Consider the following 110941-nt stretch of genomic DNA (forward strand, 5'->3'; position numbering starts at 1 on the left):
TGTCGGCGAATCACCTTCAGTCATGAGTCCTTCATCAGCGAGGAGTGCGTCGGACGAGGCGATCGCAACCTCGCTGGTGGCTATCTTGCAGACAGCGAGGTTGCGACCAAATCGTACTGAGAACGAATGACCACGTCTCTGGTATTGATCAAACTGTTAGTTGTCACCCGTTAGGAGCACTGCGTGACATGGTTTGTCCGTCATGCGGCAGCCACCAGGTCGTATCCGTCGGTGGCCGGCCGGGAGTCCTCGACTGCCCGCCGCAGGGCCCGGGTCACCTGGTTGAAGACCCGCGGGTCGGAGGTCGCGTAGAGAGTCACGTCGCTGCCGCGGTAGTTGGCCAGTAGTTCCCAACGCTGCGGCCGCAGCCGCCAGTACGCCGCTGTGCACAGGCCGGCGATGGCGGCGCAGAGCGGGGCCGACACGTAGACCGCCGGGGTGCCGAGCGTGGTCCATCCGGCTGCCGTCACGATCAGCGCGCCGAAGGCCACCTGCAACGCCCGGGGGTTGGCCCGTCGTGCGTCGGTGTGGGCCCGGCGGACGTTGTGCAGGTCCCGGATCAGCACCATTCTCACGGGGTCGCCGAGCCAGGCGAAATGTCCGTCGGTCACCACTGCGTCGGGTCCACGGTAGTAGATGCGCATGGCGAACTCCTCTCCTCGACTCCTTGCGAGGAGGGGAAGTGCGGGGCCACCATTGGCGTAGAGAGTCATCCCCGCCTCGCGCGTCGCATTGATCGACGCCCTGGAGGCGACAACGGCACCCGGTTGCCGCCGGGTGCCGTTTCTTGTTCTCCTCCGGATCCGCCCTGTCAATGCCTGCCCTCAGTACAGCATGGCTATAGCGCTGACCGCTACCACTCAATCTGCCATGTTGCAGATTGCGTACAAGCCGACCAGGATCTCAGCCGGCCAGCAGGACCGCCGGCAGGGCCGCCGCAGCCGGGATGACCTGCACGAACAGGATCCGGCTGGTGACCGTGAGGGCGCCGTAAATCCCCGCGACGATCACGCAGAACAGGAGAAATACCTGGAACGTCAGGTCGTCGGAGATGAGACCATAGACCAGGCCGGTCGCCAGGAAGCCGTTGTAGAGGCCCTGGTTCGCCGCCATGGTCGCCGTCTGTTCGGCGAACTCTTCCGAGGTACCGAACGTGGCACGCACCCGATCTGTCCGCCACAGGAACATCTCCAGGACGAGGATGGAGAAGTGGATCGCGGCCACCAGGCCGACCAGAATTCCTGCGGCCCATGCATGGCTACCCCTTCCGCCGCCGGCGAGCGGGGCGCGGGCGGATCCGGCAAACGGTAGGACATGGCCGTTCATCGATGGATGTAACCATCGGCACGGTGCGTTTCGCCGCCGCGGCCGCCGGGTAGCCGAACTGTCGACGTTGGCGAACGAGCAGGTAGGGGAGGGTACAGCCCGCATGGACAGCAGACTCCGGATCGCCAATCAGGCCGTCCAGCCGGTCCTGGTGATGTTCCCGCTCGGCCTGTTCGCGATGGCCGTGCTGTTCGACCTCGGCAACGTCTTCGGCGGGCCCGACATCCTCGGCGCGCTCGCGTACTGGAACCTCGTCGCCGGGATGATCGGCGGCGTGCTGGCCGCGGCCGCCTCCGCCATCGACCTGATGTTCGTCCGCGACACCTCAGCGAAGCGGCGCGGCGTGCTGCAGGGCCTGGTCAACATGGGTGTTCTGCTGGTCTTCGCGGTCATCCTCATGGTGCGGATGCGCACTCCCGACCGGGTCGCCGGCGGCGGGCTGGTCGCGATCGAGCTGCTCGCCCTGGCCGGTGCCGTCTTCGGCGCCTGGTACGGCGGCGAGCTGGTCAACCGCCGGCGCACTCCCGCGTTTGCCCGTGCGGAGGCCGGGAACCGCTTGTTCTGACAGAGCGGAGACGCAGAGAGGCACGAACGATGGCGACATCGATCAGCGGCAAGCGCGTCGCGTTCCTCGCGACCGACGGCGTGGAGGAAGTCGAGTACACGCAACCCCGCCAGGCGGTCGAGGAGGCCGGCGGGACGGCGGAGCTCGTCTCGATCAAGGACGGCGAGATCCAGGCCGTCAACCACATGGACAAGGCCGGCACGTACCCGGTGGACAAGCAGGTCAGGGACGCGGCGGCGACGGACTACGACGCGTTGGTGCTGCCCGGCGGCGTGGCCAACCCCGATTTCCTGCGGACCGACCCGGACGCGGTGCGCTTCGTGCGGGACTTCTTCAGCGCGGGCAAGCCGGTGGCGGCGATCTGCCACGGCCCGTGGACCCTCATCGAGGCCGGCGTCGTGGACGGCCGCACCCTCACCAGCTGGCCGAGCCTGCGCACGGACCTGGCCAACGCCGGCGCGACCTGGGTCGACGAGCCGGTCTTCGTCGACGACGGCCTGGTCACGAGCCGCAAACCCGACGACATCCCGGCCTTCTGCGACAAGATCCTGGAAGAGATCGCCCACGCCAGATAACCCAGCGGTACGGGCCCGGAAAGCACTCGTGGCGCACAGACGGAGGTCTGTGCGCCACAGCCTTGCCGGGCGGCCGCCGGGCTGACCCGTCGGGGTCCGCCTACTTCAGGACAATCCGGCCGGTGGCCTCGAAGGACGCCAGGTCGGCCAGCACCTCGTCGATGATCGGCGACGGCGCGCCGGGCAGGGCGTCCAGCGGGAAGAAACCGGCGTCCACCGACTCCTCCGTGACCTTCTGCAGCTCGCCCTCCCAGGTGTGGATCCGGAACGACATCAGGATCTGCTGGTAGGTGTGGCCCCACTCGTTGGTGTACGTGTACGACGTGTGGAAGGCGAACGGTGTCAGCGAGGTCGCGCGCAGCCCGGTCTCCTCCCACACCTCGCGGATCGCGCACTGCTCCATGCTCTCGCCCAGCTCCATCGCTCCCGCCGGGATCGCCCAGCGGAGGTTGTCGGAACGCTGGATCAGCAGGAGCCGGTTCTGCTCGTCGAAGATCACGCCGCGCGCGCCCACGAACAGGATCGTGTCGGTGTCGCCGACCCTGGTGCGGACCCGGCCCAGATACGACTCATCCCACGTCAATGCCACGGGACCAGCGTAGGGCGTGGTCAGGCGGACTTCTTCGCCGCCTTGGTGGCCGTGGTCTTCTTCGCGGGAGCCTTCTTCGCGGCTGTGGTCTTGGACGGCGCGGCAGTCGCCTTCGCGGCTGGAGTTTTCTTGGCCGCTGCCGACTTCTTCGCCGGGGCGGCCTTCTTTGCGGTTGCCGACTTGGTAGCCGTACCGGATGAGGTTTTCTTGGCGGCCGACTTGGCCGCGCCGATCGGGGTGGCCCCGATCTCCCGGGCCCGTTCCTCCGGGGCCTCGCCGCGGGCCTTCTTGGCGCGTTCGACGCTGGCCTTGAGCGCGGCCATCAGGTCGACGGCGGCCGCGGGAGCCTCCTCGGTCTCCTCCGGCGCGACGATCTCGCGGCCCTCGACCTTGGCGTCGATGACCTCCTGGAGCGCGGCCCGGTAGTTGTCGGTGAACTCGTCGGCCTTGAAGCTGCCGGCCATCGAGTCGATCAGCGAGCTGGCCATGGCCAGCTCGGCCGGGCGGGTCTCGATGTCCTCGTCGAGGAAGCCGAAGTCGGGCGTGCGGACCTCGTCGGGCCAGAGCATGGTGTTGAGCACCAGGACGTCGTCGTGCACCCGCAGGGTGGCCAGCTGCTCGCGCTGGCGCAGCGCGACCTTGACGATCGCGACCCGGTCGGACTCGGTCAGCGCGTCCCTGAGCAGCACGTACGGCTTCGCCGCCTGGCCCTCGGGCTCGAGGTAGTAGGCCTTGGCGAACAGCAGCGGATCGATCTGCTCAGCCGGCACGAACTGCAGCACGTCGATCGCCCGCGACGTGGTCAGCGGGAGGTCGGCGAAGTCCTCGTCGGTCAGGATGACCATCTCGCCGCCGCCGAGGTCGTAACCCTTGGCGATGTCGTCGTAGGTCACCTCCTCGCCGTCGATCGAGCAGGTGCGCTTGTACTTGATCCGGCCGCCGTCGGTGCGGTGCACCTGGTGGAACCGGATGTCCTTCTCCTCCGTCGCGGAGAAGAGCTTCACGGCGATCGACACCAGGCCGAACGAGACCGCGCCCTTCCAGATCGCTCGCATCTTCTTCTCCTACCCACCCGTGAGCAGTCCCCGGATCAAGAATGGCATTAGTGAGACGCCTGCGTAAGGTGTTCGCTGGTGCCTATGGTGATCAGGTGCCGGCTGCGCCGCTCTCGCCGATGCTCGCGACCGCGGGCACGATGCCGCACGGGCCGGGCTGGAGCTACGAGTTCAAGTGGGACGGCGTGCGCGTCCTGTCGTCGTTCACCGGCGGTCCGCCGCAGCTGTGGGCGCGCTCCGGTGCCGCGGTGACGCCGGCCTATCCCGAGGTCGCCGGGCTGTCGCTGCCGCCGGGTTCGCTGCTGGACGGCGAGATGGTCGTGCTGGACGCGGCCGGTCGGCCGTCGTTCACCGCGCTGGCCGAGCGGATGCACGTCCGTGACCCCGGCCGGGCGGCCCGGCTGGCGGTGACCCTGCCGGTCACCTACATGATCTTCGACCTGCTCCGGTACGGCGACCAGTCCCTGCTCGACGTCCCGTACGTGCAGCGGCGCGCCCACCTGGAGAGCCTGGACCTGGGCAACGGCTGCTGGATGGTGCCACCGGCGTTCACCGACGGGCCCGCCACCGAGGCCGCGGCCCGGGAGAACCATCTCGAGGGCGTCGTGGCCAAGCGGCTGGACACGGCGTACCTGCCGGGAGCCCGGTCACCGGACTGGATAAAGATCAAGTTCGACCGGACCGGGGACTACGTGATCGGTGGCTGGCGGGCCGGGGCGCGCAAACTCGGTGGCCTGCTCGTGGGCGTGCCCGGTCCGGACGGGCGGCTGCGGTTCCGTGGCCGGGTCGGTGGCGGCATCGGCGCCGCAGCCGAGCAGGAGTTGTTGTCGGTCCTGGCGCCGCTGGAGACCCGCGACTCGCCGTTCCTGCCCGGCGCGGTGCCCCGGGAGGACTCCCGCGGTGCGCACTGGGTGCGCCCGGAACTGGTCACCGAGGTGCGGTACGGCAACCGGACCCCGGACGGCCGGCTGCGCTTCCCGCGTTTCCTGCGGCTGCGCCCGGATAAGTCTCCGGACGAATGCGCCGAGGAGGACGACGATGGCTGAGCCGGCCCGCAGCGGAGAACCCATGAGAAAACCCCGAGAGCGATATGCGGTGCAGATCGAGGGCCGCGACCTCGAGGTGTCCAACCTCGACAAGGTGATGTATCCGGCGGTCGGTTTCACCAAGGGCGAGGTCATCGACTACTACACCCGGATCGCGCCGGTGCTGCTGCCGCATCTGAAGGACCGCGCGTTGACCCGGATCCGCTTTCCGAACGGCGTCGACGGCATGCACTTCTTCGAGAAGAACGCCCCCGGCGGGACCCCGTCGTGGGTGCGGCTGGAGACCCTGCCGGTGCCCGGCTCGACCAAGGCCCGCGAGACCATCGACTTCGTGGTCGTCGACGAGCTGGCCACCCTGGTCTGGGTCGCCAATCTCGCCTCGCTGGAGCTGCACACCCCGCAGTGGCGGATCGGCCGGGATCCCGACCTGATGGTGGTGGACCTCGACCCGGGCGCGCCGGCCGCTCTCAAGGAGTGCTGCGCCGTCGCGATGCTGATGCGCGACCGGCTCGCCGACGACGGCCTCACCGCCTACCCCAAGACCTCGGGCAAGAAGGGCATGCAGCTCTGCGTACCGATCTCCGGAACGCAGGACGCCGAGACGGTCTCGGGTTATGCCAAGCAGGTGGCCGAGGAGCTGTCCGCGCAGGTGCCGGGGTCGATCACGGCCAAGATGGCCAAGGCGGTCCGGCCGGGCAAGGTGTTCATCGACTGGAGCCAGAACAACGCGGCCAAGACGACGGTGGCGCCGTACTCGTTGCGGGCCCAGGACAGCCCGACCGCCTCGACGCCGCTGACCTGGGACGAGGTCGCGGAGATGGCCCTGGGTGCGGAGGCGGCCCGGCAGTTCGGCGCCGCGGAGGTGCTCGAGCGCGTGGACGCCCACGGCGATCTGCTGGCTGACCTGCTGGAACCCGGGCCGGCCGTACCGGCTCGTTGAGGTACCTTGCGTGGCAAGGTACCGTGTGGCGCATGGCCGACGTCGCGCAACTCTCCACCAGCCTCCGGCGCGGGACGCTCGAGTTCTGTGTGCTCGCCATGGTCGAGCACGAGGACCGCTACGGCACGGAGATCGTCCGGCGCTTCGGTGAGGAGCGGAACCTCGCCGCCTCCGAGGGCACGATCTACCCGCTGCTGTCCCGCTTGCGCCGGGTGGGTTGGCTGGACAGCAAGTGGAGCGAGTCGCCGTCCGGGCCGCCGCGGCGCTACTACGCGCTCACCGACAGCGGGCGGTCGGCACTCGAGCACTTCCGCTCGGAGTGGGTTTCCTTTCGACAGACCGTCGACCGTCTCGTAGGGACCGGTGGGGCATGAGCGACAAGACCAACGACGCCGTGGCGGAGTATCTGCACGAGCTGGAGCTGCGGCTCACCGGCCTGCCGGTGCTCCAGCGCCGCGAGCTGCTCGCGGAGATCGCGGCGCACATCAGCAACGAGCGCGTGGAACGGAGCGTGACCTCGGAGGGCGAGCTGCTGGAGCTGCTCGAACGGCTGGGCAGCCCGGAGGTCGTCGCGGCAGCGGCGTACGAGGAGGCCGGCATGGCCGAGCCGGTGCTCTCGTACGCCGGAGCGACCAGCGCAGCGCGACGGCCGCTGCCGGCCGTCCCGCCGCCGCCGGACTCGCCGCCGCCCGCCTACTCCGGCCCGTTCCCGCCCTCGTTCGGGCACCGCCCTTACTCCGGCCCGCCGGTCGCCGGGCCGCCCCTCGCGCCCCCGCCGCCCGTGCGCGAGCCGGAGAGCAACACGGGACTCCGGGTGGTGATCGGGGTCGCGATCGCGACGGTGGTCGTCGTGCTGCTCGGTTGCCTGGCCGGGAGCTTCCTGATCACTCAGAGCTCGGTGAGCGAGGCCCCGGCCGCGACGGTGGAGCGCGCCGTGCCGGAGCCGCCCGCCGAGCCGGAGCGACCCGTCGAGCCGGAGCGACCGGCCATCGTGCGACCGGCCGACTGACCCGGCCGGTCAGTCGACCTGCGGCAGCGGCGGGCCGAGCACGTCGTCGGCGTCCACGATCGTGTAGGCGTAGCCCTGCTCGGCCAGGAAGCGCTGGCGGTGCGCGGCGTACTCCGTGTCGATCGTGTCGCGGGACACCACCGTGTAGAAGTGCGCCTGGCGGCCGTCGGCCTTCGGGCGCAGCACCCGGCCGAGGCGCTGGGCCTCCTCCTGCCGCGAGCCGAACGTGCCCGAGACCTGGATCGCCACGGCCGCCTCGGGCAGGTCGATGCTGAAGTTGCCGACCTTGGAGATCACCAGCGTCTTCAGCGAACCCGACCGGAACTCGTCGAACAGCCGCTCGCGCTCCTTGTTGGTCGTCGAGCCCTGCACGATCGGGGCGTCGAGGTATTCGCCGAGCTGGTGCAGCTGGTCGATGTAGCCGCCGATCACCAGCACCTGCTCGGTGGGATGCTTCTCGACCAGCGCGCGGACCACCGGGAGCTTGGTGCGGGCGGTCGCCGCCACCCGGTAGCGCTCCTCGGCCTCGGTCACCGCGTACGTCATGCGCTCGGCATCGGTCAGCGTGACCCGGACCTCGGTGCACTGGGCCGGGGCGATCCAGCCCTGCGCCTCGATGTCCTTCCACGGGGCGTCGTAGCGCTTCGGGCCGATCAACGAGAACACGTCGCCCTCGCGGCCGTCCTCGCGTACCAGCGTCGCGGTCAGCCCCAGCCGGCGGCGGGCCTGCAGGTCGGCGGTGAAGCGGAAGATCGGTGCCGGCAGCAGGTGCACCTCGTCGTAGATGACCAGGCCCCAGTCGCGAGCGCCGAACAGGTCGAGGTGGGTGAACGCACCGCCGCGCCGCGAGGTGAGCACCTGGTACGTCGCGATGGTGACCGGGCGGATCTCCTTGCGCTCGCCGCTGTACTCGCCGATCTCGTCCTCGGTCAGCGACGTACGGGCGACCAGCTCACGCTTCCACTGCCGGCCGGCCACCGTGTTGGTCACCAGGATCAGCGTGGTCGCCTTGGCGGTGGCCATCGCCGCCGCACCGACCAGCGTCTTGCCGGCGCCGCAGGGCAGCACGACCACGCCGGAGCCACCGGCCCAGAAGCCGTCCACCGCCTCCTGCTGGTACGACCGCAGCGTCCAGCCGTCCTGCGCCAGGTCGATCTCGTGCGCCTCGCCGTCCACGTAGCCGGCCAGGTCCTCGGCCGGCCAGCCCAGCTTGAGCAGCGCCTGCTTGAGCCGGCCCCGCTCCGAGGCGTGCACCGCGATGGTCTCGTCGTCGAGCCGCGCGCCGAGCATGCCGGCCAGCTTCTTGCTCTTGGCCACCTCCACCAGCACGATCCTGTCGAGCCCGCGCAGGACCAGCCCGTGCGACGGGTCGTTGATCAGCTGCAACCGGCCGTAGCGGTCCATGGTCTCGGCCACGTCGACCAGCAGCGCGTGCGGCACCGGGTAGCGGGAGAACTTGATCAGGGAGTCGACCACGCTCTCCGCGTCGTGCCCGGCGGCACGCGCGTTCCACAGGCCCAGCGGCGTCAGCCGGTAGGTGTGCACGTGCTCGGGGGAGCGCTCCAGCTCCGCGAACGGGGCGATCGCCATCCGGCACGCCTGCGCGTCCGGGTGGTCGACTTCCAGCAGCAGAGTCTTGTCGGACTGGACGATCAGTGGTCCGCCGGTCACCAGGTGCCCTTCGACGAGCGAGAGAAGACCCTCCAGTGTGACACGCGGTTCCACCCAGCGAAGAAGGTTGATCCCGTGTGCAACGCTTCCCTCGAGCCGGGCGTTTAAGCAAGCAGCACCATCGGACGGCGGGCGGGTCGCGCGCGAGCAGGGCAACGGGGGCGCGCGGTCCCGGCCGTCAGTCCTCGACGACCGCGGCCGTGATCCGGTGCAGGGCGAAGGTGTGCAACGTCTCCGTCCGTTCGTCCTCGGCGCGCAGGTAGCCGGCGCTCAGGGACACCGGGCGCACCAGCCGGGACAGCGTCGCGCCGTGCGAGTCCACGTAACCGACCCAGACGCGGGCTTTGTCGCGTACCGCCTGCTGTAGCACGGCCATCGCCTGCGTGTGCGCCTGCACCGAGGTCAGCCCGGGCACCTGCTGGCCGTTCGCGGCCCGCACGGTGACCGGCGCGCGGCGGGCCGCGCGGGTCGCGACGTCCCCGCGCCGGATCTGCTCGACCACCCCGGCCAGGCGCGGACCGGCCAGGATCGGCGGCCCGGGCTGCTCACCGAGCCGGGACGAGACCGGGGTACGGGTCACCGCGCGGCGTACCTTCGGCCGGGCCAGCACGGCCGACCCGCCGGCGTCCTCGGCGACCGGGGCGAACCCGGCGTCCCGCAGCGCTCCCAGCAGCCGGGCGATCTGCACCGGGCTGCACAGCACCGTGGGAGCCAGCCGGCGCAGCGCCAGCGTGCCCAGCCGCTTGTCCGCCAGCACCTCGGCGATCAGGGCCTCGTCGTCGCTGCGCAGATAGGAACCGGCCGAGCCGGCCCGCAGGCCACCGTGCTTGCGGGCGGAGTCGTCGATCAGATAGGTCAGCGCCTGCGGCACCGGGGTCCGCGACCGGCGCTGGAAGAGCGCGTGCAGGTCAGCGGCGCTGTAGCCGACGTCCAGGGCGCGGCGCACGCTCCCGGAGGTGACCCGGTACACGCTCGCGCCGCCGGCGGACTCGGGTTCGGCCACGACGTCGAGCTCCGCGGCCAGCTCCGGCTCGGGCGGCCCGGGCACGACCACCGACAGGTCGGCCTGGACCAGCACATGATCGACGGGCGCGGGCAGCAGAGCGTCGAGCGTACGGACGGTGTCGGAGGCGCCCGGCACTCGTCCACCGCCCGGTCCGGCACCCAGCGGATCAGCATCGGCACCCGGCACGTCCTCGTTCCGCAGCAGCCGCCCGTACGACGTGAGCGCGCCCAGCCCGGTCACGCCCAGGGCCGCGGCCCCGGCCAGGGCGTCGCGGTGGGCCGCCTCCCGGCCCCGGGCCCGCCGCGGGGCCTGCCAGGCCAGCAGCTCGAGCACCTCGTCGGCCCTCGGCGCGGTGCCCGGCCCGAGCGCGGCCAGGGCGGCCAGCGCCTCCTTGCGGGCCTGCGGGGCGCCCGCCCGCTCGGCGTCCGGAGCCAGCGGGTTGATCGGCCGGTCCCGGTCGTCGCGCTGCCCGATCAGGCCGGGCTGGCGGGTCATCGCCAGCCACGAGTTGGCCAGCGCCTCCCAGCGCTGCGCGATGCTCAGCGCCCGCCACAGGTCGTAACCGCCGGTGGGCAGGAAGATCTCGTCCACCAGCCCGGACGCCCGGCTGGCGGTGACGCCCCGGCCGGTGCCGGCCGCGTCGGCCTCGCCGAGCAGGCCCGCCGCGTACGCCACCTCGATCAGCAACGCGGCCGAGGGCTCGTCCAGATTCGCGGAGCGGGCCAGCCGCTTGAGGTCGCGGACGCCCAGCCCGCCGGTCTTGAGCACGGCGGCCGGCTCGGCCGACAGCGCCTCCAGCAGGGTCTCGACGTGCCGGACAGCCTCCATGGCCTGCCCGGCGCCGGCGGAATCCACCGACTTCGATTCCCGGACCGGGCCCTCGGGGGTCGGCGGCAGCGGTCGCAGCGGGCCCAGCGGCCCCGAGTCGCGGCGCAGCAGCAGCCCCACCTCCCGCGGCAGCTCGACCAGCTCACCGTCGGCGCGGGGTGCCCGGCCGGCCTCCGAGACCGGCACGAGGATGTGCTGGTCGATCAGCCACTGCACCGGCTCGGCGACCGTGCCGCCGGAGCTCAGCGCGCCGACCGGCGGCCCGGCCGCGAGCCGGTCGAGCACGGCCCGTGCGCCCGGCGGCGCCGCGAGCACGGCCCGGCGCAGCTTTGCGCGGTCCGCGCACAGGGCCGCGGCCTGCGGATCCAGATAATCGGCGGGACGGCCCAGACCGGCCGGGTACGGCGAAGTGACCTCATCGACCGCACCGACGATCTGCAGCGCGTCCTCGGGGCCGTGCAACAGGAACCGGGCGCGGAGCCGGTCGATCGCCACCCGTACGTCCTGGGGGGCGACCGTGGCCGCGGCCAGCTCGACGACGGCGGCAACCGAGGTCAGGGCGGTCTCCTCGGCCCGGCTGAGCCGCGCGGCGTCGAGCACGGCGAGGGTGAACTCGTCCAGCGCGTCGAGGCAGCGGGCCACCGAACCCCGGGACTGGGCGCGGACGGCCAGCGCGGAGACGTCGGACGGCACGGGCACGACGAGATCCGGGCGCAGCTGGAGCAGCGCGCCCAGGGCGTCATCGGTGAGCGACCGGAGCTGGTCGGCGAATGCGGTGGCCATCGTTCTCAACGCTAGCCGCCGTGGGAGCATGGTGAAGGGTCCGGGGCTTGGCCGGACCCCGGCGAGATACCAAGGGGAGTAACTGTGGGGGCAGACAACAAGATGCCGGGCACGTCGGTCGCGGAGGGCCACGCCACCCAGAAGCCGGGCCGGGAGTCCTCCATCAAGGAGGGGCACCTGCCCGTCTCCGAGCTGATCGCCGACCGGCCGGCCGCGCCGTCGCCCTTCGGTGACGACCAGGAGTTCCCGCTGCCGGTGGACCAGCTGACGTACACCCCCACCACCACGCCGTGATCCCCGCGGTCGGGTTCGACCTGGACATGACCCTGATCGACTCCCGGCCGGGGATCCGTGAGGCCTACCGGGCGCTGACGGCGCAGACCGGCGTGTGGGTCGACGCCGACCTGGCCGTCAGCCGGCTGGGCCCGCCGCTGCGTACGGAGCTGAGCGAGTGGTTCCCGCCCGCGGAGGTCGAGCAGGCGGTCACCACGTACCGGGCCCTGTATCCGGACTATGCGATCACGCCGACGGTCCCGACCCCGGGAGCCGTCGGGGCGCTGGCCGCCGTACGCGATCAGGGTTTTCGTGTGGTGGTTGTCACGTCCAAGCTGGGCCGGCTCGCGGCCCTGCACCTGGAGCACCTGGGCCTGAAGGCCGACGAGCTGGCCGGCGACCTGTTCGCCGAGGGCAAGGCGGCGGCGCTGACGGCCCACGGCGTCCAGTGGTACGTGGGTGACCACGTCGGGGACATGGTGGCGGCCCGGACGGCCGGAGTTCCGGGCATCGGGGTGGCGACGGGACCATGCAGCGCGGAGCAGCTCAGGGAGGCCGGCGCGGCGTACGTGCTGTCCGACTTGACCGCCTTTCCGGCGCTGCTGCGAAAGATAACGGTTGGGCCCGGCTCAGGGGCTGGATAACCTTGCCGTGAGCAATCGAGTCCAATGAGTGAAGTTGAGGTCAGCGGTGCCCACGGGTCGAGTGAAGTGGTACGACGCGGCGAAGGGTTTCGGGTTCGTCACCAGTGACGAGGGCGGGGACGTGTTCCTGCCCAAGGGCGCTCTGCCCACCGGGACCGCGGACCTGAAGGCGGGTCAGCGACTGGAATTCGGTGTGGTGGACAGCCGCAAGGGCGCGCAGGCGATGGGCGTCAAGGTGCTGGACGCGCCACCGTCGATGGCCCAGCTGCGCCGGCGGCCCGCCGACGAGCTGCACGGCATGGTCGAAGACATGATCAAGGTGATCGAGGCGAAGATCCAGCCTGACCTGCGGCGGGGTAAGTACCCGGACAAGCGGACGGCTGAAAAGATCGCGCAGCTGGTGCATGCGGTGGCTCGCGAGCTGGAGATCTAAGGGTTTCGCGGGGCGGTGAGATCTTTGCCGGGCCCGGGGCTTCCGCTCGACGGCGCGAGGATTGCGTTGGTGGGGCGGGGGTGCCGGGCCCGGTTTTTTGCTTCCTGTTGGCATGGAAGCCCTTGGCCCGGAAAGGCCCCGGGCCCGTCGGTCAGCCGGCCAGCGGCTTGACCGCCGGAGTGATGCCGGCCGCTGCCCCGCGCCCCAGTAGGGCGTCGGCCGCCGCGAAGCCTTCCTCACCGAGATCGAGCGTGAATTCGTTGACGTAGAGGCCGATGTGCTGCCGTACCACGTCCGGCTCCATCTCCTGCGCGTTGCTCAGCACGAAGTCGCGGCTCGCGTCGGGGTTGGCCCAGGCCATGCTGACCGACTTGCGGATCCATTCCGCGGCCTCGGCCGGGTCGACGGCGCCCTTGCGGGCCAGGATCGCGCCCAGCGGGATCGGCAGGCCGGTGTCACCCTCCCACCACTCACCCAGGTCGACCAGCGCGGTCAGCCCGTGCCGCGGGTAGGTGAAGCGGGCCTCGTGGATGACCAGGCCGGCGTCGAACCGGCCCTCGGCGACCCCGGGCATGATCTGGTGGAACGGGACGACCTCGATGCGGGCGGGCGGGTGCTCCTTCGACCAGAGGCGGAACAACAGGTACGCCGTGGTGCGGTCGCCGGGCACGGCCACCGTCGCGCCGGACAGGTCACCGTCCGCGAACCGACCGGCGTCGCGGGTCAGCACCAGCGGGCCACAACCCCGGCCCAGCGCACCGCCGCAGGGCAGCAGATCGTAGTCGTCGAGCAGCCACGGCAGCGCCGCGAAACTGACCTTGACCAGGTCGTACGCGCCGCGCTCGGCCGCGGTGTTCGTGACGTCCACGTCGGCGAAGGTCAACTCCACCGGCTCGGCACCGGGGATTAGACCGTGCACGAGGGCGTGAAAGACGAACGTGTCGTTGGGACAGGGTGAAACCGCCAGGGAAAGCGCCACGCCCCTCACGGTAACGACGCGAACCCGCCGACACCCGCAACGAACGGTGTCTGCATTGCCACACGTAGTTTCGCCCACACCGCCGTGCCCGGGACGTTTTCCACAGAGTTATCCACAGGCTGCGGCGACGGCCTCGGTGAGGGCGGAGAATGCTTCGGGAAGGCGCCAGGCAGCCCGATCCCGCGGGCCGATCGGATTGGAGATGGTGCGTATCTCGGCGAACGGGACACCGGCGAGCTGCGCGGCACAGGCGACGCCGTAGCCCTCCATGGCCTCGGCCACAGCGCGGGGGTGGCGGGTCTGCAGGATGTCGGCGGTCTGGGCGGTGCCGGTCACGGTGGCGAGCGTGAGGATGTCGCCGACGATGGCGGCCGGCAGGGCGGCGGTCAGGGTTTTGCGGAGTGCCGGGTCGGCTTCGAGGAGGTTGCTGCCGAAGCCGAGCTGATCGACCGGGAGGAAACCGTCGGGCGCTTCCGCGCCCAGATCGGCGGCGATCGTCCGGGCACCGAGGACGGTCGCTCCGACCACGGCCCGGCCCGGGAAACCCCCGGCGATGCCGGCGCTGAGGACGGCACGGTACGGGGTGCCGGCGGCTTCAGCCAGGGTGAGCAGGCGTGCTGTGCCGGCGGCTGCGGCAGCGGGGCCGACGCCTACGGGGGCGACTACGACTGTGTCGGGGTGGACTCCGGAGGCTTGGACACCGGCCCGGACTGCTGCGGCCTCAGCTTCCACCGCGGTGACGATGAGCAGCCGCTCCGGCTGCACGGCTCGGCCTGGTCGCGCGGCCTGGCCCGGCTGCGCGGTCTGGCCGGGTTGCACGACCGGCCGCACGGGGTGGTCTTGGCTCACGGGTTGGGCTCGTCGCGGGAGCCGTTGCCGTTCGTGGCGGATGACGGGCGGTAGATGTGGAATCCGGGTGGGGCCGAGTCGTCCTTGGGCTCGTCCGGGCCGCGACCTCCGCCGACCCTGCCAGCCCTGCCAGCCCTGTCGGCCCTGCCAGCCCTGTCGGCCTTGTCGGCCTTGTCGGCCCTACCGGGTGAATCCAATCGGCTCGACGGCGAGGGCATCGACCCGGTCCCCGCGTTCGTGGCCGGATCCGCCGCGGCCGCCGGCTGCGCTCCCGATCCCTTCCGCGAACCGGACCGTGAGAAGAGGCGGCGCTTACGCGGACCGGCCTCAGCCGCCTGCTCGTCGTCCGCCTGGCTGCCCGACGTCACGTCATCCGCCGCCCGCCGCCGAGACGCGGTATGGCCTGGCGATTGCCCCGGTGCGGCCGAGGAAGGTGCCACCGGCGCGGCGGACCCCGGGCCGGAAGCCGGTCGGCCACCCGCAGCCGGCCCACCAGACTTCGGCGCTGTCGAGGCCCCAGCCGGAGCCGGCGACGTCGGGATCACCTCGGTAGGCGTCCCGTCCCCGCCCCCCGGCTCCTCCATCGCGACGTCCGGCCGACCATGCAGGCGTTCCTTGTGCAGGCGCCCCGCCACGATCGTTCCGCGTACCGCTGCCGCCACCGCGAACGCCGCCATGATCGATACGCCCAGCCTGCCGTTCAGCGGGATGATGCCGACCGCACCGCCCACCACCCAGGCGATCATCAGCACCGTTTCGGAGTGGGCGAATGCGCTGGCCCGGAGTCTTTCCGGCACCCTTTCCTGAATGCTGGCGTCGACCGTCAACTTCGAGATGCCGCTGAAGATCGAGGCCACCAGGGACAGCAGAGCCACCATCGGCAGTGTGAAGAAGATCGCTGTGAGCACCGCCACGCCGGCCGTGATGGTCAGGCCGCTTGATTGGAGGGCTGTCGGGCGGCGGATGCGCAGGCGGGTTCCTACCGCTGTCGCCAGGAAGGTGCCGACCGCCAGTGCGCCGCCGACCACGGCCACCGCGCCCTGGCTGCCGATGTCGCGGCCGAAGAATGTCGTGCCCAGTGAGCCGGCCTTCACCGCGAAGGCGAAGTAGAGCAGCAGGAAGCCGTACAGGCAGCGGAAGCTTGCGCTGCCGATCAGGGTGGCGACCACCAGCTTGCCCGACAGCGGCCGGTCCTCGCCCCGGCGCAGCCGCAGCATCGTGCGGAACGGCCTGGGCACCGCCTCCGGTGGGTCGGAGTCGGCGCGTGGGGGCAGGCGGAGAGAGATCACCACGCCCACCAGGAAGATCAGGAACGCCACCCGGAGCGGCCACTGCGGACCGAACCAGAACGCGGCCAGGCCGATCGGGGCGACCACCGCGCCCGCGAAGGTGCCGTACACGCTGGCCCGGGCACCTGCCTGGGACAGACCGATGTCCTTGGGCAGCAGCCGGGGCACGGCGGCCGAGCGGGCCACCCCGTACGCCCGGGACAGCGCCAGCACCCCGAACGCCGCCGGATACAGGCCCCAGCCCAGCAGGTTGTCCGAGATCACGTAGGCCAGGAACGCCCGGCCCAGCATCGTCACCGCCAGGGCGTACCGGCGGCCGTGCCGGAAGTGGTCCAGCAGCGGGCCCACCACCGGGGCCAGCAGGGCGAACGGGACCATCGTGATCAGCAGGTAGAGCGCCACCTTGCTGCGGGCCTCGCCCAGCGGCACGTTGAAGAAGATCGTGCCGGCCAGGCCGATCGCGATCAGGGTGTCGCCCGCGCAGGACACGGCGTGCAGGTCGAAGAGCCGGACCATGCCGACCTCGTTGGCCGCGCCGCGGGCCCGGGCGTCACCGACCCGGCGGGTGGCCCAGACGCTGCCGCGCAGCGATCCGCGCACCAGCATCCGCAGGGCCCTGACGCCGGTGCCGACGGTGCGTCCGATGGTGGGAAGCAGCGGCATCGCCCCATCCTGTCGCATCGAGGCGACTTCCGTCCCCTTCCGGACGCGGAGATCTGGGGGAGTCGCTGCGTGGGCCGTCCACGAGTAGGGGACAATGGAGACGTGACGACCAGGACCTCAGTGCGTGCTGCCCGACTCGACCAGGTCTGTGCCGATGCTGTCGGGGTTGCGCGGGGTGCCATCACCGAAGTGGAGCCGAGTGACATCGGTGACCATCTCGAGGCGGTGGCCGAGGGCGACCGGGTCGTGACCCACTTCTTCGAGAGCCACCTGGCCGGTTACCAGGGCTGGCGCTGGGCCGTCACCGTGACCCGCGTGCCGCGCTCGCGGCACGTCACCGTCTGCGAGACCGTGCTGCTGCCCGGTCCCGAGGCCATGCTCGCCCCGGCCTGGGTGCCCTGGAACGAGCGGGTGCAGGCCGGTGACCTGGGCGTCGGCGACCTCATGCCGACCGCGCCGGACGACGAGCGGCTCGCGCCGGGCTACGTGCTCAGCGACGACGCGGCCGTCGAGGAGGTCTCCTGGGAGCTCGGCCTGGGCCGCTCCCGCGTGATGTCCCGCGAGGGCCGGATCGAGACCGCGCAGCGCTGGTACGACGGCGAGGCCGGCCCCGAGGCACCCATCTCCACCGCCGCCCCGCGGAACGCCCGCTGCGGCACCTGCGGCTTCTACCTGCCCTTGGCAGGTTCCCTGCGCAGCATGTTCGGCGTCTGCGGCAACCTGTACGCCCCCGACGACGCCAAGGCCGTCAGCGCGGACCACGGCTGCGGCGCCCACTCCGAGGCACTGCTGGGCGCGACGGAGCAGCCGGTCGAAGAGCTGCCCACGGTCTACGACGACAGTGAGGTCGAGGCGGTGGCGGTCAGCCGCGCGCCCGGCTCGGTCGAGGCCGGCGAGCCCGCGGAGCCGTACGGCCACAGCTGAGGCTGTGCCGCCGGCTCCGCTGCGGAGGAGCGGTCAGGACCGGCCTTCCGGCGCCCGCCGACGGCGTCCGGCGTACGCGAGGACCACGCCGAACGCCACGAGGGCAGCGCCCAGTCCGACCACCGTGGACGCCGCCGGTCCGGTGATGGGCAGGCCCGGATCGTCGGAGCCGCCGCCCGTACCGCTGTCGTCTCCCGACCCGCTGCCATTGCCGGACCCGCCGCCGGCCGGTCAGGTCGGGCTCCGCGGCAGCGAGGGCGGCGACCGTCCATGCGCCGCCGGTCAGATCGGCCGGACCCTTCGCGTCCTCGTCCACCACGATCGGCATCCGCACCGCGTAGGACGATGCGAACTTCTCGAGCTCCGGGTCGAAGATCCACGGGCTCAGGCCGGCCTCCTGCGCGTCCAGACGCACGTGGCGGTGCGCTTGTCGGCCGAGAAGTCGCAGTTGTCGAGGCCGTCGGTGAGGAAGCGGACGCCGGCGGGCAGTTTGCCGACGGTGCGGAGGCCGGCCGCGGTCACGGCGCCGTAGTTGGAGATCTCCGCGAGCGTGGTGCCCTTGCCGCCGGGCGGGATGGGCTTGCCGTTGTACACCTCGGCGCGGTCCAGGGCCTCGACCGGGTTCTTGCCGGTGGCGGCGGAGCTGAAGCCGTCCACCCGGGTGATGGTTTCCTGGCTCACCTGCAGGACAGGGCTGCGCACCGGAGATGTCACCACCGGGATGCTCTTGCTGTTGTTCGCGGCCTCGGCGTCCGCGTCGACGGTCACCGTGGCGGTCAGCTCACCCACGTTGCCGGGCGCCGCGTCGGCCGGACGCCAGAACAAGGCGGGCGGCCCCGTGCCCGTACGGCGCTACGCCGTCTCGGTCACCTTGAACTCGGGGTGCGACAGGGCCCGGCGGCGGCGCCGGTTGGCGTCGTGGCGCAGCATCGTCAGCAGACCCGGGATGCCGCACAGTGCGCCGGCCAGGCACGTCCACAGCCAGCTCTCCGGCGCGCCCGTCAGCAGCAGGACCACGCCGGCCACGGTGAACGCGGCGATGCCGGTCAGCGCGAACGGGACCATCGGCGGGTCCAGCGGCTCCGGGCGCGGCTTGGTGCCCGTCACCGCGTCGAGGCCGTGCGGGTGTTCGTGCGGGGCGGGGGACAGGTCGGCCACGACCATCAGACTACGGCGGCGATGATCCGCTGTGTGCCCTCGTGACGGTTGTAACAATTCCTGACTTTTGCCGAGGTCAGGCTTCTGATTTGATGCGCCCATCGACCCCTGTCGGTCCTGTGGAGAGGCGCGAATGTCCACTGCTGCTGCCGAGACGGACGCCGGCGCGTCCGGGCGTACCCCGAAGAACGGTTTTGATCGATTTTTTGAGATCTCGGCCCGCGGCTCGACCGTCGGCCGGGAGGTCCGCGGTGGTTTCGCCACCTTCTTCACGATGGCCTACATCGTGGTGCTCAACCCGCTGATCCTGGCCGCGGGCGTGGACGCGGCCGGCGGCAAGCTGCCCGTCGCGGCCCTGGCGGCCGGTACGGCGCTGGTGGCCGGCGTGATGACCATCCTGATGGGTGTCGTGGCGCGCTTCCCGCTGGCGCTGGCGGCCGGCCTCGGCGTGAACGCCCTGGTGGCCTACGAGATCGCGCCCGAGATGACCTGGGCCGACGCGATGGGCCTGGTCTTCATCGAGGGTGTGATCATCGCCGTCCTGGTGCTGACCGGTCTGCGTACCGCGGTCTTCCGGGCCGTGCCCACCCAGCTGAAGACGGCGATCGGCGTCGGTATCGGCCTGTTCCTGATGATCATCGGTCTGGTCGACGCCGGCTTCGTGCGGCGCATCCCGGACGCGGCCGGCACCACCGTCCCGGTCGAGCTGGGTCTCGGCGGGAAGCTCGCGACCTGGCCGCTGTTCGTCTTCTGCATCGGCCTGCTGATCACGCTGGTGCTCTTCGTCCGCAAGGTCAAGGGCGCGATCCTGATCGGCATCCTGGTCACCACGGTGCTGGCGATCATCGTGGAGGCGATCGCCAAGGTGGGCCCGTCCTTCGTCGACGGCAAGCCGAACCCGAGCGGCTGGTCGCTGAACGTGCCCGCGCTGCCGGACAAGGTGGTGGACACTCCCGACCTGTCGCTGCTGGGCAACTTCAACGTCTTCGACTCGTGGGGCCGGGCCGGCTGGCTGGTCGTGCTGATGTTCATCTTCACCCTGCTGATCACCGACTTCTTCGACACGATGGGCACGATGGTCGCGGTCGGCCAGGAGGGTGGCCTGCTGGACGAGGAGGGCATGCCGCCGCGTACGCGGGAGATCCTGCTCGTCGACTCGGTCGCCGCGGCGGCCGGTGGCGCGGCCAGCGTCTCGAGCAACACCTCGTTCATCGAGAGCGCCTCCGGTGTCGCCGAGGGCGCCCGCACGGGCGTGGCCAACCTGGTCACCGGCGTGCTGTTCCTGCTGGCCATGTTCCTGGCCCCGCTGGTCACGGTGGTGCCGTTCGAGGCGGCGTCGACGGCGCTGGTGGTGGTCGGATTCCTGATGATGATGGCGGTCCGGCAGATCGACTGGACCGACTACGAGATCGCCATCCCGGCGTTCCTGGCGATCACGCTGATGCCGTTCACCTACTCGATCTCCAACGGCATCGGCGCCGGCATCGTCTCCTACGTCGTGATCAAGGTGGCGGTCGGCAAGGCCCGGGAGATCCACCCCTTGCTGTACGGCGTCGCGGTGCTCTTCGTCCTGTACTTCCTGCGTGGTCCGCTCGAGTCGGTGCTGCTCTGAGATCGTGGTCACCGGGTGCGCTAGCGTGCCCGGTGACCACGGTCATAGCCGTTGGCATGTCGTTAGCCAAGCTCATTAGCTAGGCTAAGAAACGTGATGGAGCGGTCGGTGGCGGAGCGGGTTACAGCCGAGCAACTGGCCATTTCGCTGCGCGAAGCGATCATGCGGCTCAACCGGCGGTTGCGGCAGGCCCGCGCGGTCGGCGACCTGACGTTCAGCCAGCTCTCGGCGCTGACCAGCCTGCAACTGGCCGGTGTGCTGACCCCACGGGAGCTGGCCGACGTCGAGCGGGTGCAGCCACCGACGATGACCAAGATCGTCGGCAAGCTGGAGGAGCGCGGGCTGGTCGCCCGGACGCCGCATCCGACCGACCGCCGCCAGGTGATCCTGGCGGCGACCGAGGAGGGCCGGGCGGTCTACGCCCAGTTCGAGAAGGCGCGCAACGAGTGGCTGGCGCTGCAGCTGGCCGAGCTCACCGAGGACGAACGCGACACGCTCGAGCGGGCCGCGCAGATCCTGCGGCAGGTCGCCCGCAACTGAGCGAGCGCACCCGCCAGCCTCCGTCACACCGCGATGACGCGTACGGCTGATGAGGAGGCGCAACCCGAGTGCGGGCAGTGCTGAGCACGACATTCCGGTCCCTGCAGGTCCGCAACTACCGGCTGTTCTCGATCGGGCAGCTGGTCAAGCTCGTCGGCGTGTGGATGATGTTCACCGCGCAGGACTGGCTGGTGCTCAATCTGTCCAACAACTCGCCCGGCGCGCTCGGCATAGTGACCGCCCTGCAGTTCCTGCCGGTCCTGCTGCTGACCCTGTGGGCCGGCAAGCTCGCCGACCGCTTCGACAAGCGCAAGCTCCTGATCAGCGCGAACGCGGCGTTCGCGGTCACCGCCATCGTCTTCGCGATCCTGGTGGCCAGCGGCGTCGTGGTGCTCTGGCACGTGTTCCTCTTCGCCACCCTGCTCGGCGTGGCGAACGCCATCGAGACCCCGGTGCGCCAGTCCTTCGTCTCCGAGCTGGTCGAGCTGCCGTTGCTGCCGAATGCCCTCGCCCTGTCGGCGGCGACGTTCAACACCGCCCGCATCGGCGGCCCGGCCCTGGCCGGCGTGGCCCTGGCCCTGCTGGACACCGGCCCGGTCTTCCTGATCGCCACCGCCCTGGCCGTCGCGCCGATCTTCAGCTACCTGGCCATGCGGGTCCAGGAACTGCACCGGTCCATGGCGCGCCCGTCGGCGGACGACACCCGCATCGCCGACGGCCTGCGCTACGTGTGGAAGCGCCACGACCTGCTGCTCCCGATCGCCCTGATGGCCGCCGTCGGCATGATCGGCTTCAACTTCCCCGTCACCCTGGCCGCGCTGGCCAAAATCAACTTCAACGCCGGCCCGTCGACCTTCGGCCTGCTGACCACGGCCCTGGCGGTGGGCGCGCTCGGCGGCGCGCTGGCGGGCAGCGGCCGCCGCAGTCGGCCCGGGGTGTACGTCGTCCTGGGCGCGGCACTGGCGTTCGCGGTCTTCGAGGTGGCGGTCGGCTTCGCCCCCAACTTCATCGTCGCGATGATCCTGCTGGTGCCGACCGGGTTCTTCTCGATCTACCTGGCCCAAGCGGCGAACCACCGGGTCCAGATGGGCGTGCACTCGGCCTACCGCGGCCGGGTGATGGCCCTGTACGTGCTGGTCTTCCTGGGCACGACCCCGATCGGGGCGTCGCTGGCCGGCTGGTGGGGCGAGCACTTCGGCGTCCCGTCGAGCATCTGGGCCGCCGGGATCATCTGCCTGATCGCCGCGGTCGCGGCGCTCGTCTGGCAGCTGCGCACGAGTGGCGACCGGCTTTCGTTGCACGGGGGCTCGCGGCCGGGGCTGACGCTGGTCCGCACGACGCCGGACGAGAACGAGGAGATCGACGAAGAGCCGGTGCAGCAGCCGGCGCCGGCTGAGCCGGCCCGCACGGTCGCCGCCTGAGGTCTTCGAGCGGCTTTGCGGTCGGGGCGGCTTCGCCGTCGGGGGTGGGTCGAGCGGGCTGCACGGTTGCCGCCCGCGGGCTCCGAGCGGCTTTGCCGTCGGCGGACGTCGAGCCTGCCGCGCGGCTGCCGGGTGGGATCAGCGGACGGCTTCGCAGCTTGCGGTGTGGGCGGCCGCCTCGGCGGTGGCCTGCGCGGGATCCTCGGCGCGGATCGCGGCCAGCAGGCGGGTGTGGTCCATGTACTCCTCCGGGCTCAGCCGGGCGCCGAAGTGGTCCCGGAGGGAGTCGCGGATGACCTGGCCCAGGTCGGCGTACAGCTCCATCAGCACCTCGTTGTGCGAGGCCGCGACCACCGCCTGGTGGAAGGCCGTGTCGGCGTCGACGAAGGCGTCGCGGTCACCGGACGCCCAGGCCCGCTCGCGCTGGGCCAGCAGGTCGTCGAGCCGGCGCAGGTCCTCGGCGGTGCGGCGCCGGGCCGCGAAGCCGGCCGCCGCGGCCTCCAGCGTGCCGCGCAGCTCGGTCACGTGCGCCGGGTCCGCGCCCGCGAAGCGGCGTTGCATGACGCCGGCCAGCTCACTGGTGGCGATCACCCAGGTGCCCGAGCCCTGCCGGATGTCGAGCAGGCCGTTGTGGGCCAGCGCCCGGACCGCCTCGCGGACGGTGTTGCGGGCGACCCCGAGCTGGGCGACCAGCTCCGGTTCGGTCGGGATGCGCGAGCCGACCGGCCAGGCGCCGGAGGTGATCTGCATCCGGAGCCGGGCGATCACCTGGTCGGAGAGAGATGTGCCCCGCGACACTGGATCCAGATTCATCCCATGATTCTATGATAGGGCCATGACGACCACCAGCGCCGAGCCGCGTACCGCGGTGAAGATCCGTCCGCTCGCGGTGGTCGGGCTGGTGCTGGTCGCCATCAACTTGCGGCCGGCCGTCACCAGCCTGGGGCCGGTGCTGGCAGAGGTGCGGGCGAGTCTCGGCATGAGCGCTGCCGTTGCCGGCCTGCTCACGTCGGTGCCGGCGGTCTGTTTCGCCGTGGTCGGGTCGACCGCGCCGTTGCTGGCCCGGCGGTGGGGGACCGGCGGGGTGATCGCCCTCGGCACCACCGCGCTCGCGCTCGGCCTCGCGGTGCGACCGTTCGCCGGGGGCACCGGCTCGTTCCTCGCGCTGACCGCGTTGGCGCTGGCCGGCATCGCCCTGGCCAACGTCCTGCTCCCGGTGGTGGTCAAGCAGCGGTTCCCGGACCGGGTGGGCGCGATGACCGGGCTGTACTCGGTCGCCCTGAACCTGGGCGCATCCACCGCGGCGGCGGTCACTGTGCCGCTGACCGCCGGGGTCTTCGGCGGGGACTGGCGGCTCGGGCTGGGCGTGTGGGCCGTGATCGCGGCTGCGGCCCTGCCGGCCTGGATCCTGCTCGCCCGTGACCGCACACCGTCCCGGACCGCGCCGAGCCGGATCGCACCGGTTGCAGAGGGCGGGGCGGTGCTGCAGTTGCGGCGGGAGCCGATCGCCTGGGCGCTGGCCGTCTACTTCGGGCTGCAGTCGACCGCCGCGTACGTGATCATGGGCTGGTTGCCGCAGATCTTCCGGGACGCCGGGCTCTCCGCGCGTACCGCTGGTCTGCTCTTCGCCGTCACCGCCCTGCTCGGCGTACCGCTGTCTTTTGCTCTTTCCGCCCTCGCCGGCCGGCTGCCCCGGCAGAGTGGTGTCGCGGTCCTGATCGGGCTCTTCGGCGTCGCCGGTTACGTCGGCCTGTGGGCGGATCCGGCTGCCGCCCCCTGGCTGTGGGTCGTGCTGCTGGGCGTGGCCAACTGCTCGTTCCCTCTGGTCCTGACCATGATCGCGCTGCGTGGCCGGGATGCCGCCACGGTTTCCCGGCTGTCCGCGTTCGCGCAGAGCACCGGTTATCTGCTGTCGGTTCCCGGGCCCATCGTGGTCGGTGTGCTCTACGACCACACCGGAAGCTGGCGGATTCCGCTGGCGCTGCTGGCGTTGCTGATGGTGCCGCAGATGGTCGCCGGGGTGCTGGCCGGCCGGGACCGGCAGATCGGCTGAGGACAAACCTGTGGATATGTATGGCAGACCGGGTCATCCGAACGGCCCTAACTGTTTGCTCAGGACAGGCCTTAGCGTCAGACGGTGGCAATCACGCACATGGCTGTGCTCGCGACGGCGCTGCTCGCGCTGCTGTGTCTGCCATGCGCCGTCGCGGTCGTCGTCTGCGCCGACGAGCTGGTCGCCCGCCGCCTCTTCAGCCGGGGAGGGCGGCAGGAAACTCATGCTCTGCGGTGCCTGGAGCGGGAGTTTTCCGCCGGAAACCTGGAGCTGCGGCCGCCCGACCACGAGCCGAGCCTCGAGGAACTGGTGGCCGAGCTGCGCCGGCTCGACCGGCAGCGGCGCAGCTCGCCGACCATCGACTCGGCCGCCTGGCTCACCGCCGTGCTGCGGGCCTACGACCATCGGCTCGCCATGGCCAGCCGGTCCCTCGGCCTGACCGAGCACCTCGCCCAGCTCGACGGGATGGATCGCGAGATCGAACGGGTCCGGGTGGAGGGTCTGCTGCACGCCGCGGGTCTGCGGCTGCGCGCCGCCTGACCGCTACAGTCGCTGCGTGCGGCTCTTCGTGGCGATCTATCCACCCGGGAACGTGTGCCGGGACCTGCGTCACCGCCTGACCGACGGCGGCAACCGCACCGTGCGCCTCACGCCGATCGACCGCTGGCACATCACTCTGGCGTTCCTCGGTGAGGTCGCGGCGGAACGGCTGCCCGAGATCGAGCGGGCGCTCGACGAGGTCACCGTGCCGCGGGGCGCCGAGTTGCGGCTGCGCGGCGGAGGACGCTTCGGCAAGGGCAGGTCCACCGTGCTGTGGGCCGGCGTCGAGGGGGACCTGGCGCCGCTGCACCGGGACGTCTCGGAACGGCTGGGGCTGGTGGAGCGGGAGTTCACGCCGCATCTCACGGTGGCGTACAGGGACGATCCAGTGGTCAGGCTGGCCCTCGACGGTTATGCCGGGCCGTCGTGGCCGCTGGGTGAGATCGCCCTCGTCCACAGCGTTCCGGGCGAGGGCTACACCACGCTGAAGAGCTGGTGATCAGGAGCTTTCGCGCGCCGCCGGGCCGCCGCCGAACAGGACGTCGTCCCAGCTCGGCAGGCGCTTGCGGGGCTTGGCGGTCTCCTCGGTATCGGTCGAGTCGCCGCCCTGGGACTGGCCCACCGTACGGCGGGGACGCAGGACCGCGAGGCTCGGCACCGCCGGGACCTCCTTGGGCAGGTCGGCGTCGTCGTCGAACGCGGAACCGGCGCCACCGCCCAGCAGCGCCGCCGCACCACCGGCGACCGGCCGGCGCGACTCCTGCGCGGCCGGCTCCAGGCCGCGGCCCGAGCCCTGACCACTGAGGGGACGGTCCAGCGAGGCCAGCAGGGCGTCACGACCGGCCCGGATCGGGTCACGGGTCGGCCGGGGCGCGTCAGCCGCGGGCAGGCCGCGGCCGCCGCGGGCGGGCTCGTTGATGCGCGACGGGCCCGGCAGGCCGTGGCCGCCACGCTCGTGCGGGGTGCGCTCCGGCACCGGCTCCTGGCCCAGGATCTGGGTCGGACGCTCGGCACACAGATATTGCGCCATGTCGTCGTGCGGAGCCACCACCTGGCGGCCCTTGTCGAGATCCCACATCGCCTGGGCGGTCGCCTTGCCCGACGGCCACGTGGCGACGATGCGCCAGGTGCCGTCCTCGCGGCGGAACGCGTCCCAGGAGATCTTCTCCGTGTCGATGCCGTGCTGGGCGAGCCGGCTGTCCACGACCTCGGCCAGCGGGGCACCGGAGTCGGAGGTCTTGAGGCGGGTGCGGCGCGCGTGCTGGGCCAGCATGGCCCGCTCCTGCAGCACCGGGCCCGCGTAACGCAGGACGCGGTCGACCGGGACACCGGCCACCCGGGCGACGTCCTCGGCGGACTCGCCGGAGCGGATCCGGGCCTGGATGTCACGGGGGGACAGGGACGCCATCACCTCGGCGTTCGCCACCGCCACGGCCGTGCCGACCGGGTGCGGCGTGCCGTCGGACTGCAGGGCACCGCTGATCCGGTCGTCGATCGGGAGAGCCAGGAGCCTGCCGACCTCGTCGGCGAGCACCAGGGCCTGACCATCTTCGGAGAGGGCTACGAAGCGTACCGGCCGCATGCGTTGCCTCCGTCCCGTGCTCGCCGCTGTCTGGCCTGTGCTCCCGAGAGTCAGCCACCCGGGCGCGTTTCGGAACACGGTACGCGCCCCGGTCACTCGATGGGGGTATGCCACGCCGTCAAAGTCATTGACCTGCAGAGATGATCTTCAACGATCTCCGGCGCTGATAAGGCGTTGCGGCCGGTGCGGGGCAGGCCTAAAAAGACGGCATGACCGTCGAGCTGCGCCCGATCACCGCGGAGAACTTCCAGGACGTCATCAAGCTGGAGGTACGCCCGGAGCAGTCGGCGTTCGTCGCGCCCAACGTCCGGGGTATCGCCGAGACCGGCGAAGTCGACGACGGCGAGCTCGTCATGGTCCGCTCCGTCTAGCCGTTCGCCGCGCGGCGTCCGGCGTACTCGGTGGTGCGGTGGGCCGGGTACTGGATCAGGTTGTCCGGCTCGTCCTCCACGGTGCTGGCCCAGCGGCGGGCGGGCTCCAGCGGATCCTCCTCGTACAGCGGCCGGGTGCGGAACTGCCGGCCGTAGTCGAGCATGCCGTCGATGAGCCGGTCCACGTCGCGGGTCGGGCGCACCACCAGGCGCATGAACTGGCTGGTCATGCCCAGCTTGTTGCCGCACTCGCGGGTGTAGACGCCGTGGTTGGCGACCAGATAGTCGCGCAGCGCCACGCCGGACCACTCGGTCGGGAGCTTGACCAGGATGAAGTTGCCCTGTGACGGGAAGACGGTCAGGCCCGGGATGCGGGCCAGCTCGCCACCCATCGTGCGGCGGTCGCGGCTGAGCAGGCGCAGGCTGTCCTCGTACTCGTCCTGGTGGTCCTCGATCATGTAGACGACCTTTTCGGCCAGCGAGTTCAGGTTCCACTTGGGCAGCACCTTGGCGATCTTGCCGGCGATCGCCGGGTTGGCCATCAGGTAGCCGAAGCGGATGCCGTGCAGGCCGAAGTTCTTGCCGAGGCTCTTGAGCACGACGGTGTTCGGCCGGATCACCGCGTCCGGGCCGACCGAGGGGTACTGCTCGGCGTCGGAGAAGTCGATGAACGACTCGTCGATGACCACCAGGTCGAGGTCGCCGAGCGCGTCCATGAAGCGGATGACGTCACGGCGGGCCAGGTAGCAGCCGTCCGGGTTGTTGACGTTGCAGACGACCGCGACCCGGGAACCGCGGTCGCGGATGAACCGTACGTAGTCCTCCAGGTTGAGCCGGAAGCCGTCGCGTTCCTGCAGCGGGAACATGTCGACCCTCTTGCCGGTCTCCAGGGGCTGGTCGGTCCACCGGCCGAACGTCGGGATCGGGATCGCGACGCTCTCCTTGATCAGGAGGTGGTCGATCCAGGTGATCAGCTCGGTGGACCCGTTCGCCATGGCCACGGTCTGCGGGTGCAGACCCAGCACGCTGGCCAGCTTGTTGGTGATGCTGGCCGCGTCGCTGGGGTAGTACTTCAGGATGTTCTTCAGGTCGCGGGACAGCTCGTCGAACATCTCCGGGGTGGGGAAGTACGGGTTGCACGGGATGCAGAAGTCCACGATCTCGGCGCCGTCGTTCATGCTGCGAGAGAGATCGAAATAAGAGGCGCTGTGTGCACCCTTGTGCAGGATCGAGGTATCGATACCCGTCCGTGCCATCGTGCCCTCCCGAGTCCGGCGACATTGCCGCCCGTCAGTACGGGGGATGCCGCGGGATCGTTCAGGACTTATGGATGACGTAATCGATGCAGCGGGTCAGCGCCTCGACGTCCGCCGGGTCCACCGTCGGGTACAGCGCGATGCGCAGCTGGTTGCGGCCCAGCTTGCGGTACGGCTCGGTGTCCACGATGCCGTTGGCCCGGAGCACCTTGGCGAGCTGCGCCGCGTCCACACTGTCGGCGAAGTCGATCGTGGCGACCGCGTGGGACCGCAGCGCCGGGTCGGTGACGAACGGGCTCGCCACCTCCGAGCGGTCCGCCCAGCCGTAGATCGCCGCCGCGCTCTCGGCGCTGCGCTTGGCCGCCCAGCCGAGGCCACCCTGCGCGTTCATCCAGTCGACCTGCTCGGCCGCCAGGAAGACCGTGGCCAGGGCCGGGGTGTTGTAGGTCTGCTCCAGCCGGGACTGCTCGACGGCCGTGACCAGATCCAGGAACTGCGGGATGTAGCGGCCCGACTCCTTGATCTCGTGGGCCCGGGCGATCGCCGCCGGTGACATCAGGGCGATCCACAGGCCGCCGTCCGAACCGAACGCCTTCTGCGGGGCCAGGTAATACACGTCCGTCTGGGTCAGATCGACGTCGATGCTGCCGCCGCCCGAGGTGGCGTCGGTCAGGACCAGCGCACCGGGGTCGGCGCCGGCCACCCGCTGCACCGGCACGGCGACACCGGTGGAGGTCTCGTTCTGCACGCTGGCGTAGGTGTCCACCCCGGCCTCGGCGGTCAGGTAGGCCGCGCTGCCGGCGGGTGCCTTGTGCACGGTCGGCTCGGCCAGGAACGGCGCGTCACGGACCGCCTTGGCGAACTTGGCACCGAACTCACCGAACTCGGCGAACTGCGCCTTGTCGCGGATCAGTCCGAACGCCGCCGTCTCCCAGAACGCGCTGGTGCCACCGTTGGAGATGATCACCTCGTAGCCGTCCGGGGCGGAGAAGAACTGGGCGATGCCGGCCCGCAGCCGGGCCACCTGGTCCTTGACCGTGCGCTGCCGGTGCGACGTGCCCATGAAGGTCGTGGCCACCCGGGACAGCGCAGCGACGCCCTCCGGACGGACCTTGCTCGGCCCGGAGCCGAACCGCCCGTCGACGGGCTTGAGGTCGTCGGGAATCCGGATCGGGTCAGCCACGGGGGGTCCTTCCAGAGGGTCAGTCAGCCGTTACAGATTATGCGGCACCGCGTCCCAGCCCTCGACGTCCTGGGGCTTGCGCGGCTCCGGTCCCACGTAGAGGGCGCTCGGGCGTACGATGCGGCCCAGCCTCTTCTGCTCGAGGATGTGGGCACTCCAGCCCGCCACCCGGGCGCAGGTGAACATCGAGGTGAACATGTGCGAGGGCACCTCGGCGAAGTCGAGCACGACCGCCGACCAGAACTCGACGTTGGTGGCCAGCACCCGGTCGGGCTTGCGGGCGTGCAGCTCGGCCAGGGCCGCCTTCTCCAGCGCCTCGGCGACCTCGAAGCGGGGGGCGCCCAGCTCCTTGGCCGTGCGCCGCAGCACGCGGGCCCGCGGATCCTCGGCGCGGTAGACGCGGTGACCGAAGCCCATCAGCCGCTCGCCGCGGTCGAGCACGCCCTTGACGTAACCCTCCGCGTCGCCGCTGCGCTCGACGGCCTCGATCATGTGCAGCACCCGCGACGGGGCGCCGCCGTGCAGCGGGCCGGAGAGCGCGCCGATGCCGGAGGAGATGCAGGCCGCGGCGTCCGCGCCGGTGGAGGCGACGATCCGGGCGGTGAAGGTCGAGGCGTTCAGGCCGTGCTCGGCCGCCGAGATGAAATACGCGTCGACCGCCTTGACGTGCCGGGGGTCGGGCTCGCCGCGCCAGCGCTTCATGAACCGCTCGACGATGGTCTGCGCCTTGTCGATGTCCTTCTGCGGCACGGCCGGCAGGCCCAGCCCACGGGCGGCCTGCGCGACGAACGACAGCGCGGTCACCGAGACCCGGGCCAGGTCGGTGCGGACCTGCTCGTCGTCGATGTCCAGCAGCTGGCCGAGCCCCCAGTACGGCGCGAGCATGGCCACGGCGGACTGCACGTCGACGCGGATGTCGCCGGAGTGCACCGGGACCGGGAACGGCTCGGCCGGCGGCAGCCCGGGACCGAAGCGCCCGTCGACCAGCAGGGCCCAGACGTTGCCGAACGAGACGTGACCGATGAGATCCTCGATGTCGACGCCCCGGTAACGCAGCGCGCCGCCCGCCTTGTCCGGCTCGGCGATCTCCGTCTCGAAGGCGACCACGCCTTCCAGGCCTGGCTTGAAATCGGACACGATGCGCCTCCTGGGGTCCCGGCCGGACAAAGCCGTGGGTGCTTCATCTTGCCCGCTGGCCGACCGGTGGTCGACCCGCGGAAATGTGCTGTCGGCGACACCTATCCTCGCCGAGGGGACGGTCCCCCGTCCGGGACTTAGGTTCGATTGGTCGATCTCGGATAAGGAGAGCGTGTGACCCCGGAATCCTTGTCGCCCGCCGGCATGCGGCGCGACTACGCCGAGCGGGGCGCGCTGCTCGAATCCGACCTGGCCGCGGACTGGACCAGCCAGTTCGCCCGCTGGTTCGCCGAGGCGGGCGCGGCCGGCCTGCCCGAGCCCAACGCCATGATCGTGGCCACGGCCGACCCGGCGGCCCGGCCCAGCGCCCGGACGGTCCTGCTCAAGGGCTTCGACGAGCGCGGTTTCGTCTTCTTCACCAACTACACCTCGCGCAAGGGCACGGAGGCGCTGGCCAACCCGGCGGCGAGCCTGGTCTTCCCGTGGTTCGCGATGCACCGGCAGGTGCTGGTGGCCGGGGCGGTCGAGCAGGTGGACCGGGCCGAGACCGAGGAGTACTTCGCGACCCGTCCCCGCGGCTCGCAGCTCGGCGCGTGGGCCAGCCCGCAGAGTCAGGTGCTGCCCGACCGGGCCGCGGTGGAGGCCGGGCTGGCCGCCGCCGCCGAGCGCTTCGGCACCGAGGGCCCGGTGCCGCCGCCACCGCACTGGGGCGGGCTACGGGTGATCCCCGAGACCGTCGAGTTCTGGCAGGGCCGCAGCAACCGGCTGCATGACAGGCTGCGCTTCCGCCGTACGGCGGCGGGGTGGGTCGTCGAGCGGCTGGCTCCGTGAGCCAGGATCCGGTCGAGGCGGCGGGCCAGGTCACCGGGGAAGCGGTCCAGGAGCACCGCAGGAGCTGGGTCATCGACGTCCGGCCGCTGCGCGGGACCGCGTACCGGCGGATGTGGGTCGGCAACGGCGTCGCTTACTTCGGCTTCCAGTTCACCGCGGTGGCCGTACCGGTGGAGATGTTCTCGATCACCCGCTCGTCGGCCTGGGTGGGCCTGCTGGGGATCGCCGCGCTGGTCCCGCTGCTGGTCTTCGGGCTGTGGGGTGGCGCCGCGGCCGACGTGGTGGACCGGCGCAAGCTGCTGCTGGCCAGTTCCACGCTGGCCTGGGTGGCCACGGCCGGCCTGCTGGCCCAGGCGCTGCTCGCCCTGCACAACCCCTGGGTGCTGCTCGCGCTGACGGCCGTGCAGTCGGCCGGCTTCGCGGTGAGCTCGCCGGCCCGGCAGGCGATCATCCCGCGGATCGTGCCGGCCGGCCTGGTGCCGGCCGCGAACACCCTGGCCTACACGACCACGACCGCCGGCGGCGTGCTCGGCCCGCTGGCCGCGGGCCTGATCTTCGGCGTCTGGTCCACCGACGCCGGCGTGACCATCGCGTACGCGGTCGACGCGCTGCTGTTCACCATCTCGTTCTGGGCCACCTACCGGCTGCCGCCCATCCCGCCGGTGCACGACGACGGCGTCACCGCCAAACCAACCGCCGGTCTGCGCGGCATCGCCGACGGCCTGCGCTTCCTGGTGTCCCAGCCGGTCCTGCTGCTCTCCTTCGCCGTGGACATCGTCGCGATGGTGCTGGCCATGCCGCGGGCGCTGTTCCCGGAGATCGCCGAGGACCGCTTCGGCGGTGGCTCGGCCGTGGGCTGGCTCTTCGCCGCCATCGCCATCGGCTCGGTGCTCGGCGGCCTGACCTCGGGCTGGATCGGGCGGATCAAGCGGCAGGGCGTCGCCCTGGTCCTCGCCGTCGTGGGCTGGGGGATCGCGGTCGGGCTGGCCGGCCTGGCGCACTCGCTCTGGCTCATGGTGCTGCTGCTGGCCGTCGGGGGCGCGGCCGACCTGGTCAGTGCGGTCTACCGGCAGTCGATCCTGCAGACGTTCGCCCCTGACCGGCTGCGGGGCCGGCTGCAGGGCGTCTTCACCGTGGTGGTGGCCGGTGGTCCCCGGCTGGGCGATCTGCGGGCCGGCGCCACCGCCGACGTGGCCGGGCCGACCGCGTCCTGGGCGGGTGGCGGATTCGCCGCCGCGGGGCTGGCCGTCGTGCTGGCGCTGTCGTTCCCCGCCCTGCTTCGCTACCGTCCCCCCGCCCCCGCCGAGGACAACCGATAATGTCAGCGGCATGACTGACGTCGTGGCGGCGAAATCTGGATTGCAGTGGGCCATCGAGGCCGATGGCCACCGAGCCGTGATCGTGGAGGTCGGTGGCGTGCTGCGCCATTACTCCGCGGGCGGGCGGGAGGTCCTGGACGGCTTCGGCCCGGACGAGATCTCACCGGCATCGGCCGGGCAGATCCTGGCCCCCTGGCCCAACCGGATCCGCGACGGGCACTACACCTTCGAGGACACCGCCTACCAGCTGTCGCTGACCGAGCCGGATCGGCACAACGCCATCCACGGGCTGACCAACTGGTCCCGGTGGAAGCTCGCCGATCAGACGGGTGACTCGGTGACGGTGGAGTTCGACCTGCCGCCGCAGATCGGCTACCCGTGGGCGCTGACCCTGCGTACCCGGTGGAGCGTCTCGGCCGACGGGCTGCGCTCGGAGCAGGAGGTCGTCAACACCAGCGACCAGAACGCGCCCTGGGGCTTCTCCGTGCACCCGTACCTGCAGCTGCCCGGCGTCGCGGTCGACGACATCCTGCTGCACGTGCCCGGCCGCAGCCGGGTCCTGGCCGACGCCCGGCTGCTGCCGATCGGCGCGGTCAAGGTGGCCGGCACCGAGTACGACTACACCGAGCCCCGCCGGGTGGGGGCGGCCGTGCTGGACACCACCTGGGGCGATCTGGACCGGCGGCCGGACGGTGGTTCCGCGGTGACCATCGCCGCGCCCGACGGCTCGCAGTCCGTCACGGTCTGGGGCGACGAGAACTTCCACTGGTGGCAGGTCTTCACCGGGGACACGCTGACCGGTGAGCGGTTCCGCCGGTCGCTGGCGATCGAGCCGATGACCTGCCCGCCGGACGCGTTCCGCTCCGGCCGCGACCTGATCGTGCTGGCCCCGGAGCAGACCTGGCGGGCCAGCTGGGGTGTGCGGCCCTCGGCGGCCTGAGCATGGAGTTCGACGAGGTCCTGCGCCGGCGCCGGATGGTCCGCACGTACGACAAGGACCGCCCGGTGCCGCCGGAGATCGTCGACAAGCTGATCCGGCACGCGCTGCGGGCGCCGTCGGCCGGTTTCTCCCAGGGCTGGGGCTTCCTGGTGCTGAGCGAGCCGGCGGACCGTGAGCTCTACTGGTCGGTGACCGCGCCGCGCGGCGACACCCCGGCGGAGCAGGCCGCGGCCGGCTCCTGGCTCGACCGGATGCGCTCGGCGCCGCTGATCATTGTGGCGCTCTCCAACAAGTCGGTCTACCTGGAGCGTTACGCGCAGCCCGACAAGGGCTGGACCGATCGGGACGAGAACCGCTGGCCGGTGCCGTACTGGGACATCGACACCGGCTTCGCCGCCCTGCTCATCCACCTGACCGCGGTGAACGAGGAGCTGGGCTCGCTGTTCTTCGGGGTACCGGCCGACCGGGTCGGGGCATTCCGGGACGCATTCGGCGTTCCGGACGAGTTCGTGCCGGTGGGTGCGCTGACGATCGGCTATCCGGCACCCGACAAGAGGTCACCGTCACTACGCCGCGGGCACCGCCCGGTGGACGAGGTGGTGCATCATGGCCGATGGACCGCGATCGGTGGGCCGTCCGCGAGCGGAACCTGACAACCGGTGACGACGCCGGGACGCGGACCGGCCGCTAGGCTGGCGGCTCGCTAGGCTGGCAGGCGAAGCTGCCCACCGGGGCGGGCCGGACGTGCGCGAGGGACCGGAGGGGAGCGTGCCGTCGTGATCTTCAAAGCGGTACGGGACGGAGCGCCGTACCCCGACCATCACACGACACTCAAGAGATGGGCCGAGATCCCGCCCCGCCCGATCAGGCTGGCCGATCTCATCACCACCAAGCGTGAGCTGGCCCTGGACAAGCTGCTCGCCGAGGACTCGACGTTCTACGGCGACCTGTTCCCGCACGTGGTCGAGTGGCACGGCGGCCTCTATCTGGAGGACGGCCTGCACCGCGCGCTGCGAGCGGCGCTGCAGCAGCGCAACCAGATCCACGCGAGAGTGCTCGTCATCGACAACTAACACCGCTAGTTTATGGGGTATGGCCGTCGTCTCCCCGCTCGATCTGCTCGACCTGGACGCTCTGCTGACCGACGAGGAGCGCGACGTCCGCGCGCTCGCCCGCCGGGTCGTCGACGACCGGGTCCGTCCCTACGTCGCCGACTGGTACGAGCGCGGCGAGGTCCCCGTCCGCGATCTGTCCCTCGAATTCGGCAAGCTGGGCCTGCTCGGCATGCACCTGACCGGCTACGGCTGCGCCGGCGCGTCCGCCGTGGCGTACGGGCTGGCCTGCATGGAGCTGGAGGCCGCCGACTCGGGCGTGCGCTCGCTCGTCTCCGTGCAGGGCTCGCTGGCGATGTACGCCATCTGGAAGTACGGCAGCGAGGAGCAGAAACAGCGCTGGCTGCCGGGCATGGCCGCGGGTGAGCTGATCGGCTGCTTCGGGCTCACCGAGCCGGACCACGGCTCCGACCCGGCGAACATGGCGACCCGGGCCCGGCGCGACGGCGACGACTGGGTGCTGACCGGCGGCAAGATGTGGATCACGAACGCCCCGGTCGCCGACGTGGCCGTGATCTGGGCCCGCACCGACGAGGGAGTGGCCGGGTTCGCCGTGCCCACCTCGACCGCCGGCTTCACGGCCCGCGAGGTCAAGCTCAAGCTGTCGCTGCGCGCCTCGGCCACCGGCGAGATCACCCTCGACGACGTGCGGGTGCCCGAGTCGGCCCGGCTGCCCACCGCGCGTGGCCTCAAAGCCCCGCTGTCCTGCCTCACCGAGGCCCGGTTCGGCATCGTCTGGGGCGCGCTGGGTGCGGCCCGCGACTGCCTGGAGACCGCCATCGCGTACGCCGGCAGCCGCGAGCAGTTCGGCCGCCCGATCGCGGGTTTCCAGCTCACCCAGGCGAAGCTGGCCGACATGACCCTCGAGCTGCAGAAGGGCTATCTGCTGGCGCTGCACCTGGGCCGCCGGCACGACACGGTCGGGCTGCGTCCGGAGCAGGTCAGCGTGGGCAAGCTGAACAACGTCCGGGAAGCCATCAAGATCGCCCGGCAGTGCCGCACGATCCTCGGCGCCAACGGCATCAGCGGCGAGTATCCGGTGCTCCGGCACGCCAACAACCTCGAGAGTGTGCTCACGTACGAGGGAACCTCGGAGATCCACCAGCTGGTCATCGGGCAGAAATTGACGGGGCTGAGCGCGTTCGGCGGCTGACCGGGTGCGAGTGTCGTACCCGGTCCGTACCGTGGGTGGCAGAAGGAGGGGGTGAGCACCGATGGCCAGTTCGCGTGACGTCGACGATCCGACCCGGGAGTATCCCGAGGTCGACGACCAGGTAGCGACCCGCCCCGCACCATCCGAGCCGCAGGACCCGGTGGCGGCTCCGGCCGGGGATGCCCGGCCGGGTCTCGGCGGGTTCGCCCGCGTCGTCATCTTCACCGGCGTGGTCTTCGCGCTGATCGTGGCCATGTGCCTCGGCCTGCGCGCGATCAACGTCCTGCCCAGCTTCGACAACCCGTTCTCCGACAAGACCACCGACCGCAGCCAGCCGGTGCTGCTGCAGTCGATGCGTGACCTGAGCCGCTACGTCGCGGCCGACGGCACCTTCCAGGTCATCGTCGACCTGCAGGAGAACAAGGAGAACATCCCCGAGTTCCTGCTCAACAAGCGCACGCTCTTCGTGGGCTCGGGCACGGTCGAGGAGTACGTCGACTTCAGCACGCTCTCCGAGGGCGCGTTGAAGGTCAACAACGCCGACAAGTCGGTCCAGATCGAGCTGCCCGCCCCGCAGCAGGGTCAGGCCGCCCTCGACATGGAGCGCAGTTACGTCGTCGCGGAGGAGCGCGGGCTGCTCAACCGCATCGGCGGCGCGTTCAGCAACGACCCCAATCAGCAGCAGCGCGTCTATCAGCTCGCCCAGCAGCGGATCACCGAGGCGGCCCGGAGCAGCGGGCTGGATCAGCGGGCCCGGGACAACACCGAGAAGATGCTCTCCGGTCTGCTCACCAGCCTGGGCTACACCACGGTGACCGTCACCTTCGCGGCTCCCTGACCCAAAGAGGCGGCGCCCCTTCCCGGCTGAGGGAGGGGCGCCGCGTTTCGTCCGGGGTCACTCGTTCGGCAGCAGAACCCAGAGGATCAGATAGATCAGGAACTGCGGGCCGGGTAGCAGGCAGGACACGACGAAGATCAGCCGCATCACTGAAGAGGAGATGCCGAACCGACGGGCCAGCGCGGAACACACGCCGGCGATCCTTCGGTCGTCGCGGGGCCGGGCAAGTCGGCGGGTCACGTCACTCACTCCTCATCGGTGCTGGTCGCGGCCGGGCGCCGCAACCACGTTCAACGGTATGGACCAGCCGCCCCTCCGCCCTCGGTCCCGAGGTGGAGAAGGGCGCTCACATTCCCGTAAGGGCTACCCGTACCCAGTGCGGAGCCGCTGTTAACATCTGGGCAATCTCGCCCCCACACACACTCGTGCACGGGCGTCCGATGGTGGGAGGGATGTCTCGGTGACGCTCGCCGTGCTGTGCGGGAGCACCGGCAACGACCTCGGCCCGGGCGCGGCCCGCCGGCTCGCCGACGAGCTGACCGCGGCGCTGGCCGCGGCCGGGTCCACCACGGTTGTCCCGGTCGACGGTCTCGACGTCGCGGGCCAGCTGCGGGAGATCGCCCGGGTCGCCGCCGGGGCCGACGAGCCGCTGCTGCTCTGCGCCGACAACCTGGTCGCGCATCCGAGCCTGCTGCGCACCCTGGCGACCGAACCGGCCGGCCGCAGTACCGCGCTGGTGGTCGCTGAGGACGGCGGCGACCTGCGCGAGGAACGCGGTCGCCTGGTTTTCGCCGCCGACGGGACGACCCGCTTCCTGGGCGCGATCAGCATCGCCGCCGCCGACCTGCCCACCCTCGCGGCAGCGGCCGCGCAGGCGGCCGACCAGGCGGTTCATTCGTCGCCCACCGCCACCTCGGCCGAGGGCCCGGCCACCGCGACCGCGCAGCGCGACGCCATCGACGTGTTGCTGCGCGCGCTGCTGGAGGCCGGGCTGGTGCCCATCGCCACCCGGGTACGGCTGCTGCACGCCGAACGGGTGCACACCGAGGCTGAGCTCGTCACCGCCCGGGCCGCCGTCGCCGCCGTGGACGAGGACTCCGCGTTGCTGCGGCTGGCCGTCAAGGAGAAGGACGACTTCTTCACCACGTACGCGGTGAGCACCTGGTCCCCGATCGTCACCAAGCTGTGCGCCCGGCTCGGCCTGAACCCCAGCGGCGTCACCGCGGTGTCCGTCGCCTTCGCCGTGGCCGCCGCCCTCGCCTTCTGGGAGGGCTCGCGGCCCGCGCTGATCGCCGGGGCCGTCCTGCTCTACCTCGGCTTCGTGCTGGACTGTGTGGACGGCCAGCTGGCCCGCTACACCCGCACGTTCGGCGCGTTCGGCGGCTGGCTCGACACGATGGCCGACCGGGCGAAGGAGTATGCGGTCTACGCCGGTCTCGCCGCCGGTGCGGAGCGGGCCGGCCTGCCGTACGCGTGGCCGCTCGCGATCACCGCCATCGTGCTGCAGACGGTCCGCCACATGACCGACACCTGGTACGGCGCCCTGCACGACGAGGCCGCCGCCCGGCAGTCCGTCGGCACCGCGGGCAACAGTGACGCCGGCGGTGGGGTGGGAGCGCGGCTGAGCCGGGCCTCGAACCGGGTCCAGGCGGACACCGGGTCGGCGGCGTACTGGCTGAAGCGGATCGTGGTCTTCCCGATCGGGGAACGCTGGGCACTGATCGCTGTGCTGGCCGCTGTGAGCAACGGGCGGGTGGCGCTGGCCGCCGTGGTGGGCTGGGGACTGCTCGCCGCGGCGTACACCTTGGGTCTGCGATCGTTGCGTTCGCTCTCGATGCGCGTCGGTGTGCTGGACACGGTCGACACCTCGCGGCACCGCGACGACGGCCTGCTCGTCCGTACGGTCCTGAGCGCGGTGAAGGCCGGCGCCCCGCTGATCACCGCCGTGATCGCGGCGCTGGCCGCGCTGGGTCTGGTGATCGGGTCGCTGACCGGCGCGGTGCCGGACGGCAGCGACGTTGGCATGTGGGTCTCCGGTGACCTCCGGGTGCAGCAGATCCGGGCGGGAGACGCCTCGATCTGGCTGATCGTGGCCGCCCTGCTGGTGCTCGGCGCCGGGCTGGCGGCCCGCGCCCGGCACGGCGGCCCGCTGGACTGGCTGGTCCCGGCGGGGCTGCGCGCCGCCGAGTACCTCATGATCGTCGCGGTCGCGCTGACCTGTGCCGTCCCACCACCCGTTGTTTACCTGCTGTTGTTCGTGGTGGCACTGGATCACTACGACCTGACCGCCCGGATGGAGAAGGGTGCGCCCGACGCTGCCGCGGCGAGGGCGCGGCTCGGCTGGGACGGCCGGGTCGTGGTGCTGGTGCTGAGTGCACTGGGCGGGGTCGCCACGGTCGCGGAGCTGCTGCTCGCCGTCGTCGTGGGCGGCTCGTTCCTCGCCGGCGCGGTTCGTGACTGGCGCTCCGGAGGTAAGCGATGACCCTGCTCAGCGTGGTCCTGCCCGTGTACAAGGTGCAGGGTTATCTGCGCCAGTGCCTGGACTCCCTGCTCGAGCAGCCGTTCACCGATTTCGAGATCGTGGCCGTCGACGACTGCTCGCCGGACTACAGCGGCGAGATCCTGGCCGAGTACGCCGCTCGTGACGCCCGGGTCAAGGTCGTCACCGCGCCGGAGAACCTCGGCCTGGGCCGGGCCCGCAACCTCGGCCTCGATCATGCGACCGGCGAGTACGTCTGGTTCGTCGACAGCGACGACTGGCTGGCCCAGGGCGCGCTCACCGCGATCGCCGACCGGCTCGCCGACACCGATCCCGACGTGCTGATCTTCGGTTTCGACCGGGTGCACTGGGACGGCCGAGTGGTGGTCGCCGGCGCCGCGAAGGTGCTGGCCGACGCGCCGGACACCTTCACCGTGGCGCAGTGGCCACGGATCGTCAACGTGCTGCACGTCGCGTGGAACAAGGTCGTCCGCCGGGACCTGCTGGTCAAGCTCGACTTCCGTTTCGAGCAGGGCTGGTACGAGGACGTCTCGTTCACGTACCCGGTGCTGGCCGCGGCCGAGCGGATCAGCGGTCTGCCCCGCACCTGCGTGCACTACCGGCAGCGGCGGACCGGAGCGATCACCCGGACCCTGGACGACCGGCACTTCGAGATCTTCGACCACTGGGAGCACGCGTTCGCTCTGGTGGACACCGGCGCGAAGCACGCCGAGGTGCTGCGGCCGGCGCTCTACAAGCGGATGCTCTGGCACTACCTGAGCGTGCTGCGCAACGCCGAGCGGGTGCCGCGGGGCTCCCGCCGGCGCTTCTTCGAGCGGATCGTCGAGCACGCCCGCCGGTACCGGCCCGCCGCGGGTTACGAAGCGCCGGACGGCCTGGAGGGACTGCCGTACCGGTTCGTGGAGAAGGACGCCTTCCTGCCGTTCCGGGCCGCGGAGGCCGCCGCCCGCAAGCTCAAGAAGGCGAAGCGGTCCAAGCGGGTCTGGACCCGCCGGGCCCGCAAGCTCGTCCGCAAGGCCCGGGAGGGCGTATACCGCGGCTACTACCAGCTGCAGCTGCGGCGGCCGGTGGACGACAAGCTCGCGCTGTACGCGGCGTACTGGTATCGCGGCGTGAGCTGCAACCCCGCGGCGATCGCGGCCAAGTCCGCCGAACTGGTCCCGGACGTGCGCAACGTCTGGGTGGTCGGCGCGTCCCGGGCCGGGTCCGTGCCGCCGGGCACCGACTACGTGGTCGCCGGCTCCCGGGAGTACTACCGCCTGCTGGCCCGGGCCCGCTGGCTGGTCAACAACGTCAACTGGCCGAACTGGGTGGTCAAGCGAGCGGGCACCACCCACGTGATGACCCATCACGGCACCCCGCTGAAGATGATGGGCATGGACCAGGCCGACCATCCGGCCGCCGCCAAGGACCAGGACTTCCGGGCCCAGATGCGCCGGGCGGACCGCTGGGACTTCAGCATCACGGCGAACGCGCACACCACGGTCGCCTGGGAGCGGGCGTACCCCTGCCGGTACGAGACGCTCGAGGTCGGCTACCCGCGCAACGACCGGCTGGCGGTGGCGACGCCGGCGGACTCGGCCGCGGTGCGCGAGCAGCTCGGCATCGCCCCCGGCGAGCGGGTCGTGCTCTACACGCCGACGCACCGCGAGTGGTTGCCACCCGGTCAGCAGGTGCTCGACATCGACGCGTTCGCCGACCGGCTGGGGCCGGACACCGTCCTGCTCGTGCGCGCCCACTACTTCCACGTGACCGCGGCTCAGCGGACCGGGGCGCGCCGGGGGCGGATCCTCGACGTGTCCGCGTACCCGGTGGTCGAGGATCTCTATCTGGCCGCCGACGTGATGATCACCGACTACTCGTCGGCGATGTTCGACTTCGCCGTGCTGGACCGGCCGCTGGTGATCTTCGCGCCCGACTGGCCGGCCTACCGCGAGTTGCGCGGGACCTATTTCGACCTGATGGAGCTGCCGCCGGGTGCGGTCGCGACCACCTTCGCGGAACTGGTCGACATCTTCCGCAGCGGCACCTACGCGGACGCCGCGGCGGCCGGGCAGCGGGCCCGTTTCCGGGAGCGGTTCTGCTCGCTCGACGACGGCGGAGCGGCCGAACGGGTCGTGCGCCGGGTGTTACTGGCCGGTACCGGAAAGTAAATCTTCCGGTCCGGTACGGCCCGGATCTCCGGCCGCGACGGCCTCCTGAACGCTGCGACCTGCACAGACGAGGTCATCGGCGGAGCCTTGCCAAGTCCCCGAATGGGTGACGATGTGGTGACTGTCGGCAAATGGCACGTTCACCCGATGGCAGGCATTGATGGGTGTAGTCACGCTAAGCCATCGTCGCAGCTCAAACGCAGGAGGTTGACGGTGTCCACCGTCGCGCTCAAGGACGTCACCAAGGTCTGGCCGGACGGTACGGTCGCGGTCGACCGCGTCAGCCTCGACGTCGAGGACGGTGAGTTCATGGTCCTGCTGGGGCCGTCCGGGTGCGGTAAGTCGACGGTCCTGCGCATGATCGCCGGCCTGGAGGATCCCTCCGCCGGCGCCATCCTGCTCAACGGCGAACCGGTCATGGACCTGGCCCCGCGCGACCGGCGGATCGCCATGGTCTTCCAGGACTTCGCGCTCTATCCGCACATGACCGTCGGGGACAACATCGGGTTCCCGCTCAAGCTCTCCGGCATCGAGCCCGGGCCGCGCGGCGAGCGGATCGGCGACGTGGCCAGCGCGCTGGGCATCGGCGACGTGCTTGCCCGCAAGCCCGGCCAACTCTCCGGCGGCCAGCGCCAGCGGGTCGCGATGGGCCGGGCCATCGTGCGCCGCCCCGGGCTGTTCCTGATGGACGAGCCCCTGTCCAACCTCGACAGCGGCCTGCGCGCGGAGCTGCGCGCCGAGATCACCGGGCTCACCCGAGAGCTCGGCGTCACCACCATGTACGTCACCCACGACCAGGCCGAGGCGCTGACCATGGCCGACCGGGTCGCGATCATGCGCAAGGGTGTGCTGCAGGACCTGGGCACCCCGACCGAGGTGTACGGCCGCCCGGCCACCCTCTACGTCGCGGCCTTCCTGGGCGCGCCGCGGATGAACCTGCTCGAGGCCTCGGTCTACGTGCACCTGGACCGCTACATCGCCCTGAACCTCGGTGAGCAGGCCCTCTACCTGCCGTGGAACGACATCCGGGCCCGGGCGATCTCGCACTACCACGGTGAGCGGATCGTCGTCGGCATGCGGGCCGAGGCGCTGACCCCGGTCGCCCCGGACACCCCGGGCGACGTGCTGCAGGGCCGCATCCGCTACCTCGAGCACCACGGTCACGAGTCGCTGGCCTTCCTGGACATCGGGGCGACCGCGGTCGTCGTCGACGAGCTGGGCAAGGCGGTCACCGAGACCGACGCCGAGACCGGCGTGGTGCGGCGGATCGGGGGAGCGCTGCAGCGGCTCACCGGGCGTACGGACAAAACCGTGCTGGAGCGCGAGGAGGCCGAGAAGGCGTCGGTGCTCAGCGACCCGGGCCGGCACCACCGGCGGCCCGCCGAGCTGGCTGTGCGGCTGGCGCCGTACCCGGCGGTCTCGCCGGGGCATCCGCTGGCCATCAACGTACGGATGGACGCCCTGCACTTCTTCGACGAGCGCGGCGACCGTATCGACGTCGGATGGCGTTGAAAATCACCTCTCGCTTCTCTTGACGGTATGGCCTATCGTCCCGCCTACGTCGGTGCGATGGCGTATCGACGTCGTTGAGGTGAGGAGGGGACGGACGTGGCCAACGCATCCGGGCTTCTGGTGATCGAGCGCATCCTGCGGGACAGACAGGGCATCTGGCAGCAGGTGGTGGAGGACCGAGCCCTCAACCGCCTGACCGGTCAGATGCTGGTCAGCTCGGTGGTGGCGCTGGCCTGTTACGGCGCGGTTCTCGGCTCTTTCCACAGCGTGCTGATGGCGCTGACCTCGGCAGTGAAGCTGCCGTTGCTCTTCCTGGTCACCCTGGCCATCTGCCTGCCCACCCTGTACCTGTTCAACCTGGTCTTCGGGGCCCGGCTGTCGGTGCGGCAGTCGCTGGCGCTGGTCATGGTGGCGCTGACGGTCACCGCGATGCTGGCCGTGGCGTTCGCCCCGATCGCGCTGTTCTTCCTGATCACCGCGCCCGACTACGGATTCTTCAAGCTGCTCAACGTGGCCATCCTGGCGCTGTCGGCGCTGGTCGGCCTGCGCTTCCTCACCGGAGGCATGCGGGTGCTCAACGAGAACGGCCTGCTGGCCCCGGAGAAGCCCGCCGTGGCGCCGGCGACCCCGGCCGAGGCACCGGCCACCCCCGCGCTCACCCCGGCCGCCACGCCGGCCAACGGCAGCGGTGGGACCACTACCCTTACCGCGCCCGCCCCCGCGCCGGCGCCGGCGCCCGTGCAGGCGGCTCCGGTGGTGCCGCCGGGCTACATGCTGACGCCGATCGGGCACCACCCGCGCCCGGTCCGGCCGCCGAAGGAGAGCCAGCCGACGCCGCCGAGCATGACCCTGCTGTACGTCTGGATCCTGCTCTTCGGCTTCGTCGGCACCCAGCTGGCGTGGACCCTGCGGCCGTTCTTCGGCAGCCCGGGGATGAAGTTCAGCCTGTACCGGGACATCGACGGCAACTTCTACGCCGAGATCCTCCGGACGTTGGCGGATCTGTTCTGATCTGTTACCGGTTCCATGACTGCCACGGAGGCGGTACGCAGCGTAGGCTGAGCGGCGGTGGAAGAGACTGTCGACCAGCACATGCTGCGTCCGGCTCCGGGCAAGGAGTCGCCGGACGCCACCCCCGTGCACTCTCCGGCCGGTAGGTCGACCCTTCTCGATCGCCGGTTCGGCCGCGACGAGATCACCGTGGTCCGCCACGAGATCACGGCGCGGCTGGACGTCGGCCTGCTCGCCGACCGCCTGCACGGCTTCGTGCTCGCGATCAACGAAGTGATCACCAACGCCGTGCTGCACGCCGGTGGCCAGGGTCGCATCGTGCTGTCGCTCACGGGGACGACCGTGTGCTGCACGGTGACCGACTCGGGGCCGGGCATTCCGGAGCAGTTCCGCCGGCCGCCGAACGTGCCGGAGGCGTTCGAGGTGGGCGGCCGGGGCATCTGGCTGGCGCACCAACTGTGCGACGACGTGACGATGGCGACCGGCCCGATCGGGACAACTATCGAACTGTGCATGAACCTGCCCGGCCGCAATACCCTGTCTGGCCTGGTCAACGAGAGTGCGGCCGCCGGCTGAACGAAGAATGAAACGCCGTGGAAATGTGATCGAGGGCATTGAGGCGTGTCGGCCATCCGAGGCGACTACATTGGGCCAGTGCTCGGACTACCTCCTCATGTGACGGCGTGCCTCTTCGACCTCGACGGCGTGCTCACGCAGACCGCCCTGGTGCATAACGCGGCGTGGAAACAGACCTTCGACGCGTTTCTCCTGACCTGGTCCCGGCACCATGGACAACCGTTCGTACCGTTCGACACGGGCGCCGACTACCACCAGTACGTCGACGGCCGGCAGCGGGCGGACGGGGTTCGCACGTTCCTCGCCTCGCGGGGCATCACCCTGCCCGAAGGCACGCCCGGCGACGGTCCCGACGCGGAGACCGTCAACGGCATCGGCAACCGCAAGAACATCCTGGTCCTGCAGAAGATCCAGGAAGGCGCGGTACAGGTCTACCCCGGCTCGGTCGACTACCTGCACGCGGCCGTGGCCGCCGGGCTGCGCCGCGCCGTCGTGTCGGCCAGTGCCAACTGCGCCGACGTCCTGCGGGCGGCCGGCATCACGGAGCTGCTCGAGGTGCGCGTGGACGGCGTCACCGCCCGCGAGCAACACTTGCCGGGCAAGCCGGCCCCGGACACGTTCCTGGTCGGCGCGAAACTGCTCGGGGTGGCCCCGGAGCAGTGTGCGGTGTTCGAGGACGCTCTGGCCGGCGTGGCCGCCGGCAAGGCCGGCGGTTTCGGCATCGTGATCGGCGTGGACCGGGTCGGTCAGGCCGACGCGCTGCGCGAGCACGGCGCCGACATCGTCGTGCAGGATCTCGCCGAGCTCCTCAAGTAATTCCCCTTACAGACTTTCTCCTTTCTCAGTTGCGAGAGGCACCACCGTGATCCGTGAACGGGCCTACCCCGTCGATCCCTGGCACATCAGGGAGACCCGGCTGGACCTGGATGTGCTGGCTCAGTCCGAGTCGGTCTTCGCCCTGGCCAACGGCCACATCGGCCTCCGGGGAAACCTGGACGAGGGCGAGCCGCACGGCCTGCCCGGCACCTACCTCAACTCGTTCTACGAGCTGCGGCCGCTGCCGTACGCCGAGGCGGGCTACGGGTTCCCCGAGTCGGGCCAGACGATGGTCAACGTCACCAACGCCAAACTCATGCGCCTGCTCGTCGACGACGAGCCGTTCGACGTGCGCTACGGCGAGCTGCGCTCCCACGAGCGCACGCTGGACCTGCGCGCGGGCACGCTCGAGCGGATCGTGGAGTGGGTCTCCCCGTCCGGCCAGGCGATCCGCGTGCGCACCGTGCGGATGGTGTCCTTCACCCACCGGGCCATCGTCGCCTTCCTGTACGAGGTCGAGCCGCTCGACGCCTCGGCCCGGCTGATCCTGCAGTCGGAGCTGGTGGCCAACGAGCAGCTCCCGGCGACCAGCAAGGACCCCCGGGTGGCGGCGGTGCTGGACCACCCGCTGCAGGCCGAGGAGATGCTGGAGCAGCGCACCGGCGGCCTGCTGGTGCACCGCACCAAGGCCAGTGACCTGCGGATGGCCGCGGCGATGGAGCACGTGGTGGAGACGCCGGGCAAGCACGCGGTGACCACCGAGGGCCACCCGGACTGGCTGCGCACCACGGTGGCCTGCAAGCTGGAGCCGGGCCAGAAGCTGCGGGTCGTCAAGATCGCCGCGTACGGCTGGTCGAGCAACCGCTCGCTGCCCGCGGTGCGTGACCAGGTCGGCGCGGCCCTGGCCAGCGCCCGGCTGGACGGCTGGGAGGGCCTGGTCGAGGCGCAGCGGGAGTACCTGGACGCGTTCTGGGACCACTCCGACGTCAAGGTCGAGGGCGACCCGGAGGTGCAGCAGGCCGTCCGCTTCGGCCTGTTCCACACGCTGCAGGCCGGCGCCCGGGCCGAGCAGCGGCCGATCGGCTCCAAGGGCCTCAGCGGCCCCGGATACGACGGTCACACGTTCTGGGACGCCGAGACCTTCGTGCTGCCCGCCCTGACGTACACGCAGCCGGCCGCGGCGGCGGACGTGCTGCGCTGGCGGCACTCCACTCTGGATCTTGCCCGGGAGCGCGCGCAGACCCTCGGCCTGCAGGGCGCGGCCTTCCCGTGGCGCACCATCCGCGGGCAGGAGTGCTCGGCGTACTGGCCGGCCGGCACCGCCGGGTTCCACATCGGAGCCGACATCGCCGATGCCGTGCGGCGCTACGTCTCGGCGACCGGTGACTTCGATTTCGAGCGCGACTACGGCCTCGAGCTCCTCGTGGAGACGGCCCGGCTGTGGCGCTCGCTGGGCCACCACGACCGGCACGGGCGCTTCCACATCGACGGCGTCACCGGCCCGGACGAGTACACGGCCGTGGTGGACGACAACGTCTACACCAATCTGATGGCGCAGCAGAACATGTTCGCCGCGGCGGACGCGGCCAAGCGGCACCCGGAGCTCGCCCGCAAGCTGGGCGTGGACGACGAGGAGTCGGCGTCGTGGCGGGACGCGGCGGCGTCGGTGCACATCCCTTACGACCGGGAGCTGGGCGTGCACCAGCAGTCGGAGGGCTTCACCCGGCTGGCCGAGTGGGACTTCGAGAACACCCCGCCGGAGGCGTACCCGTTGCTGCTGAACTACCCGTACTTCGACCTGTACCGTAAGCAGGTGGTGAAGCAGGCCGACCTGGTCATGGCCATGTACCTGCGGGGTGACGCCTTCACCCCCGAGGAGAAGGCCCGCAACTTCGCGTACTACGACGCCCGTACCGTGCGGGACTCGTCGCTGTCGGCCTGCATCCAGGCCGTCATGGCCGCCGAGGTGGGCTTCCTGGAGCTGGCCCACGACTACCTGGGCGAGGCCGCCCTGATGGACCTGCACGACCTGCACCAGAACGCGCGTGACGGCGTGCACGTGGCGTCGCTGGCCGGTTCCTGGATCGCCCTGGTGGCGGGCCTGGGCGGCATGCGCGACTTCAACGGGCAGCTCTCCTTCGCGCCCCGGCTGCCGAGCCGGATCAACGCGCTGGAGTTCTCGCTGCTCTGGCGCGGCCTGCGGCTGCGGGTGGAGGTGACGGCGGACGAGGTGACCTACTCGCTGCGCAACGGCGGCGGTTCGGCCCGCCTGGACCTGCTGCACCACGGCAAGGAGGTCACCATCACCCAGGTGAAGCCGGTCGTGCTGCCGATCCCGCCGGCCCCGCCGACGGGTCCCGCGCCCAGCCAGCCGGCCGGTCGCGCCCCGGTGCGCCGGGCCACCGGCGGCTGATCCAGCCACGAAGAAGCCCCCGTCCTCCGCGAGGAGGACGGGGGCTTCTGTGCGCTTGCCGCGCTAAAGCATCGAGACGTGTACGTGGTCCGTATGTGCACTGGGACCGCTGTACGACTTCCAGCCGGTGGCCGGGAACCAGATCTGTCTGTTCCAGATGACGTAGAGGATGCCGAGCCGGTCGGCGTTACGCACCAGGAAGGCCATCAGGTTGTTGCCGTACTTGCGGGTGTCCTGGTTGTGCCAGGGGGCGAAGCCGCTGTTCTGCAGGGACCAGTCGCAGGCCCGGCCCTTGGGATGCTCGAACGGTCCGCCGTTGCGGTGACAGCCGACGAAGCGCTTGAAGCCGGCCTTCCGCGTCTCCTTGTACATGTGGTGGGTCCGCGCGGTGATGCAGCCGCCCGTCGTCGGGTCGTCGACGTTGCAGGACTCCGGGCCGAACTCGCCGTCGGAGTTGCGGGGGGCGGGCGCGGCGACCCGGGACTTGGCGACCACGAAGCCGCCCGTCACCGACTTGCCGCCGACCTGGGCCAGCGCCTTCTCCGCCGACTCCTTCTGCTTCTCCATCAGCGCGAGGTTCTGCTTCTGCGCCTTGACCTCCTGGTCGAGGCGCGTCTTGTTCGCGGTGACCTCGTCGATGGCCTGGTCCAGCTCGCGGAGCTTGCCGTCGTTGAGGGCGTTGATCTCCTCCAGGGAGACCGCCTTCTTGAGGAAGCCGTCCGGGCTGGAGGTGTTGAGCAGGAAGCCCATGGTCGAGATGCCGCCGGTGCGGTACTGCTGAGCGGCGACCGCGCCCACCTCGGGCAGCAGCAGGTCGCGCTTCGCCTCGGCGTTCTTGACCTTCAGCGCGAGACCGAGCTGGGTCTTGGTCGACTTGGCAACTGCCGCCTTCGCCGTCAGATAGCGCCGGCCGGTGGAGTCGAGCACATCGTTCAGCAGCGGGTTGTCGTCGCCGTCGTCGGCGGTGGCGCTGGAGCCGTCCGGTGCGGCGTTCGCCGGGGATGCGGGCGCGAGCATCATCGTGACCGCGGCGAGCGGTGCCAGGGCGAGGATCAGCCACCGGCGGGGTCTTGCCGTCATTCAGAATCCTTCCGCGTGACCACCGGCCGGGTTAGCTGACGGGTTCGGGACGGAAGCGATCCCTACCACTGACTCGTGGATTCACCCCGGTACTTCTGTGGTTCCCCGGCTCATCTTGCGACGATTAGATGGTGGGCTGCCGGTGCCTTGGGGGCAGCACCTTCTGGCAGTGACCGGCGGTCAGCTTACCTGACAACGGCCGAAGTGACAGTGCCGCCCGGAACGGCAAAACGGTTACCGGGCAACGACTTTCCGTCACCGCTCGATGGAATGACGCAGGTCATAGCCCGTAACGACGCATTAATGTGAGTCGTTGCATTCTTTCCGTAGTTGCTCACCTTCAGTGCACGATCGATTGCTCAGGGTGCGACGACTGTCGATTCCTAGCATTGATGGGTAGTGTTCGTCACGGTCTCAGCGCAGACCGCCGCCTAATCGCCGCAGGGCGAGCCGAGGAACCACTCGAGTAATGGGGTGAATCCGATCCGCGCACCCCCGCGCGATCGGTAGGGATCGCTTCCGTCCCGAACCCGTCAGCTAACTCGGTCGGCGGCCGACGGAAGGAATGTTCGTGAGGCTCAACCCTGTCCGCCGGCGATTAGCGACCGTGCTCGCGGTCCTGGTCGCCACCTCGGGGCTGGCGCTCGCCGCCCCGACCTCCGCCTCCGCCGCACCCCGCCCGTTCGCCGCGCCGGGCGACTCGGGCGACGACGGTGAGGGCGGTTCGAAGTCCCTCATCAAGCAGCTCGAGGCGGCGTCCAAGGGCTTCGTCGAGGCCAAGGAGGCGCTGGACCGCTCCAAGAAGCGCCAGCAGCAGCTCACCGCCAAGGTCAAGGAGCTCGACGCCCAGCTCGGCCCCAAGCAGGCGGCCCTGGACGAGATCGTCCAGCGGGCGTACCGCACCGGGCGGCTCGGGCCGATGACGGCCATGATCACCGCCGACTCCACCGGCAGCATGCTGGACCGGGCGCAGACCCTGGAGACCATCGCCGTCAAGCAGGACCGTGCGGTGCGCGACCTGAAGGACAGCCGGGCTCAGCAGGCGCAGGCGAAGGTGGCGATCGACGCCGCCGTCCGCGAGCAGCAGCGACAGCTCACCGTCATGGCCAAGCGTAAGAACCAGGCCGAGAGCGCCCTCAAGGTGGCCAACGCCGCCAGTGCGGCCAGCGGTGGTTCCACCGGTTCGTCATCCGGCGGTGGTTCCTCCGGCGACGGTGGCAGCAGCGCCCTGGCCGCAGCCGCGCCCCGGACCTCGGACGGCTCGCTGCCGAACGAGTCCTGCAGCGCCAATGACCCGACCACCTCGGGCTGCCTCACCCCGCGCACCCTGCACGCGATGCAGGAGGCGAAGAAGGACGGTTTCACCCGCTTCGTCGCCTGCTTCCGCCAGCAGAACAGCGGTGAGCACCCGAAGGGCCGGGCCTGCGACTTCGCCGCCGACAAGGGCGGCTTCGGCGGCGATGCCACCGGAGCCAGCCGGGACTACGGCAACCGGCTGGCGAACTACTTCATCAAGAACGCCAGCCGGCTGGGTGTGCTCTACGTCATCTGGTTCCGGCGGATCTGGCTGCCCAGCAGTGGCTGGAAGTCGTACTCCGGCGCCGGCGGGGACCCGTCCAGCGACCACACCAACCACGTGCACCTGTCGATGCGCTGACCGGGGGAGTGCGGGGCCTACCGCTTGACGTAGGCCTCGTACTCCTTCAGCACATCAGCGGTGGGACCGTCGGCGCGGATCAGGCCGGACTCGAGCCAGATCGCCCGCTCGCACGTGTCCCGGATCGACTGCTCGCTGTGGCTCACCAGGAACACCGTGCCGGCGTCCTTGCGCAGGTCGCGGACCCGCTGTTCGCTGCGGCGGCGGAACTTCGCGTCACCGGTGGCCAGCGCCTCGTCGATCAGCAGCACGTCGTGCTTCTTCGCCGCGGCGATGGCGAAGCGCAGCCGCGCCCCCATGCCCGAGGAGTACGTGCGCATCGGCAGCGAGCTGAAGTCGCCGCGCTCGTTGATCCCGGAGAACTCGATGATGTCCTTCACCTGGGACTTCACCTCGGCCGGGGACATGCCCATGGCCAGGCAGCCGAGCACCACGTTGCGCTCGCCGGGCAGGTCGCTCATCAGTGCCGCGTTGACGCCGAGCAGCGAGGGCTGGCCGGCGGCGTAGATCGCCCCCTTGTCCGTCGGCAGCAGCCCGGCGATGGCCCGCAGCAGGGTGGACTTGCCCGAGCCGTTGGTGCCGATCAGGCCGATCGCCTCGCCCTTGTGTGCGACGAAGCTCACTCCCTTGATGGCGTGCACCTCGCGCAGGGTGGCCGGCTTGGTGCCGGTGATGATCCGCTTGAAGCTCGCCAGCGGGCTGCCCGTGCCGGGGGTGGCGGACTGCTGCACCCGGTAGACGACGTGGGCGTCGTCGACGATGACCGTCGGCTCGCGCCGGTCGCTGCCGGTCATGGTGTCAGCCACGGCCGTACCCCTTCTCTCCGCGCCAGAAGTAGACATAACCACCGATGCCGACCAGCAGGGTCCAGGCGATCGCCTCGAGCCAGAGCACCACGGGCGAGGCCGCGAGCGGCACGTCCTCCATCAGTGCGTGCCGCATCAGGTCGATGAAGACGAGCAATGGGTTGGCCTCGACCAGGTACAGCTTCCAGCCGCTGAGGTGGTCGGTGAACCGGGTCACCGGGTAGAGCACCGCGGAGCCGTAGAGCCAGATCCGCATGGCGAACGGGACCAGTTGCTTGACGTCGGCGACCTTGCTGCCCAGCCGGGCCGCGGCCAGCGCCAGGCCGGCGTTGAAGACGCACTGCATCAGGAAGATCGGCACGATCAGCAGCCACTCGAGGGTGATCGGCTCTCCGAAGGCCAGCACGATGACGATCAGCACGGCCATCGAGGCGATCATGTTGCGGATCTCGACCATGGTGATGGCGAGCGGCAGGCTGGCCCGGGGGAAGTGCAGCGCCCGGATCAGGCCCAGGTTGCCGCTCACGGCCTGGATGCCGGCCTGCACCACGGACTGGGTGAAGCCGAAGATGAAGACACCGGTGCACAGGTACGCGACGAAGTTCTCGACGCCGCTCTTCTGCTTCAGCACGACACCGAAGATCACGTAGTACACAGCCGCGTTGATCAGCGGCGTCAGCACCTGCCAGAAGACGCCGAGCCGGGTCCGGCCGAGCGACGACGTGACCTTGGCGTTGGCGTACGACGAGATGAAGTGCCGGTAGCTCCACAGCTGGCGGGTGTAGTCCCGCAGGCTGGGCAATTTGCCGGCTGCACTGAGACCGTGCCTGCGGGCCAGCTCCTTGAGCGTCAGGCCGGTCTCCGAATCGATGACCGCCGTCTGGGGCATGGGGTGGCGCTCCGATCTGGTCGGTCCGCTGGGGTCGGGGGACCTGGATGACTTGCGCGGGAACACACTAAACAGTGTGCCGCGATGGTACGGCGTCGTATCGACGTTAGGCCCGAAAGTAGCCGAATGAGCGCCGGAACGCAACCGTTGCGTCCTGGCGTATATAGTGCACCCGTGGTTACAGCGAAACGTGCACCCGCCGGAGCGGCGGTGCTCCGCGGGGACATCACCGCGGCCATCCGCAACGCGGTCATGAACGAGCTGGCCGAGGTCGGCTACGGACGCCTGTCCATCGAGGCGGTGGCGCGCCGGGCCGGCGTCGGGAAGACCGCCATCTATCGCCGGTGGAGCAACAAACTGGAGATGGTCCTGGAGATCGTCTCCGCTGTGGCGGAGCGTAGCGTGCCGATGCCCGACACCGGAAGCTTCGCCGGCGATCTGCAACTGCTCATGTTCATCGTCAGCAAGGCCCTGCAGCACCAGATCGCGTCGCAGATCATCCCCGACCTGATGGCCGAGGCGGCCCGGAACCCGAAGATCGCCGAGACCCTGCAACGGGCGCTGCGCACCCACCAGCAGGCCGTCGGGGAGAAGATCGTGGGCCAGGCCGTCGAGCGCGGCGAGCTGCCGGCCGGCACGAACGCCGATCTCGCCGTCGACCTGATGCTCGGCCCGCTGTACTGGCGGCTGGCGGTCTCGCGCACCCCGATCGACGACGACTACCTCGAGAACCTCAGCACCGCTGTGCTGGGCGCGCTGCGGGAGCCCCGGCCGGCCCACTGAGGCTCAGCGGCCGGGCGGTACGGCAACAGCAGCCCGCGCCGGCAGCGGGAACGACGCCTCGATCCGCCAGCCGGCCGGGGCGAGCGGGCCGTGCACCAGCTTCCCGCCGTACCCGGTGAGGTCCTCGGCCAGGCTGAGCAGCCCGAAGCCGCCGCCGTCCGGCCCGCGACCGTCCCGCGACGGGTCCGCGGGCTCACTGGTGATCCGCAGGATCAGCGTGTGCTCGCCGCGCCCGGTCGTGATCGTGAGCAGGGCGCCGGGTCCGTCGTGACGAAGTGCGTTCGTCGCCGCCTCCCCGATCAGCCGGTCGGCGACCGCCCGCACCGGGGCCGCCAGCTCCCTGCGCAGATCCGGCGGGTCGCCCGCCAGTCGCAGGCCGGCCGCCTGCAGTGTCTGCAGCCGGGTCGCCAGCAGGACCGCGGAGTCCGGCTCGTCGGCGTCGGCCAGCGCGGCCCGCACCTCGGCGAGCGCCTCCCGGCCCGCGCGCAGCACCACGTCCAGGCGGTCCCCGGCCGCGGGGCCGAGTGACGTGGTGGCCTTCAGCGCCTCGGTCTGCAGCAGCATCACGGTCACCGTGTGGGCCAGCGTGTCGTGCACCCGGCGGGCCAGGCGTTCCCTGTCCTCGGCGGCCGCGGTCGCCTGGTCGGCGATCCGGCGTTCCAGCCGCAGGTGTGTCGCCTCCGCCCGCTGCCGTTCCGCCTCGGCGCGCTGGCGGAGGTGCTGGCTGCGTTCCACCCCGGCCAGCCAGGCCACCGTCACCGTGACGACGGCCATCAGCAGGCCCTCGACCGGACCGTGCCGGACCGCGCTGGCCGCCGCCATGATCAGGCCGACCGCCGGGCACAGCACCCACCGGATCCGCGGTGACCGGTGCGTGGCCGCGGTGTAGAGCGCGATCGTCGCGGGGAAGAAACCGACCGCGCGGGCCATGCCGAGGGTGGTGTGCGCGGCGGTCGCGCAGCCGACGACGATGAGTACCGCGGCCGGGAAGCGACGCCGCCAGACCAGCGGCACGAGCTGGGCCACCGCGAGCGGCGTGGCGACGATGGTGCCGGACAGGACGAAGAGCAGGGCGGTCGCGGCGGCCAGCCCGAGATCCACCAGCGGCTGCCAGTGACCCCGCAGCCGGCGGACCGCCGCTGAGCGCAGCGTGCCGGTCGTGGCCGTGAACACCATGCCACTGCATACCATGGCCGGATGATCCGGCTTGCCGTCGTCGACGACCAGGCGCTGGTCCGGGAAGGGCTCAGCCTGATCCTGGGGGCGCAGCCGGACCTGGAGGTGGTGGCCGAGCTGCCGGACGGCGCCGCCCTGCTGGAGCTGCTGGCCCGCGACCCGCTCGCCGCCGACGTCGTCCTGCTGGATCTCTATCTGCCCGGTGCCGACGGGGTGCGGGTGCTTAGCCACCTGCGCTCGCGTCGGCCCGAGGTGCCGGCGAAGGTGCTGATGCTCACCACGGTCGGCCGGGCGTCGGACATCCAGCGGGCGCTGGCCGCCGGGGCCGACGGCTTCGTGCTCAAGGACGCCAGTGGCAGCGAGCTCGCCGCCGCCGTCCGCGGCGCGCACGCCGGGGTGACCGCGCTGAGCGCCTCCGCCGCCGAGCTGCTCTGGCCCGCGGCCACCGGTGCGCGGCCGGCCGACACCGAGCAGCGGCTGCGGACCCTGACCGGGCGTGAGCGGGAGGTGCTCACGCTGCTCGGACGGGGACTGACCAATCAGGACATCGCCCGGGACCTGGCCCTGGCCGAACGCACGGTCAAGGCCCACGTGAGCAACCTGCTGGCCAAGCTGTCCGTGACCAGCCGCACCCAGGCCGCCCTGCTCGCCCGGGACCTGTCCTAAGGACGTAGTCCGGCTACGTCCTTCGCCGGTTCCGGCACGCGTGGCCGGCTGCGAGGCTGCCCGGATGTCCCACGACAAACGCGTGCGCCGGTTCCGCCGGCTCTGGCTCACCCTCGGTGTCGTCCGGCTGATCGCCGCCGGGCTCTGGGTGGGCAACAGCTCGGCGCTGTGGGGTGGCGGCGACGGACGTCCGCTGTTGCTGGCGCACCGGGGCATCGCCCAGACCTTCCCGCTGGACGGGGTGGAGAACGACACCTGCACCGCGAGCCGCGTCCATCCGCCGGACCACAGCTACCTGGAGAACACGTTGCCGTCGATGCGGGCCGCCTTCGCCGCGGGCGCCGGCATGCTGGAGGTCGACGTCCAGGTCACCGCCGACGACCAGCTCGCCGTGTTCCACGACGCGACACTCGAGTGCCGCACCGACGGCACCGGCCGGGTGCGCGAGCGCACGCTGGCCGAGCTGCGCCGGCTCGACCTCGGGTACGGCTACACGGCCGACGGCGGCGCCACGTACCCGCTGCGCGGCCGGGGACGCGGTTTGCTGCCCACGCTGGAGCAGGTCGTCGCCGCCTTTCCGGAGCGGGAGTTGCTCGTCGACCTCAAGAACGACGACCCGGCCGAGGGCGGACGACTGGCCGCGTACCTGGCCACTCTGCCCGCCGAACGGCTGAAGACCATCGGCGTGTACGGCGGTGACGCCTCGGTCGCCGCGGTCGCCGACCGGCTGCCCGGGATCCGTGCCACCTCGAAGAAGATCATGAAGGACTGCCTGGTGCGCTACCTCGCCACCGGCTGGACCGGCCACGTTCCCGCCGCCTGCCGGCACACCGAGCTGCACCTGCCGCAACGCTACGGGCGCCTGCTGTGGGGCTGGCCGAACCTGTTCGTCGACCGGATGCGGGCCGCCGACACCCGGGTGGTGCTGGTGGCCGGGGAGGGACCCTGGTCGGCGGGCTTCGACCGGCCGGCCGACCTGGCCGAGGTGCCCGCGGGCTGGTCCGGCTGGCTGTGGACCAACCGGGTGGACGCGATCACGCCCTGAAACGCTCAACCGGGACGCGGGTCGTGCCGATGCTAGGGGCCCACCCCGCGCCGTCCCCCCGGAGCAGCCATGCGAAATCCCCGCGTAGACACGACCATTTTCGGTGCGACGTCGCTGCTCACGCTGGCGCTCGGCGGCGTCGCCCCCGAGCAGCTGGCAACGCCCGTCCCGGCCGCCGCCGGCGATGCGGAGGTACTGGCCGGGTTTTGGCTCAGCGCCGACAAGGCGGTACGGCTGCGGCTCGGTGCCGACTGGTCGTACCTGGGTCAGGTCGCGGGCCGGCGGCGGCCCGCCAAGGGCACCTACCGACCCGAGGGGGCGGGACTGGTGCTGCGCGACGACACGGGCCTGCGGACGCCGGTGACGGTGGCCGAGGACGCCCTGGAGATGGCCGGGCACCAGCTGTTCCGGGCCTGACACCACCGATGCCGGGTGCGATGCTGACCCGATGATCGATTGGCTCTCCGGCGTCGCGTTCACCGCCTTCGGGGTCGGCACGACCTGGGCCGAGGTGCTCGGCTTCGGCACCGGCCTGGTGAACGTGGGGCTGCTGGTGCGCCGGCACATCCTCAACTGGCCGGTGGGCATCCTGAACGTGTTGCTGCTCATGCTGGTCTTCTGGTCCGCCGGTCTCTACGCCGACGCCGGCCTGCAGATCGTCTACGTGGTGCTCGGCGCGTACGGCTGGTGGGCCTGGCTCTACGGCGGGGCCCGCCGCACGCCGCTGACCGTACGCACCACCACCCGGGCCGAGTGGGCCGCTCTCGCGGTCGCCGGTGTGCTGCTCACCGGCGGTCTCTGGCTCTTCCTCGACCGCCTGACCAGCTCGACCGTGCCGCTGGCCGACGCGCTCACCACGGCGCTGTCGCTGCTGGCCACCTACGGCCAGACCCGCAAGCTGGTGGAGAGCTGGTGGCTCTGGATCGCGGCCGACCTGATCTACATCCCGCTGTACGGCTACAAGGACCTCTGGCTGACGGCTCTGCTGTACGTGGCGTTCCTGGTCCTGTGCGTCCTGGGCCTGCGCGCGTGGCGGGCGGCGCTGCGCACCCAGCACACGGTGGCCGCATGAGGTGGGGACACGGCCTCATCGTGGGCAAGTTCTACCCGCCGCACGCCGGGCACCACGAGCTGATCGACGCCGCCGCAGCCGCCTGCGACCGGGTCACCGTCGTGGTCGCGCCCAGCTCGCGGGAGTCCGTACCGCTGGAGCTCCGTCTGGCCTGGCTGCGCGAGGCCCACCCGGCGCACGTCCGCTTCGTCGGCGTCCACGACGACCACCCGGTCGACTACGCCGATCCTCGGGCCTGGGAGCTGCACACGGCCGTCTTCCGGGCGGCCGCCGGCCCGGACAGAGTGGATGCCGTCTTCTCCTCCGAGGCGTACGGCGAGGAGCTGGCCCGGCGGTTCGGCGCCCAGGCGGTCACGGTCGACCCCGAGCGGATCAAGACACCGGTGTCCGGAACGGCGGTGCGGGCCGATCCGGTCGCGTTCTGGGACCTGCTCGGTCCCGGGGTGCGTGCCTGGCTGACCCGCCGGGTGATCGTCGTCGGCGCCGAGTCCACCGGGACCACGACGATGGCCCGGGCCCTGGCCCGGCACTACCGCACCCGCGGCGGGGTGTGGGCGCGGACCCGCTGGGTGCCCGAGTTCGGCCGCGAGCTGACCGCCCGCAAGCTCGACGCCCTGCGCCGGACCCGGCCCGGCGCGGTCGTGGAGGACGTGACCTGGGACCGGGACGACTTCGTGACGGTCGCCACCGAGCAGAACGCCGCCGAGGACAGCGCGGCCCGCGACGGCGCGCCGATCCTCTTCGGCGACACCGACGCCCTGGCCACGACGATCTGGGAGGAGCGCTATCTGGGCGGGGACGGCGGGGCCTGGACGACCTCACCGGGCGTGGCGGAACGCGTACGGGCACCCGACCTGTACCTGCTCACCCACCACGAGGGCGTGCCGTTCGTCGACGACGGGCTCCGCGACGGCGAGGCGGTACGGGCGTGGATGACCGCCCGCTTCGAGCGTGAACTGGCTGCTCGCGGCGTACCGTCACGGGTGTTGACCGGATGTCATGCCGCCCGGCTGCGGGCCGCGGTCGCCGCCTGCGACGACCTGCTGGCGGCCGGGTGGTCTTTTGCTCCTCCGCTAAGCCATTCCTGATCGGGGCCGAAGCAAAGTGCATGCGGCTCAGAAAACTCGTGCTCCCGCTGCTGGCCCTGCCGATCGCCCTCGGCGGCTGCGGCATGCTCGGCTCGTCGGCGGGCACCCCCGGCGCGGCCGCGAGCGCCACCCCGATCGCCGGCGGTGGCGACTGGCTGGTGGTGGCCACCGGCAGCGCCACGCCCAGCCCGGTGGCGTCGCCGGCCGCTTCCCGGCCGCCGGTCCTGCCGCCGGTGTCCTTCCTGCCGGTCCACCCGGGCTGCGCCGAGGACTGGACCGTCAACCCGCCGCTGATCCCGATCGAGGTCGTGCCGGGCGCCGGGCGGCTCACCGTGACCTGGCCCCGCCAGTACGACTCCGACTACCGGATCACCGCGGTCAAGCAGCCGCTGATCACCGGCAACCAACCGGCCTACACCTGGCAGCAGGTGCCCGCGGGCACGGGCTGCACAGTCACGGCCACGATCACCGGACTCCAGAAGGGCGTGCCCTACATCGTGTGGCTGGACGCGCCCAACACCGGGCACGAGCTGGACGGCGCCCGGCACCCGTACAGCGGCCGCTCCGGGGTCGTCTACCCGCGGTAAAGGTTTAAGCTGCAACGATGACCACGATGCCGGCCGCGTTCATCGGCCACGGCAACCCGATGAACGCGCTCGAGACCAACCGCTACACCCGGCAGCGGCGATCCCGGCCGGCCTGCCCGCCGACGGCGTCAACATCTGAGCGCGTAGCTCCGGCCCCGATGTGGCACGATCCCGACATGGCCGAGAGTTCCAGCCCGCTGCGCGTAGGAGCCTCCGTCTTCCGGTGGGCGACAGCAATCCTGGTCGTCGTGGCATGGTTCTTCTGGATGGCCGCCGCCGTGGAAAGCGACTGGATCGACGGCCTGGCCGACAACGGGACGGGAGCCGTGATCGCGACCGCGCTGCTGGCTGTCCCGCTCCTGCTGGCACTGCTGGCGGCCATGCTGCACCGGTTCCGCGAGGCACGGTTGGCGGCCCTGCTGAGCTGGGGGGCGAGCCTGCCGCTGTTCGGCGCTCTGCTGGCTTTCGGCTACCACCTCACGTACACCCCCGCGTAGGGCGCGAACGCTCAGCGGGCGGCCTTCTCGTAGATGATCTCGAGGCCGTCCTCGTCGTCCCACTGCTCGCCGACCTCGGTGAAGCCGTACTGCGCGACGAGACCGGCCGAAGCGACGTTGTCCGGGCTGATCGTCACCCGCACGGTCCGGACGCCGGGGTCGGCGGCGGCCCGGGCCAGCAGCGCCTCGAACGCGGCGCGGGCGTAACCCTGCCGCCGGTACGCGGGATCAACGGCGTAACCGATCTCGACCAGGCCGGCGGCATCGGGCCGGGAGTGGAAACCGGCCCGCCCGACCGCGACCTGCCGCCGCTCGTCCCAGACGACGCCGGTGACCCACCCGGCCTCGGCGGGATCCTGCTCGACCTGGGCCCGGCGCCGCTCCCACACGCTGCGGTTCTCCGGCCCGGCCAGATACTCCGAGAGCGGCACAGGACTGACGGCCTCCGCCGCCTCGAGATCACCGGCGGCCAGCGCCGCGAAAACCGGCCCCGAAAGATGAACGATCCGAACCTGCTGTCCCTTGGGCTGCACCCACGAATCTTGGCATCCGGTCAGGCGGCGGTGGTGTTGCGGCCGCTCCATTTGGCTGCGTACAGGCGGTCGTCGGCTGCTCGGAAGAGGGCGTCGCCCGTCATGCCCGGGGACCAGGTCGCCACGCCCACGCTCACCGTCAGGCGGACCTCCGGCAGGATCGTCGCCGCGGCCACCGCTGTGCGGATGCGTTCCGCCACCTCGCGGCCCGTCGTGCCGTCGCCCTGCAGGAAGACCACGAACTCGTCGCCCGCGTACCGGACCGCTTCGTCGCCGGTGCGGCAGTGGGCGCGCAGGATCGTCGCCACCTCGCGCAGGGCGCGGTCGCCCGCGCTGTGCGAGTACGCGTCGTTCACCGCCTTGAAATGGTCCAGGTCGATGAGCAGCACCGTCAGCGGCCGCGCCCCCGCCACCCGGTCCACGTCCTCGATCAGCAGGTCGAACTGGCGCCGGTTGCCCAGCCCGGTCAGCGGGTCGAGCAGGATCTCGCGTTCCGCCCGGGCCCGGGCTGTCTCGGCCTCTTCGCGCTGGCCGGCCTGCCGCAGCATCGCCAGGCGTTGCAGCCGCAGCCGCCACAGCTCGCGCATCTGGCCCTCGACCGTCTCGAACAGGTCCCGGCTGGACTGGCAGTCCTCGATCTCCAGGGCGGTCAGGGCCAGCTCGAAGCGGATGATCGGTCGTTCGTCGGGGCGAGAGCCGTGTTCGCTGAGCTCGCGGGCCGCGATGAACTCGCGGCGGGCCTCGTGCGGGAATCCGTGCGCCCGCAGGCTGATGCCCAGCGCCAGGTGGGCCATCCGGGCGTACTGGTAGGTGCCGCCGCCGCGCAGCGGCATGATCGCCTCGCGGGCCAGCTTCTCGGCCACAGTGGTCTCGCCGAGTTTGGCCAGGGCCAGCGCGTGCACGGCTGTCGTGTGCACGTCCGGCTGGGTGTCCAGGCGGAGCCGGGTGATCTCGGCGCTGCGGCGCAGCCGGCTGCGGGCCTCCTCGGCCCGGCCGACGTGGGACAGCCGCAGTCCCCAGTAGAGCAGCGTCACGGCGTGCACCAGGTCGAACGACGTCGAGCGGTTCGGCGCGTCGGAGGCGCACAGCTGGTCGTACGCCATGGCCGCCGTCTCGTACATCTCCGCGGCGGTGGCTGCCTCGGCGAACGAGCACATCGCCGAGCGGTGCCGGTCCGTGCCCGCGGGTCCCGCGTTCAGCAGGGCGCCGGCGCGGGCCAGGTGCTGCATGCAGTCGACGTAGTGGCCGCGCAGCAGGTGCAGCTGGGCCAGGTCGCAGCGCGCCTTCGCCTCGCTGAGCAGGGATCCGGCCGTACGCAGGAGCTCCTCGCCCAGGGCCGTGCCCTCGACGAGCCGGCCCATGGCGAGCAGGGCGTACATCTTGCCCTGGATCAGGAACCGGGCCGTTCGGTCGTCGCGGACCTCCCGGGCGACCATCAGGAAGGCGTCGGCCGCGGTGACCGCTTCGTGGGCCCGGCCCTCGTTCGCCATCCGGTGCACCTGCAGGGCGAGCAGGTGGAGCGGCCCGTACACGGTCACCGGCACCGGCAACCGCCGGTCCCCCGAGATCCAGTCGGCCATCTGCCCAGTATCAGCCGTTCCGGGCGTTAGTAAATCCACCGGACCGATAGGCCTGCATTCGGGTACGCCGATGTCGGCCGAAGTCGAGCACTTTGCCTGCACTGTCCTGTTTGTGCCAGCGGCGGTGGCGGGATGTTTGCGTAAGGTGACGGTATGGCGTACGCCGCGAGAGGTCGGCGCAGGGCTGCCATGTGGGCCCTGGCCGTCGAGCTGCTGCTCGCCGCGGGCGCCGTCACCGCCGGCACGCTGCGCCAGCCCTCGCTGGGTGCGGACTATGTGGAGATCAACGAGGTCGCCGCCCTACCCGTGGAGGCGGGCACCGGCTCGTACACCTGGGACTGCGGGCGCAACGAGCACGGGCACCGCAACAGCAGCAACATCGTCGTGACCCCCGGCAAGGCCGGACCGGTGCACCATCTGCACGACTTCTTCGGCAACCGGTCCGTCGACGTCGGCAGTACGGTCAAGAGCCTCGCCGGTGGCGGCACCACCTGCGCCAACCGCGACGAGTCGACCTACTACTGGCCGGTGCTGCGCACCTTCGGCCGCGAGGACGGGCCGCACGGCGGGGCGGTGCAGGTGCCGGTCCGGGTCAGCTTCACCTTCCTCGGCAACCCGCGGGGGCCGGTGGTGGCGATGCCGTGGCTGCTGCGCGGGGCCGTCGGGGACGCGTACGCGATGACGAACGGCGGCGCCCGGGCCGCCCCGGTCTGGAGCTGTTCCGGCAGTCCCGAGCGCCGCAGTCTGCGGTACGTGGTCTGTCCCCGCGGTGAGCAGGTGCTGCGGGTCTTCGACTTCCCGAGCTGCTGGGACGGCCGGCGGGTGGACAGCAACGACCACCGCCAGCAGCTCGTGTTCATCGCCCCCGGCGGCGGCTGTCCGATCTCGACCTTCGCCGTGCCGCGGCTGCGGATCGTCGTCGCCTACGACATCGCACCGGGCACCCGGTACCGGATCGACTCGTTCGACGCGCAGCGGCACAGCCCGCTCACCGATCACGCGTTCTTCGTCAATCTGATGCCGGATGCCCTGATGAACGAGGTCGTACGGTGCCTCAACGCCGGTCGCAGCTGTCAGTAGCCCGGATCGGCGGGAGCGTCGCCACCGGAACCCCGCTCCGTCGAACCGTCCGTGCCACCGGTCCCGCCGGCCGACTCGGGCAGCGCTCCGGTCTTGCCGCCCTTGGGGTCGACCGCGAACCACGTGCCGTTGACGCCCTGACCCAGGATGTCGCCCGGCTCGGCGTCCTTGGCGAAGTAGTACACCGGCCAGCCGTTGATGGTGACCTGGCAGGTGCCGTCGGCGCGCTCGACGTACCCCAGGATCTTGGGGTTGATGCCCTTGGGGAAGATCTTGCCGGGCGACTTGATCAGCAGCGGCGGCCAGGCCTTGGCGCAGTCGCCGTTGCAGGTCGCCTTCGGCGGCTTGTTGCTGTCCTCGTCGAAGCGGTAGAGCGTGCGCCCGGCGCCGTCGGTGACGTAGGTGCCGATGACCGGGTTCTCCGCCGTGTTGAGCTCGACGGTCTTGCTGCCCTTACGGATGCTCCTGGGCGGGGTGATGTCCTTGTCGGACGCGCCGCTGAAGATCTTGACCCACTTCTGGGTCTTCGCGACGGTCGGCTCGGGGATCGGCTCCGCCTTCCGGTCCGGGGTCTCCTCGGCGGCCAGCTCGGCCTGCTCCGGCGGCGTGCTCGGCTCGGGCGGCACGGCCGGCGCGGCCGGCGTCTCGCCCTCCGCGGCGACGAATCGCACCTCCGTCGGGGTGGTGCCGGCCGGCGCGCAGGCGGCGAGGCCGAAGGCACTGGTCAGCGCCAGGATGGCGATGGTGGAACGGCTGCGCTTCATGATTCCCCCTGTGGGTGAGCCGGTACGCCATCCACACGACTGCGACGCCGATCCGGTTCAGCCGGAAATTCAGCTGAACCAGATCGGCCCGCCGGTACGTGTGAGGGGAGTCAGACCGACGAAACGGGGGTCGAGGGTGGCCGGACACGCGCTCCGTCCGGCCGGCCTCGGCGTGGTCACCGCCGTCACCGGAGGGAAGAGATGCCGGGGTTGAGGCTCCAACGTCGCCGGGAGGTGGCCGATGAAGCACTGGTCAGATCGTTGTTCTCGGAACACGGGGCGGCGATGCTCGCGTACGCGACGCAGCTGACCCGGGACCGGGCCGCCGCCGAGGACGTGGTCCAGGAGGCCCTGGTCCGCGCCTGGCGACATCCGGACAGCCTGGTCAACGGCAAGGGCTCGGTACGCGGCTGGCTGCTCACCGTGGTCCGCAACATCGTCACCGATCAGATCCGCGCCCGTAACGCCCGCGCTCCCGAGGTGCGCGAGTCGCCGGTCGAGGTCGCGGTGTCCGGCGACCACGCGGAGCAGGTGGTCAACTCGGTGGTGGTCATCGATGCGCTCAGCCGGCTCTCGGCCGAGCACCGCGAGGTGCTGGAGCAGGTCTACCTGCTCGGCAGCACGGTCGCGGAAGCGGCGAAGGCGCTGGGCATCCCGCCCGGCACGGTCAAGTCGCGCTCCTTCTATGCCCTGCGGGCACTACGCGAGCTCCGGTCGCTGAGCGCAGCCGGAACGGAACGGTCTGCCTCATGAAGACGAATCACGTGGACCTCGCCGGCTATCTGACGAAGTCGCTCGACGCGGAGCAGGAACGCCTGGTCGAGGACCATCTCGCCGGCTGCGCCGAATGCCGCGCCGAGGTGGAATCACTGCGGGAGTGGACGATGGCACTCGAGGCCGTGCCCGAGGCGATGCTGCTGGACGGGCCGCCCGAGGGCGGTGACCTGCTGCTGCAGCGCACGCTGAGGCAGATCCGGGACGAGTCGGCCGGGAGGCGTCATCGGCGGACGGCGCTGGTGAGTGCCGCCGCGGCCGTGGTCGTCGCCGCCGCGATCGGATCCGGGGTGGTGGTCGGCCGAGGCACCGCTGATCCGGGCGCTCCGGTGGCGTTGCCGACGCCGTCGCAGGCGGAGCAGACGACGATTCCCGGGACGAAGACCGCGACCGCGGTCGACGCCGGCACCGGCGCACGGATCACCGTCGCGGTGGCACCGGCGCCGGGCTGGGTGCGGATCAAGGCGGCGGTCGCCGGGATCCCGGCCGGGGAACGGTGCCGGCTCGAGGTGGTCGCCAGGAACGGCACGGTGGTGCTGGCGGGCAGCTGGGTGGTCTCCGAGAAGGGCGCGGACGAGGGCACCACGCTCGACGGCAGCGCGCTGGTCGCACCGGCCGACGTGGCCTCGGTCCGGGTGGTCACGGAGAAGGGCAAGCAGTACACGAGTGCCACTGTCTGAGTTGGCGTACGGGGGCGAGCCGGGGTGGTCCTGCGGGACCGCCCCGGCTCGATGTCAGCCCCAGGGCGCGTGGACGATCTTCTCGACCTCGATGGTGAGGATGACCCGCACCTGGTCCCGGCCGCCGAACCACGGGTACGGCCCGCCGACGTACTTCTGGGCCAGCTCCTCGATGTGCTCGGCTCCGCCCTGGGGCGTGACGCCGACGACCCGGCCGCGGACGGAGAAGTAGTTCGACACGTCGTCCGGGTCGGCCACGGTCACGGCGACCCGGGGATCACGCTCGATGTTTTTGACCTTCTGGTAGCCCTCGACGGTGTTGATCACGATGTGCTCGCCGTCGGTGCCGACCCAGGTCTGGGTGAGCTGCGGCGAGCCGTCCGGCATGGTGGTGGCGATGAAGCACGGGCTGGGCTTGCCGAGCAGGTCGAGCAATCCGGCGGGCAGTGAGGTCATGATCCAACAGTACGGTCGGCCACGGGGCGCCGCCGGGTGAGTGACCGCACCATCAGCGCCGCCGCCACGATGCCCGGCCCGCAGTGGACGGCCAGCACCCCGGCCAGGTGCGGGCCGCCCCAGTCGAGCCGGTACGTCGCCGGGTCGGTCATGTCGATGACGAACGGTTCCGCCACCGCCCGGGCCACGAAGAAGAGCCCGATGATCCACAGGAGTACGACGCCGATGCGCTTCATGCCTTCGACGCTAGGAGGGCGGGCAGTGGCGGGACACCGTGCTAGCCGTACCTCTGGTCCTCAGATCGTCGGAAGCCCGGCCGCCTGCCAGGCCTTGAAGCCGCCGTCGAGGTCGGTCGCCCGCAGCAGGCCCAGGTCGTGCAGCGCCGCCGCGGCCAGGCTGCTCGTGTAGCCCTCCTGGCAGGTCACGATCACCTCGAGGTCGTAGCGGGTGAAGGACAGCCGGGCGTCGCTGCGGGGGTCGAGGCGCCATTCGAGCACGTTGCGTTCGATGACGACCGCGCCGGGGATCTCGCCGTGCTCGGCGCGCTGGGCGGCCGGGCGGATGTCCACGAGCACGGCGCCGCGGCCCACGGCCCGGTACGTCTCGTGCGGCCCGAGCCGGACCAGCCGGGCCCGGGCGCCGGCCAGCAACTCGTCGATGCTCCGGGCGCCCTCGGGGGCGGTGGCGAAGGCCGGTGCGCTGCGCAGCAGGGAAGTGCTCACCACTGGGCTCCGGCCCGCTCGACGGTGACGATGTCCAGCCCGGCAGCACCGATCCGGTAACGCGTCATGGTGGTCAGGGCCGGGCCGTACGCGTGGATGCTGATCGCGGGCCGGTCGGAGCGGTTGGTGATCCGGTGGATGTGCCGGGTGCCGAACCGGCGGCCGACGCCTTCGCCCAGCTCGCGGGCGGTGATCCGGGGCGAGCCGTCCGGACCGGTGGCGACCGTGTCCTCGGTGAGAGCGCCGGACCAGACGTAGAACGCGCCGGCCGAGCCGCCGTGGTCGTGCAGATCGGTGCCCTGTCCGGGCAGCCAGGTCAGCAGCCACACCTCATGGTCCGGTTCCTGGGCCAGCCGGTGGTACCACCGGTCGGCCGCGTTGAAACGGGGCGCGACGGGCCAGGAGTCCGGATCGGCGGCGTACCGGGTGGCGGTGGCGAGATGGTCGAGGCCGATGTCGACGACGGTCACTGCAGCTCCTCGGTTTGCATATATTGCCTATCAGTTCTATAGGTTTACCGCCACGGTACGGCCGGGAGCGGACGACGCGCGGAAAGAACCGGGAATCCGGCGCTCAGGCCGGGAAGGTGATGCTCAGGGGGCGCGAAAAGCGCAGATCAGCGGGGACAGCGCGCGCTGGCGCACCGCGCCAGGTCGATCACCCGGCGGGCCGTGAGGGGAATGCCCTGCCGCTGCATGCGCCCATCGTGGTCGGCCACCCGGGCACAGATCAAACCTGTACCACCATGCGGGAACGAGGCTCAGGAGAGGCTGGCGAGGACCAGCCGCAGGTACGGCTCAGTGCCCGCCCAGTCGGCCTCGGGCGTCGTCCACTCCACCAGGTACGCGCGCCCGTCACCCATCGCCAGCAGCACCCGCCGCTCGTGCCGGCGTACCGGCTCGCCGTCGGGCTGCCAGCTGAACTCCCACGCGCCGCCCTGCTGCTGCGGCATCGCGCTCACCGTCACGCGCTGATAGCCGGGCAGATTCCCGGCGGCCAGCGCGTGCTGCTCCTGCGTCTGCCAGTAGGAGAGGGCCCGGCCGGCCAGCCGGGCCGAGGCGTCCACCCGGAACGAGCGGCTGCCGCCCGGATCGCGGAAACAGGCGGCGGTGCCGTCCTGGGACCGGGTCCAGCCGCGCGGCACCGCCACGTCGAAACCCGTCGGGTCGGTGTGCCAGAGCCAGCCGGCCGGGACCGCGTACCCCCGGGCCTGGGTGCGGCCGGCGACAGCCGGTCCTCCCGGGGCGCAGACGGCGACGGGTCCGGCCACCGTGGTGGTGGCCGGGCCGGCACCGGGAGCGGCGCCCGGCCGGTAGTCGAGGGCCAGCGCTGTGCCCGTGGTGCCCACCAGCAGTACCGCGGCCGCCACGAGAGCGACCTTGGTGCTGCGGGCGATGCGTTCGCGGCCCGGCCGGTCGGCGCCCATCCGGTCCAGCAGCATGGACATGCCCACCGCGGACGTGCCGGCCGGAGCCGGCGTGCGTTGCCGCGGCACCCGCATCGGGAAGACCCCGACCGCGCGGTCCACCACCCGCTGCATCAGGGCCTGGGCTTCGGCCGCCGGCAACCGCAGCGCCGGATCCTTGACCAGCAGCTGATCGATGATCGGGGTCAGCGGTCCGGGACGGCGGGCGGGATCGGGCGGCCCGGTCATCAGCGCGGTGAGCGAGGCTGTCGTGGTCGAGCGCTGGAACGGCGCCTGACCCTCCACCGCGGCGTAGAGCGTGGCGCCCAGCGACCACAGGTCGGCGGCCTCGCCGGCGTCGCCGCCGCTCAGCCGCTCGGGAGCGACGAAGTGCGGCGAGCCCAGCAGCGGCTCCGAGCCCGGCTCGGCCCCCCTGATCGTGGCCAGGCCGAAATCGGTGAGCACGACCCGGCCGTCGGTGGCGAGCAGGACGTTGTGCGGCTTGACGTCGCGGTGCAGGACCCCGGCCCCGTGCGCGGCCCGCAGGGCGGCCAGCACTCCGAGGCCGATCCGGGCGGCCTCGCGGTGCGGTAGCGGGCCCTCGCGCAGCACGGCGGCCAGGGACCGGGATTCGACGTACTCCATGACGATCCACGAGCGGTCCGGGCGCCACACCACGTCGTAGACGCCGACCACGCCGGGATGCTCCAGGCGGGCCGCTGCCCGCGCCTCGCGCATCGTGGTGAGCTGGGCGTCGAGCATCTGCGACGAGCTCCCGCCGGCCGGCGTGGTGATCTCCTTGACGGCGACCGGCCGGTGCAGCAGCTCGTCGTCGGCCAGCCACACGCGGCCCATGCCGCCGGTGCCGATGACCTCGAGGAGCCGGTACCGGCCGCCGATCAGCTCCCGCGCAGCGTTCATACCGGTGATTCGGTACGGAGCCCCGCGCGGACGGGTCAGCTTCTTTTTGCGACCGTTGCTACGTTGCTGACGTGAAAATCCGGTACCTGCTGCACAACGCCTACGGTGGCGGCGGCACGATCCGCAGCGTCTTCAATCAGGCCAACGCGCTGTGCGACACGCACGAGGTCGAGATCGCCAGCGTGTACCGCACCGGGGACGAGACGGTCTTCGCGCTCGACCCCCGGGTCCGGCTGGTACCCCTGACCGAGCTGCGGGAGTCCGGCGACCGCCGCAGCGACCGGCCGGGACAGAAGAGCCGGCTGCTCAACAAGGCCCGGCGCTTCCGCAACCCGCTTCCGCACCGGTACGACTCCCGCTACCGCCGGTGGGACCCGCAGGTCGACCTCACGATCATGCGGTACCTGCGGTCCTCCCGGGACGGTGTGCTGATCACGACGCGTCCCGCGCACAATCTGCTGTCGGCCTGGTTCGGGCCGCGCCGACTCCTGCGGATCGCCCAGGACCACATGAACCTGGAGACCTACAAGCCGCGGCTGCGGGCGGCGATCCTGCGGGCGTATCCGCGACTCGACGCCGTGGCCGTGCTCACCGAGCACGACCGCGACACCTACCGGGCGGCGCTGGGCGACAGCGTGGTGCGGGTGGTGCGGATCCCCAACGGCATCCCGCCGTGGCCGCTGCCGCCGGCCGCGCTGGAGAGCAAGGTGCTCGTCGCGGCCGGCCGGCTGGTCCGGCAGAAGGGCTTCGACCTGCTGATCCCGGCGTACGCCCCGGTCGCGGCCCGGCACCCGGACTGGCAGTTACGGATTTTCGGCTGGGGCGCCAAGCGGGCCGAGCTCGCCGCGCAGATCGAGGAGCTGGGCCTGACCGGCCGGGTACGCCTCGAAGGCCCCAGCCGGCGCCTGGACGAGGAGCTCGCGGCCGCGTCGGGGTACGTGCTCAGTTCCCGCTTCGAGGGGCTGCCGATGGTGCTGCTCGAGGCGGCCACCGCCGGCGTGCCGGCCGTCGCGTTCGACTGCCCGACCGGTCCCCGCGAGATCATCGACCACGGCCGCAACGGGCTGCTGGTGCCGCCGGAGGACGTCGGCGCGCTGGCCGAGGGCATGATGCGGCTGATCGAGGATCCGGCCGGGCGCCGGGCCATGGGCGCCGCCGCCCGCGCGGACAGCAGCCGGTATTCGATCAGCACCGTGCGTGAGATCTGGGAACGGCTCTTCACCGAGCTGGCGGCGAGCCGCGGCTCGGCGGTGCCCGGTCCGGCCGCCCAGCAAATTGGACATGATCGCCAGCACCAGTAGCAATCCGGGCAGATGGTGTTCATGCCGTGAATGCCGGAGCCGGTGGCAATGGTCATTTTCTCGCCGTCGGCCGCGCCGGAAAAGCGATCTTGAGAACCGCTATTCACCTTCGCCGAACGCGACTCCGGACAGAGGGTGTATTTTGCCGTTCCGCTCCGGTGCTGCGGGAACGCGGCCCGGCGGCGTGATACCCGAAAGAGCCTCGCGGTGCTTTGGTTCTTTCAAAACGGCTGCCGGAAATCTGCCCCTCAGCAACCGCGTGACCACACACAGTGGATGAAGTCGGCCGATGTTTCACCGGATCGGCGGGCGTACTCAGCCGTTCAGGCGGAAAGGTTGCTCGACGGGGGCGGACGGTATTCAGAACGTTATATGGTCAGCTCCGCCGCTGAGAGCCGGTGCGGAGGTTCTTCGCCCACCGCCTCCGAGCCCCCCGAAGAACGAGGACGGTCACGTGTCGAACTCACGCCGCGGTTTGCTCGCCGCCGGCCTAGCCGTAGCCGTTGTCGGCACGATGGGTACGGTCTGGACCCTGAACGCCAGCGCGGAGGAGACGCCCGAGGCTGAGGCTCCCGCAGCCGTCGTTGCGTCCGCGGCGGAAAGCGCGCCCCCGGCCGGAGGCGCACCCGCGGCCGAGGAGACCAAACTCGAACCGCCGAAGCTGCTGCCCTGGGGCACCAAGCCGCAGCGGCTCAAGCGGGGGAAGGCCGGCGCCAGCAGTAAAGCCGTCGCCGCCGCCGGTGCGGACGCGGCCCCCGCGGACACCAGCGGTTCGGCCACGCCGACGCCCGAGTACGCACCCAAGGGCGGGCAGGGTGCCAACGGCAAGTTCCTGAAGTCGGCGCGCACGACCGTCGTGCCGCCCACCCCGCCGACCGCGGGGACGGTCGAGGCCGCGGCGGCCGCGGACCGCGTGGTCAACTTCCACTATGCGGTCGGCGCCCAGGTGGGCGAGACCGACGGCACCTGGGCGAGCCTGACCATCGAGAAGCCCAAGCTGGTCGAGGGTGACTACCACACGCTGGCCGAGCTGGCGGTGCGCTCCGCCGACAGCCAGCAGACCGTGGAGGTCGGCTGGACCGTGGACCGCTCGGTCAACGGCGACGACGACCCGCACCTCTTCGTCTTCTTCTGGAAGGACGGGGTTCCCCAGTGCTACAACGCCTGCGGATGGACCCAGATCCACAAGACCATCAAGCCGGGCGCCACTCTGCCGGTCGGCACCCAGAAGCGGTTCGGCATCGTGCACGACGGCAACGCCTGGTGGATCGCGTACAACACCGAGTACCTCGGCTACTTCCACGACAGCAACTGGGAAGGCCGGTTCACCCGGGCCGGCCTGAGCCAGTGGTTCGGTGAGGTGGCTTCGCCCAGCCTCACCCCCTGCACCCAGATGGGCAACGGCAAGCCGGCCAGCGACGGCGACGCGGCGCGGATCGGCAGCATCAACATGACCAAGGGCCCGACGGTCGGGTTCGAGCTGGACATGCGGCCCAAATTCAAGGTGGAGCCCGCCATCACGCTGCCGCCCGTGCAGATCGAGAAGCACGACGAGCCGTACTGGACCCCGTGGTCGGGACACCAGCGCACCACGACGACCTTCCGCTACGGCGGCCCGGACTACCCGTTGGTGAAGGACCCGAACGACTCCAAGGCACCGCCCAAGCCGCTCGTGCAGTGCTGACACCGTAGCGCCGAGGCGCCCGGTCCTCCCCAGGTGGGAGGGCCGGGCGCTTTTGTCGGTGCCGATCGAACCGGCCTCGTGCGCGCGGGGTACAACGGGGTGGCGGGCCGACGAGGGAGCAGCGGATGAGGCGACGGGTGAGTCCCGACGAGGAGCTGATGACCGCGCTCTACACCGAGCACTACGCGGTGCTGCTCAGCTTCATCTCGCGGTACGTGCGCGACCGCCACAAGGCGGAGGACCTGGTCCAGGAGACGCTGCTGCGGGCCTGGCGGCACATCGACCACCTCGACCCGGACCCCGGCCGGACCCGCTCCTACCTGCTCACCATCGCGCGCAACGTGGTCACCAACGCCTGGCGGGCCGAGCAGCGCCGCCCGCACCTGGTCGCCGACGACGCCGCCGTCCAGTCGGTGCCGTCGGCCGACAACGTCGATCAACTCGTCGAGGGCTGGCTGGTGGCCGAGGCGCTGGAACGGCTCTCGGCCGACCACCGCGCGGTGGTCCAGGCCATGTACTACGAGGGGCAGACCGTGGCGGACGCCGCCCGGCAGCTGTCGGTGCCCGAGGGCACGGTCAAGTCGCGCGCCTACTACGCGGTGCGGGCGCTGCGGCAGGCGTTCGAAGAGATGGGGGTGCTGCGATGAGCGAGCTTGCGAGCGAATCATCAACTCTGCGCCCGACGAATGTCATCGGCGGAGCGCCAGCGGAGGCGATGGCATGAGCGCCGGCCACGATCATGACGAGCTGCGGCGGTTGCTCGGCGGTTACCTGCTGGGCGGGCTCGACGACGCCGACACCGATCGGCTCGACGCGCACCTGCTGGGCTGCGACGAGTGCCGGGCCGAGCTGGACCGGCTGGCGCCCGTACCGGAACTGCTCCGGTCCCTGGAGAACGCGCTGCCCGTCACGGTCCCGGCGGGCAGCCGACCGAGCCCGGCGCGGATCGAGAGTCTGCTGGTCCGGATGCGGACCGAGCGGTCGCGCGAACGCCGCCGCGGCACCGGCCGGCGGCTGGTGGCCGTGGCCGCGGCCGTGCTGGTCGTCGCGGCCGGTGTCGGTGTGATCGCCACCCGGGACCAGGACCCGCCGGCCGGGCCGCCGGTCGCCGCGCCGAGCCCGGGCCCGGCCCAGAGCCAGCCCGCGGTCACCGCCGTCTTCGAGGCGGCCGACGGCAGCGGGCTCGCCGGGCAGGCGGTGCTGACCGGTAAGACCTGGGGCGTGTCGATCGACCTGACCGTGGAGAAGCTCCGCGGTCAGGGACCGTTCGTGTGCCGGGTCAGCAAGGCCGACGGCACGGTCGAGCAGGCGGCGATCTGGGGCCCGACTCCGAGCGGCAGGGCGAAGGTCACCGGGGCCAGCTCGATCCAGCTGCGCAACGTGAGCGCGGTCGCGGTGGCCGACCACGACGGCCAGGTGCTCGGTACGGCCCACCTGAACTGAGCCGCCGCACCGGAGCCGGATGCTGTTGAATCGGGGTCATGACCACTTCATCGAGCCTGACCGCCGAAGACCTCGAGTTCCTCGCCCGCCCCCTGCACGGGTTCCTGTCCGTGGCCGCGGGGAACCAGCCGCCGGAGCCCCGGCCGATCTGGTTCGAGGCGACCGCGGACGGGACGGTCCAGTTCTTCACGGAGCCGGAGTCGCTGAAGGTGCGGCGCCTGCGCCGTGACCCCCGCGCCTCGATCGTGGTCGCCGCTCCGGTGGGTGAGCGCGAGCGCTGGGTGTCGGTCGCCGGTCGCACCACGGTGGAGACCGACGGCGCTCACGACCTGGCCTCCCGCCTCGCCGCCCGCTACTGGGACCTCGACGACCCCACCCGGGCCGCCGATCTCGCCGCGCTGCTCGCCGGTGACCAGCTGCGCATCGTCATCCACCCGGAGACCGTGCGCCGCTACGCCTACTGACCCGCGGCCGTGCCGTAGAGCTTGTCGCGCTGGGCCTGGGGGAGGGAGCAGGCCGCGGTGCCGCCGGGCAGCAGATGGCGGTGGCCGGCGATCCACCGGTACGCCGGCCACGCCAGCAGTCCGACCGGCTTGAGCTGCAGGGCGCGCCCCGGCACCTCCCACAAGCGGCCCGCGTCCCGCAGCAGCAGGGCGATCGCGTCCGGGCCCGAGGCGACCGTGCCGTCGGTGCCGACCCACTGCACCGCCTCCTCGACCTGCTCGAGGGTCAGGCCCAGCCGGTCGAGGTCCGCGAACTGCCACGGCACCACCGTGGCGTGCGACGGGATGCGGCGTTCGATGAACTGCGCGCAGGTGGTGCAGAACGAGCAGTCGCCGTCGTACACGAACGTGGGCTTCATGATCCCATTGTCTCAGGTCACCCGGCGCAGCTTGGCCAGATAGGTCTGGGCGACCACCACGACCGCGAGGAACCCTCCGCTGATCAGCTGCTGGTAGCTGCTCGGCACGTTGCCGACCTGGTTGATCATGTTCTGGATCACGCCGAGCAGCAGGACGCCCGCGATCGTGCCGGTGATCGTGCCCGCGCCGCCGGTCAGCAGGGTGCCACCGATGACCACTGCGGCGATCGCGTCCAGTTCCAGGCCGATGCCCAGCACCGTGACGCCGGAGCCCAGCTTGGCCGCGTTGATCGCCCCGGCCAGGCCGGCGAGCAGGCCGGACATGACGTACACCCAGACCTTGGTACGGCGTACCGCGACGCCCATCAGCGCGGCCGCGTCCTCGCTGCCGCCGACCGCGTAGACCGAATGGCCGAAGCGGGTGCGTGCCAGCAGGACCATGCCGAGCGCGAAGACCACCACGACCAGCCAGACCGGGTAGCCGATGCCGAGGAACGAGCCGGTGCCGAAGCTGCGGAAGGCGTCGCTCTGCACCAGGTACGTCGTCGAGCCCTCGTCGCTGATCGCCCGCATCAGCCCACGGGCGCCGAGCAGGGCGGCCAGGGTGACGATGAACGGCGCCATCCTGGTGTACGCGATCAGGATCCCGTTCAGCACGCCGACGAGCCCGCAGATCACCAGCGGCGCCAGGAACGCCGGGAGCACGCCCCACTGCGACGCGTACGCCGAGACGACCCCGCCCAGCACGTACAGCGAGCCGACCGACAGGTCGATGCCGCCGGTGATGATCACGAAGGTCATGCCGAGCGCGATCAGCGCGAGCGGCGCGGCCGCGACCAGGACGGTGGCGGCGTTGTCGAAACTGCGGAAGTTCGGGAACGAGGCCGTGGCGACCAGGACGACCACGACGAGCACCGCGAGGGCGCCCTGGCGCTGGACCAGGCTGACGACGCGGTCGGTGCGTTCCGCCCGGCGCACGTCGGCGGCGACGGCGGCCGCGGGGGCCTCGGGATCCGACACCATGGGAGTCACCGGGACTTCCTCTCTCGGGCGGCGTACACGGCGATGAGGATGATGGCCGCCTGGACCATCTCGGTGCTGGACGACGGCAGGTTGTGCTTGATCATCGTGGCCACCACGAGCTGCATGAGCAGCGCGCCCGCCACGGTGCCGAGGACCCGCACCCGGCCGCCGGTCAGCGGGGTGCCGCCGACGACCACCGCGGTGATCGCGGAGAGCTCGATGAGCAGGCCGACCGCCGAGGCATCGCTGGACTGGATCCGGGCCACGGCGAGCAGGCCGGCGATCGAGGCGAGCACCGAGCAGATCACGTACACGGTGATCAGGACCCGTTTGACCGGCACGCCGGCCAGTTCGGTGGCCGGCCGGTTGCCGCCGATGGCCAGCAGCCGCCGGCCGAAGACCGTGCGCCGCACGATGAACGCGACGACCAGCACCAGCAGCGCGGCGATCCAGACCAGCATCGGCAGGCCGAGGAAGTCACCGGAGCCGAGGAAGATCAGGTCGTCGTTGCCGATGTCCTTGAGCTGGCCGCCGGAGATGACCAGGGCGAGACCCCGGCCGCCGACGAACAGGGCCAGCGTGGCCACGATCGGTTGCAGCCCGACCCGGGCGACCAGCGTGCCGTTGACCAGGCCCACCAGCACGCCCGCGATCAGCGAGATCAGAATCGCCGCGATCACGCCGTAGCCGAGGTAGAGCGGGATGAGCGCGGCGGCCAGCGCCATCACCGAGCCGACCGACAGGTCGATGCCCTCGGTGCCGATGACCAGCGCCATGCCGAGCGCCACGATCACCACCGGGGCCACCTGGATCAGCTGGATGCGCAGGTTGCCCCAGGCCAGGAAGTTCGGCGTGAACGCCACGTTGTAGAGCACCAGCAGCACGATCGCCGCGTACACGCCGTACGCGGGCAGCCAGGCCTTGATCCTGGCGAGGTCGACACCGGGCCGGGTGGCCACCGACTCACTGGTCACCGGAATCCTCCACTACCGCCGCGGCGGCGATCGTCTCCAGCAGGGCTTCGGTGGTGACGTCGGCTCCGCGCAGCTCACCCACGACCGCGCCGTCCCGCAGTACCACCACCCGGTCGGCCCCTTCGATCAGCTCCTCCGCGTCGGAGGAGACCAGCACGACGCCGAGGCCCTCGCCGGCCAGCTCGTCGATGAGCGACTGCACCTCGGCCTTGGCGCCGACGTCGATGCCGCGGGTCGGCTCGTCCAGCAGCAGCACCCGCGGCCGGGTGGCCAGCAGCCGGGCGAGCAGCACCTTCTGCTGGTTGCCGCCGGACAGGTCGCCGACCCGCTGGTCCGGGCCGGACGCCTTGATCTGCAGGCGGTCCATGTAGGTGCGGACGATCTCGTCGATCTTGCGGTCGGAGACCAGGCCGAACCGCGACAGCCGGGGCAGGACCGCGAGCGCGATGTTCTCCCGGACCGACAGACCGGGCACGATGCCCTCGGCCTTGCGGTCCTCGGGCTGTGTCGCGATCCCGGCCCGTACCGCCCGTACGGTGGTCGGCCGTTTCAGCTCCTTGCCGCCGACCGCGACAGTGCCGCTGTCCACCGGGTACGCCCCGCCGATCGCCTTGATCGTCTCGCTGCGCCCGGCGCCCAGCAGGCCGCCCAGCCCGACCACCTCGCCGGGCCGGACGGCGAAGCCGATGTCGTGCAGTTTGTGCCGGCTGGTCAGGCCGGTGACCTCGAGCACCGGGGCCGCGTCCGCCGCGGTGGCGTGCTCGCCGGTGAACCCGGTGAAGCCCTCGCGGCGGACGGCGGACATGTCCCGGCCCAGCATGAGCGAGACCAGCCGGATGCGTTCCAGCTCGGCCAGCTTGCCGGTGTGCACCACCCGGCCGTCGCGCAGGATGGTGACGGTGTCGCAGATCCGGTAGAGCTCGTCGAGCCGGTGGCTGACGTAGACGATCCCGATGCCCTGGGCGTGCAGGTCGCGGATCACCCCGAACAGGGTCTCCACCTCGCGCGGTTCCAGCGACGAGGTGGGTTCGTCCATGATGACGACCTTGGCGTCGATCATCACGGCCCGGGCCAGGGCGACCATCTGCTGTGCGCCCAGGGCGAGCGTGCCGAGCTGACGGCGTACGTCGGTGGTGACGCCGTACCGGCGCAGGATCTCGCCGGCCTCCCGGTACATCCGGCCCTCGTCCAGCAGCCCGAGCCTGGTGCGGGGCTCGCGGCCGAGGAAGAGGTTGTGCGCCACGCTCATCAGCGGGATGAGGTTGACCTCCTGGTAGATCGTGGAGATCCCGGCCCGCTGGGCGTCCATCGGTGTGCCGAACCGGACCGGCTCGTCGCGGTAGCGAAGCTCGCCCCCGTCCGGTTGGTAGACGCCGGTCAGCACCTTGATCAAGGTGGACTTACCGGCGCCGTTCTCCCCGACCAGGGCGTGCACCTCGCCCGGCCGGAGAGCGAAGGAGACCCCGTCCAGGGCGCGTACGCCCGGGAACTCCTTGGCGACATCGACGACTTCCAGCAGTGCCATGGATCCACTCACTTTCGCGCTACCCCAGCGGGGCGGCGTTGTTCCAGGTGGCGTCGGCGGCGTAACTGCCCGGGTTGTCCCAGGTGTTGCCGCCGCCGTTGGTGGCGATGTAGACGGCCTCCCCGTAGTGCCGCCAGTGGTAGCCGACGTAGTTGTACGACTCCAGCGACACGTTCCCGCTGCCCCCGCCCAGGCCCGGCTGGGCACAGAAGGTGGCGTCCTGGGCGAACGTGACCGTGTTGTCGTTCGTCGCCGTCTGCACCCGGTAGCCGGCGTGCCGCAGGTAGCGGCCCGGGAAGTTGACCGACTCGAACGTGTAGCAGGTGCCGTCGGCCAGCCCGGCGCGCACGGTGAAGGTGGCGTCGCGCCGGTCGGCGAGCACGCTGGTCGCGCTGATCACGTCGGTCCGCGCCAGCGAGTCCCGGTGCCGCAGGTAGCGGTTGTCGTAGCCGGCGGTGGTGACCCGGAACGACCGGTTCTGCCCGACGGCCAGGTCCGCGCCGCTGCGCCACAGCGGGTTGCTCACGGTCCAGGTGGCGTCGTTGGTGAAGGATCCGCCGGTGTTCTGGTCCATCCAGACCTCGGAGTTGCGGTGCCTCAGGAAGTAGCCGGCCAGGTTGGCCGACTCCAGCGACGTGCCGCCCCCGGACAGCCCGGGCCGGGCGCAGAACGTGGCGTCGGCGTTGAACGTGCCGCCGTTGCTCGCCTCCCGGTAGACCCGGTATCCCCGGTGCCGCAGGTACTGACCCGGGAAGTTGCGGGATTCGAAGGAGTAGCAGGCGCTGTTCGACAGACCGGGCCGGACCCAGAACGTCGCGTCCTGCTTGTCCACGGTGGAGCTACCGGCGTTGATCACCGCGGTGACGGCGGCGCCGGCGGCGTGCCGCAGATAGCGGTCGGTGAGGCCCGGGGTGGTGACCCGCAGCGAGGCGAGCCGGCCGGTCGGCAGGGTGGTGCCGGTCGCCGCGCCGAGGACCCGCTGATGGACCGCCCGGACCGCGGCGAAGTTCATCTTCTGGATCTGCCGGTCGTAGGTGAAGAAGCCGTTGAGCTCCTCCTCCACGTCGGTCGGCTCGGTGTAGACGGACCCGGAGAGGCCGTTGGTGGAGATCAGGTCGGCCAGCTTGCCGGTGATCTGCACGTACCGGTTGGTCAGGGCGTTGGTGTCGGGCAGCCACTCGTACGCGAACTTGCCCGCGGTCGGCCACTCGTGGTTCGGCACGCGCAGGCCGAGGCCGCCGTACTCGCCGTTGACCGCGATCCGGGTCGCTGTCGGGGGCCGGGTGATGCCCGGGCCGACGTACATGTGGTCGTCGATCACGTCCCCGTTGCCCGGGTCCGGGTCGGAGTCGCAGCAGTTGGAACCGGAGTTGTGGTTGACCAGCCGGGTCGCGTCCCAGCTCTTGACCAGGTCGGCGATACGGCCGGCGTCGTACTCGCCCCAGCCCTCGTTGAACGGCACCCACTGGACGATCGACGTGATGCCCTTGTGCTCGTCGATCATCTCCTTGAGTTCCTTCTCGAACCGGGTGCGCCCGGCCGCCGAGGGCTCCCGGCCGCTGGCCAGCGACGGCATGTCCTGCCAGACCATCAGGCCGAGCCGGTCCGCGTGGTAGAACCAGCGGTCGTTCTCGACCTTGATGTGCTTGCGGACCATGTTGAAGCCGAGCGACTTCTGCTGTTCCAGGTCGAAGCGCAGCGCGGCGTCGGTGGGCGCGGTGTAGAGCCCGTCCGGCCAGTAGCCCTGGTCCAGGGTGCCGAGCTGGAAGACGAACTTGCCGTTGAGCGTCGGGCGCAGGGTGCCGCCGAGCATGGCCTTGCCCAGCGAACGCATGCCGAAGTAGCCACCCACCACGTCACCGGACGCGAGCGTGACCCGCAGGTCGTACAGGAAGGGATCGTCCGGGGTCCACAGGCGCGCGTTGGGGACCGGGATCCGCAGGGACGCACCGACCGTGCCGGTTGCCGTGCCGACCACCGTGCCGCCGGTCAGCACCTGCGCGGTGACCGCCTGGCCGTTGGCGTTCGCCGCCTGCACCACCAGGTCGAGCGCGCCGGCGGCGACGTTCGGGGTGGTGTCCAGCCGGGTGATCCGGGCCGGGTTGGTCGGTTCGAGCCAGACGGTCTGCCAGATGCCCGACGACGGCGTGTACCAGATGCCGCCGCGGTTGGTGCGTTGCTTGCCGACCGGGATGTCCTGGCCGTCGGTGGGGTCGTAGACGCCGACGATGACCTCGTTGGCGCCGGCCCGCAGGGTGCTCGTGACGTCGTAGGAGAACTTGTCGTAGCCGCCCTCGTGCGTGCCGAGCAGCGTGCCGTTCACCCAGACCTTGGACTGCCAGTCCACGGCACCGAAGTTGAGGTTCACGTTCCGGCCGGACCAGCCGGCCGGAACGGTGAACGTTCTGCGGTAGTACATGTAGTTCTCATGGCGCATGATCCCCGAGAGAGCGCTCTCGATGGGGTACGGAACAAGCACCTCTTCGGCCAGCGTCGTGTTCACCGGTGGTGTGTTGATGTTGGAGGCTCCGGCGAACTGCCAGATGCCGTTCAGGCTCTGCCAGTCCGGCCGGGTCAGCTGCGGACGGGGGTATTCCGGCAGCGGGTTGGTGGTCGAGACCTGGTTGGTCCACGGGGTCGTGAGCGGGGGAGTCTTGGGGACGAAGGCCGCTGCCGGGGCGGTGGTGGCGATCAGTGCACCGGCGGAGGCGGCCAGGGTTGCGGTGGTCATGGCGAGGAGGCGTCGCCAGGTCCGGGTACGGGGAACGGTCATGTGAGCACTCCTGGGGGAGAGGGTGACTCAGTAGGCGCTGGCGAGGTCCGTCTTGGCGTTGCTCTCGTCGTACTCACGGTCGGAGATGATGATGTCCGCGGGGATCGGCTCACCGTTGAAGAACTTGGTGGCCGTCTCGAAGGCCAGCGGGCCGAAGCGGGGGTTCGACTCGATGACGGAGGAGAACCATCCGTCGCTGATGGCCTTGACCGCGCCCTTGGTGCCGTCGATCGAGACGATCTTCACGTCGCCGGCCTTCTTGCCGGCACCCGTGAGCGCCACCTGGGCGCCGAGGCCCATCTCGTCGTTCTCCGCGTAGATGCCGTTGATGTCCGACTTGGACTGCAGCAGCTGCTCGGTGACCTTCTGGCCCTCCTCGCGGGAGAACTGACCGGTCTGCTCGAACACGATCTTGACGTCCGGTGCGATCTTGGCGATCTGGTCCTTGAAACCCTTGGTGCGCAACGTGGTGACGTTGTTGCCGGGCGCGCCGAGCAGGATCGCCACCGAGCCCTTGTTGCCCAGGGCGGCGGCCATCTTGTCGGCCGCGCGCTTGCCCTGCTCCTCGAAGTCCGACCCGATGAACGTCAGGTAGTCCTTGCACGGAGTGGCGTTGATCTTGCGGTCGATGGTGATGATCGGGACCTTCTTGGCCGAGGCCTTGGCGAAGACCGAGTCCCAGCCGTCGGAGTTCAGCGGGGCGATCACCAGCAGCTGCACGCCCGAGTCGAGCATCTGCTCGACGTCGCTGATCTGCTTGTTGAACTGCGAGTTGGCGTTGGTGGTCTGCAGGTTGGCCGACGGGATGCCCAGCTTGGCGGCCTCGTCGCGGATGGACTTCGTCTCGGCGATCCGGAAGGGGTTCGCCTCCTTCTCCGACTGGGAGAAGCCGATCTTGGCGGTCTTCAGGTCCACCTTCGACCCACCGAACTGCTCCAGCGTGCAGGTCGGCACGCCGGGCGCCGCGGACTGCGCGACCTGGGCGCCGGCGGAGTTCGCGGCGCCACCGGCGGCCGGGGTGTCGCCGTCCTCGGACTTCGCGCACGCGCCCGTGCCGGCGAGCACGAGCAGGGCTGTGCTGAGCGAAAGAAGCGCCGGTCTCCAGTGTCCGGACATACCGGTCATGGGAACTCCTTCAAGGTGGCATCGAGGATTTACTATCTGGAAACACATTCACGCACTATCAAACTTTTCCTGTCAAGGTCATCGCCACAAACGCCCAGAACCGAACGCAGCGCACCGTCGAGATTGGCCCGGACTTCCGCTAAAGTGCAGCTCAGAAGCCTATTGCTACCTTGTGTAGCGTGCCATTGCGGATTTGTTACCGCTCACATTTGGACATAGGCGCTCGCCGATCGACCGCAGCGCGGGATCCTCAGCGGACAGTGGACGTGCGGGACGTGCCGCGGGCCGGCTCCACGCCGTACTCCAACAGCCGGGCCCGGGTCCGGCGCAGGTCCCAGCGCGCGCCCAGCACCGTGTAGAACTCGACCGCCTCGCCACCGGTGGCGGCGGCCTCGTGCGGCCGGCGGTTCGCGGCCAGCAGCACCGCCGCGTCCTCCAGAGCCGCGGCGAGCTCCGGCACCCGCCCGACCGCCCGGTAGTGCGCCGCGGCCGCCAGCGCCGGCTCCGGGTCCTCGGTCAGCAACGCCCGGCAACGCGCGGCTGCCGCGAAGGCGCGCGCCGGGCGTACCTCCTTGGCGGCCTCGGCGGCACAGATCGCGGCCGCCTGTTCGGCGATGTCGCGGCGGCCGACGGTCAGGGCCAGGCGCAGAGCGTCGGGTAGCCACTGGTGGCGCAGCATCATCGGCGCGTACTCGGGGGTCAGCAGGGGCGCCAGCTCCCGCAGGGCGTCGTCGGGCCGGTCCTGCTGCTCCGCCACCAGGGAACGGGCGACCAGCAGGAAGTCGCAGCTCTCCCGCTCGGCGTCCGTGACCGGCAGCGCGTTCGCCGCGTCCAGATGCGCCACGGCCAGGCTGCGGTCCTCCCGGTGACCGGCGATCAGGGCCGCCACACCGTGCAGCAGCATCCCGACCGCGCCCGGCTCGCGCATGCCGAGGAAGGTGATGCCGGGTGCGTCGTCGGTGACCGCACCGACCTCGGCCGTCGCGTCGTCCCACCGGCCCAGCCAGTAGTACTGCACCGCGGAGGCGACCTGCAGCGTGGCCGGCAGCCGGTGCCGGATGGCGAACAGGGCGGCCTCGCGCAGGGTCCGCTCCGCCTCGTCCAGGCGGTCCAGGTTCTGCAGCGTGAACATCCGGTTGTCCAGCAGGTCGAAGTACATGCCGGCGAAGGTCGGGTGGTCCCGCATGATCTCCAGCGCGCGGTCCACGTACTCCAGCGCCCGTTCGTGGTCGCGGCGGATCGAGTTGGTCAGCCACGTCGTCTGCAGGGCGAAGGCGGCCTCGTACGGCTGCCCCGCCGCCACCGCCTCGTCGTGCACCTGCCGGGCGGTCCGGTCCGCCCGGTCCAGGTCGTCCAGGCCGCCGCGGCGGAAGTTGGCCAGCAGCACCCGGTGCCGGGTCCGCCAGATCTCCGGGGTCGCCGGGTCGTCGACCGCGCCGGTGAGCAGCTCGATCGCCTCGGCCGGGGCGTCCTGCCGGAACCGCATCGCCGCCAGCAGCTGCCGCATCTCCGCCCGGTCGCCCGGATCGGTGGCGGTCGCCAGCGCCGCGCGGGCCTCGTCGATCGGGTAGCGCCCCTCCCGGAACTCCAGCTTGACCAGGGCGATCAGCAGGGTCTCGCGCTGGGTGGCACTGGGCAGACCGGTGGCGAGCACCTGCCTGATCAGCTCGCGTGCGGTTCGCGGGACCCGCTTGACCACCTCGGCGTGGTGCTCGGTGAGCCAGCCGACCACCCAGGCGTCGAGCACCGGCGTCTGCGCGGCGAGCTGCTCGGCGACCCGGGTCACCGGGCTGCCGCCCCGGGCCAGGATCTCGGCCGTCTGGCGGTGCAGCAGAGAACGGGTGGCTCGCGGGATGCTGTCGTACAGCGCCTCGCGCAGGAACGGATGCCGGAACGCCAGCTCCGTGCCCGCGTCCACCACCACCGTGGCGGCCAGGGCCTCCTCGAGGTTGGCCATCAGGCCGAACGGCGGCCGCCCGGTCACCGCGATCACGTCGTCGACGGCGAACTCGGTGCCCAGCAGCGCGGCCAGCCGCAACACCTCCCGGGTGTCGTCGCTGAGGAACTCCAGCGTGGCCCGGACCACGGCGAGCAGCGACCCCGGCATCTCCACCGGCACCGACTCGTCGATGTCGGCGCGGCCGTCCACGACCCGTACGGCGCCCCGGCGGACCAGCGCCGCCGTCAGCTCCCGGGCGAAGAGCGGGTTGCCGCCGGAGTGACCGGCCACCGCCCGCAGGTGCGGGCCGACCGGAGCGCCGATCACCCCGGCGACCAGCTCCTCGGTCGCCTCGGCGGGCAGCGGCCCCAGGCTCAGGACGTGACCGTCGCGCAGCCGTACGCTGCGGCGCAACTGGGCCAGCTCGCGCCCGTTGGGCTCCGGTCGTGCCGCCGCGACCAGCAGCAGCGGCATGTGCCGGGTCGCCGCGACCAGCCGGTCCCACAGCAGCACGCTGGCCTCGTCCGCCCACTGCATGTCGTCGACGACCAGCACGATCGGCGTGATCGCGCAGGCCGCACGCAGGTAGGCGAGCACCCGTTCGGCCGCGAGCGCCGGTCCGGCGTCGTCGTTGCCGTCGGAGCCGGGCGCGTGCAACTCGGTGGCGATGGTGGCGCGGCGGGGATCGTTCGACGTGGGGGCGAGACCCAGCGCACGCGTGAGGACCTGCAACGGCGTGTGCTGATCCAGCTCGCCGGCCACACCCCAGAAGAGCCCGCAGCCGGCGGCGTCCGCGTCGGACAGGGCCCGGGTCAGGAGCTCGGTCTTGCCGATGCCGGGCTCGCCCTCGATCCACACCGCCGCCCCGGTGCCGCCGGCCGCCGAGCGGACCAGCCCGCGCAGCATCGCCACCTCGTCGCCGCGTCCCACCAGCGGCCGGTCGGCCACCCCGTCCCGGATCGCTCGGGCGACCTGGGTGGGCAGCACCGCGGCCGGCAACGCCGGCGGCTCGGTCGCGGCCATCGAGCCGTCCAGCACGCGGCGTTGCAGCTCGCGCAGCGCGGGCCCGGGCTCGACGCCCAGTTCGGCCACCAGCACCCGGCGGGCGGCCTGGAACGCCTCCAGGGCCTCCGCGCTGCGGCCGGCCCGGTACAGCGCCTGGATCAGCAACTCGTGCAGCGGCTCGTGCAGGGGATGGGCGCGGACCAGCCCGGCGAGCTCGGCGATCAGGCCGTCGTCACCCAGCTCCATCGCGATGCGGGCCCGCCGCTCGACGGCCGCCAGACGCTGCTCGGCCAGGCGGGTGCGCTCCAGCTCGATCCGGTCGCCGGAGATGCCCGCGTACGCGTCGCCGTGCCAGATCTGCAGGGCCTCGTCGAGCACGGACGCCGCCGCCCCCGGATCGCCGCCCGCCTGCAGCTCCTCGGCCCGGGTGCAGAGCTCGGCGAACCGGTCGCTGTCGAGGTTGCCCGCCGGGATCAGCAGGGAGTATCCGGCCGGGCCCGAGGTGAGCACCTCGGCGGCCGGCCGGCTGCCCGGTCCCGCGGCGAGCGCCCGCCGCAGTCCGGAGATGTAGGTGTAGACGCTGCCGGGTGCGGTCGCGGGCGCGGCGGCTCCCCACACCGCTTCGATGATCTCGGCCCGGCTGACCAGGCGGTTGGCGTCCGCCACCAGCACGGCGAACAGCGAGCGCTGGCGGGCCGGCCCGAGGTTGAGCTCGTGCTCGCCGTACCAGGCGCGCAGCGGGCCCAGGACCGAGACCCGGAGCTGCTCGTGCGCAGATTCCGGCATCTGTCCTCCGTTTCCGCCGCGGGAGCGTGCCTCACTCCGAGGAGACCACGGGCCGCTCAACGGATAACAGAAACTCTGTCACCCAGCAGGGCCGTGCGGCTCAGATGAGGCGCGGTCGGCTCGCCCGGCAGGTGCGGCCGGAGCCGGGTGATGAGCGAGCGGAACCGGTGCAGCCAGGGCTCCGGCAGCCGGCGCGCGCTGAGCACGGCCCGGGCCACGTCGGCCGCGGCGACGTGCTCACCCTGCCGGTCGTGGCTGCACGCCATGATCCACTGCATCTCGGCCTCGAGCCGCACATCGGTGGTGCGGGCGGCGACCCAGCCCGCCTCGGCGACCGCGTTCTCGCGCTGGCGGTCGAGCAGCCGGGCCAGCCAGGCGGTCAGCCCCAGCCGGGTCTCCTCGTCCAGGGCGTACTCGGTGCGTACCCGTTTCAGCATGCTGATCGCGACCTGCGGAGCCCGCGCCGAGAGCTGCTCGATGTGCTGGGCGAGCCAGCGGCTCGCGGTGCTGTCCAGCGGCACCGGGCCGGCCAGCAGCTGACCCACCACCCGCTCCGGCGCCCCGCCGACCTGGGCGATCTTCTCGGCGAAGGACCGGTGCAACATGATCCGCAACGCCGCCGGGGTGCTCTCGTGCAGCACCCGGGCCACGATCCGGTGCCGGAAGACCAGCGTCTCCTCCTCGTCGGTCAGCACACCCGCGGCCCGGGCGGGCCGCAGCACACGCTGCAGCTCGGGCACCGGGTGATCGGTGACGGCAGCCACCTCGGCGACGGTGCAGTGGTCACCGAGGAAGGCGACCGCCCGCAGCAGGTGCCGGGTCTCCTCGCTGAACGTGGCCAGGTGCGCGTCCACCGCGGCCACCAGCTCGGCCGGCGGGGCGCCCCGGTAACCGGCCTCGTCGCGCCGGGTCGCGGCCAGGTGCCGCAGGTAGTACGGGTTGCCGCCGGCATCGCTGAGCAGCCGGCTCAGCGCCCGCGGGTCGAACGGCTCGGGCGCGACGGCGCGGATCAGCGCGGTGGCCTCCGCGGCGGTCAGCGGAGCCAGGGTGATGATCTCGTCGGCGGGCACGCCGGCCAGCTCACCGTTGCCGGGCCGGGCGGAGGCGACCAGCAGCAGCGGCAGCTGCCGGGTCAGCTCGTGCAGGGCCGCCCAGACCCGCAGGGTGGTGGCATCCGCCCGCTGCAGGTCGTCGGCGACGAGGATCAGCGGAGTCTCGGAGGCGGCCTGCCGGACCAGGGCCACCGCCCGGTCCACAGTCTGCGGTCCCGGCCCGTCGAGCGCGTCGGCGGCGACCGTGAAGAGCTGCCGCACCAGGTCGCGGGTCGCGTCGCCGGACATCGCGGACTCCACGCACTCGAGCAGGACCCCCAGCGGCATCCGCTGGGCCAGCTCGTCGCCGATCCCCCAGCCGGCCCGGCAACCGGCCGGCAGGTCGCTGCGCAGAGCCGCGCCGAGCAGCGTCGTCTTACCCATGCCGGGAGTGCCCTCGATCCGGATGCTGCGGCCCCGGCCGGTGGCCACGTCGGCGCAGGCCCGGCGGAGCAGGCGGATCTCGGCGTCCCGGCCGATCGGGGCGAGCGGCTCGGTGGGGGTGGCCGGGGCGGCGGAGCTCCGGGCCGGCGCCGACAGCTCGTTGGTGCCGGTGAGGATGCGCAGCCGCATGGCCCGCAGCGCGGCGCTGGGCTCGGTGCCGGTCTCCTCCAGCAGCACCTGGCTGAGGTGGTCGTGCACCTCCAGGGCCTCGGCCCGGCGGCCGCCGGCGTGCAGGGCGGTCATCAGCATCCCGTGCAGCGCTTCCTGGAACGGGTACGCCTGCACCAGCAGCCGGAGCGCCGCGATGGCCTCCTCGTGGCGGCCCAGGTCCAGCAGCAGGGCGGCGTGGCGCTCGGCGCTGGCCAGCCGCAACTCGGTCAGGCGCAGGCGCTGGGCGGCGGCGTACGGGCCGGGCACGCCGGACAGCGCCTCGCCCTGCCACAGCCGCATCGCCGCCTCCAGGGCGGCCAGCTCGGCGGACCGGTCGCCGGCGGTGCGGTGGCGCCGGCTCTCCTCGCGCAGCGCCTCGAAGCGGAACACGTCCACGTCCTGCTTGCGGACGTGCAGGCAGTACGTGCCGCCGCCGGAGGTGAGCAACTGCCCGGCGGCCCAGCGGTCGCGTCCCGGCTCCAGCACCTGGCGCAGCGTCGAGACGTACGTGTAGACGTTGCCGATCGCGCTCGCGGGCGGCTCCTCACCCCACATCGCGGTGATGAGCTGCTGTCGGGAGACCGCGTGACCGGCATGCAGAGCCAGCACGGCCAGCACTGCGGCCCGGCGCGCCGAACCCAGCGGGAGCTCGGTCCCGTCCCGCCACGCGCGCACCGGTCCCAGCAGGCGAAGGTCCAGGCCCTCGTGCTCTGCCGTCATGGCTGCCCAACCTCGTCGTCGTGGGATCGCTGCCAACAGGTAGTCAGTTGAACATGCAAGCTTTCGTTCACCGCAAACCGATGTCCCTCATCGGGGTTCTGATACCGCTGTGTGCCACCATTTTTAGCGAATGCACGCAAGTGCGCAGATCCGCCGCGCGCAGGGGCAGCATATCTCCGAAAGTGATATTCGCTACTCGTCGCCTTTGCGTGACCGAATCATTACGCATTTCGGCGGGCCCGCGTCCACTTGTTGACGGTCCGTAATCGGTACCGGGCGGCTGGGCAACGTTACTGGTGGGTCAGGGCACTTCCAGGTGCGTGAGGTTCCGTTCGGGGCGCGGTGCTGATGGACTCGCTGGCGACGTGCGGGCCGGCGGCAGCATCCGCGAACCGGCCGGCGACCCGGGCGAGGAGGCCAGATGAGCGGGAACGTACCTCCCCTTCCCTTCGCCGGGGAGCTGTTTCTGCACCTCGCCGCGGAGGGCCGGCTGGTCCTCGACGCGGTCCGCGCGGACGCGGCCATCGCCGGCCTGGAGTGCACCCTGGCCCAGATCCGGGCGCGCCTGCGGGTGATCCGGATCTGGCAGCAACTGCCCGCCCAGCGCGTGGACGAACTGCCGGACGAACTCGTGCAGGATGTGGTCGACGCGGTATTCGTGGACCAATTGGCGCCCGGTCAATTGGAGCGCGCGGCAATCGAACTGCCCATCTACATCGAGGCTCTGCGCCGGGCCAGCAGCCCGCGCGATTAACCCGGCGGAAGCGCGGGCCCGGTCCGGAGATGGGCAATGAGCTGCGTCGATCTCGTCACCTTCACGCCGGATCGGCGGCGATGAAGGTCGCGTGAAGATTTTCTGAAGACCGCTTCCGGAGACTGGCCCCCGGCCGTACCGATCAACCGGAGGTAGCAGTGGACCAGGTTCGGGTCGCCCTGCAGGCGATGGACCCGCTCAGCCATGCGGGACTCGCCAGTTTTCTTCAGTCCCGGCCGGAGCTCACCCTGCTTCGCGCCGCCGAACGCGCCGACGCCACGGTGCTGGTCGTGTCCACCGACCGGCTGAGCACCGACGTGGTCGCCATGCTGCGCCGTTCGGCGACCGAGACCGGGGTGCCGGTCGTGCTGATCACCAATGAGATCAACGAGACGGAACTGCTCACCGCGGTCGAGTGCCGGGTGGTGGCGGTCCTGCCCCGGGCGGCGGTGACGGCCGAGCGCCTGGCCCACAGCGTGCTGGCGGCGGCCTCCGGCGGTGGCGTGATGCCGCCCAACCTGGTCGGCGAGCTGCTCAAGCACATCGAACGCCTGCAGCGCGACGTGCTGACCCCGCACGGCCTGAACGCCTCGGGGCTGACCCCGCGCGAGATCGACGTGCTGCGCCTGATGGCCGACGGCCTCGACACCAGCGAGATCGCCGGCGAGCTGTGCTACTCGGAGCGCACCGTGAAGAACGTGATCTACGGGCTGACCCACCGGCTGAAGCTGCGCAACCGGTCGCACGCCGTCGCGTACGCCCTGCGCAGCGGAATGATCTGAGCGTTTCTCCCGCGGCGCCGGCGGGGTAGAGGCGTCACCGACGCCGAGCGGGACCAGGCCTTCGAGAACATCAAGGCCGCGGCCGCGCACTACGACATCGAGATGACCGAGCAGAGCCGGCGCGAGTTCGGGCACTAGGACGAGCTCGCGTTAGGGGCTCTCACCTCGAGCCACGGTTGTAACGTGTCGGCATGACCGCGGGCGGGATCAGGGACCGGTTCCGGGCTCAGATGCGCCAGGAGGTCAAGGACGCGGCGCTGCGCCAGCTCGCGGAGGGCGGCCCCGGTGCGCTGTCGCTCAACGCGATCGCCAAGGAGCTCGGCGTCTCCGGACCGGCGCTGTACAGGTACTTCGCCGGCCGGGACGCGCTGCTGACCGCGCTGATCCTGGACGCGTACGCGGATCTGACCGCGGCGCTCGCCGCCGCCGGCCACCGGCTGCCCGACCTCGCGGCGGCCTACCGGAGTTGGGCGGTGGCCCACCCGCACCGCTACCGGCTGCTGTTCGGTGCGCCCCTGCCCGGCTACGACGCACACGACGAGCGGCTGGCCGACGCCGCCCAGCGGGCGCTGGACGTGCTGCTCGCCGGCGTCGGGCCGGGCCCGCAGCCGACGCCGGCGCTGGCCGACGACCTGCGCGGCTGGGCGCGCAGGCGGGGCGCGGACCACGCCGACCCCACGGTGGCACTGCGCGCGGTCACCGTCTGGAGCCGGCTGCACGGCCTCGTCAGCCTGGAGATCGAGGACAACTTCCGCGCGCTGGGGCTCGACCCCGACCACGTCTTCACGGCCGAGGTCGAAGCCCTCAGAAGTGCGCGATGATGCGCTGCGCCGGTCCGTCGACGGTGATCCGCCCGCCGTACGGCAGTACCCACTGGGGATCGGTGTGGCCGAAGTCCACCCCGAAGACGACCATCGCCTCCGGGTTGTAGGTCTCGACCGCCCGCAGCACGGCAGCCCGCTGGGCCTCGCGATACCGGGTCCGTTCCGCCACGGGCCGAGGGTCGGTGAACACGGTGCCCTTGGCGGTGCCCATGACGATCACCGGGAACTGCTCCAGCAGCCCCCGCTCGCCGAAGTTGCGCAGCATCCGGAACACCTCCTCGTCCGGCGGCATCTCCTCGGAGGTCTCCAGCAGCAGGACACACCCGGCGTAGTCCCCGACCGGCCGCACCCAGCGGTCGGCGGCCAGCGTCCAATGCAGAATCTCCAGGTTGCCGCCCCAGCTGGGCGCGCTCACCACCCGGTCGGCCCGGTGCCACACCCGGCCCGGACTCGGGTAGGGGACCGGTGACTCGGTCGGCGCGGCGGCCGCGGTCCACGGAACCTCCTCGTCGGTGAACGTCTCGACCGGGCTGATCTCGAGGTCACCACCGGTGAACAGGGCCGCCCGCAGGGACTCCACGGTGGCCGGCTGCACGCCTCCGCCCCGGCCGAGCTGGATCATGGTGGACATCCCGTGATAGCCGGCGACGCCGTGGAACCAGAGCCAGTTCAGCAGGTTGGTGTTGTCGGAGAAGCCGAAGAAGGGTTTGGGATCGGCCCGGAACGGCGCCGGGTCGAGATGCCGCAGCACGGTGATCTGGTCATCGCCGCCGATGGTGGCGAAGACGGCGCGGATGGCCGGATCGGCGTAGGCGGCCATCAGATCGGCGGCCCGCTCCCGGGCGGACGCGAGGCGCCGGGTGGTCGGGTATTCGACCGGCTCCAGACCGAAGGTCTCGCGCAGGCGCCGCAGCCCCTGCTCGTGCACGGCGGGAAACACGGCGGGCGCGGCGTGGGCCGGCGAGACGACGGCGACCCGGTCGCCGGTCGACAGTTTGGGCGGAACGCTGAACTCAGGACGCATACGGATATTCAAGTACGTCCGGCAAGCGAGTTAGGCGTCCTCAAGATCAAGGGCTTCAAGATCAAGGCCATGTCGTGCCTGGTTGCAGATAACTGACCGTCGCTCATTGCTGGACCATGGATGTCGTCCGGCCCGTCAGGGCCGGGCGGCATCTGGGATTGTCAGGCCATCGCCCATCGTTGCTGCCCCCTGGTTGAGGGCTTGCGGGAGTGTCTGCGGGGTCTGGCGGTCCGGGGACGTCCCGACTGGCGACAGGGTTACTGCGCCGTTGAGCGCCCTCAATTGAGCGTCCGGCAGTGACGGTCCCCGGGACCACCAGATGCTTCGTCTGACTGGTTGAGCAGCAGGAGAAGCAACTATGAGTGTGCCTGAGCAGCCGCCGGCGGCGCGAGTGGTGTTCGCCGGTGTCGACTGGGCCGAAAACAACCACGTCGGGTGTCTGATCGACGCCGACGGTGAGGTCATCGAGCGGGTGACGATCACCCATGACAAGGCCGGTGTCGGCCGGCTGATCGCGACGTTGCAGCAGTATCGGCTGGCCGGTGTCGGTATCGAACGCGGCGACGGGCCCCTGGTCACGGCGCTGCAGGCGGCCGGCATGACGGTGTTGGTGATCGCGCCGTCGCAGGTCAAAGCCTTGCGCAGTCGTTACGGCTCGGCCGGCAACAAAGACGACCGGTTCGATGCGTTCGTGTTGGCTGATGTGGTGCGCACCGACCGGCGCCGCCTGACACCCCTGATCCCTGACCGCGCCGATACCCGCACGTTGCGGGCGTTGGTGCGGGCCCGCAAAGACCTGGTGGGGCATCGCATCGCGGTGGCGAACCAGCTGCGGGCGCACCTGCTCACCGTGCTGCCCGGTGTGGTCGGGTTGTTCGCCGAGCTCGATGCGCCGGTGTCGCGGGCGTTCCTGGCCGACTTCGGCACCCAGGACGCTGTGGACGCGCTCACCGAAGACGAGTTGGCGGCGTGGTTGCGCGGGCGGCGTTACACCCGTAAACCCGCAGCCGTACTCCGGCAACGGCTCCGCGATGCCGTCCCCGGTGTCACCGGCCCCGCCGGGCAGGCCCTGGCCGGGATCACCCGGGCGTATCTGGCCGCCCTGGATGCGGTCATGGTCCAGATCAACGCCCTCGAACAGCAGATCGAGACCGCGCTGCGCGCCCATCCGGATGCGGTGATCTTTACGAGTCTGCCGCGGGCCGGGACCGTGCGCGCGGCTCGGCTGCTGGCCGAGATCGGTGACTGCCGGGCCCGGTTCCCGACCGCGGCGGCCCTGGCCGGGCTGGCCGGAGTCACCCCGTCGACGCGGCAGTCGGGTCATACCCGGATCGTGGCGTTCCGGTGGGCCGTCGACAAACAGCTACGCGACGCGGTCTGTGATTTCGCCGGCGACAGCCGCCGCGACAACCCCTGGGCCAACCACCTCTACCAACAAGCCCGCGCTCGGGGCAAGAACCACCACCACGCCGTCAGGATCCTGGCCCGCGCCTGGCTGGCCATCATCTACCGATGCTGGACCAACCACACCCCGTACCAACCCGCCCGGCACCACGCCCTGCAAACCCTCCTCCAGCAAGATCCACAGCCGGCTGGTTGACACAGGGCACTCCCGCCGAGACCGGGCGAGGGCGGCCATTCGCCTGGCGGCTCATGAGCGGCCGCCCTCACCCTGCCGGCTGCGTGCTCGCAAGACCGGGCGCCGGTCACGCGTCGTGGCGGGGGTGGACCGGTGGGGCTGCCACGTCGCAGTAGGTGCGGACCGGTGTGTCCGCTGACCGGGCCGCTGTTGTGGCGTGCGCCCGAGTGGCGTCGGTAGGGGTTGGGGTGTCGGTGGGGGTGTGGGCGGCGAGGTGGGTGGGGATCAGGGCTGCGGCGAGGGCTGCGCCGGCCAGCATGAGGGCGGCGCAGATCATCAGGGCGTTGCGGTAGGTCGGGTGCAGGTCGGCCGGGTCGGTCAGGTTGCCCGTGCCGATGCCCGCCGCCAGGGGCAGGACCGCCACGGACAGCAGGCCGGCGGCCCGGGCGACCGCGTTGTTCACGCCGCTGGCGACGCCGGCGTACATGTCGTCCAGGGAACCCAGCGCGGTCGCGGTCAGCGGGGCCACCAGCAGGCACAGGCCCAGGCCGAAGACGATCACCGGGGGCAGGACGTCCGTCCAGTACGACGCGCCCGGGCCGATGCGGCTCATCCAGAGCAGGCCCGCCGCCGCGATCAGCGGACCGGCCGTCATCGGGATGCGCGGACCGATGCGCTGACCCAGGGCGCCCGCGCGGGCCGACAGCAGCAGCATCAGCACCGTCACCGGCAGCAACGCCAGGCCACTGGCCAGCGGGCTGAACCCGGCGACCACCTGCAGGTTCAGCACCACCAGGAAGAAGACGCCGCCGTTGGCCGCGTACACCAGGAAGGTCACCAGGTTGGCGCCGGTGAAGGCGCGGGCGCTGAAGATCCCCAGGGGCAGCATCGGGTGCCGGGAGCGGCGCTGGGTCACCACGAACGCGGCCAGGCCGGCCACGCCGATCAGCAGGGCGATCAGCACCTCCGGGCTGCCGGGACCGTTGGCCGGCCAGGCCGTGAAGCCGTAGGTCAGGCCGCCCAGCCCGGCGGCGCCGGTCAGCACCCCGGCCACGTCGAGCTCACGCGGCGCGGCCGGGTTGCGCGACTCGGGCACGTGCCGGGCGGCCACCAGCATGACCAGCGCCGCGATCGGTACGTTGATCAGGAAGATCAGCCGCCAGTCGCCCACCTCGACCAGCCAGCCGCCGAGGAACGGGCCCAGCGCGCCGCCGATGCCGCCCAGCCCGGACCAGGCCCCGATCGCCCGGGCCCGGTCCTCACGGGCGAACGACGCCTCGAGGATGGCCAGCGCGCCGGGGGTCAGCAGGGCGCCGCCGATGCCCTGCAGCACGCGGGCCGCGATGAGCATCTCCATGCTCTGCGCCAGCCCGCACAGCAGGGAGGCCAGGGCGAACCAGCCGACGCCGATCAGGAACACCCGTTTGCGCCCGAACCGGTCGCCGAGGGAGCCGCCGAGCAGGACCAGGGATGCGAGGCTGAGGGCGTACCCGTTGACGGTCCATTGCAGGTCGGCCGCGCCGCCGCCGAGGTCCTCGCTGATCGCCGGGAGCGCGATGTTGACCACCGTGGCGTCGATGAACGCCAGGCTGGACCCGAGCACGGTGGCCAGCAGCACCCACCGCCCGGCGGCGCTGCGATAGCTGATGAGCGGGGCGGGGGCCCCTGCCGGCCGGAGATCCATGTTCCGGACCCTACGCTCGGCCGGGGGCGGGCAGCATCGGCCGGGTGACGGTCAGGCCGTGCGGCGGACCGGGCGGGGCAGCGGGACCTGCACGCTGCGGGGCACGGCCGCCCGGGCCGCCAGCAGGGCGGCGGTGGCGGCGGTGGCCGGCCTGGTCGCCGTCGTGCCGCGCCGGACCAGCAGCAGCTCCACCCGGCTCAGCAGCTCGGCGCGCACGTACGGCTTCGTCAGGTAGTCGTCGGCGCCCGCGTCCATCGCGGCCAGGATGCGGTGGTTGTTGACGTCCGCGCTGATCAGCATGATCGGCAGCTCGGCGGTGACCGGCTCGGCCCGCAGCCGGCGGCACAACTCGATGCCGGAGGAGCCGGGCATCCGCACGTCGAGCAGCACGGCGTCGATCCCGCCGGCGGCGAGCGCCCGCTGCGCGGAGTCGGCGTCGACGGCCTCCACGACCTCGTGACCGAGCCGGGCCAGCGCGAGCGAGATCAGCTCACGGTGGTCGGCGTCATCATCGGCGATGAGAACGGTGGGCACGGGCGGCACCTCCAGCCATTCAGGAGAATCTGCTGGACTGTTCGGCACACCCGTCACGGTCACTGAGGCGTTAGGGGAATTTGCCACTCGGCCCGTCCGCTGTAGCGGCCGCTCGGGGAGGGCTCAGCGCAGGCGGGAGAGCCATTTGCGGTCGATCTCGGCCGGCAGGTCGACCTCGTGATGGCGGGCCAGCAGCACCACCTGGCAGAGCACGTCGGCCAGCTCGGCGCGGAAGTTGGCGGCCAGTTCGTCCGGGGTCAGGTCCTTGGTGCGGGCCTGGCCGGAGTGCATGAGATAGGCCTGGGTGAGCTCACCGACCTCCTCCTGCAGCTTCAGCAGGAACCAGGTGGCGTCCCGGCGGATGCCGAACCGCTCGGCGTACCGCTGGGACACCGTCTCGAGGTCGTCGGAGAGCCGGCGCAGGTCCATCCGGCCAACCTACTGGCCGGGTGGGCGGCCGGCCGGGGACAGGCGGGTGTCCAGCTCGTCGAGGTCGGCGACGAACCAGATCTGCCCGCCCCGGTTCGACTCGTGCACGAGGGCCCGCAACGCCGAGCTCTGCGCCAGGTGCGCCGAGAGGTCGCCGACGACGGCCAGCCGGACCCGGTAGTTGACGAACTTCTGCATGATTGCGCCGGCCAGCCCGGTGCCGAGCGTGAAGAACTCCGCCGGCAGCCGGGTGGCCGGCAACGCGACGACGTCGGCGCCGGCGTAGGTCGCGCCGATCAGGTCGAGGGCGTCCTGCTCGGTGGCCACCGGCGGGCCGTCCGGGGCGCAGACCAGCACCGGTACGCCGCCCCGCTGCTCCAGCCGGTCGGTCATCGCGGCACCTCCGCGCCGAACAGGCCGTTCTCCGCGCTGAGCAGTCCGTCAAGCAGCTGGAGGATGTCGGCGGTCTCGGCCGGCCCGCCCAGGATCACGATTTTCATCCGGGATCGTCCCTTGTCGTAGATGGTCTGTAGGCGCAGCGGCTCGGGGGAGGCCCGGGGGGCCTGGGCGCCGGCCGTGAGCAGGGTGCTGAGCCGGTCGGCCGCTCCCGGCGCCAGGCCGTCGATCTGCACGATGCTGGACACCTCGACGTGCCCGCCCGCAGCGGCGGCGACCGGCGCACCGGTCAGGGCCTCGAGGTCCGCGCGGGCGATCCGGTACTGCTTGCCGATCTTGACGGCCTTGAGCCGGCCGTCGCGGACGTAGTTGCGGACCGTGCGCACGTGCAGTCCCAGTCGCTCGGCCACCTGCTCGACCGAGTACATGTCATTACCCATCGCTCCCCAAAATCGCTGTCTCAGGGAAGGATACGGTATCAAGCAGTATGAGCGGAGCAGCAGCTCGCCGACCGGGGGTGGGGCACAATGACGCTGACGGCAGCCGGGAGCGAGCGGCTGGGCTGTCGCGCAAGGGGTTGAGGGAGGGTCGGGTTAACCCTACTGTCGACTGGGCAGTCAGCGGGATCGGACGGGAGGCCTCGAGTGCCTAGCGTCAACGGTATGACCACCACCTCCGCCCCCGCCGAGTTCGAACCGGGTCTGGCTCAGCGCGTGCTGCGCCGGCTGGGCCAGGACACCCTCTACATCGCGGTCGGCTTTCCGCTGGGCCTCATCACGCTGGTCCTCTGCATGGTCGGCTTCTTCTTCGGCCTCGGGGCGGCGATCATCTGGATCGGGGTGCCCGCGCTGGTCGGCACCATCATGCTGGCCCGCGGCTTCGCCACCTTGGAGCGCGCCCGCCTCGCCCCGGTCCTCGGCCGCCGGCTGCCGCACCCGACCTACAAGCGCGCGGCGCCGGACGCCGGCATCGCCCGCCGGGCCCTCACCCCGCTCAGCGACGGGCAGTCGTGGCTCGATCTGCTGCACGGCATGTTCCGGTTCATCCCCAGCACCCTCGCCTTCGCCTTCGCGGTGGCCTGGTGGGCCGGCGCGCTCGGTGGGCTGACCTTCCCGTTGTGGGACTGGTCGATCCCGCGCGGGCCGGACAACCAGGATCTGCCGGAGCTGCTCGGCCTCGGGGCCGACTACTCCACCCGGGTCGTCTTCCACATGGCGATCGGCTTCTTCTTCGCCGGCACCCTGGTGCCGGTGATCCGCGGCCTGGCGATGCTGGAGGCCGGTTTTGCCCGAGGGCTGCTCAGCGGGGTCAACGAGCTGCGCGAGCAGGTGGCCTCGGCCGAGGCGGCCCGCGACACCGCTCAGGCCCAGAAGGCGGCGGCCGTCTCCGCCGAGGCGACCGCGCTGCGCCGGCTCGAGCGCGACATCCACGACGGTCCCCAGCAGCGGCTGGTCCGGCTGGCCATGGATCTGGGCCGGGCCCAGCAGCAGTTCAGCTCCGACCCGGAGGCCGCCAGAGCCACCGTCGCCGAGGCGCTGGCCCAGACCCGGGAGACCCTGGACGAGCTGCGGGCGCTCTCCCGCGGCATCGCCCCGCCGATCCTGGTCGACCGCGGCCTGCAGGCGGCGCTGACCGCGCTGGCCGGGCGCAGCACCATCCCGGTCGACCTGGACGCGCCCCCGATCTCGCGGCTCGACCCGGCGGTGGAGACGACCGCGTACTTCGTCGTGGCCGAGGCGCTCACCAACGTCGCCAAGCACAGCTACGCCGGTGAGGTGCAGGTCAGCGTCCGGCGGGCGCCGACCGGGCTGCTGATCACGGTCGCGGACGACGGGGTCGGGGGAGCGAGCCTGGCCAAGGGGCACGGGCTGGCGGGCCTGTCGGACCGGGTCGAGGCGGCCGGCGGCGTGATGAGCCTGGAGAGTCCGGCCGGTGGTGGCACGACCCTGACGGTCGCCCTCCCCCTCTGACGGGGGCGCAGCGCATAGGCTCGTCGGCATGCGGGTGGTGATTGCCGACGACGCCGTGCTGTTGCGCGAGGGTCTGGTCCGGCTGGTGGAGGAGAACGGGCATACCGTCGTCGCGGCTGTCGGCGACGGTCCGTCGCTGGTCGAGGCGATCGTCGAGCACCGGCCCGAGGTGTCCATCGTGGATGTACGGATGCCGCCGTCGCACACCGACGAGGGTCTGCGGGCGGCGGTCGAGGCCCGCAAGAAGGTGCCGGGCAGCCCGGTGCTGGTGCTGTCCCAGTACGTCGAGGTCGAGTACGCCGACGACCTGCTCGCCGACCGGACCGGGGCGATCGGCTATCTGCTCAAGGACCGCGTCTCCGAGGTCGCCGAGTTCCTCGACGCGCTGCGCCGGGTGGCCGGCGGCGGCACGGTGCTGGACCCGGAGGTGGTCGGCCAGCTGCTGGTCCGCCGCCGCCGCGACGACCCGCTGCGCAATCTCACCCCCCGCGAGCGCGAAGTGCTGGGCCTGATGGCCGAGGGCCGTTCGAACACGGCGATCGCCCGCAAGATGGTGGTGACCGAGGGCGCGGTGGAGAAGCACGTGCGCAACATCTTCACCAAGCTGGACCTGCCGCCGGACGAGGAACAGCACCGCCGGGTCCTGGCCGTGCTGACCTACCTGCAGTCCTGACCGTAGGGCTAGCCCTACCCCCGACCGGCCTGCTCACCGGATCGATCGGCCGCTCCGCGCTCCCTAGCGTCAACACCCATGAAGCACAGGGAGAATGTCACCGGATTCGCGGCCCGGGCCGCGATGTGGAGTGCGCGGCACCGCACTCTCGCCATCATCGGCTGGATAGCGTTCGTCGTCGGCGTGACCGTCCTCAGCGGACAGATCGGGACCCGTGAGGCCACCGATTCCGACCAGGGACACGGGGAGTCCGGTCGGGCCACGGTCCTCGTCGAGCAGGCCGGCTTCCCGGTCCAGCCGGCCGGGGAGATGGTCATCGTCCAGGGCGCCGACCGGGACGCCGCCGTCGCCGACGTCACGCGGTCGCTCACCGGGCGGCCGGAGGTCGGAGCCGTCGCCGAGCCGCTCACCTCACCGGACGGGCAGGCGTCGCTCGTCACCTTCACCATGACCGGGGACCCGGACACCGCCAAGGAGCGGGTGGGGCCGCTGCTCGACACGGTCGCCGGGGTGCAGGGCCGGCATCCGGGTGTCTACGTCGCCCAGGCCGGTGACGCCAGCGGCAGCAAGCTCATCGGGGACTCCCTCGACGAGGGGCTGAGCAGGCTGTCGATGCTGTCCATCCCGGTCACCCTCGGCATCCTGCTGGTGGCGTTCGGCGCGGTCGTCGCCGCCCTGCTGCCCGTCGGCCTGGCCCTCACGGCCATCGTCGCCGCGATCGGCTTGCTCGCGGGGGCGAGCCGGCTCGCGCCGACCGTCGACACCACCGCCCACGTCATGCTGCTCGTCGGCCTCGCGGTCGGCGTCGACTACTGCCTCTTCTACATCCGCCGGGAGCGCGACGAGCGGCGTAACGGCGCCGATCCGCACCGGGCACTGCTGATCGCCGCGCAGACCTCCGGCCGGTCGATCTGGATCTCCGGCCTGACCGTCATCGTGGCCATGGCCGGGATGTTCTTCACCATGGACGCCACGTTCACCAGCTTCGGGATGGCCACGATCCTGGTGGTGGCGACCGCGGTCCTGGGTTCGCTGACCGTGCTCCCCGCGCTGCTCTCGGCGCTGGGCGACCGGGTCGACGCGATCAAGATCCCCGGGCTGTACCGCCGGCACAGCGAGGGCCGGGCCTGGCGCTGGGTGCTGCGGGTCGTCCTGGCCAAGCCGTTGATCTCGACGGTCGTCGCCGTCGGGGTGCTGGCCGCGCTGGCCGCACCGGCGCTGGACCTGCGTACCAAGGGCGAGAGCATCGAGGACCTGTCGCCCAAGCAGCCGATCGTGCAGACCATGGTGGCGATCAGCCGGGCGTTCCCCGCCGAGGTGGTCCCGGCCGAGGTGGTGGTCAAGGCGCAGACCGTGCGGGGGCCGCAGTTCGAGGCCGCGCTGGCCGATTTCCGCCGCGCCGCGGCGGCGAGCAAGCAGCTGCGCGAGCCGATCGAGGTTCGGGTCAATCCGGCCGGTACGGTCGCGGTCGTCTCGGTCGGTCTGGCGGGCAACGGCAGCGACCGTACGTCGGAACGCGCCGTCGAGACCCTGCGGACGACGGTGGCACCGGGCGCCTTCGGCAAGCTCGCGGGTTCGACCGTGGCGGTCACCGGTGACACCGCCCAGGGCATGGACTTCAACCAGCGGCTGACCGACTCGCTGCCCTGGGTGTTCGGATTCGTCCTGGGCCTGGCGTTCCTGCTGCTGCTGGTGTCGTTCCGGTCCGTGGTGGTGGCGGTGACCGGCGTGGTGCTCAACCTGCTGTCGGTCGCGGCGGCCTACGGCATGCTGGTGTTCGTCTTCCAGTACGGCAACTTCGAGTCGGTGCTGGACTTCAAGTCCGGCGGCGGGATCACCAACTGGATGCCGCTGTTCCTGTTCATCATCCTGTTCGGCCTGTCCATGGACTACCACGTCTTCGTGCTGAGCCGGATCCGCGAGGGCCACGACCGTGGCCTGGCGACCAAGCAGGCGGTGAGCGAGGGCATCGGCCGTACGGCCGGCGTGATCACCAGCGCGGCGATGGTGATGGTGGCGGTCTTCGCCCTGTTCGCCACCCTGCCGCTGATCTCGACCAAGGAACTGGGAGTGGGCCTGGCCGCCGCGGTCCTGCTGGACGCGACCATCATCCGCGCGGTCCTGCTCCCCGCGGTGATGGCCCTGCTGGGCGACAAGAACTGGTGGCTACCCCGCTGGCTGAACTGGCTCCCCGCGGTATCCCACGACCTCCCCCCGGCCCCGCCCACGACCCCCCAACCCCGCGAGGACCGCGAACTCACCCCGGCCCTCTGACGGACGGCAGAAAGGGCGAGCGCCGAATGGCGCTCGCCCTTTCCGTTCGTGCGACATCTTCAGCCCGGCGCACCCGCAACGGCCTCGACCAGCAGCCTCATCGGGCTGGCGTCACAGGAGGTTGCTGTGGGCGTACCAAATTACTTCTTGAAGGCGTCCTTGATGTTCTCGCCGGCCTGCTTGAGCTTCGAGCTGGACTGGTCGGCCTTGCCGTCGGCCTCGAGGGACTTGTCGTCGGTCGCCTTGCCGAGGCCTTCCTTGACCTTGCCGCCCAGCTCTTCGGACTTGTTGTCAATCTTGTCGTCAGCAGCCATGGTGACCTCCAGGTGTGTGGCCTACGCACACTCAGGTACCCGCCCGCCGGGCTCGCAATCCTCATCACCGGAGGAAAGCCGCTCAGCCGCTCATCTGCCACTGCGGGACCGGCATCAGCGAGGCCGGCTCGCGGAGCAGTTCGCCGAACTTCTCCGCCGGCATCGGCCGGGCGAAGTAGTAGCCCTGCGCCGCGGTGTAACCCAGCGCCAGCAGCTGTTCCGCCTGCTCGGCCGTCTCCACGCCCTCGGCCACCGCGTGCAGCCCCAGCGCCTGGGCCAGGTGGATGACCGCCGCGGCGACCGGCGGGCGGCCGTCGACCTGCGCCTGGGTGAAGGAACGGTCCAGCTTGATCTCGTCGATCGGGCAGTCGTGCAGCAGCGTCAGCGTCGAGTGGCCGGTGCCGAAGTCGTCCAGCGACACCCGCACGCCGAGCGCCCGCAGCCGGTGCAGGTTGGTGATGGACTGGCCCGGTTCCAGGGCCATGGTCTCGGTGATCTCCAGCACCACCCGGTCGGCGGCCAGGCCGTAACCGCGCAGCAGCGCCCCCACGTCCTCCGCGAAGCCGGGTTCGCGCAGGTCACGGGCCGACACGTTGACGTTCAGCACGCCCGGGGCCGGCTCGCCGTACTCGGCGATCCACTCCGCGAGCTGGGCCAGCGCCGTGCGCAGGACCCAGCGCCCGAGCGGCACGATCAGTCCGGTGCGCTCGGCCACCGGGATGAACGCGTCCGGCGCCAGCGTGCCGCGGGTCGGATGGGCCCAGCGGACCAGCGCCTCGCAGCCCAGGATCCGGCCGTCGTCGAGCGAGACGATCGGCTGGTAGAGCAGGAAGAGCCGGCCGCCGGTGATCGCTTCGCGCAGTTCGGCGCCGAGATGGGCGTGCTCCGTGCCGTGCGCCGCCATGCTGGCCTCGTAGTGCAGGTACGCCGTGCCGGCCAGCTTCTTCGCCGCGTACATCGCGATGTCGGCGTGCCGCAGCAGCACCGAGGGCTCGTCGCCGGTGCGGCCGTCGGCGATCCCGATGCTGGCCCGGATTCCCAGCTCATGGCCGTCGGCGTAGACCGGCTGGCGCAGCGCGTTCATCATCCGCTCGGCGGCCAGGTCGGCGGTGGCCGGATCGGCGTCGACCAGGACCACCACGAACTCGTCGCCGCCCAGACGCGCCACGGTGTCGCCGGCCCGCATGCAGTCCGCGAGCCGGCGCGCCACGCCGATCAGCAGCTGGTCCCCGACCTCGTGCCCGAGCGTGTCGTTGACCTCCTTGAAGTCGTCCAGATCGATCAGCGCCACCGCCACCGGGTGGTCGGTCGCGCCGGTCAGGGCCTGCTGCAGCCGGGTGTGGAACAGCACCCGGTTCGGCAGCTGGGTCAGCGCGTCATGGGTGGCGCCGTGGTCCAGCCGGCGCAGCAGCCGGTTGTTGTCCCGGAACGCGATGAGCTGGCGCAGCACCACGAGGGCGGTGGTCAGCACCGCGGCGACGACCACGGCCAGCTGGTCGGCGTCCTGGTGCACGGTGACCGCGAGCAGCAGGCCGTCGACGGCGGCGACCGCCACGTACGGCAGCAGGCTGAACGACCGCCGCGGCGGGGCGACGATCTCGCGGCGGGCGCCGAGGCCGGCGTCCCGCTGGCGCATGGCGGCCATGGTGGCGAAGAAGTAGACGATCGGCGTGCAGGCCATGTCCGGGAACAGGTACGGATCGACCGCCTCGAACGGTGCCCGGAACATGGGCCCGACCGCGCCGATCAGCATGGCGGCGGCGATCAGCCGCAGGGCGCCGTTGTTGACGTAGAGGTGGCTGGAGAGCACGAACTTGGCCACGGCGAACACCGCGACCAGGGCGATCACGGTGACGAACAGCGAGGTGTAGACGGCGGTGCGGTCGCCTCCGCCGAGCGCGTCGCGGGTGGCGTAGTGCCAGATGAACACCGCGGCCGCGAGCACGACCGTGCCGGCGTCCAGGAAGACCCGCAGCAGCTCGCCCGGTGACTGGCGGCCCAGCGGGAGGCGGAAGAGGGCGTACATGATCGCGCCGACGCCGGCCGTGCAGAAGGCCAGCATGACCGGCCCGGTGTGGTGGCCGACCGGATCGTCGCTGGTCACGACGTCGAAGGCCTGGGTCGTGACGCCGATGCTGACGAAGACCAGCGCGAAGCTCAGGTGCCGCCAGAAGCGCCGGGTCGGCTCGGGCAGCGTCGGGGTGCGGGCCGTACGCAGGAACGCCAGGAACGTGACGATCGGCCCCAGAACCGCCGGCAGCCACAGCAGGGCCTTGGGTTCGAACGGGTGCGCATAGTCGGCCATGACGCCCAGCACGGCCACGGCGGCGATGGCGCCCGAGGCCGGCACGAGCCGGTCACGAGGCGTGGCTGTCCCCTCAGACCCGCCCATGCGTCAGCTCCCTCACCTCGCCCGCCTATCGTCCTGATCGGTTGTCCCGCCAGGTTCGTGAGCGATTGGGTCGCTGTGTCCAGCAAAGCCGACAAAGCGGACAGCAGGCCAGGGTCGCCCTGCCCTTCTCAAGATCATCACCTACAGTGGATCGCTGACAGCCCGAATGCTTGCGAGGGAGCGTCGCCGCGTGACGCTCCCCCCGGAACGAGGCCGGGGGTGGACGCCGCCACGTCCGCTCCCGGCCTCCCGGACCTCTGGGCTAGCGTGAACGTGTGCCGCAGGACCCCGCTTCGCGACCGCCGCTGCCGGTCCTGGCAGCGATCTCGGCGGGCGGCGTCCTGGGTGCGCTGTCCCGCTACGGCATCGGCGTGGCCTGGCCGCACGACCCGCGCGGCTTCGGCTGGTCCACCTGGATCGTCAACGTGAGCGGCTGCCTGCTGATCGGGATCCTGATGGTCCTGGTCACCCGGCTGCGCCCGGAACAGCGCCTGGTCCGCCCGTTCTGGGGTGTGGGAGTGCTCGGCGGCTACACGACCTTCTCCACCGCGAGCGTCGACGTCCTGCGTGCGGCCCCGGGCACCGCGCTGCTCTACCTGGGCGTGACGCTGATCGGCGCGCTGCTCGCGGTCTGGGCCGGCACGGCGGCGACGGAAGCGGTGCTGCGGCGATGACGATGTTGCTCGTGGCCCTGGGCGCGGCGATCGGCGCACCGCTGCGCTACCTCACCGACCGGGCGATCCAGGCCCGGCAGACGTCCACGTTCCCGTGGGGCACGTTCACCGTCAACGTGGCCGGTTCGCTGCTGCTGGGCTACCTGATCGGGCTGCCCGTGGCGGCGTGGCTGTCCGCGCTGCTGGGCACGGGCTTCTGCGGGGCGCTGACCACGTACTCGACGTTCAGCTACGAGACGTTGCGGCTGGTTCTCCAGGGGGAGCGGGTGCTGGCTGCGGCGTACGCGATCGGCAGTGTGCTCGCCGGTCTGGGCGCCGCCTACGCCGGCCTGCTGCTGGCGCAGACCGCGAACTGAATTTCCGCTGATACGGAGTTGAAACCGTCTCGGGACAGCAAACGATCTTGCTTGTTGTTAGCGTCCGACAGGTGAACGACCAGCCCTCGCGCCCCACCTCGCCGGCCGCGCCGAATCCCGTGGCCGACCCCACCGCAGCGCCGGCTCCGGCCCCCGCTGCCCCGGCTCCCGCGGGCTGGGACCCGACCGCGGCCCAGCCCGCCGCCGTGCCGACCGGGAGTGCGGAGCCCACCGCGGTCCAGCCGCCGGTGACCCCGCAGGGCAACGCGGAATGGCCGGCCGAGCCGGCGCCGGCCTGGGGCGCCCCACCCGCCACCCCTTACGGCGCCCAGTCGGACGCGTCCTACGGTGCTCAGCCCGGTGCGCCCTACGGTGCTCAGCCGGGTGCGCCTTACGGTGCCCAGTCCGGTCCGGCCTACGGGGCTCCGCAGCCCGACGGCTACCCGGGCTTCCCGCCCCCCGGCGCATCGCCCTACCCGCCGCCCGGCAGCGGCGGCACCAGCGGTTTCGCGATCGCTTCGCTGATCTTCGGTATCCTGGGCGGCATCCTGCTCAGCGTCATCTTCGGCATCGTCGCGCTGGTGCAGATCCGCAAGCGCGGGCAGACCGGCCGCGGCATGGCGATCGCCGGCCTGACCCTGTCCGGCTGCTGGGTGCTGCTGATCATCATCGGCGTGACGGCGGCCATCCTCAGCGACTCGGGCGACTCCTCCAGCAACACCGCCGCCGGCAGCAACGGCGGCTCGGTCTCGGTCACCCAGCTCAAGCCGGGCGACTGCATCAACGGCATCCAGACCGTCGGCAGCGTCGAGGACCTGCCGGTGATCTCCTGCGCCCTGCCGCACGAGGGCGAGGTGTACGCCACCTTCAACCTGCCGGCCGGACCGTGGCCGGGCGACAGCGCGGTGCAGAAGCAGGCCGAGAAGCTCTGCGACGCCGAGCTCAAGGTCTACGCGCCGAGCCCGGCCGCCACCGTCGAGGTGCTCTACCTGCACCCGCTGCAGCAGTCCTGGTCCCGGGACCGGGGAGTGACCTGCGTGGCCACCGACGAGCGGGGCACGACCACCGGTTCGGTGCGCGACTAGCGGGACGGTACGAAAGGGGGCACACCGGAACGGGTGTGCCCCCTTTGCTGTCGCACTTCAGTCGACCAGGGCACCGCCGGACAGGTTGGCGACCGTTCCGGTCATGGCCGCGGCGCGATCGGAGGCCAGGAACGCGGCCGTCTCCGCGATCTGGGCGAGCGTCGGCAGCCTTTTCAGGAGCGTGCCCTGCGCCAGGCCCTGTTCGAGGAACTGCTGGACCGACTGCCCGGACGCAGCGGCGGACCGGGTGAAGAGGTCCCTGGTGTAGGAGCCCGCGGCCGGCGCGTCCACGACCGCGTGCGGGCGGATGTCGACGACCCGGACGCGGGGCGCGAGCTCCGCGGCGAGCAGCCGGGAGAAGGCCTCCTTGCCGGCGGCGCTCACGCCGTGCCCGAGGATGCCGCCCACGGCGAGTTTGGCGCCGGGCTCGGACAGGGTCAGGATGACGCCGGGGCGCTCCTGGCCCATGTGCCGGGCCACGGCTTTGCTGGTGATGAACAGGGTGCGCAGGAAGCCGTCGATCGGCCGCAGGAATTCCTCCAGGGAGAGGTCCGCCAGCGGAGTTCCCTGGTCGTGCATGATGCTCACCGCGTTGAGGGCGATGTCGATCCCGCCGGCCGTGGCCGCGACCGCGGCGGCGTGTTTCTCGACCGCCTCCTGATCGAAGACGTCGACCTGCGCGGTCTCGACCGTTCCGCCGGTGGCGGTGATGTCGCGCGCCACGGCGTCCAGCGTCGGCTGCGTCCGCCCGGCGATGAAGACTCTCGCGCCCTCGCGGGCGAACACCCGCGCGACGGCGCCGCCGATGGCGCCTCCGCCTCCATAGATCACGGCGTTCTTTCCCGGCAGCAGTTCGGTCACGTGGGTCCTCCCGTAGCGGTCCGGGCCACACCGTAACGCCGTGCGGTTGTTAAAAGCAACTAGTAAAGGTTGTTAAAAAGGACTGAAAGCCGTGGTAGTTTCAGGCCATGCCGACCAGCCGCAGCTACCGCGACTCGTGCGGGATCGCCCGTGCCCTCGACGTCGTCGGGGAACGCTGGGCCCTGCTGGTCGTCCGCGAGCTGCTCCTGACGCCGCAACGCTTCTCGGAGCTGCGGCACGCCCTGCCCCACGTCAGCTCGAACCTGCTCGCGGACCGGCTGCGGGAGCTCGAGCACAACGGGGTGATCCGCCGGAGCCCCGCGGGCTCACGGGTCTACGAGCTGACCGAGCGGGGCCGCGGGCTGGAACCGATCCTGGTGGCCCTGGGCGACTGGGGGATCGACGTACCGCAGCCGCCGGGGCCGGCCGCGCTCAGCGCGACCTCCGTGCTCATCTTTCTGCGTGGTGCCGCCCGGCCGGATCCCGCGGCGCCGCCGACGACCTGCCGCCTGGAGCTCGGCGGCCGGGTCTGGACGGTGCGCATGGCCTCCGGGCGGGTCGAGGTGCAGGCCGGTGAGCCCGCCACGGCGGCCGTCTCGATCCGTACGGAGCCCACGACGCTCAGTGCCCTGCTGAACGACCCCGCCAGGCTCGCCTCCGCTTGCGCCGACGGCAGTGCGGCCGTCGTGGGCGACATGTCGGCCGTCGAGCGGCTGCTGCGCTCGGTTCAGGACGGCGGGAACAACAGCTCGCCCATGTCCACGTCGTTGAGCGGCTCGGCGAAGTAGTAGCCCTGCCCCAGCTCGCAGTTGCCGTCGGTCAGCTCACTCAGCTGCTCGGCGTCCTCGATGCCTTCGGCGATCGTGGACAGGTGCAGGGCCTGGCCCAGCTGGATGATGCCCAGCGTGAGCGCCGCCGCCGCGGGCACGTCACCGACGTCGTCGACGAACGACTTGTCGATCTTGATGATGTCGATCGGGAACCGGCGCAGGTACGCCAGGCTGGAATAGCCGGTGCCGAAGTCGTCGATCGCCAGGCGTACGCCCAGGCTCTTGATCTGTTCCAGCTGGCGCAGGGTCGAGGGCCGGTGGTCCACCAGCAGCGACTCGGTCAGCTCGATCACCAGGCTGGTGGCCGGCAGGCCGCTGTTGCTCAGCGCCGACGCCACCACCTCCGGCAGGTCCGCCTGCTCGAGCTGGACCGCCGACATGTTGACGCTCACGCTCAGCGGCTTGCCGTCCCGGCGCTCGTTCCACCGGGCCGCCTGCCGGCACGCCTCGCGCAGCACCCATTCGCCGATCGGGACGATCATCCCGGTCTCCTCGGCGAGCGGGATGAAGTCCAGCGGCGGGATGATCCCGCGCTCCGGGTGCTGCCAGCGGACCAGCGCCTCCAGGCCGGTGATCTCCCCGGTCTTCAAGTGCACGATCGGCTGGTAGCGCAGCTCGAACTCGTGCCGTACCACGGCCCGGCGCAGGTCGGCCTCCATCTGCAGACCGGCCTGGAACACCGCCTGCATGGCCGGCTCGAAGATCTCGTAGCGGTCCTTGCCCTGCTTCTTGGCCTGGTACATCGCCAGGTCGGCGCTGACCATCAGCTCCTGGCCGTCGTGCCCGCGGGCCACGCTGTGCGCCACGCCGACGCTACAGCTGATGAAGGCCTCCTTGCCGTTGAGGTCGAACGGCTCACGCATGGCCTCGAGGATGCGTCGCGCCACCGGTACGGCCTCCTCCAGGCCCTGCACCAGCGGCAACAGCACCGCGAACTCGTCGCCGCCGAGGCGGGCGGCCATGTCGGCCGAGCGCAGGCACTTCTTGATCCGCTCGGCGGTCAGCACGAGCAGCTTGTCGCCGGCCGCGTGTCCCAGGGAGTCGTTGACGACCTTGAAGCGGTCCAGGTCGACGAAGAGCATGGCCACGCCCGCGTCCTCCTGCTCGGCCGTGGCGAACGCGCGGTCCATCCGGGCCTGGAACAGCGCCCGGCTGGCCAGGCCGGTCAGCGAGTCGTGGAACGCCTCGTTCATCGCTTCGAGGGTGCGGGCGTCGGTCAGCGCCAGGCTGACGTGCTCGGCGAACGCACGCAGTATTTCCTGCGCCGGCTTGTCCCATTCCCGGGGCCCGGTGTACGTGCCGACGGTCAGGCAGCCGACCACCGTGCCGTTCTCGTGCACGGGGATGGCCATCACGGCCTTGAGGCGGGAGCGCACCACCTCGGGGATGGCGATCGGCGAGTTGGCGTAGTCCTCCACCATGATCAGCTCGTCGCCCAGCACGGCCAGGCCCGCGACGCCCGCCGAGGGCAGCGGGATGCGCTTCATCTTGGCCAGCACCTCGGGGGCGAAGCCGACGCTGGAGACCATGGAGCCGACCGACGGGTCGTCCTTCTCCAGCAGGTTGAGTGAGGCCATCTCCAGGTCGAGCAGCTCGGCGGCGCCCGCGGTGATGGCGTCCAGGATCTGCTGCAGCGGGGCGCGGCGGGCGATCAGCCGCTGGATGCGGGTCAGGTGCTCGAAGAGGCGCTGGCGTTCCTGCAGGGAGTCGGCCAGCCGGCCGTTCTCCCGGGCCTGCCGGCGTTCCGACTCGATGACGTGCAGGGCCTGCAGGCTGAGCTCGAGCACCAGGGCCATGCCGCGGAGCAGGCAGACGTCCTCGTCGGTGAAGTCGGCGCCGGTGCGGCCGACGACCAGCGCGCCGGGCGCCTGGCCACCGAGGGCCGCGCCGGTGACCGCGTACGCGGTGCCGCCGAGGTGCAGCAGGCTGCGGCGTCCCGCGGCCACTTCGGTGAGCACTGCCGGGCGCACCTGGTCGGCGGGCACGCCGATGGTGGCGGCCACGTGTCCCTCGATGACCAGCACGGCAACCTCGGCACCGAGGGCGCGCACGGCGCACTCGACGGCTGCGTGCTGCGCCGCCGGTCCGTCCGGCCGGTCAGCGACCACGGAGAGGAAATCCGTCAGCTGCTGAGTTGCAAGCATGCCCATGACCCAGTCTGTCGGTTGGCCGTACGCGGAGCTGAGGTCTTCAGCGTGACCGTTTTCGGGCGCGCGCGTTGCCGTTCCCACACAGCGGCCCTCTATAAAGCTCCGGTAACAACCTGTCGGCGGGCTCCGCGGGGTCCGATCGCCCGCTCGGGACCGCTCCGGTCTACCGAGCTCACACCGACGGGCAGAGACCGGGCAGATTTTTCGATCATTCGGGCATGACCTTCATCCGGTTTCGCCCGCCGATGGGATGATATCCACCGGGTAGCAGCCGTACCGAAGCGGGCAGAGACACACCGAATCAGCCTGGTCTGTGATGGGGGCCACACGTTTCCCCGGTGTTACAAATGGTCCACGGCAGCCGCGGATGAGCGAATGCCTGGGTGGGCGGCCGGAGGTGGGAATATGAACGCGGAAGAACGACAACATCAGATCGTCGCGCTGGCCCGCCGCCAGGGTGAGGTCGACGTCGCCAAACTGGCCGCCGAACTGACCGTTTCCGCCGAGACCATTCGGCGCGATCTGCGCCTGCTCGAAAAGCACGGACTGCTGCGGCGTACGCACGGCGGCGCGTATCCGGTGGAGACCGCGAAATTCGAGACCGATCTGGCCATGCGCACCACCCGTGGCGTGCCGGAGAAACGGCGGATCGCCGCCGCGGCGGTCGGCCTGCTCGGGGACGCGGAGACCATCTTCATCGACGAGGGGTTCACCCCGCAGCTCATCGCGGAAGCCCTGCCCACGGACCGGCCGCTCACCATCGTCACGGCCTCGCTGAACACGGCGGCCTGGCTGTCCACTTCCTCTCCGGCGACCGTGCTGCTGCTCGGTGGCCGGGTCCGCGGCCGCACGCTGGCCACGGTCGACCACTGGGCCAGCGGCATGCTGGCCGGCTTCGTCATCGATCTGGCCTTCGTCGGCGCCAACGGCATCTCCCGCGAGGTGGGCCTCACCACCCCGGACCCGGCCGTCGCCGACGTCAAGGCGCACGCGGTCCGGGCCGCCCGCCGGCGGATATTCGTCGGCATTCACACGAAATTCGGCGTGCGGACGTTCTGCCGCTTCGCCGAGATATCGGATTTCGAATCACTGGTCACGGACACCGGGCTGCCGGCGTCCGAGGCGCACCGCTATTCCCGGCTCGGGCCCCAGGTCATCCGGGTCTGACCGGAACAATTTTCATTCTTGTCGGCCGGCCATTTTCCCATCGCCGGCTCGGTTCGTGCATGTCTGCAAACGGAGGATCTGCTGTGCAGAAACCAGGTAAGAAGCTCTCTCTGCTGATTGCGGGGGCCACCACGGGCGCCCTCGTGCTCTCCGGGTGTTCCGGCGCCGGCTCCACCGGCGGCGGCGACACCGCCGACAACACCATCACCGTGCTCATGGTCGGCAACCCGCAGATGGAGGACATCCAGAAGCTCACCGCCGACAACTTCACCAAGCAGTCCGGCGTCACGGTGAAGTTCACGATCCTTCCCGAGAACGAACTGCGCGACAAGGTCACCCAGGACGTCGCCAACCAGGGCGGGCAGTACGACGCCGTCACGGTCGGCGCGTACGAGGTGCCGATCTGGGCCAAGAACGGCTGGCTGAACGAGGTCTCGACGAAGGCGGCGGCCGACGCGGCGTACGACCAGGCCGACCTGATCAAGCCGATGGTGCAGTCGCTGACCGGCGACGACGGCAAGATGTACGCGGCACCGTTCTACGGCGAGTCGTCGTTCCTGATGTACAACAAGGACATGTTCGAGGCCAAGGGCCTCACGATGCCGGAGAAGCCGACCTGGGCGCAGGTCGCCGACTTCGCCGCGAAGCTGGACGACAAGAGCAAGGGTGTCGCCGGTATCTGCCTGCGTGGCCTGCCCGGCTGGGGCGAGATGTTCGCCCCGCTGACCACGGTCGTCAACACCTACGGCGGCACCTGGTTCGAGAAGGACTGGACGCCCAAGGTCAACGCGCCCGAGTTCAAGGAAGCCGCCAACTTCTACGTCAACCTGGTCAGGAAGCACGGCGAGCCCGGTGCCCCGCAGGCCGGCTTCACCGAGTGCCTGAACACGTTCGGTCAGGGCAAGGCGGCCATGTGGTACGACGCCACCTCCGCGGCCGGCACGCTCGAGGACCCGAACTCGTCCAAGGTCGCCGGCAAGGTCGGTTACGCGTACGCGCCGGTCAACAAGACCGAGTACTCCGGCTGGCTGTGGACCTGGGCGTTCGCGATGCCCAAGACCACCAAGAAGGCCGACAACGCCTGGAAGTTCATCTCGTGGGCGACCAGCAAGGACTACGAGAAGCTGGTCGGCGAGAAGCTCGGCTGGTCCCGGCTGCCCTCGGGCAAGCGCACCTCGACGTACTCGATCCCGGAGTACAAGGAGTCGGCCAAGGCCTTCGCCGACATCACCCTCGGTTCGATCGAGAACGCCGACCCGACCAACCCGGGCCTGCAGCCCCGGCCGGCCCTGGGCGTGCAGTTCGTCGGCATCCCCGAGTTCGCCGACCTCGGCACCAAGCTCTCGCAGGAGCTCAGCGCCTCCCTGGCCGGGAGCAAGACGGTCGACGCGGCCCTCAACGACGGACAGAAACTCGCCGAAGAAGTGGCGAAGAACTACAAGTAGTGCCCGCGGGGGTGCCGTCCTGACGGCACCCCCGCACCGACCGGAAGGTTAGCAATGACCGACGTCATCACCCGGGCGGAAGCGCACACCGAGGCCCCGCCGCCCGTCCCCCGCGGCGGCGCCCGGGAACGCTGGGTACGCCGGGCGCCCCTGCTGCCCGCACT

109 protein-coding genes and 2 riboswitches (1 of these 111 cut by a window edge) are annotated in these 110941 nt (G+C 71.2%); of the genes, 62 read left to right on the plus strand and 47 right to left on the minus strand.

Annotated elements, in window-relative coordinates:
• Positions 1–200: 200 nt before the first annotated feature.
• Both Aau02nite_RS26575 and Aau02nite_RS26580 read right to left on the minus strand, forming a co-directional pair.
• Positions 201–644: a DUF6232 family protein gene (locus Aau02nite_RS26575; protein ID WP_212991304.1), complete on the minus strand. Its 444-nt coding sequence runs from the start codon at positions 642–644 to the stop codon at positions 201–203.
• A gap of 259 nt (positions 645–903) precedes the next feature.
• The gene (locus Aau02nite_RS26580) at positions 904–1326 is read right to left on the minus strand and encodes a DUF1304 domain-containing protein (protein ID WP_212991305.1); all 423 of its coding nucleotides are present in this window, start codon (positions 1324–1326) and stop codon (positions 904–906) included.
• A 103-nt stretch (positions 1327–1429) separates the two neighbouring features.
• Between Aau02nite_RS26580 and Aau02nite_RS26585 the strand changes: the two genes are divergently transcribed.
• Complete coding sequence (locus tag Aau02nite_RS26585; RefSeq protein WP_212991306.1) at positions 1430–1891, plus strand: DUF2231 domain-containing protein; 462 nt, start codon at positions 1430–1432, stop codon at positions 1889–1891.
• 29 nt (positions 1892–1920) lie between these two features.
• Positions 1921–2466, plus strand: coding sequence for a type 1 glutamine amidotransferase domain-containing protein (locus Aau02nite_RS26590; protein ID WP_212991307.1), 546 nt, complete (start codon positions 1921–1923; stop codon positions 2464–2466).
• Positions 2467–2566: 100 nt separating this feature from the next.
• On the opposite strand, the gene Aau02nite_RS26595 is transcribed toward Aau02nite_RS26590, so the two are convergent.
• Positions 2567–3055, minus strand: coding sequence for an NUDIX domain-containing protein (locus Aau02nite_RS26595; protein ID WP_212991308.1), 489 nt, complete (start codon positions 3053–3055; stop codon positions 2567–2569).
• A 20-nt stretch (positions 3056–3075) separates the two neighbouring features.
• The gene (ku, locus tag Aau02nite_RS26600) at positions 3076–4110 is read right to left on the minus strand and encodes a non-homologous end joining protein Ku (RefSeq protein WP_212991309.1); all 1035 of its coding nucleotides are present in this window, start codon (positions 4108–4110) and stop codon (positions 3076–3078) included.
• Positions 4111–4205: 95 nt separating this feature from the next.
• Here ku and ligD (Aau02nite_RS26605) point away from each other — a divergent pair, with 95 nt between their 5' ends.
• Genes ligD (Aau02nite_RS26605) through Aau02nite_RS26620 form a run of 4 tightly spaced genes read left to right on the plus strand, consistent with a single transcriptional unit; the run spans position 4206 to position 7105 of the window.
• The gene (gene ligD / locus Aau02nite_RS26605; protein ID WP_438841175.1) at positions 4206–5156 is read left to right on the plus strand and encodes a non-homologous end-joining DNA ligase; all 951 of its coding nucleotides are present in this window, start codon (positions 4206–4208) and stop codon (positions 5154–5156) included.
• A gap of 22 nt (positions 5157–5178) precedes the next feature.
• The gene (gene ligD / locus Aau02nite_RS26610; protein WP_212991310.1) at positions 5179–6096 is read left to right on the plus strand and encodes a non-homologous end-joining DNA ligase; all 918 of its coding nucleotides are present in this window, start codon (positions 5179–5181) and stop codon (positions 6094–6096) included.
• Positions 6097–6128: 32 nt separating this feature from the next.
• Positions 6129–6470, plus strand: a complete 342-nt coding sequence (locus tag Aau02nite_RS26615) for a PadR family transcriptional regulator (RefSeq protein WP_212991311.1) — start codon at positions 6129–6131, stop codon at positions 6468–6470.
• Positions 6467–7105, plus strand: coding sequence for an HAAS signaling domain-containing protein (locus tag Aau02nite_RS26620; protein ID WP_212991312.1), 639 nt, complete (start codon positions 6467–6469; stop codon positions 7103–7105). The genes Aau02nite_RS26615 and Aau02nite_RS26620 overlap by 4 nt, the downstream gene beginning before the upstream one ends.
• Before the next feature lie 9 nt (positions 7106–7114).
• Here Aau02nite_RS26620 and Aau02nite_RS26625 read toward each other — a convergent pair whose 3' ends face one another.
• Entirely contained in the window at positions 7115–8776 is a 1662-nt protein-coding gene (locus Aau02nite_RS26625; RefSeq protein ID WP_212991313.1) for a DNA repair helicase XPB, read from the minus strand.
• A gap of 178 nt (positions 8777–8954) precedes the next feature.
• Positions 8955–11393 (minus strand): helicase-associated domain-containing protein, encoded by a 2439-nt coding sequence (locus tag Aau02nite_RS26630; protein ID WP_212991314.1) that lies wholly within the window; start codon positions 11391–11393, stop codon positions 8955–8957.
• Positions 11394–11477: 84 nt separating this feature from the next.
• On the opposite strand from Aau02nite_RS26630, the gene Aau02nite_RS26635 reads away from it, so the two are divergent.
• From Aau02nite_RS26635 to Aau02nite_RS26645, 3 genes are read left to right on the plus strand one after another with little or no spacing between them, the layout of a single operon-like run.
• Positions 11478–11687 carry a hypothetical protein gene (locus Aau02nite_RS26635; protein ID WP_212991315.1) on the plus strand — a complete coding sequence of 70 codons (210 nt, stop codon included), beginning with the start codon at positions 11478–11480 and terminating at the stop codon, positions 11685–11687.
• The gene (locus tag Aau02nite_RS26640) at positions 11684–12310 is read left to right on the plus strand and encodes an HAD family hydrolase (protein WP_281421034.1); all 627 of its coding nucleotides are present in this window, start codon (positions 11684–11686) and stop codon (positions 12308–12310) included. The genes Aau02nite_RS26635 and Aau02nite_RS26640 overlap by 4 nt, the downstream gene beginning before the upstream one ends.
• A 46-nt stretch (positions 12311–12356) precedes the next feature.
• A complete protein-coding gene (locus Aau02nite_RS26645) occupies positions 12357–12743 on the plus strand; it encodes a cold-shock protein (protein WP_212991316.1) in 387 nt (128 codons plus the stop codon).
• 151 nt (positions 12744–12894) lie between these two features.
• Here Aau02nite_RS26645 and Aau02nite_RS26650 read toward each other — a convergent pair whose 3' ends face one another.
• From Aau02nite_RS26650 to Aau02nite_RS26660, 3 genes are all read right to left on the minus strand, one after another.
• Entirely contained in the window at positions 12895–13722 is an 828-nt protein-coding gene (locus Aau02nite_RS26650) for a 1,4-dihydroxy-6-naphtoate synthase (RefSeq protein ID WP_212991317.1), read from the minus strand.
• Positions 13723–13830: 108 nt separating this feature from the next.
• Positions 13831–14472, minus strand: a complete 642-nt coding sequence (locus Aau02nite_RS26655) for a futalosine hydrolase (protein ID WP_438841176.1) — start codon at positions 14470–14472, stop codon at positions 13831–13833.
• Between the two features lie 95 nt (positions 14473–14567).
• Positions 14568–16523, minus strand: coding sequence for an MFS transporter (locus tag Aau02nite_RS26660; RefSeq protein ID WP_212991318.1), 1956 nt, complete (start codon positions 16521–16523; stop codon positions 14568–14570).
• A gap of 102 nt (positions 16524–16625) precedes the next feature.
• Here Aau02nite_RS26660 and Aau02nite_RS26665 point away from each other — a divergent pair, with 102 nt between their 5' ends.
• Positions 16626–17447, plus strand: coding sequence for a DUF3027 domain-containing protein (locus Aau02nite_RS26665; protein WP_212991319.1), 822 nt, complete (start codon positions 16626–16628; stop codon positions 17445–17447).
• A 384-nt stretch (positions 17448–17831) separates the two neighbouring features.
• Here Aau02nite_RS26665 and Aau02nite_RS26670 read toward each other — a convergent pair whose 3' ends face one another.
• The gene (locus Aau02nite_RS26670) at positions 17832–18272 is read right to left on the minus strand and encodes a hypothetical protein (protein ID WP_212991320.1); all 441 of its coding nucleotides are present in this window, start codon (positions 18270–18272) and stop codon (positions 17832–17834) included.
• Positions 18273–18299: 27 nt separating this feature from the next.
• Entirely contained in the window at positions 18300–18512 is a 213-nt protein-coding gene (locus Aau02nite_RS26675; protein ID WP_246595471.1) for a DUF2530 domain-containing protein, read from the minus strand.
• A gap of 226 nt (positions 18513–18738) precedes the next feature.
• On the opposite strand from Aau02nite_RS26675, the gene Aau02nite_RS26680 reads away from it, so the two are divergent.
• From Aau02nite_RS26680 to Aau02nite_RS26690, 3 genes are all read left to right on the plus strand, one after another.
• The gene (locus Aau02nite_RS26680) at positions 18739–20217 is read left to right on the plus strand and encodes an NCS2 family permease (protein ID WP_212991322.1); all 1479 of its coding nucleotides are present in this window, start codon (positions 18739–18741) and stop codon (positions 20215–20217) included.
• A gap of 93 nt (positions 20218–20310) precedes the next feature.
• A complete protein-coding gene (locus Aau02nite_RS26685; RefSeq protein ID WP_212991323.1) occupies positions 20311–20757 on the plus strand; it encodes a MarR family winged helix-turn-helix transcriptional regulator in 447 nt (148 codons plus the stop codon).
• A 68-nt stretch (positions 20758–20825) separates the two neighbouring features.
• Positions 20826–22178, plus strand: coding sequence for an MFS transporter (locus Aau02nite_RS26690; protein ID WP_212991324.1), 1353 nt, complete (start codon positions 20826–20828; stop codon positions 22176–22178).
• Between the two features lie 138 nt (positions 22179–22316).
• Here the strand turns inward: Aau02nite_RS26690 and Aau02nite_RS26695 are convergent, their stop codons facing one another.
• Positions 22317–22991 carry a FadR/GntR family transcriptional regulator gene (locus tag Aau02nite_RS26695; RefSeq protein ID WP_212991325.1) on the minus strand — a complete coding sequence of 225 codons (675 nt, stop codon included), beginning with the start codon at positions 22989–22991 and terminating at the stop codon, positions 22317–22319.
• 22 nt (positions 22992–23013) lie between these two features.
• On the opposite strand from Aau02nite_RS26695, the gene Aau02nite_RS26700 reads away from it, so the two are divergent.
• The 3 genes from Aau02nite_RS26700 to thpR all read left to right on the plus strand — a co-directional run bounded on the left by Aau02nite_RS26700 (position 23014) and on the right by thpR (position 25270).
• A complete protein-coding gene (locus Aau02nite_RS26700; protein ID WP_212991326.1) occupies positions 23014–24231 on the plus strand; it encodes a CynX/NimT family MFS transporter in 1218 nt (405 codons plus the stop codon).
• Between the two features lie 84 nt (positions 24232–24315).
• Positions 24316–24771: a hypothetical protein gene (locus Aau02nite_RS26705; RefSeq protein WP_246595452.1), complete on the plus strand. Its 456-nt coding sequence runs from the start codon at positions 24316–24318 to the stop codon at positions 24769–24771.
• A gap of 16 nt (positions 24772–24787) precedes the next feature.
• Positions 24788–25270, plus strand: a complete 483-nt coding sequence (gene thpR / locus Aau02nite_RS26710; RefSeq protein WP_212991327.1) for an RNA 2',3'-cyclic phosphodiesterase — start codon at positions 24788–24790, stop codon at positions 25268–25270.
• Here thpR and sepH read toward each other — a convergent pair whose 3' ends face one another.
• Complete coding sequence (sepH, locus tag Aau02nite_RS26715) at positions 25271–26353, minus strand: septation protein SepH (RefSeq protein WP_212991328.1); 1083 nt, start codon at positions 26351–26353, stop codon at positions 25271–25273.
• Between the two features lie 209 nt (positions 26354–26562).
• On the opposite strand from sepH, the gene Aau02nite_RS26720 reads away from it, so the two are divergent.
• Positions 26563–26724 carry a hypothetical protein gene (locus tag Aau02nite_RS26720; protein ID WP_212991329.1) on the plus strand — a complete coding sequence of 54 codons (162 nt, stop codon included), beginning with the start codon at positions 26563–26565 and terminating at the stop codon, positions 26722–26724.
• Here Aau02nite_RS26720 and Aau02nite_RS26725 read toward each other — a convergent pair.
• The 3 genes from Aau02nite_RS26725 to Aau02nite_RS26735 all read right to left on the minus strand — a co-directional run bounded on the left by Aau02nite_RS26725 (position 26721) and on the right by Aau02nite_RS26735 (position 30300).
• Complete coding sequence (locus Aau02nite_RS26725; protein ID WP_246595453.1) at positions 26721–27902, minus strand: pyridoxal phosphate-dependent aminotransferase; 1182 nt, start codon at positions 27900–27902, stop codon at positions 26721–26723. The two genes, Aau02nite_RS26720 and Aau02nite_RS26725, sit on opposite strands and share 4 nt — an antisense overlap.
• A gap of 139 nt (positions 27903–28041) precedes the next feature.
• On the minus strand, positions 28042–29163 hold the full coding sequence (gene serC / locus Aau02nite_RS26730) for a phosphoserine transaminase (RefSeq protein WP_212991331.1): 1122 nt from the start codon (positions 29161–29163) through the stop codon (positions 28042–28044).
• A gap of 30 nt (positions 29164–29193) precedes the next feature.
• On the minus strand, positions 29194–30300 hold the full coding sequence (locus Aau02nite_RS26735) for a citrate synthase 2 (protein WP_212991332.1): 1107 nt from the start codon (positions 30298–30300) through the stop codon (positions 29194–29196).
• A 204-nt stretch (positions 30301–30504) separates the two neighbouring features.
• On the opposite strand from Aau02nite_RS26735, the gene pdxH reads away from it, so the two are divergent.
• From pdxH to Aau02nite_RS26770, 7 genes are all read left to right on the plus strand, one after another.
• Entirely contained in the window at positions 30505–31131 is a 627-nt protein-coding gene (pdxH, locus tag Aau02nite_RS26740) for a pyridoxamine 5'-phosphate oxidase (RefSeq protein WP_212991435.1), read from the plus strand.
• Positions 31128–32450 (plus strand): MFS transporter, encoded by a 1323-nt coding sequence (locus tag Aau02nite_RS26745; protein ID WP_212991333.1) that lies wholly within the window; start codon positions 31128–31130, stop codon positions 32448–32450. Before pdxH ends, Aau02nite_RS26745 begins: the two co-directional genes overlap by 4 nt.
• 10 nt (positions 32451–32460) lie before the next feature.
• A complete protein-coding gene (locus Aau02nite_RS26750; protein WP_212991334.1) occupies positions 32461–33390 on the plus strand; it encodes an aldose 1-epimerase family protein in 930 nt (309 codons plus the stop codon).
• A gap of 2 nt (positions 33391–33392) precedes the next feature.
• Entirely contained in the window at positions 33393–34043 is a 651-nt protein-coding gene (locus tag Aau02nite_RS26755; protein WP_212991335.1) for a nitroreductase family protein, read from the plus strand.
• Positions 34044–34166: 123 nt separating this feature from the next.
• Positions 34167–34463: a type II toxin-antitoxin system VapB family antitoxin gene (locus Aau02nite_RS26760; protein WP_125807223.1), complete on the plus strand. Its 297-nt coding sequence runs from the start codon at positions 34167–34169 to the stop codon at positions 34461–34463.
• A 19-nt stretch (positions 34464–34482) separates the two neighbouring features.
• Positions 34483–35655: an acyl-CoA dehydrogenase family protein gene (locus tag Aau02nite_RS26765; protein WP_212991336.1), complete on the plus strand. Its 1173-nt coding sequence runs from the start codon at positions 34483–34485 to the stop codon at positions 35653–35655.
• 61 nt (positions 35656–35716) lie between these two features.
• On the plus strand, positions 35717–36493 hold the full coding sequence (locus Aau02nite_RS26770; protein ID WP_212991337.1) for a DUF4230 domain-containing protein: 777 nt from the start codon (positions 35717–35719) through the stop codon (positions 36491–36493).
• Between the two features lie 57 nt (positions 36494–36550).
• Here Aau02nite_RS26770 and Aau02nite_RS26775 read toward each other — a convergent pair whose 3' ends face one another.
• Entirely contained in the window at positions 36551–36733 is a 183-nt protein-coding gene (locus tag Aau02nite_RS26775) for a PspC domain-containing protein (RefSeq protein ID WP_212991338.1), read from the minus strand.
• Between the two features lie 220 nt (positions 36734–36953).
• On the opposite strand from Aau02nite_RS26775, the gene Aau02nite_RS26780 reads away from it, so the two are divergent.
• The 7 genes from Aau02nite_RS26780 (at position 36954) to Aau02nite_RS26810 (ending at position 47474) form a co-directional block, all read left to right on the plus strand.
• Positions 36954–38975, plus strand: coding sequence for a DUF5941 domain-containing protein (locus Aau02nite_RS26780; protein ID WP_212991339.1), 2022 nt, complete (start codon positions 36954–36956; stop codon positions 38973–38975).
• Positions 38972–41146 (plus strand): bifunctional glycosyltransferase/CDP-glycerol:glycerophosphate glycerophosphotransferase, encoded by a 2175-nt coding sequence (locus tag Aau02nite_RS26785; RefSeq protein WP_212991340.1) that lies wholly within the window; start codon positions 38972–38974, stop codon positions 41144–41146. The genes Aau02nite_RS26780 and Aau02nite_RS26785 overlap by 4 nt, the downstream gene beginning before the upstream one ends.
• 213 nt (positions 41147–41359) lie before the next feature.
• Positions 41360–42658 carry an ABC transporter ATP-binding protein gene (locus Aau02nite_RS26790; protein WP_212991341.1) on the plus strand — a complete coding sequence of 433 codons (1299 nt, stop codon included), beginning with the start codon at positions 41360–41362 and terminating at the stop codon, positions 42656–42658.
• A 96-nt stretch (positions 42659–42754) separates the two neighbouring features.
• Complete coding sequence (locus Aau02nite_RS26795; protein WP_212991342.1) at positions 42755–43669, plus strand: hypothetical protein; 915 nt, start codon at positions 42755–42757, stop codon at positions 43667–43669.
• 57 nt (positions 43670–43726) lie between these two features.
• The gene (locus Aau02nite_RS26800) at positions 43727–44245 is read left to right on the plus strand and encodes an ATP-binding protein (RefSeq protein ID WP_212991343.1); all 519 of its coding nucleotides are present in this window, start codon (positions 43727–43729) and stop codon (positions 44243–44245) included.
• Between the two features lie 78 nt (positions 44246–44323).
• A complete protein-coding gene (locus tag Aau02nite_RS26805) occupies positions 44324–45061 on the plus strand; it encodes a beta-phosphoglucomutase family hydrolase (protein ID WP_212991344.1) in 738 nt (245 codons plus the stop codon).
• 46 nt (positions 45062–45107) lie between these two features.
• Positions 45108–47474, plus strand: coding sequence for a glycoside hydrolase family 65 protein (locus Aau02nite_RS26810; RefSeq protein ID WP_212991345.1), 2367 nt, complete (start codon positions 45108–45110; stop codon positions 47472–47474).
• A gap of 63 nt (positions 47475–47537) precedes the next feature.
• On the opposite strand, the gene Aau02nite_RS26815 is transcribed toward Aau02nite_RS26810, so the two are convergent.
• The gene (locus Aau02nite_RS26815; protein WP_212991346.1) at positions 47538–48554 is read right to left on the minus strand and encodes a coiled-coil domain-containing protein; all 1017 of its coding nucleotides are present in this window, start codon (positions 48552–48554) and stop codon (positions 47538–47540) included.
• A 5-nt stretch (positions 48555–48559) separates the two neighbouring features.
• Positions 48560–48695, minus strand: a riboswitch (cyclic di-AMP (ydaO/yuaA leader).
• A 277-nt stretch (positions 48696–48972) separates the two neighbouring features.
• Positions 48973–49122: riboswitch (cyclic di-AMP (ydaO/yuaA leader) on the plus strand.
• Between Aau02nite_RS26815 and Aau02nite_RS26820 the strand changes: the two genes are divergently transcribed.
• Positions 49120–50211, plus strand: a complete 1092-nt coding sequence (locus Aau02nite_RS26820) for a coiled-coil domain-containing protein (RefSeq protein WP_212991347.1) — start codon at positions 49120–49122, stop codon at positions 50209–50211. Its footprint overlaps the riboswitch before it by 3 nt.
• 17 nt (positions 50212–50228) lie before the next feature.
• Here the strand turns inward: Aau02nite_RS26820 and Aau02nite_RS26825 are convergent, their stop codons facing one another.
• Positions 50229–51005 carry an ABC transporter ATP-binding protein gene (locus Aau02nite_RS26825; RefSeq protein ID WP_246595473.1) on the minus strand — a complete coding sequence of 259 codons (777 nt, stop codon included), beginning with the start codon at positions 51003–51005 and terminating at the stop codon, positions 50229–50231.
• 4 nt (positions 51006–51009) lie between these two features.
• Positions 51010–51906 (minus strand): ABC transporter permease, encoded by an 897-nt coding sequence (locus Aau02nite_RS26830; protein WP_212991349.1) that lies wholly within the window; start codon positions 51904–51906, stop codon positions 51010–51012.
• A 174-nt stretch (positions 51907–52080) separates the two neighbouring features.
• Between Aau02nite_RS26830 and Aau02nite_RS26835 the strand changes: the two genes are divergently transcribed.
• Entirely contained in the window at positions 52081–52689 is a 609-nt protein-coding gene (locus Aau02nite_RS26835; protein WP_246595455.1) for a TetR/AcrR family transcriptional regulator, read from the plus strand.
• Positions 52690–52692: 3 nt separating this feature from the next.
• Here the strand turns inward: Aau02nite_RS26835 and Aau02nite_RS26840 are convergent, their stop codons facing one another.
• Positions 52693–53865, minus strand: coding sequence for a sensor histidine kinase (locus Aau02nite_RS26840; RefSeq protein ID WP_212991351.1), 1173 nt, complete (start codon positions 53863–53865; stop codon positions 52693–52695).
• Positions 53866–53886: 21 nt separating this feature from the next.
• On the opposite strand from Aau02nite_RS26840, the gene Aau02nite_RS26845 reads away from it, so the two are divergent.
• From Aau02nite_RS26845 to Aau02nite_RS26875, 7 genes are all read left to right on the plus strand, one after another.
• Positions 53887–54531, plus strand: a complete 645-nt coding sequence (locus tag Aau02nite_RS26845; RefSeq protein WP_212991352.1) for a response regulator — start codon at positions 53887–53889, stop codon at positions 54529–54531.
• A gap of 64 nt (positions 54532–54595) precedes the next feature.
• The gene (locus Aau02nite_RS26850; RefSeq protein WP_212991353.1) at positions 54596–55576 is read left to right on the plus strand and encodes a glycerophosphodiester phosphodiesterase family protein; all 981 of its coding nucleotides are present in this window, start codon (positions 54596–54598) and stop codon (positions 55574–55576) included.
• 69 nt (positions 55577–55645) lie between these two features.
• Entirely contained in the window at positions 55646–55993 is a 348-nt protein-coding gene (locus Aau02nite_RS26855; RefSeq protein WP_212991354.1) for a hypothetical protein, read from the plus strand.
• A gap of 31 nt (positions 55994–56024) precedes the next feature.
• Complete coding sequence (gene pnuC, locus Aau02nite_RS26860) at positions 56025–56648, plus strand: nicotinamide riboside transporter PnuC (RefSeq protein ID WP_212991355.1); 624 nt, start codon at positions 56025–56027, stop codon at positions 56646–56648.
• Positions 56645–57736: an AAA family ATPase gene (locus Aau02nite_RS26865; protein WP_212991356.1), complete on the plus strand. Its 1092-nt coding sequence runs from the start codon at positions 56645–56647 to the stop codon at positions 57734–57736. Before pnuC ends, Aau02nite_RS26865 begins: the two co-directional genes overlap by 4 nt.
• Before the next feature lie 20 nt (positions 57737–57756).
• Entirely contained in the window at positions 57757–58323 is a 567-nt protein-coding gene (locus tag Aau02nite_RS26870) for a hypothetical protein (RefSeq protein WP_212991357.1), read from the plus strand.
• 17 nt (positions 58324–58340) lie between these two features.
• Entirely contained in the window at positions 58341–58820 is a 480-nt protein-coding gene (locus tag Aau02nite_RS26875; protein WP_212991358.1) for a hypothetical protein, read from the plus strand.
• A gap of 11 nt (positions 58821–58831) precedes the next feature.
• Here the strand turns inward: Aau02nite_RS26875 and Aau02nite_RS26880 are convergent, their stop codons facing one another.
• Together Aau02nite_RS26880 and Aau02nite_RS26885 are read right to left on the minus strand one after the other, a co-directional pair.
• Positions 58832–59353 carry a GNAT family N-acetyltransferase gene (locus Aau02nite_RS26880; protein WP_246595456.1) on the minus strand — a complete coding sequence of 174 codons (522 nt, stop codon included), beginning with the start codon at positions 59351–59353 and terminating at the stop codon, positions 58832–58834.
• A 20-nt stretch (positions 59354–59373) separates the two neighbouring features.
• Entirely contained in the window at positions 59374–60933 is a 1560-nt protein-coding gene (locus Aau02nite_RS26885; protein ID WP_246595457.1) for a GGDEF domain-containing protein, read from the minus strand.
• A 153-nt stretch (positions 60934–61086) separates the two neighbouring features.
• Here Aau02nite_RS26885 and Aau02nite_RS26890 point away from each other — a divergent pair, with 153 nt between their 5' ends.
• Positions 61087–62013 carry a DUF1996 domain-containing protein gene (locus tag Aau02nite_RS26890; RefSeq protein WP_212991360.1) on the plus strand — a complete coding sequence of 309 codons (927 nt, stop codon included), beginning with the start codon at positions 61087–61089 and terminating at the stop codon, positions 62011–62013.
• Here Aau02nite_RS26890 and Aau02nite_RS26895 read toward each other — a convergent pair.
• Positions 62007–62777: a COG4315 family predicted lipoprotein gene (locus Aau02nite_RS26895; RefSeq protein WP_212991361.1), complete on the minus strand. Its 771-nt coding sequence runs from the start codon at positions 62775–62777 to the stop codon at positions 62007–62009. The genes Aau02nite_RS26890 and Aau02nite_RS26895 overlap by 7 nt on opposite strands.
• 249 nt (positions 62778–63026) lie before the next feature.
• Here Aau02nite_RS26895 and Aau02nite_RS26900 point away from each other — a divergent pair, with 249 nt between their 5' ends.
• Together Aau02nite_RS26900 and Aau02nite_RS26905 are read left to right on the plus strand one after the other, a co-directional pair.
• Positions 63027–63530, plus strand: coding sequence for a sigma-70 family RNA polymerase sigma factor (locus Aau02nite_RS26900; protein WP_212991437.1), 504 nt, complete (start codon positions 63027–63029; stop codon positions 63528–63530).
• The gene (locus Aau02nite_RS26905) at positions 63527–64231 is read left to right on the plus strand and encodes an anti-sigma factor family protein (RefSeq protein WP_246595458.1); all 705 of its coding nucleotides are present in this window, start codon (positions 63527–63529) and stop codon (positions 64229–64231) included. Before Aau02nite_RS26900 ends, Aau02nite_RS26905 begins: the two co-directional genes overlap by 4 nt.
• A 54-nt stretch (positions 64232–64285) precedes the next feature.
• On the opposite strand, the gene Aau02nite_RS26910 is transcribed toward Aau02nite_RS26905, so the two are convergent.
• From Aau02nite_RS26910 to Aau02nite_RS26930, 5 genes are all read right to left on the minus strand, one after another.
• The gene (locus tag Aau02nite_RS26910) at positions 64286–64687 is read right to left on the minus strand and encodes a PPOX class F420-dependent oxidoreductase (RefSeq protein WP_212991362.1); all 402 of its coding nucleotides are present in this window, start codon (positions 64685–64687) and stop codon (positions 64286–64288) included.
• The gene (locus Aau02nite_RS26915; RefSeq protein WP_212991363.1) at positions 64684–64923 is read right to left on the minus strand and encodes a hypothetical protein; all 240 of its coding nucleotides are present in this window, start codon (positions 64921–64923) and stop codon (positions 64684–64686) included. Before Aau02nite_RS26915 ends, Aau02nite_RS26910 begins: the two co-directional genes overlap by 4 nt.
• Positions 64924–64983: 60 nt before the next feature.
• Positions 64984–65394, minus strand: a complete 411-nt coding sequence (locus Aau02nite_RS26920; protein WP_212991439.1) for a rhodanese-like domain-containing protein — start codon at positions 65392–65394, stop codon at positions 64984–64986.
• An 11-nt stretch (positions 65395–65405) separates the two neighbouring features.
• On the minus strand, positions 65406–65879 hold the full coding sequence (locus Aau02nite_RS26925) for a cysteine dioxygenase (protein WP_212991364.1): 474 nt from the start codon (positions 65877–65879) through the stop codon (positions 65406–65408).
• A 290-nt stretch (positions 65880–66169) separates the two neighbouring features.
• Positions 66170–67735, minus strand: coding sequence for a serine/threonine-protein kinase (locus Aau02nite_RS26930; protein WP_212991365.1), 1566 nt, complete (start codon positions 67733–67735; stop codon positions 66170–66172).
• A gap of 71 nt (positions 67736–67806) precedes the next feature.
• On the opposite strand from Aau02nite_RS26930, the gene Aau02nite_RS26935 reads away from it, so the two are divergent.
• The 5 genes from Aau02nite_RS26935 (at position 67807) to Aau02nite_RS26955 (ending at position 72627) form a co-directional block, all read left to right on the plus strand.
• Entirely contained in the window at positions 67807–69036 is a 1230-nt protein-coding gene (locus Aau02nite_RS26935; protein WP_246595460.1) for a glycosyltransferase family 4 protein, read from the plus strand.
• A 454-nt stretch (positions 69037–69490) separates the two neighbouring features.
• A complete protein-coding gene (locus Aau02nite_RS26940; RefSeq protein ID WP_212991366.1) occupies positions 69491–70720 on the plus strand; it encodes a neprosin family prolyl endopeptidase in 1230 nt (409 codons plus the stop codon).
• 125 nt (positions 70721–70845) lie between these two features.
• On the plus strand, positions 70846–71367 hold the full coding sequence (locus Aau02nite_RS26945) for a sigma-70 family RNA polymerase sigma factor (protein WP_212991367.1): 522 nt from the start codon (positions 70846–70848) through the stop codon (positions 71365–71367).
• Positions 71368–71440: 73 nt separating this feature from the next.
• A complete protein-coding gene (locus tag Aau02nite_RS26950) occupies positions 71441–72163 on the plus strand; it encodes a zf-HC2 domain-containing protein (RefSeq protein ID WP_212991368.1) in 723 nt (240 codons plus the stop codon).
• A 38-nt stretch (positions 72164–72201) separates the two neighbouring features.
• On the plus strand, positions 72202–72627 hold the full coding sequence (locus Aau02nite_RS26955) for a pyridoxamine 5'-phosphate oxidase family protein (protein WP_212991369.1): 426 nt from the start codon (positions 72202–72204) through the stop codon (positions 72625–72627).
• Here the strand turns inward: Aau02nite_RS26955 and Aau02nite_RS26960 are convergent.
• From Aau02nite_RS26960 to Aau02nite_RS26995, 8 genes are all read right to left on the minus strand, one after another.
• Positions 72621–73025 carry a thiol-disulfide oxidoreductase DCC family protein gene (locus Aau02nite_RS26960; RefSeq protein WP_212991370.1) on the minus strand — a complete coding sequence of 135 codons (405 nt, stop codon included), beginning with the start codon at positions 73023–73025 and terminating at the stop codon, positions 72621–72623. The two genes, Aau02nite_RS26955 and Aau02nite_RS26960, sit on opposite strands and share 7 nt — an antisense overlap.
• A gap of 12 nt (positions 73026–73037) precedes the next feature.
• A complete protein-coding gene (locus Aau02nite_RS26965; RefSeq protein WP_212991441.1) occupies positions 73038–74048 on the minus strand; it encodes an ABC transporter permease in 1011 nt (336 codons plus the stop codon).
• A gap of 5 nt (positions 74049–74053) precedes the next feature.
• Positions 74054–75022 carry an ABC transporter permease gene (locus Aau02nite_RS26970; protein ID WP_212991371.1) on the minus strand — a complete coding sequence of 323 codons (969 nt, stop codon included), beginning with the start codon at positions 75020–75022 and terminating at the stop codon, positions 74054–74056.
• Positions 75012–76547 carry a sugar ABC transporter ATP-binding protein gene (locus Aau02nite_RS26975; protein WP_212991372.1) on the minus strand — a complete coding sequence of 512 codons (1536 nt, stop codon included), beginning with the start codon at positions 76545–76547 and terminating at the stop codon, positions 75012–75014. Before Aau02nite_RS26975 ends, Aau02nite_RS26970 begins: the two co-directional genes overlap by 11 nt.
• Before the next feature lie 19 nt (positions 76548–76566).
• Positions 76567–79320, minus strand: a complete 2754-nt coding sequence (locus Aau02nite_RS26980; RefSeq protein WP_212991373.1) for an AbfB domain-containing protein — start codon at positions 79318–79320, stop codon at positions 76567–76569.
• Positions 79321–79347: 27 nt separating this feature from the next.
• Complete coding sequence (locus Aau02nite_RS26985) at positions 79348–80445, minus strand: ABC transporter substrate-binding protein (protein WP_212991374.1); 1098 nt, start codon at positions 80443–80445, stop codon at positions 79348–79350.
• A 250-nt stretch (positions 80446–80695) separates the two neighbouring features.
• Positions 80696–84175: an ATP-binding protein gene (locus tag Aau02nite_RS26990; protein WP_212991375.1), complete on the minus strand. Its 3480-nt coding sequence runs from the start codon at positions 84173–84175 to the stop codon at positions 80696–80698.
• Positions 84176–84231: 56 nt separating this feature from the next.
• Positions 84232–86580 (minus strand): ATP-binding protein, encoded by a 2349-nt coding sequence (locus Aau02nite_RS26995; RefSeq protein WP_212991376.1) that lies wholly within the window; start codon positions 86578–86580, stop codon positions 84232–84234.
• A gap of 421 nt (positions 86581–87001) precedes the next feature.
• Here Aau02nite_RS26995 and Aau02nite_RS27000 point away from each other — a divergent pair, with 421 nt between their 5' ends.
• The 3 genes from Aau02nite_RS27000 to Aau02nite_RS27010 all read left to right on the plus strand — a co-directional run bounded on the left by Aau02nite_RS27000 (position 87002) and on the right by Aau02nite_RS27010 (position 88937).
• Complete coding sequence (locus tag Aau02nite_RS27000; protein ID WP_212991377.1) at positions 87002–87334, plus strand: hypothetical protein; 333 nt, start codon at positions 87002–87004, stop codon at positions 87332–87334.
• A 158-nt stretch (positions 87335–87492) separates the two neighbouring features.
• Positions 87493–88116: a helix-turn-helix transcriptional regulator gene (locus tag Aau02nite_RS27005; RefSeq protein ID WP_212991378.1), complete on the plus strand. Its 624-nt coding sequence runs from the start codon at positions 87493–87495 to the stop codon at positions 88114–88116.
• A gap of 191 nt (positions 88117–88307) precedes the next feature.
• The gene (locus Aau02nite_RS27010; protein WP_212991379.1) at positions 88308–88937 is read left to right on the plus strand and encodes a TetR/AcrR family transcriptional regulator; all 630 of its coding nucleotides are present in this window, start codon (positions 88308–88310) and stop codon (positions 88935–88937) included.
• Here the strand turns inward: Aau02nite_RS27010 and Aau02nite_RS27015 are convergent.
• On the minus strand, positions 88921–89964 hold the full coding sequence (locus tag Aau02nite_RS27015) for a S66 peptidase family protein (RefSeq protein ID WP_212991380.1): 1044 nt from the start codon (positions 89962–89964) through the stop codon (positions 88921–88923). The genes Aau02nite_RS27010 and Aau02nite_RS27015 overlap by 17 nt on opposite strands.
• 358 nt (positions 89965–90322) lie before the next feature.
• Between Aau02nite_RS27015 and Aau02nite_RS27020 the strand changes: the two genes are divergently transcribed.
• Positions 90323–91564 (plus strand): IS110 family RNA-guided transposase, encoded by a 1242-nt coding sequence (locus Aau02nite_RS27020; RefSeq protein ID WP_212991381.1) that lies wholly within the window; start codon positions 90323–90325, stop codon positions 91562–91564.
• Positions 91565–91670: 106 nt separating this feature from the next.
• Here Aau02nite_RS27020 and Aau02nite_RS27025 read toward each other — a convergent pair whose 3' ends face one another.
• From Aau02nite_RS27025 to Aau02nite_RS27045, 5 genes are all read right to left on the minus strand, one after another.
• The gene (locus Aau02nite_RS27025) at positions 91671–93227 is read right to left on the minus strand and encodes a DHA2 family efflux MFS transporter permease subunit (protein ID WP_212991382.1); all 1557 of its coding nucleotides are present in this window, start codon (positions 93225–93227) and stop codon (positions 91671–91673) included.
• A 51-nt stretch (positions 93228–93278) separates the two neighbouring features.
• A complete protein-coding gene (locus Aau02nite_RS27030; protein WP_212991383.1) occupies positions 93279–93761 on the minus strand; it encodes a response regulator in 483 nt (160 codons plus the stop codon).
• Between the two features lie 123 nt (positions 93762–93884).
• Positions 93885–94190: a MazG nucleotide pyrophosphohydrolase domain-containing protein gene (locus tag Aau02nite_RS27035; protein ID WP_212991384.1), complete on the minus strand. Its 306-nt coding sequence runs from the start codon at positions 94188–94190 to the stop codon at positions 93885–93887.
• A 9-nt stretch (positions 94191–94199) separates the two neighbouring features.
• Complete coding sequence (locus Aau02nite_RS27040; RefSeq protein ID WP_212991385.1) at positions 94200–94583, minus strand: DUF4180 domain-containing protein; 384 nt, start codon at positions 94581–94583, stop codon at positions 94200–94202.
• Entirely contained in the window at positions 94580–95026 is a 447-nt protein-coding gene (locus Aau02nite_RS27045; protein ID WP_246595461.1) for a helix-turn-helix domain-containing protein, read from the minus strand. Before Aau02nite_RS27045 ends, Aau02nite_RS27040 begins: the two co-directional genes overlap by 4 nt.
• Before the next feature lie 222 nt (positions 95027–95248).
• Here Aau02nite_RS27045 and Aau02nite_RS27050 point away from each other — a divergent pair, with 222 nt between their 5' ends.
• The 3 genes from Aau02nite_RS27050 to Aau02nite_RS27060 all read left to right on the plus strand — a co-directional run bounded on the left by Aau02nite_RS27050 (position 95249) and on the right by Aau02nite_RS27060 (position 99503).
• On the plus strand, positions 95249–96556 hold the full coding sequence (locus Aau02nite_RS27050; RefSeq protein WP_212991386.1) for a sensor histidine kinase: 1308 nt from the start codon (positions 95249–95251) through the stop codon (positions 96554–96556).
• Between the two features lie 28 nt (positions 96557–96584).
• Positions 96585–97229 (plus strand): response regulator, encoded by a 645-nt coding sequence (locus Aau02nite_RS27055; protein WP_212991387.1) that lies wholly within the window; start codon positions 96585–96587, stop codon positions 97227–97229.
• 78 nt (positions 97230–97307) lie between these two features.
• Complete coding sequence (locus Aau02nite_RS27060) at positions 97308–99503, plus strand: MMPL family transporter (protein WP_212991388.1); 2196 nt, start codon at positions 97308–97310, stop codon at positions 99501–99503.
• Positions 99504–99643: 140 nt separating this feature from the next.
• Here Aau02nite_RS27060 and Aau02nite_RS27065 read toward each other — a convergent pair whose 3' ends face one another.
• The gene (locus Aau02nite_RS27065; protein ID WP_212991389.1) at positions 99644–99817 is read right to left on the minus strand and encodes a CsbD family protein; all 174 of its coding nucleotides are present in this window, start codon (positions 99815–99817) and stop codon (positions 99644–99646) included.
• Between the two features lie 82 nt (positions 99818–99899).
• Positions 99900–102209 (minus strand): putative bifunctional diguanylate cyclase/phosphodiesterase, encoded by a 2310-nt coding sequence (locus Aau02nite_RS27070; RefSeq protein WP_212991390.1) that lies wholly within the window; start codon positions 102207–102209, stop codon positions 99900–99902.
• A 275-nt stretch (positions 102210–102484) separates the two neighbouring features.
• On the opposite strand from Aau02nite_RS27070, the gene Aau02nite_RS27075 reads away from it, so the two are divergent.
• The 3 genes from Aau02nite_RS27075 (at position 102485) to Aau02nite_RS27085 (ending at position 104324) form a co-directional block, all read left to right on the plus strand.
• The gene (locus Aau02nite_RS27075; protein WP_212991391.1) at positions 102485–102883 is read left to right on the plus strand and encodes a fluoride efflux transporter FluC; all 399 of its coding nucleotides are present in this window, start codon (positions 102485–102487) and stop codon (positions 102881–102883) included.
• Complete coding sequence (gene crcB / locus Aau02nite_RS27080; RefSeq protein ID WP_212991392.1) at positions 102880–103239, plus strand: fluoride efflux transporter CrcB; 360 nt, start codon at positions 102880–102882, stop codon at positions 103237–103239. Before Aau02nite_RS27075 ends, crcB begins: the two co-directional genes overlap by 4 nt.
• Before the next feature lie 71 nt (positions 103240–103310).
• Positions 103311–104324: a DUF4190 domain-containing protein gene (locus Aau02nite_RS27085; protein ID WP_212991393.1), complete on the plus strand. Its 1014-nt coding sequence runs from the start codon at positions 103311–103313 to the stop codon at positions 104322–104324.
• Between the two features lie 57 nt (positions 104325–104381).
• Here Aau02nite_RS27085 and Aau02nite_RS27090 read toward each other — a convergent pair whose 3' ends face one another.
• Positions 104382–105185, minus strand: a complete 804-nt coding sequence (locus tag Aau02nite_RS27090) for an SDR family NAD(P)-dependent oxidoreductase (RefSeq protein ID WP_246595462.1) — start codon at positions 105183–105185, stop codon at positions 104382–104384.
• 107 nt (positions 105186–105292) lie between these two features.
• Between Aau02nite_RS27090 and Aau02nite_RS27095 the strand changes: the two genes are divergently transcribed.
• Entirely contained in the window at positions 105293–105973 is a 681-nt protein-coding gene (locus Aau02nite_RS27095) for a winged helix-turn-helix transcriptional regulator (protein ID WP_212991394.1), read from the plus strand.
• On the opposite strand, the gene Aau02nite_RS27100 is transcribed toward Aau02nite_RS27095, so the two are convergent.
• Positions 105913–108165, minus strand: a complete 2253-nt coding sequence (locus tag Aau02nite_RS27100) for a putative bifunctional diguanylate cyclase/phosphodiesterase (RefSeq protein ID WP_212991395.1) — start codon at positions 108163–108165, stop codon at positions 105913–105915. The two genes, Aau02nite_RS27095 and Aau02nite_RS27100, sit on opposite strands and share 61 nt — an antisense overlap.
• A gap of 405 nt (positions 108166–108570) precedes the next feature.
• Here Aau02nite_RS27100 and Aau02nite_RS27105 point away from each other — a divergent pair, with 405 nt between their 5' ends.
• The 3 genes from Aau02nite_RS27105 to Aau02nite_RS27115 form a co-directional block, all read left to right on the plus strand.
• Positions 108571–109332 carry a DeoR/GlpR family DNA-binding transcription regulator gene (locus Aau02nite_RS27105; protein WP_212991396.1) on the plus strand — a complete coding sequence of 254 codons (762 nt, stop codon included), beginning with the start codon at positions 108571–108573 and terminating at the stop codon, positions 109330–109332.
• A gap of 83 nt (positions 109333–109415) precedes the next feature.
• Positions 109416–110777, plus strand: a complete 1362-nt coding sequence (locus Aau02nite_RS27110) for an ABC transporter substrate-binding protein (protein ID WP_246595463.1) — start codon at positions 109416–109418, stop codon at positions 110775–110777.
• A gap of 54 nt (positions 110778–110831) precedes the next feature.
• Positions 110832–110941, plus strand: the start of a protein-coding gene (locus Aau02nite_RS27115) for a carbohydrate ABC transporter permease (RefSeq protein ID WP_212991398.1). Its footprint extends 820 nt past the window's final position; the window shows 110 of its 930 coding nt (coding positions 1–110); its start codon is at positions 110832–110834; its stop codon lies off the right edge, out of view.

Source organism: Actinoplanes auranticolor (genome assembly GCF_018332655.1).
Classification (GTDB): domain Bacteria; phylum Actinomycetota; class Actinomycetes; order Mycobacteriales; family Micromonosporaceae; genus Actinoplanes; species Actinoplanes auranticolor.

Bases quoted from the DNA above. Each gene is read 5' to 3' on its own strand.
- Aau02nite_RS26750 (WP_212991334.1), top strand. From the start codon at position 32,461: ATGACTGACGTCGTGGCGGCGAAATCTGGATTGCAGTGGGCCATCGAG.
- Aau02nite_RS26990 (WP_212991375.1), bottom strand. From the start codon at position 84,175: ATGCCGGAATCTGCGCACGAGCAGCTCCGGGTCTCGGTCCTGGGCCCG.
- Aau02nite_RS26680 (WP_212991322.1), top strand. From the start codon at position 18,739: ATGTCCACTGCTGCTGCCGAGACGGACGCCGGCGCGTCCGGGCGTACC.
- Aau02nite_RS26950 (WP_212991368.1), top strand. From the start codon at position 71,441: ATGAGCGCCGGCCACGATCATGACGAGCTGCGGCGGTTGCTCGGCGGT.
- Aau02nite_RS26585 (WP_212991306.1), top strand. From the start codon at position 1,430: ATGGACAGCAGACTCCGGATCGCCAATCAGGCCGTCCAGCCGGTCCTG.
- Aau02nite_RS26700 (WP_212991326.1), top strand. From the start codon at position 23,014: ATGACGACCACCAGCGCCGAGCCGCGTACCGCGGTGAAGATCCGTCCG.
- pnuC (WP_212991355.1), top strand. From the start codon at position 56,025: ATGATCGATTGGCTCTCCGGCGTCGCGTTCACCGCCTTCGGGGTCGGC.
- Aau02nite_RS26755 (WP_212991335.1), top strand. From the start codon at position 33,393: ATGGAGTTCGACGAGGTCCTGCGCCGGCGCCGGATGGTCCGCACGTAC.
- Aau02nite_RS26630 (WP_212991314.1), bottom strand. From the start codon at position 11,393: ATGGCCACCGCATTCGCCGACCAGCTCCGGTCGCTCACCGATGACGCC.
- Aau02nite_RS27045 (WP_246595461.1), bottom strand. From the start codon at position 95,026: ATGGGTAATGACATGTACTCGGTCGAGCAGGTGGCCGAGCGACTGGGA.
- Aau02nite_RS26995 (WP_212991376.1), bottom strand. From the start codon at position 86,580: ATGACGGCAGAGCACGAGGGCCTGGACCTTCGCCTGCTGGGACCGGTG.
- Aau02nite_RS26575 (WP_212991304.1), bottom strand. From the start codon at position 644: ATGCGCATCTACTACCGTGGACCCGACGCAGTGGTGACCGACGGACAT.
- Aau02nite_RS27055 (WP_212991387.1), top strand. From the start codon at position 96,585: ATGCGGGTGGTGATTGCCGACGACGCCGTGCTGTTGCGCGAGGGTCTG.
- ku (WP_212991309.1), bottom strand. From the start codon at position 4,110: ATGCGAGCGATCTGGAAGGGCGCGGTCTCGTTCGGCCTGGTGTCGATC.
- Aau02nite_RS26815 (WP_212991346.1), bottom strand. From the start codon at position 48,554: ATGACGGCAAGACCCCGCCGGTGGCTGATCCTCGCCCTGGCACCGCTC.
- Aau02nite_RS27000 (WP_212991377.1), top strand. From the start codon at position 87,002: ATGAGCGGGAACGTACCTCCCCTTCCCTTCGCCGGGGAGCTGTTTCTG.
- Aau02nite_RS26765 (WP_212991336.1), top strand. From the start codon at position 34,483: ATGGCCGTCGTCTCCCCGCTCGATCTGCTCGACCTGGACGCTCTGCTG.
- Aau02nite_RS26845 (WP_212991352.1), top strand. From the start codon at position 53,887: ATGATCCGGCTTGCCGTCGTCGACGACCAGGCGCTGGTCCGGGAAGGG.
- crcB (WP_212991392.1), top strand. From the start codon at position 102,880: ATGACGATGTTGCTCGTGGCCCTGGGCGCGGCGATCGGCGCACCGCTG.
- Aau02nite_RS26875 (WP_212991358.1), top strand. From the start codon at position 58,341: ATGACCACGATGCCGGCCGCGTTCATCGGCCACGGCAACCCGATGAAC.
- Aau02nite_RS26955 (WP_212991369.1), top strand. From the start codon at position 72,202: ATGACCACTTCATCGAGCCTGACCGCCGAAGACCTCGAGTTCCTCGCC.
- Aau02nite_RS26945 (WP_212991367.1), top strand. From the start codon at position 70,846: ATGAGGCGACGGGTGAGTCCCGACGAGGAGCTGATGACCGCGCTCTAC.
- Aau02nite_RS26985 (WP_212991374.1), bottom strand. From the start codon at position 80,445: ATGACCGGTATGTCCGGACACTGGAGACCGGCGCTTCTTTCGCTCAGC.
- Aau02nite_RS26960 (WP_212991370.1), bottom strand. From the start codon at position 73,025: ATGAAGCCCACGTTCGTGTACGACGGCGACTGCTCGTTCTGCACCACC.
- Aau02nite_RS26980 (WP_212991373.1), bottom strand. From the start codon at position 79,320: ATGACCGTTCCCCGTACCCGGACCTGGCGACGCCTCCTCGCCATGACC.
- Aau02nite_RS27025 (WP_212991382.1), bottom strand. From the start codon at position 93,227: ATGGATCTCCGGCCGGCAGGGGCCCCCGCCCCGCTCATCAGCTATCGC.
- Aau02nite_RS27010 (WP_212991379.1), top strand. From the start codon at position 88,308: ATGACCGCGGGCGGGATCAGGGACCGGTTCCGGGCTCAGATGCGCCAG.
- Aau02nite_RS26885 (WP_246595457.1), bottom strand. From the start codon at position 60,933: ATGGCCGACTGGATCTCGGGGGACCGGCGGTTGCCGGTGCCGGTGACC.
- Aau02nite_RS26615 (WP_212991311.1), top strand. From the start codon at position 6,129: ATGGCCGACGTCGCGCAACTCTCCACCAGCCTCCGGCGCGGGACGCTC.
- Aau02nite_RS26820 (WP_212991347.1), top strand. From the start codon at position 49,120: ATGTTCGTGAGGCTCAACCCTGTCCGCCGGCGATTAGCGACCGTGCTC.
- Aau02nite_RS26915 (WP_212991363.1), bottom strand. From the start codon at position 64,923: ATGAAGCGCATCGGCGTCGTACTCCTGTGGATCATCGGGCTCTTCTTC.
- Aau02nite_RS27015 (WP_212991380.1), bottom strand. From the start codon at position 89,964: ATGCGTCCTGAGTTCAGCGTTCCGCCCAAACTGTCGACCGGCGACCGG.
- Aau02nite_RS27105 (WP_212991396.1), top strand. From the start codon at position 108,571: ATGAACGCGGAAGAACGACAACATCAGATCGTCGCGCTGGCCCGCCGC.
- Aau02nite_RS26895 (WP_212991361.1), bottom strand. From the start codon at position 62,777: ATGAAGCGCAGCCGTTCCACCATCGCCATCCTGGCGCTGACCAGTGCC.
- Aau02nite_RS26785 (WP_212991340.1), top strand. From the start codon at position 38,972: ATGACCCTGCTCAGCGTGGTCCTGCCCGTGTACAAGGTGCAGGGTTAT.
- Aau02nite_RS26590 (WP_212991307.1), top strand. From the start codon at position 1,921: ATGGCGACATCGATCAGCGGCAAGCGCGTCGCGTTCCTCGCGACCGAC.
- Aau02nite_RS26580 (WP_212991305.1), bottom strand. From the start codon at position 1,326: ATGAACGGCCATGTCCTACCGTTTGCCGGATCCGCCCGCGCCCCGCTC.
- Aau02nite_RS26620 (WP_212991312.1), top strand. From the start codon at position 6,467: ATGAGCGACAAGACCAACGACGCCGTGGCGGAGTATCTGCACGAGCTG.
- Aau02nite_RS26910 (WP_212991362.1), bottom strand. From the start codon at position 64,687: ATGACCTCACTGCCCGCCGGATTGCTCGACCTGCTCGGCAAGCCCAGC.
- Aau02nite_RS27020 (WP_212991381.1), top strand. From the start codon at position 90,323: ATGAGTGTGCCTGAGCAGCCGCCGGCGGCGCGAGTGGTGTTCGCCGGT.
- Aau02nite_RS26890 (WP_212991360.1), top strand. From the start codon at position 61,087: ATGGCGTACGCCGCGAGAGGTCGGCGCAGGGCTGCCATGTGGGCCCTG.
- Aau02nite_RS27050 (WP_212991386.1), top strand. From the start codon at position 95,249: ATGACCACCACCTCCGCCCCCGCCGAGTTCGAACCGGGTCTGGCTCAG.
- Aau02nite_RS26855 (WP_212991354.1), top strand. From the start codon at position 55,646: ATGCGAAATCCCCGCGTAGACACGACCATTTTCGGTGCGACGTCGCTG.
- Aau02nite_RS26770 (WP_212991337.1), top strand. From the start codon at position 35,717: ATGGCCAGTTCGCGTGACGTCGACGATCCGACCCGGGAGTATCCCGAG.
- Aau02nite_RS26965 (WP_212991441.1), bottom strand. From the start codon at position 74,048: ATGGTGTCGGATCCCGAGGCCCCCGCGGCCGCCGTCGCCGCCGACGTG.
- Aau02nite_RS27035 (WP_212991384.1), bottom strand. From the start codon at position 94,190: ATGGACCTGCGCCGGCTCTCCGACGACCTCGAGACGGTGTCCCAGCGG.
- pdxH (WP_212991435.1), top strand. From the start codon at position 30,505: ATGCGGCGCGACTACGCCGAGCGGGGCGCGCTGCTCGAATCCGACCTG.
- Aau02nite_RS26675 (WP_246595471.1), bottom strand. From the start codon at position 18,512: ATGGTCCCGTTCGCGCTGACCGGCATCGCCGCGTTCACCGTGGCCGGC.
- Aau02nite_RS27065 (WP_212991389.1), bottom strand. From the start codon at position 99,817: ATGGCTGCTGACGACAAGATTGACAACAAGTCCGAAGAGCTGGGCGGC.
- Aau02nite_RS26930 (WP_212991365.1), bottom strand. From the start codon at position 67,735: ATGAACGCTGCGCGGGAGCTGATCGGCGGCCGGTACCGGCTCCTCGAG.
- Aau02nite_RS27070 (WP_212991390.1), bottom strand. From the start codon at position 102,209: ATGGGCGGGTCTGAGGGGACAGCCACGCCTCGTGACCGGCTCGTGCCG.
- Aau02nite_RS27095 (WP_212991394.1), top strand. From the start codon at position 105,293: ATGCCGACCAGCCGCAGCTACCGCGACTCGTGCGGGATCGCCCGTGCC.
- Aau02nite_RS26825 (WP_246595473.1), bottom strand. From the start codon at position 51,005: ATGACCGGCAGCGACCGGCGCGAGCCGACGGTCATCGTCGACGACGCC.
- Aau02nite_RS26840 (WP_212991351.1), bottom strand. From the start codon at position 53,865: ATGGTGTTCACGGCCACGACCGGCACGCTGCGCTCAGCGGCGGTCCGC.
- Aau02nite_RS27060 (WP_212991388.1), top strand. From the start codon at position 97,308: ATGAAGCACAGGGAGAATGTCACCGGATTCGCGGCCCGGGCCGCGATG.
- Aau02nite_RS27040 (WP_212991385.1), bottom strand. From the start codon at position 94,583: ATGACCGACCGGCTGGAGCAGCGGGGCGGCGTACCGGTGCTGGTCTGC.
- Aau02nite_RS26720 (WP_212991329.1), top strand. From the start codon at position 26,563: ATGACCGTCGAGCTGCGCCCGATCACCGCGGAGAACTTCCAGGACGTC.
- Aau02nite_RS26695 (WP_212991325.1), bottom strand. From the start codon at position 22,991: ATGAATCTGGATCCAGTGTCGCGGGGCACATCTCTCTCCGACCAGGTG.
- Aau02nite_RS27100 (WP_212991395.1), bottom strand. From the start codon at position 108,165: ATGGGCATGCTTGCAACTCAGCAGCTGACGGATTTCCTCTCCGTGGTC.
- Aau02nite_RS26870 (WP_212991357.1), top strand. From the start codon at position 57,757: ATGCGGCTCAGAAAACTCGTGCTCCCGCTGCTGGCCCTGCCGATCGCC.
- Aau02nite_RS26865 (WP_212991356.1), top strand. From the start codon at position 56,645: ATGAGGTGGGGACACGGCCTCATCGTGGGCAAGTTCTACCCGCCGCAC.
- Aau02nite_RS26905 (WP_246595458.1), top strand. From the start codon at position 63,527: ATGAAGACGAATCACGTGGACCTCGCCGGCTATCTGACGAAGTCGCTC.
- sepH (WP_212991328.1), bottom strand. From the start codon at position 26,353: ATGCGGCCGGTACGCTTCGTAGCCCTCTCCGAAGATGGTCAGGCCCTG.
- Aau02nite_RS26850 (WP_212991353.1), top strand. From the start codon at position 54,596: ATGTCCCACGACAAACGCGTGCGCCGGTTCCGCCGGCTCTGGCTCACC.
- ligD (WP_212991310.1), top strand. From the start codon at position 5,179: ATGAGAAAACCCCGAGAGCGATATGCGGTGCAGATCGAGGGCCGCGAC.
- Aau02nite_RS26725 (WP_246595453.1), bottom strand. From the start codon at position 27,902: ATGAACGACGGCGCCGAGATCGTGGACTTCTGCATCCCGTGCAACCCG.
- Aau02nite_RS26660 (WP_212991318.1), bottom strand. From the start codon at position 16,523: ATGCCGCTGCTTCCCACCATCGGACGCACCGTCGGCACCGGCGTCAGG.
- Aau02nite_RS26830 (WP_212991349.1), bottom strand. From the start codon at position 51,906: ATGCCCCAGACGGCGGTCATCGATTCGGAGACCGGCCTGACGCTCAAG.
- Aau02nite_RS26975 (WP_212991372.1), bottom strand. From the start codon at position 76,547: ATGGCACTGCTGGAAGTCGTCGATGTCGCCAAGGAGTTCCCGGGCGTA.